General features: G+C 64.2%; 103 protein-coding genes (2 of these 103 running past the window's edge). 48 read left to right on the top strand and 55 right to left on the bottom strand.

Annotation, left to right across the window (positions count from 1 at the left end; translation table 11 throughout):
• From adk to ACLRDN_RS05450, 6 genes are all read right to left on the bottom strand, one after another.
• Positions 1 to 366, bottom strand: the 5' portion of a protein-coding gene (gene adk, locus ACLRDN_RS05475; RefSeq protein ID WP_413459308.1) for an adenylate kinase. The gene continues 291 nt to the left of window position 1, outside the view; 366 of the gene's 657 nt are visible here — the first part of the coding sequence; its start codon is at positions 364 to 366; the stop codon falls past the left edge of the window.
• 283 nt (positions 367 to 649) lie between these two features.
• Positions 650 to 1,465 (bottom strand): 3-deoxy-manno-octulosonate cytidylyltransferase, encoded by an 816-nt coding sequence (gene kdsB, locus ACLRDN_RS05470; RefSeq protein WP_413459307.1) that lies wholly within the window; start codon positions 1,463 to 1,465, stop codon positions 650 to 652.
• 56 nt (positions 1,466 to 1,521) lie between these two features.
• A complete protein-coding gene (locus ACLRDN_RS05465; RefSeq protein WP_034339340.1) occupies positions 1,522 to 1,710 on the bottom strand; it encodes a Trm112 family protein in 189 nt (62 codons plus the stop codon).
• The gene (lpxK, locus tag ACLRDN_RS05460) at positions 1,691 to 2,719 is read right to left on the bottom strand and encodes a tetraacyldisaccharide 4'-kinase (protein ID WP_413459306.1); all 1,029 of its coding nucleotides are present in this window, start codon (positions 2,717 to 2,719) and stop codon (positions 1,691 to 1,693) included. Before lpxK ends, ACLRDN_RS05465 begins: the two co-directional genes overlap by 20 nt.
• Before the next feature lie 113 nt (positions 2,720 to 2,832).
• Positions 2,833 to 3,261: an ExbD/TolR family protein gene (locus ACLRDN_RS05455; protein WP_413459305.1), complete on the bottom strand. Its 429-nt coding sequence runs from the start codon at positions 3,259 to 3,261 to the stop codon at positions 2,833 to 2,835.
• A gap of 21 nt (positions 3,262 to 3,282) precedes the next feature.
• Complete coding sequence (locus ACLRDN_RS05450; protein ID WP_413459304.1) at positions 3,283 to 3,888, bottom strand: MotA/TolQ/ExbB proton channel family protein; 606 nt, start codon at positions 3,886 to 3,888, stop codon at positions 3,283 to 3,285.
• 226 nt (positions 3,889 to 4,114) lie between these two features.
• Here ACLRDN_RS05450 and xseA point away from each other — a divergent pair, with 226 nt between their 5' ends.
• Together xseA and sodB are read left to right on the top strand one after the other, a co-directional pair.
• Complete coding sequence (xseA, locus tag ACLRDN_RS05445) at positions 4,115 to 5,467, top strand: exodeoxyribonuclease VII large subunit (RefSeq protein WP_413460347.1); 1,353 nt, start codon at positions 4,115 to 4,117, stop codon at positions 5,465 to 5,467.
• Between the two features lie 337 nt (positions 5,468 to 5,804).
• Positions 5,805 to 6,383 carry a superoxide dismutase [Fe] gene (gene sodB / locus ACLRDN_RS05440; RefSeq protein WP_413459303.1) on the top strand — a complete coding sequence of 193 codons (579 nt, stop codon included), beginning with the start codon at positions 5,805 to 5,807 and terminating at the stop codon, positions 6,381 to 6,383.
• 92 nt (positions 6,384 to 6,475) lie between these two features.
• Here the strand turns inward: sodB and ACLRDN_RS05435 are convergent, their stop codons facing one another.
• The 4 genes from ACLRDN_RS05435 to ACLRDN_RS05420 all read right to left on the bottom strand — a co-directional run bounded on the left by ACLRDN_RS05435 (position 6,476) and on the right by ACLRDN_RS05420 (position 10,028).
• Positions 6,476 to 7,768, bottom strand: a complete 1,293-nt coding sequence (locus ACLRDN_RS05435) for an NAD(P)/FAD-dependent oxidoreductase (RefSeq protein WP_413459302.1) — start codon at positions 7,766 to 7,768, stop codon at positions 6,476 to 6,478.
• Positions 7,769 to 7,784: 16 nt separating this feature from the next.
• Entirely contained in the window at positions 7,785 to 8,513 is a 729-nt protein-coding gene (locus tag ACLRDN_RS05430) for an amino acid ABC transporter ATP-binding protein (protein ID WP_413459301.1), read from the bottom strand.
• Complete coding sequence (locus ACLRDN_RS05425) at positions 8,510 to 9,166, bottom strand: amino acid ABC transporter permease (protein WP_413459300.1); 657 nt, start codon at positions 9,164 to 9,166, stop codon at positions 8,510 to 8,512. Before ACLRDN_RS05425 ends, ACLRDN_RS05430 begins: the two co-directional genes overlap by 4 nt.
• A gap of 94 nt (positions 9,167 to 9,260) precedes the next feature.
• Complete coding sequence (locus tag ACLRDN_RS05420) at positions 9,261 to 10,028, bottom strand: ABC transporter substrate-binding protein (protein WP_413459299.1); 768 nt, start codon at positions 10,026 to 10,028, stop codon at positions 9,261 to 9,263.
• Positions 10,029 to 10,370: 342 nt separating this feature from the next.
• Between ACLRDN_RS05420 and ACLRDN_RS05415 the strand changes: the two genes are divergently transcribed.
• Together ACLRDN_RS05415 and ACLRDN_RS05410 are read left to right on the top strand one after the other, a co-directional pair.
• Positions 10,371 to 11,162, top strand: a complete 792-nt coding sequence (locus ACLRDN_RS05415; RefSeq protein ID WP_252697655.1) for an IclR family transcriptional regulator — start codon at positions 10,371 to 10,373, stop codon at positions 11,160 to 11,162.
• Between the two features lie 53 nt (positions 11,163 to 11,215).
• Entirely contained in the window at positions 11,216 to 11,602 is a 387-nt protein-coding gene (locus ACLRDN_RS05410) for an OsmC family protein (RefSeq protein ID WP_413459298.1), read from the top strand.
• Here the strand turns inward: ACLRDN_RS05410 and ACLRDN_RS05405 are convergent.
• The 4 genes from ACLRDN_RS05405 to ACLRDN_RS05390 all read right to left on the bottom strand — a co-directional run bounded on the left by ACLRDN_RS05405 (position 11,584) and on the right by ACLRDN_RS05390 (position 16,852).
• Positions 11,584 to 12,507 carry a DedA family protein/thiosulfate sulfurtransferase GlpE gene (locus tag ACLRDN_RS05405; RefSeq protein WP_413459297.1) on the bottom strand — a complete coding sequence of 308 codons (924 nt, stop codon included), beginning with the start codon at positions 12,505 to 12,507 and terminating at the stop codon, positions 11,584 to 11,586. The genes ACLRDN_RS05410 and ACLRDN_RS05405 overlap by 19 nt on opposite strands.
• 216 nt (positions 12,508 to 12,723) lie before the next feature.
• Positions 12,724 to 14,079 carry an MFS transporter gene (locus tag ACLRDN_RS05400; protein WP_413459296.1) on the bottom strand — a complete coding sequence of 452 codons (1,356 nt, stop codon included), beginning with the start codon at positions 14,077 to 14,079 and terminating at the stop codon, positions 12,724 to 12,726.
• 113 nt (positions 14,080 to 14,192) lie between these two features.
• Positions 14,193 to 15,572, bottom strand: coding sequence for a glucarate dehydratase (gene gudD / locus ACLRDN_RS05395; RefSeq protein WP_413459295.1), 1,380 nt, complete (start codon positions 15,570 to 15,572; stop codon positions 14,193 to 14,195).
• Positions 15,573 to 15,736: 164 nt separating this feature from the next.
• A complete protein-coding gene (locus ACLRDN_RS05390; protein WP_413459294.1) occupies positions 15,737 to 16,852 on the bottom strand; it encodes a LacI family DNA-binding transcriptional regulator in 1,116 nt (371 codons plus the stop codon).
• Positions 16,853 to 16,956: 104 nt separating this feature from the next.
• Between ACLRDN_RS05390 and ACLRDN_RS05385 the strand changes: the two genes are divergently transcribed.
• Genes ACLRDN_RS05385 through ACLRDN_RS05375 form a run of 3 tightly spaced genes read left to right on the top strand, consistent with a single transcriptional unit; the run spans position 16,957 to position 19,766 of the window.
• Positions 16,957 to 18,357 (top strand): DUF6056 family protein, encoded by a 1,401-nt coding sequence (locus tag ACLRDN_RS05385; protein WP_413459293.1) that lies wholly within the window; start codon positions 16,957 to 16,959, stop codon positions 18,355 to 18,357.
• A 10-nt stretch (positions 18,358 to 18,367) separates the two neighbouring features.
• The gene (locus ACLRDN_RS05380) at positions 18,368 to 19,354 is read left to right on the top strand and encodes a glycosyltransferase family 2 protein (protein ID WP_413459292.1); all 987 of its coding nucleotides are present in this window, start codon (positions 18,368 to 18,370) and stop codon (positions 19,352 to 19,354) included.
• Positions 19,347 to 19,766, top strand: coding sequence for a GtrA family protein (locus tag ACLRDN_RS05375; RefSeq protein WP_413459291.1), 420 nt, complete (start codon positions 19,347 to 19,349; stop codon positions 19,764 to 19,766). Before ACLRDN_RS05380 ends, ACLRDN_RS05375 begins: the two co-directional genes overlap by 8 nt.
• A gap of 90 nt (positions 19,767 to 19,856) precedes the next feature.
• On the opposite strand, the gene ACLRDN_RS05370 is transcribed toward ACLRDN_RS05375, so the two are convergent.
• The 3 genes from ACLRDN_RS05370 to ACLRDN_RS05360 form a co-directional block, all read right to left on the bottom strand.
• On the bottom strand, positions 19,857 to 21,290 hold the full coding sequence (locus tag ACLRDN_RS05370) for a S1C family serine protease (RefSeq protein ID WP_413459290.1): 1,434 nt from the start codon (positions 21,288 to 21,290) through the stop codon (positions 19,857 to 19,859).
• 159 nt (positions 21,291 to 21,449) lie between these two features.
• A complete protein-coding gene (locus tag ACLRDN_RS05365; RefSeq protein WP_413459289.1) occupies positions 21,450 to 22,754 on the bottom strand; it encodes an MFS transporter in 1,305 nt (434 codons plus the stop codon).
• A 109-nt stretch (positions 22,755 to 22,863) separates the two neighbouring features.
• The gene (locus ACLRDN_RS05360) at positions 22,864 to 23,301 is read right to left on the bottom strand and encodes a MarR family winged helix-turn-helix transcriptional regulator (protein ID WP_413459288.1); all 438 of its coding nucleotides are present in this window, start codon (positions 23,299 to 23,301) and stop codon (positions 22,864 to 22,866) included.
• Positions 23,302 to 23,570: 269 nt separating this feature from the next.
• On the opposite strand from ACLRDN_RS05360, the gene ACLRDN_RS05355 reads away from it, so the two are divergent.
• Positions 23,571 to 23,963, top strand: a complete 393-nt coding sequence (locus ACLRDN_RS05355) for a winged helix-turn-helix transcriptional regulator (RefSeq protein WP_413459287.1) — start codon at positions 23,571 to 23,573, stop codon at positions 23,961 to 23,963.
• A 341-nt stretch (positions 23,964 to 24,304) separates the two neighbouring features.
• Here the strand turns inward: ACLRDN_RS05355 and ACLRDN_RS05350 are convergent, their stop codons facing one another.
• The 4 genes from ACLRDN_RS05350 to ACLRDN_RS05335 all read right to left on the bottom strand — a co-directional run bounded on the left by ACLRDN_RS05350 (position 24,305) and on the right by ACLRDN_RS05335 (position 26,932).
• On the bottom strand, positions 24,305 to 24,502 hold the full coding sequence (locus ACLRDN_RS05350; RefSeq protein ID WP_413459286.1) for a hypothetical protein: 198 nt from the start codon (positions 24,500 to 24,502) through the stop codon (positions 24,305 to 24,307).
• A 47-nt stretch (positions 24,503 to 24,549) separates the two neighbouring features.
• Entirely contained in the window at positions 24,550 to 25,359 is an 810-nt protein-coding gene (locus ACLRDN_RS05345) for an oxidoreductase (protein WP_413459285.1), read from the bottom strand.
• Positions 25,360 to 25,417: 58 nt separating this feature from the next.
• Positions 25,418 to 26,122, bottom strand: a complete 705-nt coding sequence (locus ACLRDN_RS05340) for an SDR family oxidoreductase (RefSeq protein ID WP_413459284.1) — start codon at positions 26,120 to 26,122, stop codon at positions 25,418 to 25,420.
• Between the two features lie 228 nt (positions 26,123 to 26,350).
• Positions 26,351 to 26,932, bottom strand: a complete 582-nt coding sequence (locus ACLRDN_RS05335) for a TetR/AcrR family transcriptional regulator (RefSeq protein WP_413459283.1) — start codon at positions 26,930 to 26,932, stop codon at positions 26,351 to 26,353.
• A gap of 233 nt (positions 26,933 to 27,165) precedes the next feature.
• On the opposite strand from ACLRDN_RS05335, the gene ACLRDN_RS05330 reads away from it, so the two are divergent.
• The 4 genes from ACLRDN_RS05330 to ACLRDN_RS05315 all read left to right on the top strand — a co-directional run bounded on the left by ACLRDN_RS05330 (position 27,166) and on the right by ACLRDN_RS05315 (position 33,577).
• Entirely contained in the window at positions 27,166 to 27,762 is a 597-nt protein-coding gene (locus ACLRDN_RS05330; RefSeq protein WP_413459282.1) for a TetR/AcrR family transcriptional regulator, read from the top strand.
• Between the two features lie 162 nt (positions 27,763 to 27,924).
• Positions 27,925 to 29,022: an efflux RND transporter periplasmic adaptor subunit gene (locus ACLRDN_RS05325; protein WP_413459281.1), complete on the top strand. Its 1,098-nt coding sequence runs from the start codon at positions 27,925 to 27,927 to the stop codon at positions 29,020 to 29,022.
• On the top strand, positions 29,019 to 32,117 hold the full coding sequence (locus ACLRDN_RS05320; protein ID WP_413459280.1) for an efflux RND transporter permease subunit: 3,099 nt from the start codon (positions 29,019 to 29,021) through the stop codon (positions 32,115 to 32,117). The genes ACLRDN_RS05325 and ACLRDN_RS05320 overlap by 4 nt, the downstream gene beginning before the upstream one ends.
• Entirely contained in the window at positions 32,114 to 33,577 is a 1,464-nt protein-coding gene (locus ACLRDN_RS05315; protein ID WP_413459279.1) for an efflux transporter outer membrane subunit, read from the top strand. Before ACLRDN_RS05320 ends, ACLRDN_RS05315 begins: the two co-directional genes overlap by 4 nt.
• Before the next feature lie 80 nt (positions 33,578 to 33,657).
• On the opposite strand, the gene ACLRDN_RS05310 is transcribed toward ACLRDN_RS05315, so the two are convergent.
• From ACLRDN_RS05310 to ACLRDN_RS05300, 3 genes are all read right to left on the bottom strand, one after another.
• A complete protein-coding gene (locus tag ACLRDN_RS05310; RefSeq protein ID WP_413459278.1) occupies positions 33,658 to 34,275 on the bottom strand; it encodes a TetR/AcrR family transcriptional regulator in 618 nt (205 codons plus the stop codon).
• Positions 34,276 to 34,337: 62 nt separating this feature from the next.
• Positions 34,338 to 35,306 (bottom strand): GlxA family transcriptional regulator, encoded by a 969-nt coding sequence (locus ACLRDN_RS05305; RefSeq protein WP_413459277.1) that lies wholly within the window; start codon positions 35,304 to 35,306, stop codon positions 34,338 to 34,340.
• Between the two features lie 261 nt (positions 35,307 to 35,567).
• On the bottom strand, positions 35,568 to 36,296 hold the full coding sequence (locus ACLRDN_RS05300) for a DUF2076 domain-containing protein (protein ID WP_413459276.1): 729 nt from the start codon (positions 36,294 to 36,296) through the stop codon (positions 35,568 to 35,570).
• 525 nt (positions 36,297 to 36,821) lie between these two features.
• Here ACLRDN_RS05300 and ACLRDN_RS05295 point away from each other — a divergent pair.
• On the top strand, positions 36,822 to 39,098 hold the full coding sequence (locus ACLRDN_RS05295) for an NADP-dependent malic enzyme (protein WP_413459275.1): 2,277 nt from the start codon (positions 36,822 to 36,824) through the stop codon (positions 39,096 to 39,098).
• A gap of 112 nt (positions 39,099 to 39,210) precedes the next feature.
• On the opposite strand, the gene ACLRDN_RS05290 is transcribed toward ACLRDN_RS05295, so the two are convergent.
• From ACLRDN_RS05290 to ACLRDN_RS05265, 6 genes are all read right to left on the bottom strand, one after another.
• A complete protein-coding gene (locus ACLRDN_RS05290; RefSeq protein ID WP_311434326.1) occupies positions 39,211 to 39,912 on the bottom strand; it encodes an ABC transporter ATP-binding protein in 702 nt (233 codons plus the stop codon).
• Entirely contained in the window at positions 39,913 to 40,617 is a 705-nt protein-coding gene (locus ACLRDN_RS05285) for an ABC transporter ATP-binding protein (protein WP_413459274.1), read from the bottom strand. It abuts the gene before it with no gap.
• Positions 40,604 to 41,578 carry a branched-chain amino acid ABC transporter permease gene (locus ACLRDN_RS05280; RefSeq protein ID WP_209532008.1) on the bottom strand — a complete coding sequence of 325 codons (975 nt, stop codon included), beginning with the start codon at positions 41,576 to 41,578 and terminating at the stop codon, positions 40,604 to 40,606. The genes ACLRDN_RS05285 and ACLRDN_RS05280 overlap by 14 nt, the downstream gene beginning before the upstream one ends.
• 4 nt (positions 41,579 to 41,582) lie before the next feature.
• Positions 41,583 to 42,455 carry a branched-chain amino acid ABC transporter permease gene (locus ACLRDN_RS05275; RefSeq protein WP_034340218.1) on the bottom strand — a complete coding sequence of 291 codons (873 nt, stop codon included), beginning with the start codon at positions 42,453 to 42,455 and terminating at the stop codon, positions 41,583 to 41,585.
• 64 nt (positions 42,456 to 42,519) lie between these two features.
• On the bottom strand, positions 42,520 to 43,704 hold the full coding sequence (locus tag ACLRDN_RS05270) for an ABC transporter substrate-binding protein (RefSeq protein ID WP_034340216.1): 1,185 nt from the start codon (positions 43,702 to 43,704) through the stop codon (positions 42,520 to 42,522).
• 307 nt (positions 43,705 to 44,011) lie between these two features.
• A complete protein-coding gene (locus ACLRDN_RS05265; RefSeq protein ID WP_413459273.1) occupies positions 44,012 to 44,812 on the bottom strand; it encodes an IclR family transcriptional regulator in 801 nt (266 codons plus the stop codon).
• A gap of 361 nt (positions 44,813 to 45,173) precedes the next feature.
• Here ACLRDN_RS05265 and ACLRDN_RS05260 point away from each other — a divergent pair, with 361 nt between their 5' ends.
• The 6 genes from ACLRDN_RS05260 to ACLRDN_RS05235 all read left to right on the top strand — a co-directional run bounded on the left by ACLRDN_RS05260 (position 45,174) and on the right by ACLRDN_RS05235 (position 53,054).
• The gene (locus tag ACLRDN_RS05260; protein ID WP_413459272.1) at positions 45,174 to 47,315 is read left to right on the top strand and encodes a 3-hydroxyacyl-CoA dehydrogenase NAD-binding domain-containing protein; all 2,142 of its coding nucleotides are present in this window, start codon (positions 45,174 to 45,176) and stop codon (positions 47,313 to 47,315) included.
• 77 nt (positions 47,316 to 47,392) lie between these two features.
• Entirely contained in the window at positions 47,393 to 48,583 is a 1,191-nt protein-coding gene (locus tag ACLRDN_RS05255; RefSeq protein WP_413460346.1) for an acetyl-CoA C-acyltransferase, read from the top strand.
• A gap of 39 nt (positions 48,584 to 48,622) precedes the next feature.
• Positions 48,623 to 49,819: an acyl-CoA dehydrogenase family protein gene (locus ACLRDN_RS05250; protein WP_413459271.1), complete on the top strand. Its 1,197-nt coding sequence runs from the start codon at positions 48,623 to 48,625 to the stop codon at positions 49,817 to 49,819.
• Positions 49,820 to 49,829: 10 nt separating this feature from the next.
• Positions 49,830 to 50,975, top strand: coding sequence for an acyl-CoA dehydrogenase family protein (locus tag ACLRDN_RS05245; protein ID WP_413459270.1), 1,146 nt, complete (start codon positions 49,830 to 49,832; stop codon positions 50,973 to 50,975).
• On the top strand, positions 50,972 to 51,772 hold the full coding sequence (locus ACLRDN_RS05240) for an oxepin-CoA hydrolase, alternative type (RefSeq protein ID WP_413459269.1): 801 nt from the start codon (positions 50,972 to 50,974) through the stop codon (positions 51,770 to 51,772). The genes ACLRDN_RS05245 and ACLRDN_RS05240 overlap by 4 nt, the downstream gene beginning before the upstream one ends.
• A 73-nt stretch (positions 51,773 to 51,845) precedes the next feature.
• Positions 51,846 to 53,054 (top strand): CaiB/BaiF CoA transferase family protein, encoded by a 1,209-nt coding sequence (locus ACLRDN_RS05235; RefSeq protein WP_413459268.1) that lies wholly within the window; start codon positions 51,846 to 51,848, stop codon positions 53,052 to 53,054.
• A 70-nt stretch (positions 53,055 to 53,124) separates the two neighbouring features.
• Here ACLRDN_RS05235 and ACLRDN_RS05230 read toward each other — a convergent pair whose 3' ends face one another.
• Positions 53,125 to 54,318 (bottom strand): acyl-CoA dehydrogenase, encoded by a 1,194-nt coding sequence (locus ACLRDN_RS05230; RefSeq protein ID WP_413459267.1) that lies wholly within the window; start codon positions 54,316 to 54,318, stop codon positions 53,125 to 53,127.
• A gap of 184 nt (positions 54,319 to 54,502) precedes the next feature.
• On the bottom strand, positions 54,503 to 55,414 hold the full coding sequence (locus ACLRDN_RS05225) for a LysR family transcriptional regulator (RefSeq protein ID WP_413459266.1): 912 nt from the start codon (positions 55,412 to 55,414) through the stop codon (positions 54,503 to 54,505).
• A 459-nt stretch (positions 55,415 to 55,873) separates the two neighbouring features.
• Between ACLRDN_RS05225 and ACLRDN_RS05220 the strand changes: the two genes are divergently transcribed.
• Positions 55,874 to 57,421 (top strand): methyl-accepting chemotaxis protein, encoded by a 1,548-nt coding sequence (locus tag ACLRDN_RS05220; RefSeq protein WP_413459265.1) that lies wholly within the window; start codon positions 55,874 to 55,876, stop codon positions 57,419 to 57,421.
• On the opposite strand, the gene ACLRDN_RS05215 is transcribed toward ACLRDN_RS05220, so the two are convergent.
• Positions 57,408 to 57,677 (bottom strand): hypothetical protein, encoded by a 270-nt coding sequence (locus ACLRDN_RS05215; protein WP_413459264.1) that lies wholly within the window; start codon positions 57,675 to 57,677, stop codon positions 57,408 to 57,410. The genes ACLRDN_RS05220 and ACLRDN_RS05215 overlap by 14 nt on opposite strands.
• On the opposite strand from ACLRDN_RS05215, the gene ACLRDN_RS05210 reads away from it, so the two are divergent.
• Positions 57,676 to 58,443 carry a phytanoyl-CoA dioxygenase family protein gene (locus tag ACLRDN_RS05210; protein WP_413459263.1) on the top strand — a complete coding sequence of 256 codons (768 nt, stop codon included), beginning with the start codon at positions 57,676 to 57,678 and terminating at the stop codon, positions 58,441 to 58,443. The two genes, ACLRDN_RS05215 and ACLRDN_RS05210, sit on opposite strands and share 2 nt — an antisense overlap.
• 73 nt (positions 58,444 to 58,516) lie before the next feature.
• Here the strand turns inward: ACLRDN_RS05210 and ACLRDN_RS05205 are convergent, their stop codons facing one another.
• Positions 58,517 to 59,155 (bottom strand): LysE family translocator, encoded by a 639-nt coding sequence (locus ACLRDN_RS05205; protein ID WP_413459262.1) that lies wholly within the window; start codon positions 59,153 to 59,155, stop codon positions 58,517 to 58,519.
• Entirely contained in the window at positions 59,139 to 59,351 is a 213-nt protein-coding gene (locus ACLRDN_RS05200; protein WP_413459261.1) for a hypothetical protein, read from the bottom strand. The genes ACLRDN_RS05205 and ACLRDN_RS05200 overlap by 17 nt, the downstream gene beginning before the upstream one ends.
• A 90-nt stretch (positions 59,352 to 59,441) precedes the next feature.
• Between ACLRDN_RS05200 and ACLRDN_RS05195 the strand changes: the two genes are divergently transcribed.
• Together ACLRDN_RS05195 and ACLRDN_RS05190 are read left to right on the top strand one after the other, a co-directional pair.
• Complete coding sequence (locus ACLRDN_RS05195) at positions 59,442 to 60,338, top strand: LysR family transcriptional regulator (RefSeq protein WP_413459260.1); 897 nt, start codon at positions 59,442 to 59,444, stop codon at positions 60,336 to 60,338.
• 129 nt (positions 60,339 to 60,467) lie between these two features.
• Positions 60,468 to 61,598 carry a DSD1 family PLP-dependent enzyme gene (locus ACLRDN_RS05190; RefSeq protein ID WP_413459259.1) on the top strand — a complete coding sequence of 377 codons (1,131 nt, stop codon included), beginning with the start codon at positions 60,468 to 60,470 and terminating at the stop codon, positions 61,596 to 61,598.
• On the opposite strand, the gene ACLRDN_RS05185 is transcribed toward ACLRDN_RS05190, so the two are convergent.
• From ACLRDN_RS05185 to ACLRDN_RS05175, 3 genes are read right to left on the bottom strand one after another with little or no spacing between them, the layout of a single operon-like run.
• Positions 61,585 to 62,814, bottom strand: a complete 1,230-nt coding sequence (locus ACLRDN_RS05185; protein ID WP_413459258.1) for a M20 aminoacylase family protein — start codon at positions 62,812 to 62,814, stop codon at positions 61,585 to 61,587. The genes ACLRDN_RS05190 and ACLRDN_RS05185 overlap by 14 nt on opposite strands.
• Before the next feature lie 36 nt (positions 62,815 to 62,850).
• Complete coding sequence (locus ACLRDN_RS05180) at positions 62,851 to 64,332, bottom strand: aldehyde dehydrogenase family protein (RefSeq protein WP_413459257.1); 1,482 nt, start codon at positions 64,330 to 64,332, stop codon at positions 62,851 to 62,853.
• A 46-nt stretch (positions 64,333 to 64,378) separates the two neighbouring features.
• Entirely contained in the window at positions 64,379 to 64,777 is a 399-nt protein-coding gene (locus ACLRDN_RS05175; RefSeq protein WP_413459256.1) for a RidA family protein, read from the bottom strand.
• A gap of 126 nt (positions 64,778 to 64,903) precedes the next feature.
• Here ACLRDN_RS05175 and ACLRDN_RS05170 point away from each other — a divergent pair, with 126 nt between their 5' ends.
• A complete protein-coding gene (locus ACLRDN_RS05170) occupies positions 64,904 to 65,848 on the top strand; it encodes a LysR family transcriptional regulator (protein ID WP_413459255.1) in 945 nt (314 codons plus the stop codon).
• Between the two features lie 6 nt (positions 65,849 to 65,854).
• Here the strand turns inward: ACLRDN_RS05170 and ACLRDN_RS05165 are convergent, their stop codons facing one another.
• From ACLRDN_RS05165 to ACLRDN_RS05135, 7 genes are all read right to left on the bottom strand, one after another.
• On the bottom strand, positions 65,855 to 67,180 hold the full coding sequence (locus tag ACLRDN_RS05165) for an NAD(P)/FAD-dependent oxidoreductase (RefSeq protein WP_134137148.1): 1,326 nt from the start codon (positions 67,178 to 67,180) through the stop codon (positions 65,855 to 65,857).
• A 1-nt stretch (position 67,181) separates the two neighbouring features.
• A complete protein-coding gene (locus ACLRDN_RS05160; protein WP_413459254.1) occupies positions 67,182 to 67,916 on the bottom strand; it encodes a cupin domain-containing protein in 735 nt (244 codons plus the stop codon).
• 256 nt (positions 67,917 to 68,172) lie between these two features.
• Positions 68,173 to 70,110 carry an ABC transporter ATP-binding protein gene (locus ACLRDN_RS05155; protein ID WP_413459253.1) on the bottom strand — a complete coding sequence of 646 codons (1,938 nt, stop codon included), beginning with the start codon at positions 70,108 to 70,110 and terminating at the stop codon, positions 68,173 to 68,175.
• 4 nt (positions 70,111 to 70,114) lie between these two features.
• Positions 70,115 to 71,005, bottom strand: a complete 891-nt coding sequence (locus ACLRDN_RS05150) for an ABC transporter permease (protein WP_121044138.1) — start codon at positions 71,003 to 71,005, stop codon at positions 70,115 to 70,117.
• A complete protein-coding gene (locus ACLRDN_RS05145; RefSeq protein WP_413459252.1) occupies positions 71,002 to 71,958 on the bottom strand; it encodes an ABC transporter permease in 957 nt (318 codons plus the stop codon). The genes ACLRDN_RS05150 and ACLRDN_RS05145 overlap by 4 nt, the downstream gene beginning before the upstream one ends.
• Before the next feature lie 100 nt (positions 71,959 to 72,058).
• Positions 72,059 to 73,681: an ABC transporter substrate-binding protein gene (locus ACLRDN_RS05140; RefSeq protein WP_413459251.1), complete on the bottom strand. Its 1,623-nt coding sequence runs from the start codon at positions 73,679 to 73,681 to the stop codon at positions 72,059 to 72,061.
• A 197-nt stretch (positions 73,682 to 73,878) separates the two neighbouring features.
• Positions 73,879 to 74,547 (bottom strand): haloacid dehalogenase type II, encoded by a 669-nt coding sequence (locus tag ACLRDN_RS05135; protein ID WP_413459250.1) that lies wholly within the window; start codon positions 74,545 to 74,547, stop codon positions 73,879 to 73,881.
• A 628-nt stretch (positions 74,548 to 75,175) separates the two neighbouring features.
• On the opposite strand from ACLRDN_RS05135, the gene ACLRDN_RS05130 reads away from it, so the two are divergent.
• The 10 genes from ACLRDN_RS05130 (at position 75,176) to ACLRDN_RS05085 (ending at position 86,970) form a co-directional block, all read left to right on the top strand.
• Complete coding sequence (locus ACLRDN_RS05130) at positions 75,176 to 76,063, top strand: GNAT family N-acetyltransferase (RefSeq protein WP_413459249.1); 888 nt, start codon at positions 75,176 to 75,178, stop codon at positions 76,061 to 76,063.
• Between the two features lie 20 nt (positions 76,064 to 76,083).
• A complete protein-coding gene (locus ACLRDN_RS05125) occupies positions 76,084 to 77,010 on the top strand; it encodes a 2-hydroxyacid dehydrogenase (protein ID WP_413459248.1) in 927 nt (308 codons plus the stop codon).
• 75 nt (positions 77,011 to 77,085) lie between these two features.
• On the top strand, positions 77,086 to 78,498 hold the full coding sequence (locus ACLRDN_RS05120) for an NAD(P)/FAD-dependent oxidoreductase (protein ID WP_413459247.1): 1,413 nt from the start codon (positions 77,086 to 77,088) through the stop codon (positions 78,496 to 78,498).
• Positions 78,499 to 78,573: 75 nt separating this feature from the next.
• Positions 78,574 to 80,055, top strand: coding sequence for an NAD-dependent succinate-semialdehyde dehydrogenase (locus tag ACLRDN_RS05115; protein WP_413459246.1), 1,482 nt, complete (start codon positions 78,574 to 78,576; stop codon positions 80,053 to 80,055).
• Between the two features lie 49 nt (positions 80,056 to 80,104).
• Positions 80,105 to 81,007, top strand: coding sequence for a GNAT family N-acetyltransferase (locus tag ACLRDN_RS05110; RefSeq protein ID WP_413459245.1), 903 nt, complete (start codon positions 80,105 to 80,107; stop codon positions 81,005 to 81,007).
• A 179-nt stretch (positions 81,008 to 81,186) separates the two neighbouring features.
• Entirely contained in the window at positions 81,187 to 82,563 is a 1,377-nt protein-coding gene (locus ACLRDN_RS05105; protein ID WP_413459244.1) for an aspartate aminotransferase family protein, read from the top strand.
• 143 nt (positions 82,564 to 82,706) lie between these two features.
• Complete coding sequence (locus tag ACLRDN_RS05100; protein WP_081486017.1) at positions 82,707 to 83,201, top strand: Lrp/AsnC family transcriptional regulator; 495 nt, start codon at positions 82,707 to 82,709, stop codon at positions 83,199 to 83,201.
• 315 nt (positions 83,202 to 83,516) lie between these two features.
• Complete coding sequence (gene fliD, locus ACLRDN_RS05095; protein WP_413459243.1) at positions 83,517 to 85,538, top strand: flagellar filament capping protein FliD; 2,022 nt, start codon at positions 83,517 to 83,519, stop codon at positions 85,536 to 85,538.
• Positions 85,539 to 85,762: 224 nt separating this feature from the next.
• Positions 85,763 to 86,431, top strand: a complete 669-nt coding sequence (locus ACLRDN_RS05090) for a hypothetical protein (protein ID WP_413459242.1) — start codon at positions 85,763 to 85,765, stop codon at positions 86,429 to 86,431.
• Positions 86,432 to 86,514: 83 nt separating this feature from the next.
• Positions 86,515 to 86,970, top strand: coding sequence for a MaoC family dehydratase (locus ACLRDN_RS05085; protein WP_413459241.1), 456 nt, complete (start codon positions 86,515 to 86,517; stop codon positions 86,968 to 86,970).
• A gap of 4 nt (positions 86,971 to 86,974) precedes the next feature.
• On the opposite strand, the gene maiA is transcribed toward ACLRDN_RS05085, so the two are convergent.
• Genes maiA through ACLRDN_RS05065 form a run of 4 tightly spaced genes read right to left on the bottom strand, consistent with a single transcriptional unit; the run spans position 86,975 to position 91,673 of the window.
• Positions 86,975 to 87,622: a maleylacetoacetate isomerase gene (gene maiA / locus ACLRDN_RS05080; protein ID WP_413459240.1), complete on the bottom strand. Its 648-nt coding sequence runs from the start codon at positions 87,620 to 87,622 to the stop codon at positions 86,975 to 86,977.
• Between the two features lie 30 nt (positions 87,623 to 87,652).
• Positions 87,653 to 88,999: a fumarylacetoacetase gene (fahA, locus tag ACLRDN_RS05075; protein ID WP_413459239.1), complete on the bottom strand. Its 1,347-nt coding sequence runs from the start codon at positions 88,997 to 88,999 to the stop codon at positions 87,653 to 87,655.
• The gene (gene hmgA / locus ACLRDN_RS05070) at positions 88,996 to 90,333 is read right to left on the bottom strand and encodes a homogentisate 1,2-dioxygenase (protein WP_413459238.1); all 1,338 of its coding nucleotides are present in this window, start codon (positions 90,331 to 90,333) and stop codon (positions 88,996 to 88,998) included. Before hmgA ends, fahA begins: the two co-directional genes overlap by 4 nt.
• Positions 90,330 to 91,673: an MFS transporter gene (locus ACLRDN_RS05065; protein WP_413459237.1), complete on the bottom strand. Its 1,344-nt coding sequence runs from the start codon at positions 91,671 to 91,673 to the stop codon at positions 90,330 to 90,332. Before ACLRDN_RS05065 ends, hmgA begins: the two co-directional genes overlap by 4 nt.
• A 244-nt stretch (positions 91,674 to 91,917) precedes the next feature.
• On the opposite strand from ACLRDN_RS05065, the gene ACLRDN_RS05060 reads away from it, so the two are divergent.
• Together ACLRDN_RS05060 and ACLRDN_RS05055 are read left to right on the top strand one after the other, a co-directional pair.
• Positions 91,918 to 92,832 (top strand): LysR substrate-binding domain-containing protein, encoded by a 915-nt coding sequence (locus ACLRDN_RS05060; protein ID WP_413459236.1) that lies wholly within the window; start codon positions 91,918 to 91,920, stop codon positions 92,830 to 92,832.
• A gap of 45 nt (positions 92,833 to 92,877) precedes the next feature.
• Positions 92,878 to 93,711: an alpha/beta hydrolase gene (locus ACLRDN_RS05055; protein ID WP_413459235.1), complete on the top strand. Its 834-nt coding sequence runs from the start codon at positions 92,878 to 92,880 to the stop codon at positions 93,709 to 93,711.
• A gap of 70 nt (positions 93,712 to 93,781) precedes the next feature.
• Here the strand turns inward: ACLRDN_RS05055 and ACLRDN_RS05050 are convergent, their stop codons facing one another.
• On the bottom strand, positions 93,782 to 94,162 hold the full coding sequence (locus ACLRDN_RS05050; protein ID WP_413459234.1) for an XRE family transcriptional regulator: 381 nt from the start codon (positions 94,160 to 94,162) through the stop codon (positions 93,782 to 93,784).
• Positions 94,146 to 94,520, bottom strand: a complete 375-nt coding sequence (locus ACLRDN_RS05045) for a type II toxin-antitoxin system RelE/ParE family toxin (RefSeq protein ID WP_413459233.1) — start codon at positions 94,518 to 94,520, stop codon at positions 94,146 to 94,148. The genes ACLRDN_RS05050 and ACLRDN_RS05045 overlap by 17 nt, the downstream gene beginning before the upstream one ends.
• A 311-nt stretch (positions 94,521 to 94,831) precedes the next feature.
• On the opposite strand from ACLRDN_RS05045, the gene ACLRDN_RS05040 reads away from it, so the two are divergent.
• The 3 genes from ACLRDN_RS05040 (at position 94,832) to ACLRDN_RS05030 (ending at position 99,987) form a co-directional block, all read left to right on the top strand.
• Positions 94,832 to 97,381 (top strand): PepSY domain-containing protein, encoded by a 2,550-nt coding sequence (locus ACLRDN_RS05040; RefSeq protein ID WP_413459232.1) that lies wholly within the window; start codon positions 94,832 to 94,834, stop codon positions 97,379 to 97,381.
• Positions 97,382 to 97,607: 226 nt separating this feature from the next.
• Entirely contained in the window at positions 97,608 to 99,026 is a 1,419-nt protein-coding gene (gene cls, locus ACLRDN_RS05035) for a cardiolipin synthase (RefSeq protein ID WP_413459231.1), read from the top strand.
• A 22-nt stretch (positions 99,027 to 99,048) separates the two neighbouring features.
• On the top strand, positions 99,049 to 99,987 hold the full coding sequence (locus ACLRDN_RS05030; protein ID WP_413459230.1) for a hypothetical protein: 939 nt from the start codon (positions 99,049 to 99,051) through the stop codon (positions 99,985 to 99,987).
• Here ACLRDN_RS05030 and ACLRDN_RS05025 read toward each other — a convergent pair.
• On the bottom strand, positions 99,981 to 100,871 hold the full coding sequence (locus ACLRDN_RS05025; protein WP_209532063.1) for a LysR substrate-binding domain-containing protein: 891 nt from the start codon (positions 100,869 to 100,871) through the stop codon (positions 99,981 to 99,983). The genes ACLRDN_RS05030 and ACLRDN_RS05025 overlap by 7 nt on opposite strands.
• Positions 100,872 to 101,081: 210 nt before the next feature.
• Here ACLRDN_RS05025 and ACLRDN_RS05020 point away from each other — a divergent pair, with 210 nt between their 5' ends.
• The 5 genes from ACLRDN_RS05020 to ACLRDN_RS05000 all read left to right on the top strand — a co-directional run bounded on the left by ACLRDN_RS05020 (position 101,082) and on the right by ACLRDN_RS05000 (position 106,687).
• A complete protein-coding gene (locus ACLRDN_RS05020) occupies positions 101,082 to 101,831 on the top strand; it encodes an SDR family NAD(P)-dependent oxidoreductase (protein WP_413459229.1) in 750 nt (249 codons plus the stop codon).
• Between the two features lie 73 nt (positions 101,832 to 101,904).
• Complete coding sequence (locus ACLRDN_RS05015) at positions 101,905 to 102,951, top strand: TRAP transporter substrate-binding protein (protein WP_413459228.1); 1,047 nt, start codon at positions 101,905 to 101,907, stop codon at positions 102,949 to 102,951.
• Positions 102,948 to 104,804 (top strand): TRAP transporter large permease subunit, encoded by a 1,857-nt coding sequence (locus ACLRDN_RS05010; protein WP_413459227.1) that lies wholly within the window; start codon positions 102,948 to 102,950, stop codon positions 104,802 to 104,804. Before ACLRDN_RS05015 ends, ACLRDN_RS05010 begins: the two co-directional genes overlap by 4 nt.
• Positions 104,805 to 104,840: 36 nt before the next feature.
• A complete protein-coding gene (locus tag ACLRDN_RS05005) occupies positions 104,841 to 105,686 on the top strand; it encodes a transketolase (RefSeq protein WP_413459226.1) in 846 nt (281 codons plus the stop codon).
• Positions 105,683 to 106,687: a transketolase family protein gene (locus tag ACLRDN_RS05000; RefSeq protein ID WP_134221566.1), complete on the top strand. Its 1,005-nt coding sequence runs from the start codon at positions 105,683 to 105,685 to the stop codon at positions 106,685 to 106,687. The genes ACLRDN_RS05005 and ACLRDN_RS05000 overlap by 4 nt, the downstream gene beginning before the upstream one ends.
• A gap of 91 nt (positions 106,688 to 106,778) precedes the next feature.
• Here ACLRDN_RS05000 and ACLRDN_RS04995 read toward each other — a convergent pair whose 3' ends face one another.
• A complete protein-coding gene (locus ACLRDN_RS04995; protein ID WP_413459225.1) occupies positions 106,779 to 107,093 on the bottom strand; it encodes a c-type cytochrome in 315 nt (104 codons plus the stop codon).
• 231 nt (positions 107,094 to 107,324) lie between these two features.
• Here ACLRDN_RS04995 and ACLRDN_RS04990 point away from each other — a divergent pair, with 231 nt between their 5' ends.
• From ACLRDN_RS04990 to ACLRDN_RS04980, 3 genes are all read left to right on the top strand, one after another.
• Complete coding sequence (locus tag ACLRDN_RS04990) at positions 107,325 to 108,227, top strand: LysR family transcriptional regulator (protein ID WP_413459224.1); 903 nt, start codon at positions 107,325 to 107,327, stop codon at positions 108,225 to 108,227.
• Between the two features lie 88 nt (positions 108,228 to 108,315).
• Complete coding sequence (gene lgt, locus ACLRDN_RS04985; RefSeq protein ID WP_413459223.1) at positions 108,316 to 109,152, top strand: prolipoprotein diacylglyceryl transferase; 837 nt, start codon at positions 108,316 to 108,318, stop codon at positions 109,150 to 109,152.
• Between the two features lie 114 nt (positions 109,153 to 109,266).
• Positions 109,267 to 109,836, top strand: a complete 570-nt coding sequence (locus tag ACLRDN_RS04980) for a YdcF family protein (protein WP_413459222.1) — start codon at positions 109,267 to 109,269, stop codon at positions 109,834 to 109,836.
• Between the two features lie 97 nt (positions 109,837 to 109,933).
• Here the strand turns inward: ACLRDN_RS04980 and ACLRDN_RS04975 are convergent, their stop codons facing one another.
• On the bottom strand, positions 109,934 to 110,563 hold the full coding sequence (locus tag ACLRDN_RS04975; protein WP_034336019.1) for a bifunctional 4-hydroxy-2-oxoglutarate aldolase/2-dehydro-3-deoxy-phosphogluconate aldolase: 630 nt from the start codon (positions 110,561 to 110,563) through the stop codon (positions 109,934 to 109,936).
• Positions 110,560 to 112,431, bottom strand: coding sequence for a phosphogluconate dehydratase (gene edd / locus ACLRDN_RS04970; protein WP_413459221.1), 1,872 nt, complete (start codon positions 112,429 to 112,431; stop codon positions 110,560 to 110,562). Before edd ends, ACLRDN_RS04975 begins: the two co-directional genes overlap by 4 nt.
• A gap of 322 nt (positions 112,432 to 112,753) precedes the next feature.
• Between edd and pgi the strand changes: the two genes are divergently transcribed.
• Positions 112,754 to 113,718: the 5' portion of a glucose-6-phosphate isomerase gene (gene pgi, locus ACLRDN_RS04965; RefSeq protein WP_413459220.1), read on the top strand. It continues 706 nt past the right edge of the window; the window shows 965 of its 1,671 coding nt (coding positions 1-965); its start codon is at positions 112,754 to 112,756; its stop codon lies off the right edge, out of view.

The following is a 113,718-nucleotide window of genomic DNA, read 5'->3' as shown; positions in this document are numbered from 1 at the left end:
GCCGCTCATGCGCTCGACGATGGCGCTGTCGGGCACGTCGATTTCCAGCACGTAGTCGATGGCCACGCCGGCTTCCTTCATCGCATCGGCCTGGCGCGTGGTGCGCGGGAAACCGTCGAAGAGGTAGCCATTGGCACAGTCAGCCTGTTTCAGGCGATCCTTGACCAGGCCAATGATGATGTCGTCGGAAACCAGACCGCCCGCATCCATCACCTTCTTGGCAGCGATGCCAAGCTCGGTGCCCGCAGCCACGGCCGCGCGCAGCATGTCGCCGGTGGAGATCTGCGGAATGTTGAATTTTTCCTTGATAAAAGTGGCTTGCGTGCCTTTACCGGCACCAGGCGCTCCTAAAAGGATGAGGCGCATGTCGTTTCCTAAATTGAGGGTTTCTGAATATGAATGCTTGAATTCTTTTGCGACGTGATGGCAGAGGATCGCTACCATCTGGACGGTTATGCAGCTTGTTTGCGCGCCGTTTGCATCAGCTCTGGGACGAAACTTACCACAAAATCTTACCGAACCATGACAAACGCCTGATTTTTAAGCAGTCTCCGGACTCTGATTGTGTCGTGTCAGCTTGACATGGAACTTACAGCAAGCCGATCCGCACAGCCTTGCGCCGGATCATGCCTGCCGCGCCGAGGAGCGATCAGAGCGCGGAGATGGTCTGCACCAGGGGGCTATCCGGCGGCGCCTCGAAATGCTTGCGCACGCGCAACAGGTCTTCGGGCGTATCCACCCCGGCTTCGGGCACCATCGAGGTCACGTGCACGGCGATGGCATGGCCATGCCAGAGCACGCGCAATTGCTCCAGCGCCTCGATGCGTTCCAGCGGGGCCGGGGCCAGCGTCGGGTAGAGCTGCAGGAAGCGGTTGCTGTAGGCATACAGGCCTATATGGCGCAGCGGCACGTATTCATTGGCGTGATCGGGACCGCTGGCGTCGGGCAGCGACTCACGCGACCTGGCAAACGCATCGCGATGCCAGGGAATGGTGGCGCGTGAGAAATACATGGCGCAGCCTTCCTTGTTGAGCACCACCTTGACTACGTTGGGATTGAAGGCATCCTCGGCAGTCTCGATGGCGTGCGCGGCCGTGGCCATGGGTACGCCGTCCTTGATGTGGGCGGCGGTGGCGGCGATCAGGCCCGGATCGATCAGGGGTTCATCGCCCTGCACGTTGACCACCACCTCATCCTCGGTGAGCCCCAACGCAGCGGCGACTTCGGCGATGCGGTCGGTGCCGGAGGGATGATCGGCGCGGGTCATGGCCACTTCGATGCCATGCTGCTCGCAGGCGGCGTGGATGTCGTGGTGGTCGGTGGCCACGATGATGCGGGTGGCCCCGGAGAGCGCGGCGCGCTCGGCCACGCGCACGATCATGGGCTTGCCGCCGAGGTCGGCCAGGGGCTTGTTGGGCAGGCGCGTGGAAGCCAGGCGCGCAGGGATGATGACGGTAAAGGTCATGGAATCAACCGCAGCAGGAAGGCAAAAATCGGGAATCAAAAGACCGGGGCCCCGCGTCAGGCCGCAGGCGCTGCCGGCACCGCCGTCAGTTCGCGCGCTTCATCGGCCCACATGATGGGGATGCCATCGCGGATGGGATAAGCCAGCTTGTCTGCCTTGCAGATCAGTTCCTGGGCTTTTTTGTCATAGTCCAGCGGGCCCTTGCAGATGGGGCACACCAGGATATCAAGCAGTCGGGCGTTCACGGAGTTTCTCCACTATATGTTCAGCCAGCGCGCCGTCGATGCGCGCCGAGACAGGCACGACCCAGATGCGCGGGTCGTTTCGGATGGCCTCGATAGCCCTGCATTTTACTGCATCCTTTTCCGTGATCAGGATGACATCGGCCGCAAGGCCTGCAAAAGGATCGATGGCGAAATCAAAATGGTCGGGCAAGGGATGGCGCGCAAAGGACAAACCCGCTGCTTCCAAGGTCGCAAAAAACCGCCCGGGGTTGCCGATCCCGGCCACCGCCGCCAGCCGCACGCCGCCCTCGCCCATCCGCTCCAGCGGCTTGCGCGTACCGGGCGGGGCCAGTTGCACGGCCTGGTCCGCCTGCAGCCGCATGGCATGCGCGCCGCCGGATGCTCTGCCCTGCGCGCCGACATTGACCACCGAAAAATCGCGTCGGCGCGAAGCCGGCTCGCGCAGCGGCCCGGCCGGCAGTAGCCAGCCGTTGCCCACACCGCGCGCATCGGAGAGCACAATCTCGATGTCGCGTGCCAGCGCGTAATGCTGCAAGCCATCGTCGGAAATGATCACATCCACCTCAGGATGCGCGGCCAGCAAGGCGCGCCCGGCCTCGGCCCGGCGCCGGCCGACCACCAGCGGCACACCGGTGCGCTGGACGATCAGCAAGGGTTCGTCCCCCACCTGGGCCGCCGCCGCATCGGCCGTGACCTCCAGCGTCTGCCCGGCACCGCCGCCATAGCCGCGCGAAATCACGCCGGGATGCAGGCCTGCCGCACGCAAGGCCTCGATGAGCCAGATCGCAAACGGTGTCTTGCCGGTGCCGCCGACGAAGACGTTGCCCACCACGATCACCGGCACCGGCAGCCGTTCGGCGCGCTTGATGCCCAGCGCGAAGAGCGCGCGGCGCAGCGCTGCGAGCGCGCCAAAGAGCAGCGACACCGGCCACAGCAGGCAGGCCAGCAGACCGCGCTGTTGCCAGGCGCGGGTCAGGATGGCTTCGGCAGTGGGCCTGGATTCGGCCATGTTGGGGTTCCAGTGAATAAAAAAAACGCGGGCCAGGCGGGACCTGGCCGGCGCGCCATCGCTGCTGGATGACGTGAAGCTATTGGCAAATTTTCAGTGCGGCTCGCGGCCGGCTACTTGCTGCTCGACTGCGCCGCGAAGGTCAGCTTGGGATAACCCGCCATGCGTGCGGCCTCCATCACGTTGACCACGGTCTGGTGTGTGGCCAGCGCGTCGGCATTGATGATGATGACCGGATCGGCCTTGCTGCCGCTGCTGCGCACCGCTGCCTGCATTTCTTCGGACAGCCCCTGCGCATCCCGCGCAGCGATGCGCTTGTTGTTGACGGCGTAGCGGCCATTGGCGTCGATGGCGATGTTGATCTCGAAGGGCTGTTCCAGCGCCTTCTGGGCATCGGCCGTGGGCAACGTGACCTGCAGGGCGGTGAACTTGCTGTAGGTGGTGGTCACCATCAGGAAGATCACGATCACCAGCAGCACGTCGATGAAGGGGATCAAGTTGATCTCCAGGTCTTCGCGGGGACGGCCCTTGCGGAAGTTCATGCGGTTCTCCGTCGTCCAGGATCAGCGGCGCACATCGTGGACGATGTCCACGAACTTGACGGCCTGCTGTTCCATGTCAACCACGAAGCCGTCGACCTGGGCCCGGAAGTGGCGATAGAACACCAGCGCCGGCATGGCAATGGCCAGGCCGAAACCGGTGTTGTAGAGCGCAATGGAGATGCCGTGCGCCAGCTGCGCCGGATTGGTTCCGGCGGCGTTCTGCGAGGCGAAGATCTCGATCATCCCGACCACGGTGCCAAAGAGGCCCATGAGCGGCGCCAGCGAAGCGATCGTCCCCAGCGTGGTCAGGAAACGCTCCAGACGATGCGCGGCGGCCTGGCCGGCTTCCTCGATGGCTTCCTTCATCACTTCGCGCGGGGCATCGACGTTGCGCAGGCCGGCGGCCAGCACCTGGCCCAGCGGCGAATTCTGTTCCAGCTTGTCGATGACGTCCTCGTTGACGCGACCGCTCTGGTAGACCCGGACCACTTCGCCCAGCAGGTCCGGCGGCAGGACGCGCGCGCGGCGCAGGTAGGCCAGTCTTTCAATGACCAGCGCCAGGCCGATGATGGAAGCGATCAGCAAAGGCCAGATCGGCCAGCCGGCGGCGAGGATGATGGCGAGCAAAACGTACTCCTAAGAAATGCGGATGAGCGGTCAATCTGATGCAGCCGGCGGCCCTTGTCCGGCACGCCCGTTTCTGCGGTGCAGAATGTAGCCGGTTGCGCGCGGCTCGGCAAGCGCAGCCAGCTTGGCTTTACAATGCGGCATTGTATCGCCCCTGGAGTCCCCGCGTCCCATGCCTGCCGACAAGTTCCCGCCCTTCCCCGCTGCCCGCCCGCGTCCGGAGGCCATGCCGGCCGCCGCCGCTACCGACGGCGGCCCACCCATCCTGACCGTCTCCGGCCTGAACCAGGCGGTGGCGCGCATGCTGGAGCGCAATTTCCCGCTGATCTGGGTCAAGGGCGAGATTTCCAATTTCACCCGCGCCGCCTCCGGCCACTGGTATTTCAACCTCAAGGATGACGGGGCGCAGGTGCGTGCGGTCATGTTCAAGGGCCGCGCGCAATACGCCGGCTTCATGCCACGCGAAGGCGACAAGGTCGAAGTGCGCACCCTGGTGACGCTCTACGCCCCGCGCGGCGATTATCAGCTCAACGTGGAAGCCATCCGCAGCTCCGGCGTGGGCGACCTCTACGCCGCCTTCGTGCAACTGAAGGAAAGACTGGAACGCGAAGGCCTGTTCGACCGCGACCGCAAGCGCGCCCTGCCGGGCTTCCCGCGCCGCATCGGCATCGTCACCAGCCCGCAGGCCGCTGCCTTGCGCGATGTGCTGACTACCCTGCGCCGCCGTGCCCCGCATGTGGAAGTGGTGCTCTACCCCACGCCCGTGCAGGGCGAAGGCGCGGCGCAGCGCATCGCCAATGCCATTCGCACTGCCTCCGGGCGCGCCGAATGCGATGTGCTGCTGGTATGCCGTGGCGGCGGCAGCATCGAAGACCTGTGGTCGTTCAATGAAGAAGTGGTGGCGCGCGCCATCGTGGAGGCCAGCATGCCGGTGATTTCCGGTGTCGGCCACGAAACCGATTTCACCATCGCCGACTTCGCCGCCGACCTGCGCGCGCCCACCCCCACGGCCGCGGCCGAGCTGGCCGCCACTGCGCGCGAGGACTGGCTGGCTGAACTGCGCGGCCACGCCAATGAGCTCACGCGCGCCCTGCGCCGCAACCTGACCGAAAAAGCGCAGACCGTGGACTGGCTCTCGCGCCGCCTGGTCAACCCGAGTGCGTATATACAGCACGAACGCGTAAAACTGGCCGCGCTGCAAACCCGGCTTGCCCACGCCACCCGCGTGCCGCTGACCCGCATGCGCCACCGCCTGCAGCAACTCGCCACCCACCTGTCGCACCAGATTCCCGACACGGCCCACGCCCGGCGCGACCTGCTGGACCTGACGCGGCGCCTGCAAGGAGCGCAGGCCGCCCGGCAGTTGCGCCAGCGGCAGGCGCTGGCGGGGCTGAGTACGCAGCTCGAACTACTCAATCCGCAACGCACGCTGGAGCGCGGCTACGCCATCGTCAGCGACCGCCAGGGCCGTGTATTGCACGCCCCGGCCGAGCTGGCCGCGCGCAGCGAAGTGACCATCCGCCTGGCCGAAGGCAGTGCCGAGGTCGGCATTGCCAGCGTGCAGCCACGGCTGGATTGAGCTGATCCGGCCGCCCTGCTTGACGGCTGTGGCAGACTTTTTTGGCATAAGCATTTTCCGGCGCAATACAGCGCAGCGCGGCGTATTACGGGTGTAGCCAACGGCAGCCAGGGCGCCGATGAGCTGGAACGTCTTGCGGGGACTGGCATCTACGGTCTTGCCTGCGCTGGCGACCGGCGCCTCCCATTGGGAACCATTCGCATTGCCGCACTGGAGGCCGATGCGCGACAGACGCGCGCCAGATTTGACCGAGTGCAAAGAATTGTCTTCCGCTTTAGAATCGCAGGTTCGGAAAAGACCCCTTCGTAGCAAACCAACAAGACTGAAAGGATTCATCATGGCACATACCCTTCCGGCACTGCCTTACGATCTGGACGCGCTGGCGCCCACGATTTCCAAGGAAACCCTGGAGTATCACTATGGCAAGCACCATCAGACCTATGTGACCAACCTGAACAACCTGATCCCGGGTACCGAATTCGAAAACCTGTCCCTGGAAGAGATCATCAAGAAATCTTCCGGCGGCATCTTCAACAACGCTGCCCAGGTGTGGAACCACACCTTCTACTGGAACGGCCTGACCCCGAAGGGCCAAGGCGCTCCGAGCGGCGCGCTGGCTGACGCCATCAACGCCAAGTGGGGTACTTTCGACGCCTTCAAGGCCGAGTTCACCAAGCAAGGCCTGGCCAACTTCGGTTCCGGCTGGACCTGGCTGGTCAAGAAGGCTGACGGTTCCCTGGACATCGTCAACACCACCGGCGCCGGCACCCCGCTGACCACCGACAGCAAGCCGCTGTTGACCGTGGACGTGTGGGAACACGCGTATTACATCGACTACCGCAACGCACGCGCCAAGTACGTCGAGAACTACTGGGGCATCATCAACTGGGACTTCGTGGCCAAGAACTTCGCTTGATCACCCTGCCTCCCGGCAAGAAAAAACCACGCGCGAGCGTGGTTTTTTTTCGTCTGGCGCAGCTGCCGCAACTGCCGCAACTGCTGCAGTGTTCAGGAAAAACGGTCCAGCACACTGTACCAGGCCACACCTGCGGCGATGTAGAAACGCTGCAGGCCATGCAGCGGAATGGGCTGGATGGTACTCACCGGGAAAGGAAACACGCTGCCCGCCTGACCGGTCAGGCGCTGTGCCAGACAACGTCCCATGGTGCTGGCCATGGCGATGCCACGGCCGTTGTAGCCCAATGCAATGATCAGCCCGGCAGCAGGTTCGTGTACGTGCGGCAGGAAGTCGCGCGTGATGGCCACCCGCCCTGACCAGCGGTAGTCAAACTCCACCCCGGCCAGTTGGGGAAACAGCAGGGCCACAGAACGTTCCAGGTGGGCAAAATCCGCCTGTCCGCGCGGCTCGCGGAAGGGGCCGCGTCCGCCCATGAGCAGGCGGCCCTCGGCGTCGCGCCGGTAATACAGCAGCAGGCGGCGTGAATCCGAAGTAACCTCGCCCCCGGGCAAGATGCTTGCACCCAGCGCTGGCGGCAGCGGCCGGGTAGCGACGATGAAGCTGTTGGCGGCGATGACCGATTGCCGCAGGTGCGGCCACAGGTCATCGGTATAGCCATTGGTGGCCAGGACCACGCGCTCGGCATCGATATGGGGACCCTGCGCGGCATGCAGGCGCCAGCCGCTGGTGCGGCGTTCCAGGCGCGCCACGGGGGTGCCCCCATGGATGGCCACGCCCAGCCGCTGCGCCGCTTGCGCCAGGCCCCGGCAATACTTCAGGGGATGCAGGCTGCCTGCCCGCTCGTCCTTCCATCCGCCGACATAGGCGCCCGTGCCGATGTGTCGCGCCACTTCTGCCCCATCCATCAACCGCGCCGGCGCGCCTTCGGCCATCCACTGCTGCGCACGTGCTTCCAGCGCACGCATCACCTTGGGCGAATGCGTGGGCTGGATCCAGCCGGAACGCTGAGCTTCACAATCGATGCCATGACGGCCGATCAGATCGAATACCGTGTCGGCTGCCGAACCAATGGCTGCAATCAAAGGATCGGCTTTGGCACTGCCAAACAGGACCCGCAACTGGTCGGGATCGTACTTGAGGCCGGGGATGACCTGGCCGCCGTTGCGGCCGGATGCACCCCAGCCAGGCGCACGGGCGTCCAGCACGCACACCGATACTCCAGCCTCGGCCAGGTGCAGCGCGGTGGACAGCCCGGTGTAGCCGGCGCCGACGATGGCAACGTCATAGCGCGCGCTGGCCTGCAGGGGCGGGGTCTCCAGCGGATCGCCGCCGGTAGCCGCCCACAGGGACGGCGCAAACGCCGCATTGGATTGCTGTGTCATGGCTCAGGCCTCGTTCTCACTTGCCGATCACGCGCCGCAGGAAATCCTGCGTACGCGCATGCTGCGGTTCAGACAGCACCTGGGCTGCCGTGCCGGATTCGACGATGCTGCCGCTGTGCAGGAAGCACACGCGGTCAGCCACCTCGCGCGCAAAACCCATCTCGTGCGTGACCACGATCATGGTCATGCCATCGGCGGCCAGCGTGCGCATCACCGCCAGGACCTCGCCCACCAGCTCGGGGTCCAGCGCCGAGGTCGGCTCGTCGAACAGGATCGCTTCGGGCTGCATGGCCAGCGAGCGTGCGATGGCCACGCGCTGCTGCTGGCCACCGGAGAGCTGGGAAGGATAGGCATCGCAGCGCGCGGCCAGGCCCACCTTGTCCAGCAGCGCCATGGCCTGTGCCCGCGCCTGCTCGCGTGGCACGCCATTGACGAAGACCGGACCCTCGGTGACGTTTTCCAGCACCGTTCGATGCGGGAACAGGTTGAAGCGCTGGAACACCATCCCCACGCGGGTACGCAAGCGATGGATGTCGGGACCATCGCGGTCGACGCGCTGGCCGTCGATGAAGATATCGCCGCGCTCGTAAGACTCCAGTGCGTTGATGCAACGCAGTACCGTGGACTTGCCCGAGCCGGACGGTCCGATCAGGCAGACGACCTCGCCCTCGGCCACGGACAGAGAAACATCCTTGAGCACTTCGTGCTGCCCGAAGCACTTCGAAATATGCTTGACCTCGATCATCGTGCCCTCCCCTTGCCGTGACGGATCTCCAGACGGCGAATCACGAACACCAGCGGCAACGACAGCAGCAGATACAGCACTGCCACGGTGGTGTAGACCGTCATGTTCTGGAAAGTGCTGGAGGCGATCATCTGGCCGGCACGCGTCATTTCCAGCACCGTGATGGTGGACACCAGTGAGGAGTCCTTGAGCATCATCACCAGCGTATTGCCATAAGGCGGCAAGGCGATGCGGAAGGCCTGCGGCAGGATCACGCGGCGCATGATGAGCGGCCCGCGCATGCCGATCGACTGCGCCGCCTCGATCTGCCCCACATCCACCGCCTCGATACCGGCGCGGAAGTTCTCCGCCTGATAGGCCGAATAGGCGATGCCCAAGCCGATCACACCCGCCTGGAAAGCCGAGAGCTGGATGCCGATGTCAGGCAGCACGAAGTAAATGTAGAACAGCTGCACGATGATCGGCAGCCCGCGGATGATGTTGATGACGGTGGCGCCAGCCAGTGCCACTGGCTTCAGGCGCGAGACCTTCATGAGGGCCAGCAGCAGTCCGATCACCGAACTGAGCAGGAAGGAAAGGATCGTGACTTCGACGGTGACCAGCGCTCCCTTGAGGAGGATGGGCAGGAAGTCCAGCACGGTTTGCACAAGCATGGGCGCAGAAGGGGGGCAGGTAGGGGAGCGGGCCGGCAAGGCGCCGGTGGAGCGGCGCCTCTTGGGCGGAAGATGAAAACGGTGAATGCCCGGATCAGTTCAGCTTCCACTGCTCCACGATGCGTGCCAGCGTGCCATCGGCCTTGAGCTCGGCGATGGCCTTGTTCAAGCGTTCCATGAGCTTGGGGTCCCCCTTGCGGATGACCAGGCAGACGTCACCCATGAGGGTGGACTGATATTCCTTGACCAGGCGCACCTGTGGATTGGCGCCTTGCGACAGCTGGTAAGCAACAATGGGACGGTCACCGAAGCCAGCCTTGATACGCCCCAGGCCGACATCGCGCATCATGTCGGCCACCGAATCATAGGTCTTCACTTCCTTGAAACCACCCTTCTTGTTCAGGGCATCCACAAAGACGGTGCCCACCTGTGCACCGACGATCTCGCCCTTGAGGTCATCGAGGGTCTTGTAGCTCCTGGTGTCCTGGACATTGACGAACAGACCCTCACCATACGAATAGACCGGATCGCTGAAATCGACGATCTGGGCGCGCGCCTCGGTCTTCAACATCGCTGCGGCAATGATGTCGATCTTGTTTCCGGTCAGCGAAGGGATCAGCGCAGAAAACGGTGTCTGCTGGATGTTGACCGCAAAACCAGCCTTGCTGCCCACGGCGGTGACGGTATCGACCATCATGCCCTGCAGCTTGTTGGTCTTGATGTCAAGGAAGGTGAAGGGCACACCGGTGGAGGTCGCCCCCACGTTGTAGCTCGACTGTGCCATGGCGGGCGCGGCAGCCAGCGTGGCGGCCAGGGCGATGCTGCCCAGCAGGTGTTTGAACAGGCAATGGAATGGCTTCATACAACTTCCCCTTTGGCGCGAGACCGCGACCAGGCGCGATCAGGATGGACGGCTGGAAGTCCGCGCGACGGTGCAAAACCCCTCGGCGGTGCGTGGACCTGCAAGGACTGCGGCGGCCCCTCTCGGAACCGGATGCTGCAACACCCGAAGCGGCCTCGCATCGGACTGCCCGGTATGGCCTCGATGCGCGGCATGCATATCAATATGACGCGTTGAAATAAGTATATTTAATTTACATGAATCGTCAATAGATATTTATGTATCGATATTCGATACGCGCGGACCAAATTATCGTAAAATCAAAGCGATTACTTTTTCCCCACTTCTCTTCCAGGAGCGCGCATGAACGAGCCCGACCAGACCGCCTCGGACCTGCTGTTCAATCAATCACTGGAAAAGGGGCTGGCCGTGCTGCGCGCCTTCGATGCCCAGCACCGCACGATGACGCTGGGCGACGTGGCCAGCGCCACCGGCATGTCCAAGAGTTCGGCTCAGCGCATGGTGCATACGCTGGAAATGCTGGGGTATGTCTGCAAGCATCCCAAGACGCGCCGCTACCAGCTCACGCCCAAGGTCATGGAGGTGGGCTACAACTATCTGGCCGCCGACATCCTGGTGGACGTGGCCAACCCGTTTCTCTCGGAGCTGGCCAACATCACCGGTGAGACCGTCAACCTGACCGAGCCCTACGACTGCGAGATGGTCTATGTAGCGCGCTTCGTGGCCAGCAAATTCATCCCCATCCACATGCCCATCGGCAGCCGCATCCCGATGTACTGCACGGCTTCCGGCCGCGCCTACCTGAGCGGCCTCGACCCTGCCGAGGCACGCGCCATCCTGGCCGCCAGCGAGCGCACGCAGCACACGCCGCATACCCGGACCCACGTGGAAGACATCATGCAGTTGCTGGAGAGCAGCCGTGAACGCGGCTTTGCGAGCAACCGGGAAGAACTGTTCCTGGGAGACATGACCATCGCCGCCCCGGTGTTCAACAGCGAGCGCCGGCCGGTGGCGTCGGTTCATGTGGTTGCACCGACCAGCCGCTGGAATGTGGAAGATGCCGAGAAGAAGCTGGGCCCCCTGGTGCTGGAGTGCGCGCGCGCCATTTCCAATTCGGTACGCACGCTGGTGTGAGCCTTGTGACACAATCACCGGTCACATTGATCACTTGCCCAACGGAGACCCTCATGGCCCACATCACCCTGCACAACGCCGCCGGCTACGCCCAGGACATCAAGGCGCGCATCCACCAGCTCAAGTCCGACGAACCCGAAAGCAATGGCGGCAAGGACACCGGCCCCGCGCCCTATGAATTGCTGCTGGCCGCGCTGGCCTCTTGCACCTCGCTCACGCTGCGCATGTATGCCGACCGCAAGGGCTGGGATCTGGGCAGCATCTCGGTGGACGCCCACTTCGGGCGCGACGACAGCGGCCTGGAAACCATCACCCGCAAGATCAGCTTCGGCAATGCCCTGACGCAAGAACAACTCACGCGCCTGGCCGAGATCTGCGAAAAGACGCCGGTCACCAAGACCATCCGCCAGGGCACCGCGATTCAGACATCGATGGCGTAACCCGCGGCGCGCCAGGCATCGATGCCGCCGGTGAGCGGCCGCACGCGCGTATAGCCGCGCCGCATCAGCTGGCGCGCCACCATGGCCGCCGAGGCCTCGTTGGGACAGGCGCAATACACCACCACCTCACCCTCGACGGGGCCATCGAAGACGAAGGTCTGGATTTCCTGGTTGGAAATGGTGACGGCACCCGGAATGCGGCCATCCAGCTGCGACATCGGCGAACGCACATCGATGATGGTGGGCGCATTGCCCTCTTCGAGCATCGTATTCAATTCTTCCACTGAAATACGCGCCATCTCCAGCGACTTGCGGAAACGCCGGCGCTGCCACCACTTGTTGGCCACGAAGGCCGCCAACGCCACGGCAATCATGAGCATGCCGTAATGGCCCAGTTGCGCCAGCACATTGAGCAGGTCGTCCACCGCCGAGCTGAAGAGCGAACCGAGGAAAATCCCCAATCCCGCCCACAGGGCGCTGCCGGCCGCATCCCATAAAACGAAGCTGATGCGGCGCGTGCCCATGGTGCCCGAGAGCGCACTGGCAATCGAGGCGAAGCCCGGAATGAATTTGGCCAGCAAGAGCGAACGCGCGCCCCAGCGCAGGTAGATCGATTCGGTCTGGCGCACACAGGAGTCCGGCGAGAGCGAAATACGGCACAGCCGCGACATGATCTGGCGGCCGTAGCGGCGCCCGGCAAGGTACCAGCAATAGTCGGCAATGAGCGCCGCGCTCACCGCCAGCAGCAGCAACAGCGCCGGCGAATAGCGTCCGGTCGCCGAGAGCGCACCGGTGATGATCAGCGTGGGATAGGCCGGCACCGGCGCGCCCAGCTGCTCGACCAGCACGTTGATGAAAACGAGGATCAGACCGTATTGCTCGATCAGGTGGTAGAGGGTGTCCATGGCCGGCTGCCTTGATGTCTCACCACCTGGGAGGCGGTGGCTGTTCCGCCGTGATGGCGGATTGCAGGATGCCATTATAGGCGCGCGGACTGTCCCTGCGCTTGGACAAATGCGGCGCGCGCCAATCCCGTAAAAATGCGCCCGGCGCACCGTGGGACCACGGGCGGGCGGACGCAAACGAGGAAAGACCTCGGAGAAATCAATAATGGAACGAGCTCAGACCGCGTGCTTGGCCACCGCCTCCGTGCGGCTCTCTGCCGAACCACCCCCACCCTGCACCGACGGCCGGGTCCGAGCCAGGAACACCAGCACCGCCGCCACCAGCGACGCCGCCGACAGGGCATACAGGCCGCCCTGGATGGAACCGGTCTTCTGCTCCAGGTAACCGAAGGTAGCCGGCGCGAAGAAGCCGCCCAGGTTGCCCAGCGAATTGATCAGTGCCAGCACCGCTGCCGCAATGCGCGCATCCAGATAGGCCTGCGGAATCGGCCAGAACAAGGACGAAGCCGCCTTGAACCCGATACCCGCAAAGCACACTGCCACGAAGCCGACCACCGGACCGGCCGAGGCCGAGACGGCCATGCCGATGGCCGAGATCACCAGCGTGGTCGCCACCCAGAACTGCGGCTTCTTGTAGCGCGCGGCCAGCACGGCGAAGACATACATCGCCGCAATGGCCACGATCCACGGAATCGAATTGAACAGGCCAACCTGGAAATCATTGAAGTGCCCCATCTTCTTGATGATGGTCGGCAGCCAGAAAGTGGCGCCATAGATGGTCAGCTGGATGGCGAAATAGATCAGGCAGAACAGCACGATCTGCGGATCGCGCAACAAGCTCAGCGCCGAGACATGCGGCGGACGATTGGCTGCACGCTGCTCCTGCTCGGCCGCGATGACCGTGGCCAGGGCTTCTCGCTGTTCCGGCGAGAGCCACTTGGCATCACGGGGCGTCGAGTCCAGCACCTTCCACACCACCACGCAGAACAGCATCGACGCCCCGCCCTCGATGAGGAACATCCATTGCCAGCCATGCAGTCCGCCACCTTCAATCAACAGCAGCGCGCCGGTGATCGGACCGGAGAGAATCGATGCAATCGCCGAGCCCGACAGGAACACTGCCATGGCCCGGCCACGCTCATGATTGGGCAGCCACTGCGTGAAGTAATACACCACGCCCGGGAAGAAACCGGCCTCGGTCACGCCCAGCAAAAAGCGCATGAAATAAAAACTGGTCTCGCTGTGCACGAAGGCCATGCAAGCCGCCACCAGGCCCCAGGTGAACATGATGCGCGTGAGCCAGGCGCGCGCGCCATAGCGTTGCAGCAGCATGTTGGAAGGAACTTCGAAGATCGCATAGCCGACGAAGAACAAGCCCGCGCCCAGGCCAAAGGCCGCTGCGCCGATCCCAAGATCGGTGGCGAGGTGACTGCGCACGAAACCGATGTTGACGCGGTCGATGTAGTTGATGATGAACATGGCCACGAACAGCGGCAGGATGCGCCACTTGATCTTGCTCACCGCCGAGGTGAGGACCTGGTTCGCTGCAGGGGAGGACTGGGATGGATTCACGGGTTGTCTCCTCGTATGAGCCCGTACTGCCGGTTGATGAAAGAAAGTGCAGGCCGCCGACGCGTTGATCGCGCTCTTCTCGCAGCCTCGTCAAAACAGATGAAGACCCTTGCTCAACGCACCAGGCAAGGTTTCTTGGGATCGAATTTCCAGCCGGGGACCAGGTATTGCATGGCCACTGCATCATCGCGTGCGCCTAGCCCCATGTTGCGGTAGGTCTGGTGCGCTGCCTCGACTTGCTCCATGTCCAGCTCCACACCAAGGCCAGGCTTGGCCGGCACCTTGACCTTGCCGCCTACGATCTGCAGCGGCTCACGCGTCAGACGCTGGCCGTCCTGCCAGATCCAGTGGGTATCGATGGCCGTGATCTTGCCCGGCGCGGCCGCTGCCACATGGGTGAACATGGCCAGGGAAATATCGAAGTGGTTGTTCGAATGCGAACCCCAGGTCAGGCCCCACGCATGGCACATCTGCGCCACACGCACCGATCCCTGCATGGTCCAGAAATGCGGATCGGCCAACGGGATGTCCACCGATTGCAGCGAGATCGCATGGCCCATCTGGCGCCAGTCGGTCGCTACCATGTTGGTAGCGGTCTGCAGGCCCGTGGCCCGGCGGAACTCGGCCATCACTTCGCGGCCGGAATAGCCGTCCTCGGCTCCACAGGGATCTTCCGCGTAGGCCAGCACATCATGCTGGTCGCGGCACAGGCGAATGGCGTCCTTGAGCAGCCAGCCGCCATTCGGATCGAGCGTGATGCGTGCCTTGGGGAAGCGCTCGGCCAAGGCGGTGACGGCGGCGATCTCCTCCTCGCCGCGCATCACGCCGCCCTTGAGCTTGAAGTCATTGAAGCCGTAACGTGCATAGGCCGCCTCGGCCAGGCGCACCACCGCTTCCGGCGTGAGCGCGGCTTCGTGACGCAGGCGCAGCCAGTCGTCGTCCGCATCCGCTGCGGCCAGATACGGCAGATCAGTCTTGCGGCGATCGGCTACGTAGAACAGATACCCCAGCATCTCCACCTCATCGCGCTGCTGGCCCTCGCCCAACAAGGCAGCCACGGGTACGTCGAGGAACTTGCCCAGCAGGTCCAGCAGGGCCGCCTCCAGGGCGGTGACGGCATGGATGGCGATGCGCAGGTCAAAGGTCTGCAGGCCGCGTCCGCCCACATCGCGGTCAGTGAAGGCGGTGCGGGCACGATTGAGGATGCCCTGCACATTGCCGATGGACTGGCCCACCACCAGCGAGCGCGCATCATCGAGCGTCTGGCGGATGCCCTCCCCGCCCGGCACTTCGCCCACGCCCGTATTACCGGCACTGTCGGTGAGGACAACGATATTGCGCGTGAAATACGGGCCATGCGCCCCCGACAGGTTCAGCAGCATGCTGTCATGCCCGGCCACCGGGATGACGCGCATGTCGGTCACGCGCGGCGCGCCATTGTGCCGGGAGGGCGAAGATATCGGGGACGATGCAAAAACTGGGCTCTGGGTCATGGCGGGCTCTCTCCGGGACGGAATCGATCAGATTGCAATTTGGTAGCGGTACCAAATTCAGAATGAATGCATGGTAGCGGTACCAAATTTGACTGTCAACGGGAAACTGGTGATTGCCTCAAGGCATCAACTCATCAGCAAGGGAGAAACAGAACGGAGAAATATCAGGCGCTGTCGCGCGCAATGATGGAGAAGCCGACATCGACAATACGCTCGCTGACCTCGCCGCCCGAGGCGCGCTCGATGATGAAGCGCGCGGCGCGCTGGCCGATGCCGGTGCCATCGATGCGCACCGTGGTCAGACGCGGCTGCAGATCGCGCGAGAATTCCAGATCGCCGAAACCGACCACGGCCAGTTGCCCGGGAATGGCGAGGCCGCGGCTTTGCGCTTCGATCATCACGCCCAGCGCCAGCAAGTCGGAGCTGCAGAAGATGGCATCCAGATCAGGCTGCGCCTGCAGCAGTTCGGCCAAACCTTGGCGTCCTTGCCCCAGCGTCGTCGGGGCGACGACGTGATGCATGGGAACCTCGCCCCTGCCCTGCTGCATGCCCAGCGCCGCGCACTCCTGCGCGAAGGCATTCATGCGCCGCTGGCTGCGCTCGTCGCGACCGCCCACCACGGCCACCTTGCGGCGTCCCCGCGCATGCAGGTAGCGCGCCACTTCGCGGCCGATGGCTTCGTGCGAGAAGCCCACCAGCATATCGATTGGGGTCGGTGTCAGGTCCCAGGTCTCCACCACCGGAATACCGCTGGCCAGCAGCCGCTTGCGCGCTTCTGCCGAGCGCATGATGCCGGTCAGCACCACGCCATCGGGACGGCGGCCGATGATGGCTTCCAGCAGCGCATCTTCGCGCGAATTCTCGTAGCCGCTCTGGCCCAGCATGACCTGGTAGCCGGCCGCAGCCAGCGTTTCGGTGAGGGTATGGACGATTTCCTGGAACACCGGGCCGATGACGGTGGGCACCACCACCGCCACCAGGCGGCTCTTGTTGGAGGCCAGTCCACCGGCCAGCAGGTTGGGCACGTAACCGGTTTTCTCGACCGCCTCACGCACCTTCTGCAACACCTTGGGCGAGACCGCCGAGGGCGTATTCAAGGCACGCGACGCGGTGATCGGCGCCACTCCCGCCAGCTGCGCCACATCGCGCAGCGTGATGCCACCGCCGCTCTTGCGCGGACCCCGGCGGCGCGGTTCGGCGCTGTCGTCGTCGCGTGACTTGGAGCTGGGATCAGTGGAGGAATCGACGGGAAAGACGCGGTGTTCTGGCATGGGCGCCATTTTAGCACCGGTGCTGGTAGCGATACCACGGACAGTCGCTGGCAGAGCGGGCCTACCCTTCTGTACAATGTCGCCGGTCAAAAACCGACTGGAATCACTCTCTCATGGCAAGCACTACCCCCACTTTCTCCCGCATGGGCTCTCGCGTTACGGATGCCAGACTGGCCGCCATTGTGCGCGTGCTTCTGTTGACCGGTGCTTTTGCCCTGTTCGCCTGGATCGCATGGAACGGCTGGCATGCCATCGCTGCCGTGGATGACTTCTGCTACGGCCACGGGGCGCAACAGCGCGGCCAGTGGTCGAACCTGGTGTTTGAATACTTCAACTGGGGCGGACGCTTCGCCGCCACCGTGCTCATCTCGTCCTTCGCCGCCGCGCGCACGCTGCTGCTGGACCATTACTACCTGGTGCCGCTCACCATCCTGCTGCTCAACCTGCTGGCGGCGTGGCATTTCCTGGGTGCGGTCGGACTGCGGTCCTGGCCGTTCTACGTGCTGTTCTGCATGATGCTGCTGGCCACCTTCCGGATGCGGGAGTCGCTCTTCTGGCTCTCCGGCGGCGCTACCTACGGCACCGCATGTGCCTTGCTGCTGGTGCTGATGGCGCAAGAGTGGAAGATCTGCTGCGGTGCCGTCGAAGCGAAGGGAATGCGTCTGGTGTGGCTGGCACTGGGCGGTTTCCTGCTGGCTGGTTTCAACGAAGTTGCCTCGCTGGTGCATCTGACGCTGGTGGCCATCCTGAGCGCCTGGCTGCTGTTGCGTCAGCGCCGTGGCGCACTGTACCTGCTGGCAGCGCTCGGCGCACTCGCCGGCACCCTGGTGGCGGGCCTGGCCCCCGGCAACTTCGCGCGGGCAGCGACCACCGTCCATGACACCAGCCTGGTGGCGGCGCTGCTGGACTCGCTGGGCTTGCTCTTCAAAAAATACGTCGTCACGCTCATCCTGCATTCCTTGATTTTCTTCGTCCTCATGTGGGCCTGCCGCATCGCACCGTCGACCAGGCCCCAGGGCTTGCGGGTGGCCGTGCTCATTGGCGTACTGTTGCTGGCCCTGTGGGCGGGCATTTTCCCGCGTGTCTACGCGCTCAACGAACTGGGACCGGAACGCTCACGCACCATCGACTTCCTGCTGATCAACGTGATGGCGATGATCGCGGCGTGGTGGCTCAACGGCAAGCGTTCGGCGCGCGACGATACGCCGCGTCCGGTGGTGGCCGGCCTGCTCTCGGTGGTGGTGCTGGGCGCAGTGGCCAGTGCCGTCCTGATCCCGGCAGCCACGGTGTTGCCGGTCTGGTCCGAGCTGCAAGAAAGTGCAGCGTTGCGTCGCCTGATGGATGAGCGCTTCGCTACCATCGAGCAGTCCGACCACCAGTCCCTGGTGGTCAAAGCCTACACCCGCGAGCCCAAGCCGATCACGTATTTCAATGACGTGTTGTCCGATCCGCGCCAATGGGAAAACGTCTGTTTTGCCAATTATTTCCACCTCAAAGAAATCTCCGCCCGGTGAGGACCCCATCATGACGCGCCCCAAGACCATTTCACTGGTCGTCCCGTTCTACAACGAAGGGGGCGGCGTCGATGGCTTCGCCCGCTCCATCTCTGCCATCGCCGCGGGACTGCCGGCCTATCGCTTCGAGATCATCTGCGTCGATGACGGCAGCCGCGACAGCACGCTGCGCGAACTGCTGGAACTGCACCAGCGCGACCCGCGCTTCACGGTCCTCGAACTTTCCCGCAATTTCGGCAAGGAAGCGGCCATGACGGCCGGCATCGATGCCGCCGGCGGCGATGCGGTCATTCCCATCGACGCCGACCTGCAAGACCCGCCAGAGTTGATCGCGCAGATGATCGGGCAGTGGGAGCAAGGCGCCGAAGTGGTCCTGGCAAAACGGACCGACCGCAGCAGCGATTCCTACCTCAAGCGCCAGAGCGCCTCGCTGTTCTATCGTTTCCACAATGCACTCTCCGGCATCAAGATCCCGGAAAACGTGGGTGATTTCCGTTTGATGGACCGGGTCGTGGTCGATGCGCTGCGGCAGCTTCCCGAACGCCAGCGATTCATGAAAGGCCTGTTCGCCTGGGTCGGTTTCAAGACGGTGACGCTGGAATACGCACGCCAGGCGCGGGAAGTCGGTCTGACCAAATTCTCCGGCTGGAAGCTCTGGAATTTCGCGCTCGAAGGCATCACCAGCTTCAGCACCGTCCCGCTGCGCATCATGACCTACCTGGGCATCAGCGGTACCCTGATCACTTCCCTCTATGCGCTCTACATCGTCCTCCGCACCTTGTTGCACGGGGTCGATGTGCCGGGCTATGCCTCGCTGCTGGTGGCGATTCTGTTCACGGGGAGCCTCCAGCTGGTCGGCATGGGCATCCTCGGCGAATATATCGGACGGATCTACATGGAGAGCAAACAGCGTCCCATCTACGTGATCCGTCACTGTCATCGCGCCCAGGCGAGCGCAACGGGCAGCGATACGACACCAGCCTCAACGCATGGCTGAGCGCCCGGCCGGAGAACTGCAGCCAGCGCGGCTGCGACCGATGCAATTCCTGGTCTTTGCGCTGGTGGGGGCAGTAGGAACACTGGCGCACTACGCGGTGCTGCTCACCCTGGTGGAATGCTTCCATCAGAGCGCCGTCATGGCCACTGCCTGCGGTGCCCTGGTGGGTGCGCTGCTCAATTTCGTGCTCAACCATCGACTGACCTTTGCCAGCCAGGAAAAATATCGCCGCACGATCCTGCGCTTCATGCTCATTGCCGCATTGAGCCTGGTGCTCAATGCGTTGCTGCTGCAGCTCCTGCTGCACTGGACCGGATGGGACTATCGTCTTGCGCAACTGATCGTCACACTGCTCGTACTGGTGCTGAACTATGTCCTGAGCGCCCTCTGGGCATTTGCGGCACCGAGGTAGGGAAACCACCGTCGTCAGCGCGCCAAATGCATTATTAACTTCGAATTAATAATGCCTCCCCGCAATGGGTGTTGCGAATGGCCCGGCCAATCACGGCTTGTGGGGTTCCGGATTTTGCAACTGCAATTGCAGCCGCTGGAGCGCACTGCCCACCGGAATGAAGAAATTCATCCCCGCCAAACCCTTGGCACCCAGCCCGGCCACGGTGATGCCGATCACCTGGCCTGACTTGTCCAGCAAGGGACCGCCGCTGCTGCCCGGCAGGATCGCCACGTCGCTCTGCAGGAAATCCAGATCGCGTACCTTGCGCACGCCGCTCAGGATGCCGCGCGTCAATGTCGTGTTGAACGCATCGCCCAGCGGCGAACCCAGCGCATAGACATCCTCGCCGATGCCCGGCTCCCCCATGCGCAGCGGCATGGGCCGCACGCCAGGTGCCTCGGTCTTGAGCAGCGCGATGTCCCGTGCCGCATCCACCCGCACCACCTCTGCCAGCAGTTCGCGGCCGGTCGGCAGGCGCACGCGCACGGCGCCGGCCTGGCCGATCACGTGCTGGTTGGTCAAGAGCCAGCCGGAACTGCCGATGTAGAAGCCGGTCCCGGAACCCCGCTCGGTGAGCACCGTCACCACCGCCGACCGCAGCTCGGGCATGCGCTGGGCGATCTCGCTGCTGCCCCGCTCGGCGGGCTGGTTGTCGATGGACAAGGGCCTGCCCGGCGGCGCGGGTGCGGGTGCGGGCGCGCGCGCCACCGCGCTGTCGGCATTGCCGTTGGCGGCGGCCGCCACGCTGTCATAGGGCGATTGCAGGGCCAGTGCGAAGCGCGGGTCGGCCAGCAGATTGCGTACCGCCACACCGAAGGCCTCCATCGGAATCGGCGGCATGCTGCCCTCCAGGCTGCGTTCGCGCGAACGGAACACGCCTTCGCTCATGCCGCGATAAATCACCTTGCGCTGCTCGGGCGCGAACACCTGCCATTCCAGCCGCACATAGGCCTCGCCGGTCCAGCCGTCGCTGCCCTTGGCGCAGAGGTTGGTCTGCAACTGGTTGATGATCACGCCCACCTGCAGGTTGAAGTCCGGCGGCGGCGCGCGCTCGCCGGCGGCCTGTGCGCCTTGTTCGCGGAAGAGCGGCTCGGCCGGCGGTGAGGGCACGGGATAGCCATGCTGCTGCAGCTCGCTGCGAAAACGCTGGAACAGCGCATTGGCCGGCAACATGACATCGGCGCTGTTCTGGTTCCAGATGATCTCGTTCTTGCGGGTGCAGAACATGCCGCCCTGCAACTGCCCGATCACCTGGCTGCCCTGGCTGCCCTGGTCGAAGCGGCGCTGGGCGCGTGCCAGGTAGGCCGGGCGGGCCGTGGCTTGCGCCGGCAACTGCAGCGGGCTCTTGTTCTCCACGGCGGGCATGAGCGCTTCGCTGCCCTGGGCGCCAGGCGCCAAGCCGAGTGCGCAGGCCAGCAGCAGCGCCATGGCAGGCAGCAGCGCTACAGGACGCCGCCGGGATTGCTGGAGTGTCTTGTTCATCATCGAGCCGGGAAAATGAGCCAGCACCCCTGCTGGCCGATGAGCGCATTCTCGCACGGGCACCCTGCCCCCGCGATTGCCCCATATGCCCGTTAAATGAAAGAAAGGCCACCTCCCACAAGAAAGATGGCCTTCTCCAAAACACGCAGGTGAAATAATTTACGCGCTGGCCACCTGCGGCTGCTGGGGCTGCTGACCTTTGTGTCCCTTGATGCGCAACACCAGCACCGCACCGACCAGACAGGCGATGCCCATCAGAATGGAGGAGAGCGTGTAGTTGCCCAAGGTGGCACGCATGTAGCCGGCCACGGTGGTGGCGGTGGCGGCGCCGAGCTGGTGCCCGGCCACGATCCAGCCGAACACGATGGGCGCAGCCAGGCGGCCGAAGACGTCATTGGCCAGGCGCACGGTGGGCGGCACGGTGGCGATCCAGTCCAGGCCATAGAAGATGGCGAAGATAGCCAGGCCGTAATACTGCAGGCCGAAGGCATAGGGCAGGAAGATCAACGCCAGGCCGCGCAGGCCGTAGTACCAGAACAGCAGCACGCGCGGGTTGTAGCGGTCCGAGAGCCAGCCCGAGAGCGTGGTGCCGACCAGGTCCAGCATGCCCATGGCGGCCAGGATGGAGGCGCCGCTGACTTCGTTGATGCCGTAGTCATTGCACATGGCGATGAACTGCGTGCCGATGTAGCCATTGGTGGAGAGCCCGCAGACGAAGAAGCTCATGAACAGCAGCCAGAAGTCCGGCATGCGCACCGAGGTGCGCAAGGCATCGAGGGCGATGGCCAGGGGATTGCGCTTGGAGCGGCCGTCATCGGCCGTCTCGCTGGTCTGGCCCACCATCTTCTGGCCGATGGCGGCCGGGCCTTCCGGCAACAGCAACCACACCAGCGGGATGGCCAGCAGCGCCACGGCCGAGACCAGGAAGGCCACCGAGCGCCAGCCATAGCTGCCCACCATGGCCGCCATCAGCGGCAGGAACACCATCTGTCCGGTGGCCGCACTGGCGGTGAGCAAGCCCATGGCCAGGCCACGGCGGGTTTCGAACCAGCGGCTGACGATGGTTGCGCCCAGGGTATTGGCGGCCACGCCGGTGCCGGCACCGACCAGCAAGCCCCAGGACAGCAGCATGTGCCACGGCATCTGCATGAGGGTGGACAAGGCCGTGCCGGCCGCCAGCAGCACCAGCGCGCCCAGCACCACACGGCGGATGCCGAAGCGCTGCATGGCCGCCGCCGAGAACGGACCGATCAGGCCATAGAGGGCGATGTTGACCGAGATCACCACCGAGATGGTGGAGCGGTTCCAGCCGAATTCCTGCTCCAGCGGCAGGATCATCACCGAGGGCGTAGCGCGGATGCCGGCCGAACACAGCAGCACGAGGAAGATCACGCCCACCACCACCCAGGCATAGTGGAAGCGGGGTGTGACGGCGTTGGCCAGCGATTGGGTCAGTTTGTTCATTGCGATCCTGTCGGGAGGGCAGTTTGGGCGAAGTGGATGGGCGAGGTGGAGTCGTCGGGTGAAGCAGTTTTCATTGCAGTTCAAACCGGGCTGGTGGCCGCGTGAGGTGTCAGGCGTCCTGCAGGCGAGCGTAGGCGTCCTCGATGAGGTCGTTGAATTCACGGGCGAGCTTGGGACCCAGGCGGCGATCGATCTCGTCCTGGGCGCGGCGCCAGCGCGGACGCGCTTCGTCCAGCTTGGCGCGGCCGGCGCGCGAGAGCTGCAGGGCGAAGGAGCGCTTGTCCAGCAGGGCCTCGTCGGGCAGGTCCACGGTCTCGATCCAGCCGGCCGCCATCAGCGGCTTCAGGGCGCGGCTCAGGGTGCTGCGGTCCATGCCCATGTCCTGCGCCAGCACGATGTTGGCAATCGGACCCTTGCGGCCGATGCGGCTCAACAGCGAATACTGGGTGATGCTCAGCTCGCTGTCCTGCAGGTGATGGTCATAGATGATGGTGATCCTGCGCGTGAGGCGGCGCAGGGGGGCGCAGGTGCAGATGTCCTTGCTCATGGGCATTCCAGAAAGGGCGCGGGCGGCAGCCGGATAAACAAACTGACGGGGCCGGTTCAGCCGGTCCCGTCAGTTGCGATTACCTATGCATATGCATCGATGTGTATGCATCATAAGGCCAGCTCAGCCGCAAGTCAAGCCAGCCTGCTGCCCTGCTGTCAGGTGTTGATTTGCATTGAAAACTGACCCACTTTCCCAGGAAATTTGCATCCAAAGTTGACCCATGTTTAGACCACAATCCTGCTCATGACAGCGAGCGGGAGAACGGAGTGATAGACGTGGCCCTACTTGGAATTATTCGACGCTGGTACATCAGAGACCGCATCTCAATTCGGGAAATCGCCCGCAGGCTCGACATATCCCGCAACACAGTTCGCCGCTACATCCGATCCGATGTCAGCGAACCTGCTTATCCAGCAAGGCGTTCGCCAAGCTCGCTCGATGACTTCACCGCCAGGCTCTCCGCTTGGCTCAGCGCAGAGGCGGTCAAATCTCGGAAGCAAAGAAGGACCCTGAAACAGATGTTCCTGGACTTAAGAGAGCTGGGATACGAGGGGTCGTATGACCGGGTGGCTGCCTTCAGCAGGCAATGGAAGGTGGGTCAAATGGAGAGGGTCAAATCTGCGAGCAAATCAACATCACTAACAATCCCTTCTCAGTAGTGCATCGCTTCATTTTTTAGATGCACATTTCTATCGGTTGCGACAGTCACAATCGACTTGTCAAACGGCCCGCATCTTCATGGAATCCTCAGCCCGCGTCAACTTCACTCTAGGGCGAAAAATTCTTCTCAACTGAAAATTCGTGCCGATTATTCCGACATATGCGTACGATTCTGTAACTCTTGTATCAAAATGTTACAACATCATTTTTTTGCTACAGAAGAGCTCGCAATGCGCGACGTTAAGTACACGCATTCAAATTGTAACTTTTTGAAACAGTTTGGTTAAATGAATACCTTTCTTGAATGTTGCTATTTAGAAATGGTTATTGACGTAGTGGACTAAGCAATGCCTGGAAAATAAAGAGCATTTAATAGACACGTTCTGCATCCCGATGAAAGCAGGCCTGCTTTAGCTTGAACCGCAATTCTTCTACCAACTTCTACATTCTTCAATTCTTCTGATACTTTTTTTCTACTAGCTTCTGCCTGGGCTAAAGAAAACAGCCGCTTTTTTCTATTTTTCTTGTATGTCGTCACACCTGCAGGCCGGATAGCGCCACCCGCCTTGGCAAGGCTGGCGCGCCTCAGGCCAGGTTGAGCCCCTTGCGGATCGCCGAATCCACCGGCCCGGCCGGCATGAAGCGGCGCAGTTTGGTCAGCAGCGACGCCTGGCCCGGGGGCGTGTGGCGCATCTTCCAGCGCGTATCGAGGGCAGCCGCGACGATGGTGCGGGCCACCGTCTCGGCCAGCGGCGCCTGATGCACATGCTGCGACACTGCCGCGGCGGCGGCCGTGCGCTGGGCGTCATAGGCGGCGATCTTCCTGCCTGCCTTGGGCGCATTCAGGTCCAGGCTGGTGCGGGTATAGGCCGGCTCGACCAGCACCACGCGCACGCCAAACTGGCGGGTCTCGTGATCCAGGCTTTCCGACAATCCCTCCACCGCATGCTTGGAAGCGGCATACAGGCCCATGTACGGCGCCGGCAGGAAGCCCAGCACCGAACTGACGTTGACGATGCGGCCGCTGCCCTGCTTGCGCATCTGCGGCAAGACCGCCTGGCTGGTGCGCAGCAAGCCCATCACGTTGACCTCGAAGAGCGCCTGCGCTTCGGCCACGGAAGTTTCTTCCACCGCCCCTACCAGCGACACGCCGGCATTGTTGACCAGGACGTCGATGGTGCCGCTGCGTTCGATGACGGCGCCGATGGCGCGTGCAACCGAGGCTTCATCGCGCACGTCCATGGCGATCAGATCCACCCCTGCAATCGCGCTGGCAGTGTCGACATTGCGTACGGTGCCGTACACCTTGTGCCCTTGCATGGCGAACACACGTGCCGTTTCCCGGCCGATGCCGGAAGACACGCCGGTCACCAACACTATCTTTTGTTGCTTCATGGGTCCTCCCCTGTGGTTGGTCTCCGGTGCCAATGCACCGGAGTACGGGACGTGCGTGTCAGCCCGCCAGGATATCGGTCAGGTACACCGACGACGACAGCGCTTGCTGGATCTGGCGGCTAGGCTCATCGGCCAGCACTTCCAGGCCGCCCGCTTCCACCACATCAAAGGTATTGCGCACCACGCTTTCCGGAGTGACCTTGGGCGCATCGAAACCACGGGCCAGATCGGTATCGATGAAACCTGCGTGCACGCCCACGACCTGGGTGCCCTGCTGGCGCAGTTCCTGGCGCAGGCCGTTGGTGAAGGCCCAGGCGGCCGCCTTGGATACGCCATAGGTGCCCAGTACGGGCGTGTTGACCAGGCTCAGCAGCGAGAGCATGTTGATGATGGCACCGCCGCCGTTCCTGGCCAGGATGGGAGCGAAGGCCTGGCTCAGGTTGAGCATGCCGAACAGGTTGGTGTTGAGGTGATCCTGCAGCTGGGCCTGTGCGTTGGCGGGCACGAAGCCGCCGGTTTGGGCGATACCGGCATTGTTGATCAGAATGGTGAGATCGCCGATCTTCTCGGCGGCGGCCAGCACGTCCTCGCGCTTGGTGACGTCAAGCTGGATCGGCTTGACACCAGCCAGCTTGACCGACGAGGCGTCACGGGCGCCAGCATAGACGCGCTTGGCGCCGCGTTCCAGGGCTTGGCGAGCGAATTCCAGGCCCAGACCGCGATTGGCGCCGGTGACCAGTACGACTGCGTTTTCGAATTTCATGATGATTCCTTTCAGTGGGTTGGAGGGGACTTGCGTTGTACGTCAGCTTGTTTGTTCAGTCACCAGAGCGTTTTCAGATCGGTGACACGTTTCTTTCAAACCAGATTCAGATGACAAAATATGATGACCATCATATTATGCGGCAATAAAAAACGGGATGGAACACACCACCACCCCGCAATGCATGACACAGCGTGCTGTGCATGACGCATTCCGTGAGGAAATTCTTCAGTCTGCGTATCGTTCCAGCAGTTCGGCGCGGGTCGAAGCGAGCAATGCGCGTCCCTGCTTGCCGTTTCCCAACACCCGGGCCATCTGCATGGCACCGCTGATGGTCGCGGCGATCGTCCAGCTGGCTTGATCACCGTGATGAGCAGGAAGCACCCGGCGTACCAAAGCCTGCAGGTTGAAAACGGCCTGCCGCGAAGACGCCAGCACCTCCGGCGCCTGGCTGCGCATTTCGCTGCAGAGTGCGGAGACGGGGCAGCCGTTTTCGCATGCATCGATATGTGTTTCGGAAAGATAGGCCTCCACGAAACTGCGGAACCGGTCACCATTGCGTGCGGCCAGCTTGTCGACGTAGTCGGAAACCATGGCGCCGCTTTCTTCGCTGGCGTGGATGACCGCCTCGGCCAGCAGCGCATCGCGCGATGCAAAGTGCGCGTAGAAACCACCGTGCGTCAAGCCGGCTTCCTTCATCACCTCGGCCACTGCCACGCCCTTGAAGCCGTCCCGGCGCATGACGCGCGCCGCAGCGGCCACGATGCGCCGATGGGATTGCTCTTTCTTGCTAGTAGCGATTGAGTTCATGGGCAGACGATACCACGAAATATGATGATCATCATATTCAGATGCAGATTTTTTTCTCGCCGTCTCATCGGCGACACATCGTGCTGATCACGCCACCGCAGTGGCGACGAGAAAACCTCGGCACAAAGACTCCAAACAGAAATTGAAACAATTTAGAGTTCGGTAAACATCTATAAATAGATTATATTTGAACTCTAAATTGCAAAAACAGATTTGCAACAGGAGTTCACGCCATGAAAAAGTCCAAGCAGGAAACGCTGGATACGCGCAAGCGCATCCTGTCCACGGCCACCCGCATGTTCCTGGCCGATGGCCTGGCGCAGACGGGGATCGCCAGCATCATGCAGGCGGCCGGGCTGACCCAGGGCGGCTTCTACCGTCATTTCCGTTCCAAGGAACAACTCATCGTCGAGGCCAGCAAGGCCGCCAACGAGCACATGTTCGCCGCCTTCGCCCAAGCGGTGGCCGGCCGTACGCCGCAGCAGGCGCTGGTGCTGGCGGTGGACATGTATCTGGACCAGCTGAGCGGCCACGACTGTGACGGCATGTGCCCCCTGCCCAACCTGGGCAGCGAGTTGCGGCGGGCCGATCCGGTGGTGCGGGGCGCCGCCATGGCAGGCCACCAACTGCTGGTGCAGTTCTACCAGAGGCTGGCCGAGCAGGCCGGCGCGGCCGAGCCCGCCGAGCTCGGGGCGGCGCTGGTGACGGCCATGGTCGGCGCCGTCATGCTGGCCCGGGTGGCCGTCAATGCCCAGACGCAAACGGCCATCCTGGCCAATTGCCGCAAGACCTTGCACGCCATGCTGGCACCCTCCAGCCCAGGCATCTGAAGCATTGCCGCCACACACCAGGCATCCCCCGCAACCAGCCCGGCAGAAACGCCTTGAATTTTTTAGAGTTCGCTGATAATCTATATTTAGCGGTTAGATGTACTCTAATATTCGCTGATCCCAGTCAGCCCTTCAACGCTCGCTCCTTTCTCCGAGGCTTCCATGCACACCCTGCTCTCCCGCCTGCCCCGGCGCACCGTCATCAGCGCCACGCTCCTGCTCTCCCTGGCCGCTTGCGGCCATCCGCCGCCGCCGGCGGACACCGTGGCCAAGGTGGCCTGGGTCACCGTGCAAGCGGCCGGCAGCGAGCGCGTCAGCTTTACCGGCGTGGTCCACGCCCGCACTGAAAGCAACCTGGGCTTCCGGGTGGCCGGCAAGATCGTCGAACGCCTGGTCGATCCCGGCCAGACCGTGCGCCGTGGCCAGCCCCTGATGCGCATCGATGCCGTCGATTACGACCTGGCCCTGGCGGCCGCCCGTTCTGCGGTCGAAGCCGCCCAGGCGCGCCAGGTGCAGGCCGTGGCCGAGGAAGCGCGTCTGCGCAAGCTGCTGGAACATGGCGCCATCTCCACCCAGTCCTATGAACAGGCCAAGGCCGCCGCCGACGCCGCCGTGGCCCAGACCCGCGCCGACGCCGCCCGCGCCCGCGAAACCGAAAACCAGCGCGACTACGCCGTACTGAAGGCCGACATGGATGGCGTGGTACTGGCCGTGCCCACCGATGTGGGCCAGGTGGTCGCCGCCGGCCAGACCGTGGTTTCGCTGGCGCGCAATGGCGCGCGCGAAGCCCAGGTCTACCTGCCCGAACAGGAACTGGACGTGGCCCGCCGCAGCGCCACCGCCACCCTCTTCAGCGAGCCCGGCCAAAGCGCGCCGGCCACCCTGCGCGAACTGGCCGCCGTGGCCGACGCCCAAACCCGTACCTACCTGGCGCGCTACACCCTGGGCGGCAGCGCCGCCCGTGCGCCGCTGGGCGCGACCGTCACCATCCATGTCGCCGCGCCCGCCGCAGAGGGGGTGCGCCTGCCGCTGAGCGCCCTGGTGGACCAGGGCAAGGGCACGGGAGTGTGGGTGATCGATGACAAGTCCGGGACCGTCAGCCTGCAGCCGGTCAAGGTGGCCCAGCTGGGCGAAGAACTGGTACGCGTCTCGCAAGGGCTGACCCCCGGCCAGCACGTGGTGGCCATGGGCGGCCATCTGCTCAAGTCCGGCCAGAAGGTGCAACTGCTGGCGGAAACCCGCATGGGGAGCGGATCATGAGCCGCTTCAATCTCTCCGCCTTCGGCGTGCAGCAGCGCGCCATCACGCTGTTCCTGATCATCGCCATCAGCGTGGCCGGCATCTTCGCCTTCTTCCGCCTGGGCCGTGCCGAAGATCCCAGCTTCGTGGTGAAGGTCATGACCATCGCCGCTGCCTGGCCCGGTGCCACCGCCCAGGAAATGCAGGAGCAGGTCGCCGACCGTCTGGAAAAGCGCCTGCAGGAACTGGAAGCCTATGACCGCGTGGAAACCGCCTCGCGTCCCGGCCAGGTCACCATGAAGCTCTATCTCAAGGATGACACCGACGCCAAGACCGTGGAAGAACAGTTCTACCAGGTCCGCAAGAAGCTCGGCGACGAAGCCGCCAACCTGCCGCGCGGCGTCTACGGTCCCTTCATCAACGATGAATACTCGGATGTCTACTTCTCGCTCTTCTCGCTGGAAGCCCGCAACCTGCCGCACCGCCAGCTGGTCCTGCAGGCCGAGGATATCCGCCAGCGCCTGCTGCGCGTGCCCGGCGTCCAGAAGGTCAACATCCTGGGCGAACAGCAGCAACGCATCTTCGTCGACATTTCCTACCAGCGCCTGGCGACGCTGGGCATCAAGGCGCAAGCCATCATCGATGCGTTGGGCAAGCAGAACACCGTGACCTCCGCCGGCTTTGTGGAGACCAGCGGCCCGCGCGTGCAGCTGCGCCTGGACGGCGCCATCGACAGCATCGAGGCCGTCAAGGCGATTCCCATCGTGGGCGCCGAGCGCACCGTCAAGCTGGGCGACATCGCCGAGATACGCCGTGGCTACGAAGACCCGGCCAGCTTCGTCATCCGCACCCAGAGCGAGTCTGCCCTGGTGCTGGGGGTGGTGATGAAGAAGGGTTACAACGGCCTGCAACTGGGCGAGGACCTGAGCGGTTTCCAGCACCAGGTGCAAGGTGACCTGGCCACCGGCATCACGCTGGAACAGATCGCCGACCAGTCCAAGGCCATCAAGGCAGCGATCAACGAATTCATGATCAAGTTCTTCATGGCCCTGGCTGTGGTGATCGCGGTCAGCCTGGCTACACTGGGCTGGCGCGTCGGTGTGGTGGTCGCGGCCGCCGTCCCGCTGACCCTGGGCGCGGTGTTCGTCATCATGCTCATGACCGGCCGCGTGTTCGACCGCATCACGCTGGGCGCGCTGATCCTCTCGCTGGGCCTGCTGGTGGACGACGCCATCATCGCCATCGAGATGATCGTGGTGAAAATGGAAGAGGGCTTGAGCCGGGTGGCAGCCGCCACCTATGCCTGGACGGCGACTGCCGCACCGATGCTCTCGGGAACGCTGTTGACCATCATCGGCTTCCTGCCGGTCGGCTTTGCCCGCTCCACCGCAGGCGAATACGCCGGCAACATCTTCTGGGTGGTGGCCTTTGCGCTGCTGACCTCGTGGGTGGTGGCGGTGCTGTTCATTCCCTACATGGGCGTAAAGATGTTGCCCAACATCCCGGTGAAGGCCGGTGGCCACGACGAGATCTACAGCACCCCCAACTACGTGCGCCTGCGCAACCTGGTGCGGTGGTGCGTGGACCACAAATGGCTGACGGCGGCCGTCACGGTGGCCCTGTTCCTGCTCTCCGGCGTGGGCATGGGAGCGGTGCAGAAGCAATTCTTCCCCAACTCCGAACGGCCCGAACTGACGCTGGAAATCAACCTCCCGCCGGGCAGCGCCTTTGCCGCCACCGACGCCGTGGTCAAGCAGATCGAAGCGAACCTGCGCAAGGAACCGGAAGCCGAGATCGTCTCCAGCTACGTCGGCCAGGGTACGCCGCGCTTCTTCCTCTCGATCAATCCGGAGCTGCCCAATCCGGCCTTCGCCCAGATGATCGTGCTCACCGCTGGCCCCGCCGAGCGTGACGTGCTCAAGGAAAAGATCCGCAAGATGATCGCCGAAGGCCGCTTCCCGCAAGCCCGGGTACGTGTGAGCCAGTTCGTGTTCGGCCCGCCGGTACCTTTCCCTGTGCTGTTCCGCGTGGTCGGTCCGGACCTGGACCGGGTGCGCGACATCGCCGAACAGGTGCGCGTGGTGATGGCTGCCAACGCCGACATGCGCGACGTCCACATGGACTGGGGCAACCGCACTGCCAACGTGCACCTGAGCCTGGACCAGGAGCGCCTGCGCCAGGTCGGCCTCTCGCCGCGTGACGCCGCTACCCAGCTGCAGGCCATGCTCAACGGCATCCCCGCCACCCAGGTGCGCGAAGGCCTGCGTACGGTCGATGTGCTCATCCGCAGCCCCCATGCCGAACGCAGCAACCTGGCCGACCTGCGCAACCTGGTGCTGACCACCGACAGCGGCGCCAGCGTACCGCTGGCCCAGGTGGCGCGGCTGGAAACGCGGATGGAAGATGCCGTCCTCAAACGCTACAACCGTGAGACCTACATCGCCGTGCAAGGTGACATCCGCGACGGCAGCCAGCCGCCCGACGTGACCAACGCGATCCTGCCGCAACTGGCCGCGCTCAAGGCCAGCCTGCCCCCGGGCTATCGCATCGACACCGGCGGTTCGGTGGAAGAAAGCGCCAAGGCTGACCAGGCGCTGGCCAAGCTGTTCCCGCTGATGATCGTATTGATGTTGACCATCATCATGCTGCAGGTCCGTTCCTTCGCCACCATGTGGATGGTGTTCGCCACCGCCCCGCTGGGCCTGGTCGGCGCCGTGCCCACGCTGCTGGTGTTCCACCAGGCCTTCGGCTTCAACGCCATCCTGGGCCTGATCGGGCTGGCCGGTATCCTGATGCGCAATACGCTCATCCTGGTGGACCAGATCCGGCATGACCTCGACGCCGGCCTCAGCCCCTATGAGGCGGTGATCGAGTCCACCGTGCGCCGTGCGCGTCCGGTGATCCTGACGGCGGTGGCGGCGATGCTGGCCTTCATTCCGCTGACCCACTCCACCTTCTGGGGTCCGCTGGCCTACGTCCTCATCGGCGGCGTCGGTGTGGGCACGGTCCTGACCCTGCTGTTCCTGCCGGCGCTGTACTCCTTGTGGTTCAAGGTGCGCAAGCCTGCGGCCGTCGTCTCTCCCATCAAGCCTGTCCACTCCAAGGAGTTCGCATGAACATGATCAAACACCTGGGCGGGGCCTCGGTCCTCTTCGCCACCCTCCTGGCCGGCTGCTCGCTGGCACCGACCTACGAACGGCCGGACCTGCCGGTGCAGACCCAATGGCCGGAGAAGGTGGCCCCCGGCGCGAGCGACGCGGCAGCGGCCACCCCGGCGGCCAGCCTGCCCTGGCAGGAATTCTTCCGCGACGCCTCGCTGCGCCAGCTCATCACCCTGGCACTGGAGCACAACCGTGACCTGCGCGTGGCAGCCCTGAACATCGAACGCGCCCGTGCGCTCTACCAGGTGCAGTCGGCCGACCGCCTGCCCACGGTCAACCTGGGCGTCTCGGGTGCCCGCCAGCAGACACCCGATGCGGTGGCCCCGGCCGGCAAGGGCGGGCTGACCACCGCCTACAACGTGGGCCTGGGCGTGACTGCCTTCGAGCTGGACCTGTTCGGCAGGGTGCGCAACCTGAGCGGTGCGGCGCTGGAGCGCTTCAACGCCACCGAGGAGGCGCGCAAGACCACCCAGATCAGCGTGGTGGCGCAAGTGGCCTACAGCTATGAAGCGCTGGTGGCCGACGAGCGCCTGCTGGCCCTGGCGCGCCAGACCCTGGAGAGCCGCACGGCTTCGCACCAGCGCCAGGTCAGCCTGCGCGACATGGGCGCCAGTTCCGACTACGACCTGCACCAGTCCGATTCCCTGCTGGAGGCGGCCCGCATCGCCGTGCTGCAGGCGCAGCGCCAGCGTGCCGTGGATGAAAACGCGCTGGTCCTGTTGCTGGGCCAGCCGGTGCCCGCAAGCCTGCTGCCCGGACCCGACGCTTCCTGGAGCGCCAGCGTGATGGCCGAGCTGCCGGCCGGCCTGCCCTCGGACCTGTTGACGGCGCGGCCCGACATCGCCCAGCAGGAAGCCCTGCTGCGCGCGGCCAATGCCAACATCGGCGTGGCGCGGGCGGCGTTCTTCCCGCGCATCAGCCTGACCGGCAGCTTCGGCTCGGCCAGCGATGCCTTGAATGGCTTGTTCGAATCGGGCAGCCGTTCATGGAGCTTCCTGCCGTCGATCACCCTGCCGATTTTTGATGGTGGCCGTAATCGCGCCAATCTCGGCGTGGCCCAGGCCGACCGCGACATCGCCATTGCCCAGTACGAAAAGACCATCCAGGGCGCCTTCCGCGAAGTGGCCGATGCCCTGGCCGGACGCGCCACGCTGGGCGATGAACTGCGTGCAGTGCAGGCGCAGGAACGCGCCGAACAGAAGCGCCACGACCTGGCCAAGCTGCGCTATGACAGTGGCGAGGCCAGCTATCTCGACTACCTCGATGCCCAGCGTGCCTGGTTCGCCAGCCAGCAACAGAGCATCCGCACGGGGCTGGCCGAAGTGCAGAACCGCATCAGCTTGTACAAGGCGTTGGGAGGGGGCTGGAAAGACCCTGCACCGGCGGGGGCAGAGCAACTGGCACGCAAGGACTGAACGTCACCGTGGAGTACCGCTGCCTGTGGAGGGCAGCGTTTTTGGTCCTGGCCCGGCGCAAGCCGGCCAGGACTTTTTTTTCAATGGCGGGGCAGGACCAGGTCGGCCTGGGTGGGGGCGCCTTGCAGCAGGAGCTGCACGGTGTTCTCGGCGTTGGCGGTGATGCTGTCGGCCAGGGCCTCGTCATCGGCCATGCGCAAGAGCGAAACCGCGCCCACCAGGATGGAGACGATGGACTCGGCCAGGCCGATGTAGTCCTGGTAATCCAGGCGCATCAGGGGGGCCGCGATCAGCTTGACCAGGCGCGAGTAGCCGGCCGTGATCACTTCCTTGACCTGCTGGTCGGCATGTCCCAGCTCGGTGGACAGGTTGGCCAGCGGGCACAGCAGGCGGCCATCGCCGGCCTGGTGCTGGCGCAGGTAGGCATGCACGATCTGTTGCAGCGCCTCGCGCGGCGGCTTGCCGCTGGTCAGCTCGTCCAAACGCCCCTGCAGGTAGTCAAAGGCCACCGCGCTGGCGTCGGCCACCAGGTGTTCCTTGGAGGTGAAGTGGCGATAGAAGCCGCCCTGGGTCAGGCCACAGGCGGACATGACATCGGAAATGGCAGTGGCCGTGATGCCATTGCTGAGAAACAGGCCAGAGGCCGTCTCCAGGATGCGCTTCCTGGTCTCGGCGGCTTCAGCATTGGATTTGCGCATGGCGAACTCCTGTCAATCACTCTGCAGATATAGATGTTCATTGTACGCCAAAAGTTCTGCACTCAGACAGGATCGCGTTGCCGGAAAGCCTCGCGATAGCGTTGCGGACTCACGCCCAGGGCACTCACGAAGGCATGGCGCATGCGCCCGGCGTCACCGAAACCGCATTCATAGGCGATGCCCTTGATGGGCAGCTCGCCACTTTCCAGCAGGTTGCGCGCGGCCTCGATGCGGGCGCGCTGGATGAACTGGGCTGGTGCCATGCCGGTCTCGCGGCTGAAGCTGCGGGTAAAGCTGCGCAGGCTCATGTTGGCCAGACGCGCCAGTTCGGCCACCGGCCAGGGCTGGCGCAGCTGTGCCAGGATCTGGCGCTGCACCTCGGCCACCGGCGAGGCCGGATCAGCCATGGCATCGAGCCAGGGGCTGAACTGCGACTGGCCGCCGGCACGCTGCATCACCACCACCAGGCGCTTGGCGACATTGCGCGCCACCTCCGGGCCGTGATCGCGGCGCAGCAGGTAGAGCGCGAGGTCGATGCCGGCCGTTACGCCCGCCGAGCTGTAGAGATTGCCATCTTCGACGTAGATGCGATCAGCCTCGACCCGGGCGTGCGGACAGAGCTGGGCCAGTGCGGCAGCGTCGTTCCAGTGGGTGGTCACGGTGCGTCCCGCCAGCAGGCCCGCGTGGCCCAGCAGGAAGGCGCCGTTGCAGATCGCGCCGAAGCGTTGCGCCTGCTGGCAGGCCTGGCGCAACCAGGCCTGCCGATCCTGCGGCAAGGAGCGTCCGGGCACGGGCGGGCCGCCGGCCACCAGCAACAGGTCCGATGAGGGAACGCCCTCTTGCCAGGTCTGCCCGGCCTGCAGGACCAGGCCATTGGAACAGGTCACAGCCGCGCCATCGAGGCTGACAGTCTGCAGCCGATAGCGGTCAGACGGCATCAAAAACCGGTTGGCTTCGGCGAACACATCCAGCGGGCCGGAGACGTCGAGCGCCTGTACGCCATCGAATACCACCATCGTCACTATCGTCATCGGGGAACCGGGTCATGAGGTAAGCGGGAGCCTGGCGCGCCGCACGGAGGCCGCGCGTTGCGCCGGGCGCGCTCATTGTGCCATCTCCAGGCGGCGGCAGCCGGCGTCAACAGCAGCCGATACCGGCCAGATCGCAGGTCATTCACGCCAGCTGAAACGATGCGCCCGGGCCCGTCAATGAAGGAAAAAACGATCCCGCCCATGAAAAAGCCCGCAGGCGCGTGCCTGCGGGCTGAGGGGTGAAGCAAAGGGTGCGCCGGCTCACACCAGCGTATCGTCGTAGCCGCCGCTGTCATCCAGGTCGAAATTGCTGAGGTCAGCCAGGTCGCTGCTGGTGTCGCCGCTGCTGGTGTCGTTGCTGGCCAGGTCGGACTTGCGGTCGCCCTGGCTGCCGTAGTAGTTGTTGACGGTGGTGTTCTCGATATTCTCCACCGGGGCGCTCAGGCCGTTCTGGTGCGCCAGTCCCGATCCGCTGTTGCCGTTGAAGAGGTGCTCGATGCCCTGGTACAGGAAGGCGCCACCGGCCACGCCCGCGGCCGTCGCCGCCACGGTGCCCAGCATGCTGCCCATGCCGCCGCCGAAGAATCCGGACGAAGGCGCTGCTGCCGGTGCTGCCTGGTAAGCGGGCGCGGCATAAGGCTGTGCAGGGGCCGGCGTATAAGCCGGGGCGGCAGGCTGTGCTCGCGCCGGGGCTGCGGCGGGCGCATTGCCCCAGGCGTTGCCATCGAGAAAGCCCGAGCTACGCGCACCGCCCGATGCATTGGCCTGCAAGGACTGCACCTGGTTCTGCAGGGCGGCCACCTGGGCCTTGGTGGCGTTGAGGGCCTGTTCCATCAACAAGGCCCGCTGCACCAGCAGGTACGCCGCATCCGGCTGTCGCGCCACCGCCGCCTGGATCATCGCGTCGGCCTGGGCATCCTTGCTGATGCCCTGCACCTGCGTCAGTTGCTGGAGAAAATCCTGAAGGGCTTGGGTTTCTTGCGGACTCATGATGACGCTCCCGACAAAGTTGAACAATCAAAAAAAAACCATAAAAACGCGTGAATCGCGATTGAAACGCAGACTGTAGACACAACGCGCCAACCCGCTCCCACGGATGACCGGCATGCACCTCATCAGCGGGCTCAACGACATTATGCGCGCCCCTTGCTTGCAGATTTGTGTCAACAATCGTCGACTTGGAAACAGCTTGTAACAGCCGTCGGCGGCCCCCTGAACGCAAACGGCATGGCCGCAAAAAACCCGAAGCGTGAATTTTTAGGTAATATCCCCCTCCCCGCACCCGTTCCCGCGGCCACAAGCCCGGAGCGGGCGGAGGCAGGCGCGGCCACCCGGCAACCAACACTGGAAGCCGGTTTCCGTACCCCACTCCGGACCGACGAGAAACCACCATCCTTCCCGATCGGCCCGCCGCATTCAAGACCAGGAAACCAGAACAGTGCAAGCTGGCTGCAGCGACATCAGACGTCGTGCAAGCCGCTGCCTCAAGACCGTTTTTCATCCCTCACCAAGACCATGACCCAACACATTTCTGCCGCCGAGCAACTCCTGCGTGACGCCGCCCGCGAATACCACCGCACCCCGTCGCGCGGCAAGATCGAAGTCCGTCCCACCAAGCCGCTGTCGAACCAGCGCGACCTGTCGCTGGCCTATTCGCCGGGCGTGGCCTATCCCTGCCTGGACATCGAAGCCGACCCGCTGAAGGCCTTCGACTACACCTCGCGCGGCAACCTGGTGGCCGTCATCAGCAACGGCACCGCCGTGCTGGGCCTGGGCAACATCGGTCCGCTGGCCTCCAAGCCGGTGATGGAAGGCAAGGGCTGCCTGTTCAAGAAATTTGCCGGCGTGGATGTGTTCGACATCGAACTGGCCGAGAACGACCCGGACAAGCTGGTCGAGATCATCGCCGCACTGGAGCCGACCCTGGGCGGCATCAACCTGGAAGACATCAAGGCCCCGGAATGCTTCTACATCGAACAGAAGCTCTCGGCGCGCATGAACATCCCGGTCTTCCACGATGACCAGCACGGTACCGCCATCATCTCCTCGGCCGCCCTGCTGAACGGCCTGGAACTGGTCGGCAAGGACATCGGCGCCGTCAAGATCGCCGTCTCCGGCGCCGGTGCTGCCGCCATCGCCTGCGTGGAAGTGATGATCGGCCTGGGTGTGAAGCGCGAGAACGTCTACATGGTCGACAGCAAGGGCGTCATCTATGAAGGCCGCCCGGGTGGCCTGGACGCCTCCAAGCAGCGCTACGCCATCAAGACCGAAGCGCGCACCCTGGCCGACGTGGTCAACGGCGCCGACGTCTTCCTGGGCTGCTCGGCCCCTGGCGTGCTGACCGCCGAGATGGTCAAGACCATGGCCGACAAGCCCATCATCCTGGCGCTGGCCAACCCGGAACCGGAAATCCGCCCCGAGCTGGCCAAGTCGGTCCGTCCGGACTGCATCATCGCCACCGGCCGTTCGGACTATCCGAACCAGGTCAACAACGTGCTGTGCTTCCCCTACATCTTCCGTGGCGCGCTGGACTGCGGTGCCACCAAGATCACCGAAGCCATGAAGCTGGCCTGCGTGCGCGAGATCGCCGACCTGGCCAAGGCCGAGACCAGCGCCGAAGTCAGCGCCGCCTACCCCGGCAAGGAACTGGTGTTTGGTGCCGACTACCTGATCCCGACCCCGTTCGATTCGCGCCTGATCCTCAAGATCGCCCCGGCCGTGGCCAAGGCAGCCGCCGAGTCCGGCGTGGCGACCCGTCCCATCAAGGACTACGCCGCCTACCGCGAAGAACTGACCCGCTTCATCTACCAGACCGGCATGTTCATGCAGCCCGTCTTCAACACCGCCAAGGTCGCGCCGCAACGTGTGGTCTACGCTGATGGCCAGGACGAGCGCGTGCTGCGCGCCGTGCAGTTCGTGGCCGACGAAGGCCTGGCCGCACCGATCCTGGTCGGCCAGCCCGCCGCCATCGAAGCCGGCATCAAGAAGGCCGGCCTGCGCATCAAGATCGGCCAGAACGTGCAAGTGATCGATCCGGCCAGCGACGCCCGCGTGGCGCAGTACGCCGCCCAGTACAAGGACGGCAGCGAAGCCGACGTGCGTGCCAGCGGCAGCCTGCTGGCGGCGCTGATGGTCAAGGCCGGTGACGCCGACGCCATGCTGTGCGGCCTGGATGGCAACTACGACGGCCACCTGGCCCATGTGGAAAAGGTGATTGGCCTGAAGGACGGCGCGCAGGAATTCGCCGCCCTGAACGCCGTGCTGCTTCCGGAACAGACGCTCTTCATCACCGACACCTACGTCAACGACACCCCGGACGCCGAGCAGCTGGCGCGCATCGCCCAGGCCGCTGCCGAAGAAGTGGCGCGCTTCGGTGTGCCGCCGAAGGTGGCCTTCCTGTCGCACTCCAACCATGGCAGCTCCTCGCGTCCCTCGGCCCGCAAGATGGCCGCCGCGCATGAAGCCTTCAAGAAGCTGGCACCGGACGTGGAATCCGCCGGCGAACTGCATGGCGACGCCGCCCTGTCGGAAAAGATCCGCAACAACGCGGGCCTGGCCGACAGCGGTCTGACGGGTGCAGCCAACGTGCTGGTCTGCCCCAACCTGGATGCCGCCAACATTCTCTTCAACGTCTTGAAGACCAGCAGCGGCCAGGGCACCACCATCGGCCCCATCCTGCTGGGCGCGGCCGCTCCCGTGCACGTGCTGACCCCGTCGAGCACCGTGCGCCGTGTCATCAACATGACCGCGCTGGCTGCGGCCAAGGCACAGGACGGCAAGTCCAAGGCCTGAATCCGGCCGGTAGCATGAACAACGCCCCGCCGTCGTGAGACGGCGGGGCGTTGTTTTTTGCAGCAAGCTTCACGCGGGGCGGGACCTGTGCGGCGCAGATCGCCGCCCCACCTCATCGTGCGAAATAAAGATCATGCAGGTGATCCAGCGCCACCTCGCTGGCCTTCTGCGACAGGATCACCTTGCCACCCTGCATCAGGTAGACGTGATCGGCCACGCCCACGGCGCGTTCGGTGTTCTGCTCCACCAGGATGATGGTGCGGCCCTCCGCCTTCAACCGCGCCAGGATCTCGAAGAGTTCGTTGACCACCACCGGCGCCAGTCCCAATGAGGGTTCGTCGATGATGAGCAGCTTGGGTTCGGACATCAGCCCGCGCGCCATCGCCAGCATCTGCGCCTCGCCACCCGAGAGTGACCCGGCCAGCTGGCGGCGACGTTCGCGCAGCTTTGGGAACATGGTGTAGGCGCGCTCCAGGTTGTCCTTCACACGCGCACGGTGCTGCGGAGCGAAGGCACCGACGATGAGGTTTTCCTCGATGCTCATGGCGCGGAAGATCATGCGCCCTTCCGGGATCATCGCCATCGAGACCTTGGACATCTCCCAGGTCGGCATGCCATTGAGCACTTTGCCCTCCAGCGTGACCTCGCCCTGCCCGATCGGGATCAGGCCCATGATGGCGCGCAGCAGCGTGGTTTTACCGGCACCGTTGGGCCCGATGATGGTGGTCAGCTGGCCCTGCCCCACCGTCAGCGAGACATCCCACAGCACATTGATGGCACCGTAGCCGGCGCGCAGGTTGGTGACTTCAAGCATTCACGCTCCCGTATAACTCTTGATGACCGCCGGATCATTGAACACCTGCGCCGGCGCGCCCTCGGCGATGAGCTGGCCGAAGTTGAGCACGGCCACGCGCGGACACAGGTTGCTGATGGTCTCGATGTCGTGTTCGATGATGACGATGCCCACCGCAAAGGCCTCATGCAGCCCCTTGAGCATCTGCATGAAGCGGCGCTTGCCATTGGTCTCCAGCCCGGCCAGCACTTCGTCGAGCAGCAGCAGCTTGGGCTGCGTAGCGAGAGCCTTGGCCACTTCCAGCGCCTTCAGTTCGGTCAGCGCCAGTTCGGTGGCGGCATCGCGTTCGGCCTTTTCGGCCAGGCCCGTGAAGGCCAGCACTTCGTCGATCTTCGATGCATCCACCTTGCCGGTGGCAAAGCGCTGCGCCACGATCAGGTTCTGCCGCACCGTCAGTTCATGCATGGGCTGCGGAATCTGGAAGGTGCGGCCGATGCCCAGCCGCGCACGGCGGTGCAGCGGCGCGTGCAGGATGTCGGCGCCATTGAAGCGGATACTGCCGCTGGTCGGACGCACCAGTCCGGAGATGGCATTGAAGAGCGTGGTCTTGCCCGCGCCATTGGCACCGACCAGACCGACCACGTCGCCGGTGCCGACCTGCAGCGTGACTTCATCAACCGCCGTCAGGCCGCCGAAGCGCACCGAGACTTTTTCAAGTTGCAGCATGCTTGCCTCCTGCTGATTTGCCCTTGCCCAGCTTGCGCAGCAGTGGCAGCAAACCGTCCGGACTGAAGACGATCATCGCCACCAGCAAGGCCCCCAGCACCAGCTGATGGCCGGAAGGAATGATGTTCTTGAACACCAGCTGGTCCAGCAGGTAGACCACCACCGCCCCGACCACCGGTCCGGTGATGCTGCGATAGCCCCCGAAGATGGCCGCCACGATGGGGATCGTGACCCACAGGGCGCTGAAGGCATAGTCCGGTTCCAGAAAGCTGATGTAGTGCGCATTGAAGGCGCCCACCACGCCGCACATGAAAGCCGACAGCAGCAGCATCATGCCCTTGAGCACGGTGCTGTTGACGCCCACCACGCGGGTCGCATCCTCGCTCTCATGCATGGCGCGCAGGGCCAGTCCATAGTGGCTCTCACGCACCCGCGCATACACCAGCGCAAACACCGCCACGATCAGCAGGATCACGAAATACGCGCCGATCTTGCTCGACAGGTCCACCCCCATCACCGTCGGCAGGCGCGCAATGTTGGAGAGCCCGCCCGAGCCGCCGGTCATCGAAGTCCACTCGGTGGCCAGGATGCGGAAGATGTGCGCATACGCCAGGATCGCCAGCGCGAAATACGGACCGCGCAGTCGTAATACCGGCAACATCGCCAGCGCCGCGATCAGCGCACCGACGCCGCCCAGCAACAATCCAAGCAATACCGGCACGCCGAATTTCATGCTCAATACCGCCGAGGTATAAGCCCCGACGCCAAAGAAAGCCGCGTGACCGAAACTGATCATGCCGCCCAGGTTGCCCAGCAGCGCCCACGACAGCGCGATGCCGCCGATGACCATCGAGGCCACCAGCAGGCTCATCACGTAATGGTCCTGCGCCAGCAGCAGCGGTGCGCCGATCAGCAGCAGGGGCAGCAGCAATGCGGGCAGCTTGTTCTTGTTCATCGTCATGATCTCATCCCCTTCTGGCGCGCACGCCGAACAAGCCGTTGGGCATGATGAACAGCACCAGCAGGAACAAGCCCATGCCGGCCAGTTCCTGCAGGGCCGAGCTGGCCAGGGTCACGGTCAGTGCCTCGGCCACGCCCAGCAGGATTGCGCCGATCAGCACGCCCGGAATCGAGCCCACACCGGCCAGCACAGTAATAATGAAAGCCTTGACCGTGAGCACTCCGCCATAAGCTGGGCTGATAACACCGTAACTGAACAAGGCCACCCCGGCGAAGGACGCCAGGATGCCCGCCACGATGAAGGACACCAGTTCGGTATAGCCGGGATTGATGCCCATGAGCTTGGCCGCATCGCGGTTGCTGGAGACGGCGCGCACCGCGCGGCCATACCAGCTGCGCGAGAGCCACCACCAGAGCGCGGCCATCATCAACAGGCTCACGCCGAAGAACAGCACTTCGCTGCGCATGCTGTAGAAGGGGCCGAGCACGAAGGCTTCCTGCAGCCATTCGGAACTGGTGGAACGGATGTCGGCCTTCCAGATCAGCAGCATGCCGTTGGTGAGGATGACGCCAATGCCATAGGTGAGGATCAGCGAATTGATCTCGCGGTCCTTCTTGATGCGGCTGACCACGAAATACACGATGGCCGAGGTCAGGCACACCACCACCAGCGCGATGGGGATGGCCAGTACCGGGTTCAGGCCCAGGCCCGATTCCACCGAGTAGGCGATATAGGCCGCCAGCAAGACCAGCTCGCCCTGCGCCAGGTTGATGACCCGCATGGCACCGAACACCAGCGCCAGGCCCAGGGCAATGAGAGCGTAGGAGCCCCCCTGCAGCAGCCCGGAGTACAGGGCTTGCAGTATCAGTTCATTCATGTCTGCATTCCGTTGGAGTGGGCAACGGCGCGCACGCCCGTGCAGCGTGCGCGCCGCCCGGGCATTACCAGGGCACGGCCGGATAGTTCATCTTGTTGGTGGCGGCCGCCTTGGGCCAGACGATGGCGACCTTGTCGCCCTGGTGCTGGCCCATGTGGTGGGTGAAGTTCAGGTTGTCGCCATTGGCACCGAACTGCACGCGGCCGATCAGGGTTTCACGGTCGGTCTTGCGCATTTCTTCGGCCACGCCATCCTTCTTCAGCGTGCCCTTGTCGGCGGCGCGGGCGATGGCTTCGAACAACAGCATCGATTGCACGTAGCCGAACTGGCCCAGGTAGTCCGGATCCTTCTTGTAGAGGCGGCGATAGGTTTCTTCAAAGAGCTTGCCATCGGCCGTGGTGAATTGCGCCGGATACGGCAGCAGCGCCGTGCCATACACATTGGGCACCAGGTCCGGGAAGTCCTGCGCCATCTTCGGGGTGGCCAGCGACCACACGCCGACCATGGCCTTGACCGCCGGCTTCAACACGCGCGCTGCGCGCAGGATGCCGACGTAGTCATTTTCATAGCCGATCATGGCGATGACTTCCGGCTTGTCCTGCAGCTTGATCTTGTTGACGATGGGCTTGAAGTCGCTGATGGCCGGATCGAAGGCGTGCGAGGTCACCTTCAGTCCCTTGGCACCCCAGGCTTTTTCCAGGTCCTTGGCCAGCGCTGCCGTGGCTTCCTTGGTGGAATAGACGATGGAGACCGAGCGTGCATTCATGTCGTCGAGCAGGCCCACCATGGCCTTCTGGTAGCCGGCCACGTTGTTGATACGGAAGAAGTTCTTGCGGCCGCTGTTGACGAGGTTGTCGTCCACGCCGCCGGAGGTCATGTAGACCAGCCCGGCCTTGCCCGCCGCATCGGCAGCCGGTGCGATGTTGTTGGAGCCGTAGCCGCCGGTGATGGCCAGCACGCCTTCGCCGGCCAGCTTCTCGACGGCGGCAATGGCCTTGGCCGGCGCCGATTCGTCATCGATGGTGACCAGCTTGATCTTGTGCTTGCCGTTGGTCTTGTTGAAGACATCGGCCGCCACGTTGATGCCCTCCTGCATGCCCGAGCCCACGCGGGCCAGGCTGCCGGTCAGCGGGATTTCCACGCCGACCTTGAGTTCGTCGGCGGCCGCGCTGCCCGCGCCAGCGGCCAGTGCCGAGGCGATACAGGCCAGCAGGGCCAGTCGCTTGATGCCTTGATGCTTGTTCGTCATTGTCTCCACCTTTTTCATCTGAGTGAATCTGAGTGATGTTGATGTCTGTCCTGCGCGGGGACGTCCCGCTTCAGCGATGGATGCCAGGCGCACGACGCCGCCTGCGAACGTGCGCATCCCGGCCGGACGGCACCGGACACCCATGGCTGAAACGGGTCTGCATGACCCCGATGGCGCTGACTTCTGGTTTTTGTTGTGATGGAACTGCGGTACTGCCTTTGCGAACCGCTCATGCCTGCGGCATGGCGGCGCGTCTGTCTCCGTGCTCGTTGTTGCTCGTTGTGACCTGTTCGTTGCTGCCTGCCGCTCAATGGCGGCCCATGCTCGCTTCCACCGTGCGCACCACGTTCACCAGGCGCGGGCCGAGGTCTTCCATCAGCATCTCGCGCGTGAGCATGAAGGCCGGGCCGCCGCAGTTGAAGGCCATGATCTTTTCTTCGTTGGCATCGATCATGGGCACGCCCACGGCGCCGATGGTCTTTTCCCATTCGCCAACCGAAATGCAGAAACCATGATCCTGGTAATCCTTGAAGGCCTGCTCGATGCCGGCCTTGACCTTGGGCCATTGCTCTTCATTGCGCAGGCGGATGTGGTCCATCAGGAAATCGCGTTCGTTCTGGGGCAAGGCGCACAGCAGCGCGCGGCCCATGGAGGTGGTGGCCAGCGGAATGCGCGAGCCGACGTCGCGGCGCAAGGTCACGGCGGACTGGCCGCGCGTGGCTTCGATGTAGACCATGCTCAGGCGATCGCGGATGCCCAGCGCCACATTGCATTGCGAATAGTCGGCCAGCTCCTGCATGGCCGGTCGCGCCAGCTTGCGCACGTCCATGCCGGAGAGGAGTGAGTAACCGAGGGCGAGCACGCCGGAGCCGAGCTGATAGCGGCCCTGGTCTTCGGAATATTCGAGATAGCCCAGCCGGGTCAGGGTGTGCGTCAGACGCGAGATGGTCGGCTTGGGCAGGCCGGTGCGCTTGGCCAGTTCGGTGTTGGTGAGGTAGATCTCCCCGGGGCGGAAGCACCGCAGGATCTCCAGTCCACGCGCCAGGGCATTGACGAACTGCCGGTCGTGGCTCTCATCCTCACCCTTGAACGACACAATCTCATCCATCCGTCACATCTCCGCGTGGCAGGGCCGTGCCGCATGGTCACGTCGCCCCTCATTGGCTGTGGAATGTACACACCTGAAATCGCAGTGTCAATTATTTGCGAACGTGTGTTCCGCTCTGCAAAACAAGCGGTCCGGATGTGGCGTTTCAACAGCGCCAACAGCGGCCCCCGGCTCAACCTGCCTTTTTCGCCATCGGCCGCAAACGCCCGCTCCGCCTGACCCTTGCTGACAATTGTGCAGATCGGGCCGCTGCGGTATGCACGGTTTACACATCCGGCGCAAATGCGGTATCGTTGCCGACAAAAGCCATTTGCGAACTTGCGTTTCGCTATGCGAACCAACTAAAACAGGAGACTGCTGCATGTCCAAGCAATCCACGGCGGCGGGCGAAACGCCCCCGGTCCATCTGGCGCGTGAAGGTGCCATCCTGGTGGTGACCATCGACAACCCGCCGGTCAATGCGCTGGGGGTGGCGGTGCGCCGGGGCCTGATGTCCGCCATCGAGGAGGGCGAGGCCGATGCAGGCGTGGCCGCCATCCTGGTGACCGGCGCGGGCCGCAACTTCATCGGCGGGGCCGACATCCGCGAATTCGGCAAGCCGCCGCAATCGCCCCTGCTGACCGAACTGTGCAATCGCATCGAAGCCTGCAACAAGCCGGTGCTGGCCGCCATCCACGGTGCGGCCCTGGGCGGCGGGCTGGAAGTGGCGCTGGCAGCGCATTACCGCGTGGCCCTCGGTAACGCCCGCCTGGGTCTGCCCGAAGTACAACTGGGCCTGCTGCCCGGTGCCGGCGGCACCCAGCGCACGCCGCGCCTGATCGGTGCACAGGCCGCGCTGGAGATGATGTTGAGCGGGCGCCATCTCAGCGCCAAGGAAGCCCTCTCGCTCGGTCTGGTAGACCAGATGGCCGAGGGCGACAGCGCCGACCAGGCGCGCGCGGCCGGCCTGCGCGAACTGCAGGCCCTGCTGGAGACGCACGCCCCGGTACGCCGCAGCCGTGATGGCAAAGGGCTGGCCGATACCGCCGCCACGCAAGCGGCCATTGCGGCCGCACGCGACGAGGCTGGCAAGAAATCGCGCGGCCTGTTCTCCCCGCACAAAATCATCGATGCGGTGGAAGCCGCCACCACCCTGCCCTTCGACGAAGGACTCGCCCTGGAGCGCCAGTTCTTCCTGCAGTGCCTGGACAGCCCGCAACGCGCCGGCCTGATCCACGCCTTCTTCGCCGAACGCGAAGTGCAGAAAGCCCCCGAGACCCGCAACGCCCAGCCGCGCCGCATCGAACAGATCGGCGTGGTCGGCGGCGGCACCATGGGTGCGGGCATTGCCGTGGCGGTGCTCGATGCCGGTTTGCCGGTGACCATGATCGAACGCGACGACGAAGCCCTCGCACGTGGACGCGGCCATGTGGAAAAAACTTATGACGCCCAGGTGGCCAAGGGCCGTCTCACGCAAGAAGCCCGCGACGCCGTACTGGCGCGCTTGCAGGGCAGCACCCGTTATGAAGACCTAGCCGCTGCCGATGTGGTGATCGAAGCCGTGTTCGAAGATCTGACTGTGAAGCAAGCCGTCTTCGCCGAACTGGACCGCGTCTGCAAACCCGGTGCCGTGCTGGCGACCAACACCTCCTACCTCGACATCGATGCGATCGCCGCCAGCATCTCCCGTCCGGCGGACGTGATCGGCCTGCATTTCTTCTCGCCGGCCAATGTGATGAAGCTGCTGGAAATCGTGGTGCCGCGCCAGGTCGCCGGCGACGTGGTGGCCACGGCTTTCGAACTGGCCAAGCGCCTGCGCAAGGTGCCGGTGCGCGCCGGGGTCTGCGATGGCTTCATCGGCAATCGCATCCTGGCCGTCTATCGCCAGGCGGCCGATGCCCTGATGGAAGATGGCGCGTCGCCCTATGAAATCGACGCTGCCGTGCGCGACTTCGGTTTTGCCATGGGGCCGTACCAGGTGGTGGACCTGGCCGGTGGCGACATCGGCTGGGCCACCCGCAAGCGCCGCGCCGCCACGCGCGATCCGCGTGCGCGCTACGTCCATATTGCCGACCGCCTGTGCGAGCGCGGCTGGTTCGGGCAAAAGAGCGGACGCGGTTTCTATCGCTATCCCGAGGGTCCGCGCAGCGGCGCGCCGGACCCGGAAGTGCTGGCGCTCATCGACGAAGAACGTGCGCGTGCCGGCATCACCCCGCGCAGCTTCAGCAAGGAAGACATCCAACGCCGCTACCTGGCCGCCATGATCAATGAGGGTGCCAATGTGGTCCATCAGCGCATTGCGCTGCGTCCGCTGGATGTGGATGTCACCTTCCTCTACGGCTACGGTTTCCCGCGCCATCGCGGCGGCCCGATGAAATACGCCGACATGGTCGGCCTGCCCAATGTGCTGGCCGACATCCGCGCCTTTGCTGCAGAAGACCCGCTGTTCTGGACACCCTCGCCGCTGCTGGTGGAGCTGGTCGAACGCGGTGCCAATTTTGAATCGCTGAACCAGGCCGGCTGATCGTTCAACCGAACTCACCGGAGACCGCGCGCCTTGCCGGTCTCCCCCTTGCACCATCCTTCCAGGAGAATTCCATGATGCGGGAAGCCGTCATCGTATCCACTGCGCGTACTCCCTTGACCAAGGCCCATCGCGGCGAATTCAACGTCACGTCCGGCCCGACATTGGCGGCCTTCGCAGTACGCGCGGCCGTGGAGCGTGCGCGCATCGATCCGGGCCAGATCGAGGACGCCATCCTCGGCTGCGGCTATCCGGAAGGTACTACCGGGCGCAACATCGCGCGCCAGGCCATCGTGCGCGCGGGCCTACCCATCAGCATCGCCGGTACCACCGTCAATCGTTTCTGCGCCTCGGGCCTGCAAGCCATTGCGATGGCCGCCGGCCGCATCGTCGTCGACGGCGCCGATGCCATGATCGCAGGCGGTGTGGAAAGCATCTCGCAGATCCGCAGCCGCAGCGCCACCGACAGCGGCGACAGCGGCATGGACCCGTGGATCGTCGAGCACAAGCCCGAGCTCTACCTGCCCATGATCGAGACCGCCGACATCGTGGCCGCGCGCTACGGCATTTCGCGCGAAGACCAGGACCGCTTCTCCGAAGCCAGCCAGCGCAAGACCGCAGAGGCACAGGAAGCGGGACGCTACCGCGACGAGATCGTGGCCTGCACCACCACCATGCAGGTTACCGACAAGGCCAGCGGCCAGACCAGCCTGCGCGAGGTGACGGTGGAGGCCGACAACTGCAACCGTCCCGGCACCACCTATGAGGCACTGGCCAAGCTGGCCCCGGTGATGGGCGCGGACAAGTTCATCACGGCCGGCAATTCCTCGCAGCTCTCCGACGGCGCTTCGGCCTGCGTGATGATGGAAGCACGCGCCGCAGAACGCGCGGGATTGCCTGTGCTGGGCGCGTTCCGCGGTCTTGCCGTGGCCGGTTGCGAGCCCGATGAAATGGGCATCGGCCCGGTCTTTGCGGTACCGCGCCTGCTGCAGCGGCACGGCCTGCGCATGGAAGACATCGGCCTGTGGGAACTCAACGAAGCCTTCGCTTCGCAGGCCCTGTACTGCCAGCGCCGCCTGGGCATCCCGGAAGAACTGCTCAACGTCAACGGCGGTGCCATTTCCATCGGCCATCCCTTCGGCATGACTGGGGCCCGTCTGGCCGGCCACGTACTGATCGAGGGCAAGCGGCGCGGTGCCCGCTACGCCGTGGTGACCATGTGCATTGCCGGAGGTATGGGCGCGGCCGGCCTGTTTGAAATCTATTGAAGCGCAGCATCGCTTCGCTGCATCCCCAAGGAGACTGGAATGGATCTGAATTTCACCCCGGCCGAAGAAGCCTTCCGCGACAGCGTGCGCGCCTTCCTCGCCGAGAAGCTGCCCAAGGCCTTGTCGGACAAGGTGGCCAGCGGCAAGCACCTGAGCCGCAACGAGATGGAACAATGGCATGCCATCCTCAACGAACGAGGCTGGCTGGCCAATCACTGGCCCCGCGAATATGGCGGCACCGGCTGGACCGTGATCGAGAAATTCATCTTCGAACATGAATGCTGCCTGGCGCATGCACCGCGCGTCGTGCCCTTCGGCGTCAACATGCTGGGCCCGGTGCTGATCAAGTACGGCAACGAAGCGCAGAAGCAGTATTGGCTGCCGCGCATCCTCAATGGCGAGGACTGGTGGTGCCAGGGCTATTCGGAACCGGGCGCGGGTTCCGACCTAGCGGCCGTGAAGACGCATGCGGTACGCGACGGCGACCATTACATCGTCAACGGCCAGAAGACCTGGACCACGCTGGGCCACTACGCCAACATGATTTTCTGCCTGGTGCGCACCAACCGCGAGGCCAAGAAGCAGGAAGGCATCAGCTTCCTGCTCATCGACATGAACGCCCCGGGTGTGGAAGTGCGCCCCATCATCACGCTGGACGGCGAGCACGAAGTCAACGAGGTCTTCTTCACCGATGTGCGCGTGCCGGTACAAAACCTGGTCGGCGAGGAAGATCGCGGCTGGAGCTGCGCCAAGTACCTGCTGACCTATGAGCGCACCAACATCGCCGGCATCGGCTTCTCGGTGGCCGCACTGCAACGCTTGAAGAAAATCGCCGCCACGCAACGCAGCCGTGGCCGCCCGCTGGCCGACGATCCGCTCTTCGCGGCCCGCATGGCCCGCGTGGAAATCGATCTGGAGAACATGAAGACCACCAACCTGCGCGTCATCTCGGCGGTGGCCGGCGGTGGTGCGCCCGGTGCAGAAAGCTCCATGCTCAAGATACGCGGCACCGAGATCCGCCAGGAAATCACCGCCCTCACCCGCCGCGCCATGGGGCCCTATGCACGCCCGTATCAATGGAATTCGCTGGAAGAAGGCCACGACGGCGGCACGCTGGGTCCGGAAGCCGCTGCTGGTGCGGCCGCGCATTACTTCAACAATCGCAAGCTGTCGATCTTCGGCGGCTCCAATGAAATCCAGAAGAACATCATCTCCAAGATGATCCTTGGCCTGTGAGGAAACGCCCATGAATTTCGAGCACACCGAAGAACGGCGCATGCTGGCCGACAGCCTGCGCCGTCTCATTACCGAACAGTATGGTTTTGAAGCCCGCAAGCACCTGCTGCAATCCGCACCCGGCATGAGCCGCGACATGTGGACACGGCTGGCAGAGATGGGCGTGATCGGCGCGCTCTTCCGCGAGGAAGATGGCGGCTACGGCGGTGGCGGTTTCGACATCGCCGTGGTGTTTGAAGAAATCGGCCGCGGGCTGCTGCTGGAGCCCCTGCTGGGCAGCGCCATCCTGGTCGGCGAGGCCATCGCCGCCGCTGGCACGTCCGCACAGAAAGCCCTGCTGGAACAGATCATCGCCGGCCAGACGCTGGCCGCCTTGGCCCATGAGGAAGCTGACAGCCACTACGCGCCCACCCATGTGGCCACGCGCGCCACGCAAGCGGCGGATGGAGGCTGGCGCCTGCAGGGCCACAAGGCGGTCGTGGTGCACGCGGAAGCGGCCGATGTCTTCCTGGTCTCGGCGCGCACCAGTGGCGCGACCGATGATAGCGACGGCATCTCGCTGTTCCTGATCCCGGCCGACACGGCGGGCCTGCAATTGCACGGCAGCGACACCATCGACGGTGGCCGCGTGGCCGACCTGCTGCTGCAGGATGCATCTATGCCCGCCGACGCTCTGCTGGGCAGCCCAGGCGATGGCACTGCGCTGCTCGAACGCATCCTCGGACGCGGCGTGCTGGCCCTGTGCGCCGAAGCGCTGGGCGCGATGGAAGTGGCCAAGGAAGCCACGCTCGATTACCTGCGCACCCGCAAGCAGTTCGGCCTGCCCATCGGCAGCTTTCAGGCCCTGCAGCACCGCATGGCCGATCTGCTGCTGGAAGTGGAACAGGCGCGCTCGGCGGTCATCAATGCCGCTGCGGCCCTGGACGCGGACCGCCTCACGCGCGAGCGCGCACTGTCGGCGGCCAAGTTCAGCATCGGCCGCATCGGCACGCTGCTGGCCGAAGAATCGATCCAGCTGCATGGCGGCATCGGCATGACCTGGGAACTGCCGCTGTCGCATTACGCCAAGCGCCTGGTGATGATCGATCACCAGCTCGGCGACGAAGACCACCACCTGCAACGCTACATCGCGCTGGGCCGCGAACTACCGGCATGAGCGAAGTCCTCTGCGAGCAGCGCGGCGCGGTGCGCGTGCTCATCAACCATGATCCGGCCACGCGCAATGCGCTCAACGCCGACCTGTACGCGGCACTGACGGCCGCGCTCGACGAGGCCCAGGCCGATCCGCAAGTGGGGACCATCGTGCTGGCCGGGGGCGGCAACTTCTTCTGCTCCGGCGGCGACCTGCGCCTGCTGGCCCAGCGCCGCAACATGGCGCCCGCGCAACGACGTGAAAAGCTGGAAGGCCTGCACGATCTGATTCGGCATATCGGCCGCTGCAGCAAGCCGGTGATTGCGGCCGTCGAAGGTGGCGCGGCCGGGGCCGGGCTGTCGCTGGCATTGGCCTGCGATCTGCTGGTGACCACGCGCCAGGCACAGTTCTCGGTGGCCTACGCCAAGGTCGGGCTCACGCCCGATGGCGGCGTGACGGCTTTCCTTGCGCAATTCCTGTCGCGCCAGATGCTGACCCAGCTGTGCCTGTCGGGCGAGCGTTTCAATGGCGAACGCCTGCATGGCATGGGCGCGGTCAACCAGCTGGCCGAAGAGGGACAGGCACTGCAAGCCGCCGTGCAACTGGCCGCCACCCTGGCCGACGGACCGGCACAGGCGATGGCTCGCATCAAGCATCTGTGCCAGCATGCCTACAGTGCCACGCTGGAAGAACAACTGGAACTGGAAGCGCAGCAGATGGTGCGCTCGCAGGGCGAAGATGAGGCAGCCGAGGGCATCCACGCCTTCCTCGAAAAACGGCCCGCCGATTTCCGGCGGCTGCGGCAGCCACCAAACGAATAGCATTACCGGGATGCGCAAGCACGAAATACAGAAGAACAAAACGTCATCCGCATCCCGTCCATGAGGAGACAACATGACTGAACAAACTGCATCTCTGCCGCTGGCCGGCGTCCGCGTACTGGACCTCTCGCGCGTTCTGGCCGGACCGTGGTGTGCGATGGTGCTGGGCGACCTGGGTGCCGAAGTGATCAAGGTCGAGCACCCCGAACGCGGCGACGACACGCGCGACTGGGGTACCCGCATCGGCTCCACCGAGACCGCGTATTTCAACAGCGTCAACCGCAACAAACGCTCCATCAGCGTCGACCTGCAGACCGCGGAAGGCCAGGACATCGTGCGCCAGCTGGCCTGCAAGAGCGATGTGGTGATCCAGAATTTCAAGTTCGGCGGCGTACAGAAATTTGGCCTCGATTACGAAACCCTGCGCCGCGACAATCCCGGCCTGGTGTATTGCTCCATCACCGGCTACGACAGCAGCGGTCCCGAAGCCATGCGGCCCGGCTATGACCTGGTGATCCAGGGCGAATCCGGGCTGATGTCGCTCAATGGCGAGGCCAGCCAGCCGCCGTTGAAGCTGGGCGTGGCGGCGGTGGACTTGTTCACCGGCATGTATTCCGCTCAGGGCGTGCTGGCCGCGCTGTACCAGCGCCAGCAAACCGGACAGGGACGCCACGTGGAAATGGCGCTGTTCGATTGCGGCGTCATGATCACCTCGTATTACGGGCTGGAAGCGCTGATCCTGGGCGACGATCCGCCGCGCTATGGCAATGCGCATCCCTCCATCATTCCCTATGGCGTCTTCGATGCGGCCGATGGCAGGCTGGTCATTACCGTAGGCACCAACAGCCAGTACCAGCGTTTCTGCCACAGCGTCATCGACCGTCCCGACCTGGCCGAGGATGCGCGCTTCAAGACCAACGTCAGCCGTGGCCAGCATCGCGACGTGCTGGTCCCGGAAATCAACCGCGAACTCAAGGCCCGCAAGCGTGCCGACCTGCTGGCCAAGCTGCACCAGGCCGGCATTCCCTGCGGTGAAGTACTGGGCCTGCATGAGGCCCTGACCAGTCCGCGCGCCACCTCGGCCGGCCTGGTCAGCACGCATCCGCATGCGGAAGCGGGCAGCGTGCAGGTATTGGCACCGCCCTATCGTTTCGATGGCGAACGCCTGCCAGTGCGCAAGGCGCCGCCCTCCCTGGGTGAAGGCACGGGAGAAGTCTTGCAGTCACTGCTGGGGATGGAAGAAGCGCAGATCGCCGCGTTGCGCGAACGGGGCGTGCTGTAGAGAGAAGAGCGAAAGAGCAAATCATTGGCCTGCAAGCCACCGTACAGGCGGCTTGCAGGCCAATGTCGCTTCAGTTGGAGAAAGCCGCCAGTCCGGTGATGGCGCGGCCGAGGATCAGCGCATGCACATCATGCGTGCCCTCATAGGTGTTGACCACTTCCAGGTTCACCAGGTGACGCGCCACGCCGAACTCGTCGGAGATGCCGTTGCCGCCCATCATGTCGCGCGCCATGCGGGCGATGTCCAGCGCCTTGCCGCAACTGTTGCGCTTCATGATCGAGGTCTGCTCAATGCCGGAATATCCTTCATCCTTCAGGCGGCCCAGGCGCAGGCAGCCTTGCAGGCCCAGCGAGATTTCCGTGAGCATGTCGGCCAGTTTCTTCTGCACCAGCTGGTTGGCCGCCAGCGGTCGGCCGAACTGCTGGCGCTCCATGGTGTAGCGGCGCGCACGCTCGTAGCAGTCTTCGGCTGCACCCAGTGCGCCCCAGGCGATGCCGTAACGCGCGCTGTTCAGGCAAGTGAAGGGTCCCTTCAATCCGCGCACATCGGGGAAGGCGTTCTCCTCCGGACAGAAGACGTTGTCCATCACGATCTCCCCGGTGATGGAAGAACGCAGGCCGACCTTGCCGTGGATGGCCGGGGCCGACAAGCCCTTGCTCCCCTTGTCGAGGATGAAGCCGCGAATCTCGCCTGCGTCATCCTTGGCCCACACCACGAAGACATCGGCCACCGGGCTGTTGGTGATCCACATCTTGCTGCCGGACAGGCTGTAGCCCCCGTCCACCTTGCGGGCACGGGTGATCATGCTGCCGGGATCGGAACCGTGGTTCGGTTCGGTCAGGCCGAAACAGCCTATCCATTCGCCGCTGGCCAGCTTGGGCAGGTATTTCTGTTTCTGCGCTTCGGTGCCGAAGGCGTTGATGGGGGTCATCACCAGCGAGGATTGCACGCTCATCATGGAGCGATAGCCGGAATCGACGCGCTCGACTTCACGCGCGATCAAGCCATAACAAACGTAATTCAACCCGGCGCCACCGTATTGCTCGTCGATGGTCGCACCCAGCAGGCCCAGCTCGCCCATCTCGCGGAAGATGCTCACATCCATCTTCTCGTGGCGGAAGGCTTCCAGCACGCGCGGGGCCAGGCGGTCCTGGCAGTAAGCTTGAGCGGCGTCGCGCACCTGGCGCTCATCGTCGCTCAGTTGCTGCTCCAGCATCAGGGGGTCGGCGTAATCGAATGCATGTCGTTGCTGCGTTTTGCTCATGGAAGCCTCTTTTGTGCATCAGGAATCGCTGCAGCAACACGGTCTTCGCGGACCGTCCTCGCGCAGCGGCGGTGGACAAAAATATACGGACTGCCCCGCCCCGGCGCAAACGAATTGTTTGCATCACCGTGTGCGTTTTTCGCACTCCGGTTCCGCCTGTCGAGACAGCCGACCCGGACCCGGCTCAACCCAATCCGCTGGGCAGGCGATAGGCCTTGGCCTGCTCTTCCAGCCAGTCCTGGAACAGGCGCAGCAGGGGCCGCTCCGAGGTGCGTTCGGGATAGATCAGGTAGTAGGAATGGGTGCTCAGGTAATCGTGATCGACTGCCACCACCAGCAGGCCGCGCCGCAATTCATCCTCGATCAGGAAGCGCGGGATCAGCGCCACGCCCATGCCCACGATGGCGGCCTGGGTCAGCATGGAGAACAGTTCGAGCTGCGTGCCCACCAGGTCGTTCTGCACCTGCATGCCGAAGGAAGCGAACCACTGCCGCCACACATAGGGCCGCGTGCTCTGCTGCAGCAGCGGATAGGCCAGCAGTTCGGTGGGCGTGAGCTTGCGGCCGGGACCGATGAGCTCGGGACTGGCCACGGCCACCATGCTCTCGCGCATCAGGAACACGCCCTCGGTGCCGGGCCAGCTGGCTTGCCCGGCGTAGAGCGTGGCATCGAGATTGGTCTCTTCGAAAAGGAAGGGCCGGGTGCGCGGCCGCAGGTTGACGGTCACGCCCGGATGCGCCTCCAGGAAGGAACGCAGGCGCGGCAGCAGCCAGCGGGTGGCGAAGGTCGGCATCACGCCCAGCTCCAGGGTATCGCCATGGCCATCGCGCGACATCAGGTGCAGGGCATCGCGCTCGATTTCATCGAGGCGCTGGCCGACCTGGTGGCTGTAGCTCACGCCTGCGTCGGTCAGGCGCACGCCGCGCTTGGTGCGGCGAAACAGCTTCAGGCCCAGGAATTCTTCCAGCGCGGCCACCTGGCGGCAGACGGCGCTTTGCGTCACCGCCATTTCCTGGGCGGCCTTGGTAAAGCTCTGGTGCCGCGCGGCCGACTCGAAGACGGCCATGGCCTGGGTGGAAGGGATCTTTCGGCGCATCGTGCGAAAAAGGCGGAGAAGTGAATTTTATGCACATCTTACTGCAGCTGCGGCGTCTTCCATCATGCCTCTTTGAATAATCTTGTACGACATCCTGACAACCATCGATATCAAACAATCGATATCAATTAACGCATTGCCAGCATGATTAATTTCATTGGATGGAAATCTTGCCGGTCGTTAAGATCAAGCCCGATCCAGCCATGCGACCATCGAACAGCAAGCGCCGGCGGCCAAGGGAGGCCGCTGGCTACAAGAGAGACAGGATGGGCAGGAAGCCGACGCTTCGTGACGGCATGACAGCATGACATCACCAGCACTTCATTGCTCCCGCAACCATGCCCCCGGCCGGTTGCCGCTCTTGACGCCCGCACGCCAAACGGGTGGCCTCGCAGACACGTTCGACTGCATCGTTCGGATCCGACACTGAAAACGATATAAATCGAATGCGAGGAAGACATGATCTGGTTCTACAACCTCAACATCGCCAAAAAACTGGCCCTGTCCTTTGCGGTGGTGATTGCGCTGACCCTGTTGCAGGGCCTGTTCGCCATGAAGGAACTCAAGCAGGTCAACAGTGCTTCCGGCGAGATCGTCAACAAGTGGATGCCGACCATGGATGCCGCGCGCGAGTTGCAGGGTTCGCTGCCGCCGCTGCGCCTCAATGAACTGGAACTGGTCACGGCGGTGACGCCCCAGGAGCGCACCGCCGCCAACCAGTCCATCAAGAAACGGCTGGATGCGCTGGCCAAGCAGCGCGCGGTGTTCGAGCAGCGCATGTCCGAACCCGAGGAGAAGGAACAGTACGCCCAGTTCGGCAAGAACCTGGCTGCCTACCTGAAGGTGGATGAACAACTGGCCGAGATGGCGGCCAACCAGCAGTACGAAGAGACACGCGCCCTCTTCAATGGCGAATCCGCCAAGCTCTACACTGCGATGGTCGGCAACCTCAGCGCCATCGTGAAGGTCAATGCCAGCGGCAGCGCGCGCGCTGACGAAGAGGCTTCGGGCGTATTCCGTGCGGCGCAGCGCTGGATCGTGGGCTTGCTGGCAGCGACGGTGGCCATCGGTTCGCTGCTGGCCTTCGTGGTGGCGGCCAATGTCTCGCGTCCGTTGAAGGAAGCGGTGGAAATCGCCCAGCGCGTGGCGCGTGGCGACCTGACCCTGCGCATCCGCCCGGCCGGCCGCGATGAAACCGGACGCCTCATGGAAGCCCTGCGCGCGATGAACGACAGCCTGCGCGACATCGTCAATGAGGTGCGCCACGGCACCGAGACCATTGCGACGGCCTCCAACGAAATCGCCCGCGGCAACCTGGATCTGTCCAACCGCACCGAACAACAGGCGGGCTCGCTGGAAGAAACCGCGTCGGCCATGGAGCAACTGACTTCCACCGTCACCCAGAACGCCGACAACGCGCGCCAGGCCAACCAGCTGGCGGCCACCGCCTCCGACATCGCCAGCCAGGGCGGTGACGTGGTGGGCCAGGTGGTGCAGACCATGGAGGGGATCACGGAGAGTTCGCGCCGCATTGCCGACATCATCAGCGTGATCGATGGCATCGCTTTCCAGACCAACATCCTGGCGCTCAATGCAGCGGTGGAAGCGGCGCGTGCCGGCGAGCAGGGACGGGGCTTTGCCGTGGTGGCCTCGGAAGTGCGCTCACTGGCCCAGCGCTCGGCCGGTGCGGCCAAGGAGATCAAGGAACTGATTGACGACTCGGTGCAGAAGGTCAGCGCCGGCAGCGCTTTGGTGGAACGTGCCGGCAGCACCATGACCGAAGTGGTGGCCAGTGTACGCCGCGTCACCGACGTGGTGGCCGAGATCAGTGCGGCCACGCAGGAACAGAGCGGCGGCATCAATGAAGTCAATCTCGCCATCACGCAGATGGATGAGACCACGCAGCAGAATGCCGCGCTGGTGGAGCAGGCGGCAGCGGCAGCGGATTCGCTGAAGGGACAGGCGGGGAATCTGGCGGCGGTGGTGGGGAAGTTCAAGCTGGATTGAGCATCCTGACCGGACCTGCGCCAAGCGCTATCCTGAAGTAGCCCGTCCGCGGTCTCTTGAGGGACGGCAGGTCCCGCCACAGAGCGCTTTGAATCATTTCCGCATCTCCCTCTCTCTCGCTGACGGCGAGAGCGTATTGCCCGTACGAACCATCGCTTTCCTGCACCGACCGCACGTAAAATTCCGGGATCTCAATACGATTTTTCCAGCCTGAGTTTTTCTGTTGAAGAGCCTGACGCGGGAAGAAGATCACCATGAATCCTGCGTTGCTTCGTGCTGCCAAAGAACAATATCGACGCCTGGGCTTTGCTTGCCTGCCCAGCTTGTGGAGTAGCACAGAGATTCATCTCGCCATCTCTGCGCTGGACAATATCGTGAACATGGCCAACGCTGATCACGCGAAGTGGCGAGAACATGTGCTTTGGCAATCCGACATACCGGTTTCCCAGCTTGCTTCCGTGCCGGTAGATCGGCTGGAGGAGGCATTGAAGAAGGTCCATATCATTGGCGACGTGGTGTCGCACAGCCGCGTGCTCAAAGCGATGCTGATGGATGCGCGCTGTGCTGAAGTCGCTGCTGCGGTACTGAACAGCGCGGCCAAATTCCACTTCTCAAACGCGACGATCCGGGATGCCTATGTGGGTTGTTCTTGTCATTGGCACCGCGACTGGCCAAATCGCTATTGCACGACCAAGACCGGTCAACAGCTTCGCCTGCTGATTTGCCTCGATGGCATGGAAGAAATTCAAGGCGCTACGCGCATCATTCCGGGCAGCCATCTCTGGACGCAGAAGCAGTTGACTGAATGGCTTGGCAGACCTGCGGCGGAAAAGTCTTCCGGAGAGCCGCTCATCTGCCCTCCGGGGGGAATGATTCTTCTTGGTCCGACATTGGTCCACGGAGCGGGCCCCAATCAATCGGGCAAGCCACGCCGCAATTTGATTGCACAGTGGGGCGCAGCCACCGAGATGATCTGCATGGAGAGCTTCGAGAGCGCGACCGGGAAATCTCTGGAATATTGATTCCTCGTTTTCAGCGGTGCCAAGCTGCGATTTCAGATGGATGCCGACCTCGTTTGCAGTCAATCGCGCCCTGTCACGGCCCCATGCGCGAGAGCAGCAGCCTGAACCCGAGCGTCATCATGACGGCACCTGCGGTGCGGTCGAACCAGTGCTTGCCCTGCACATACCAGCGGCGCGGACGCGCTGACGAGAGCGCCACGGCCACCAGGCCATACCATCCCGCTTCGATCAGGAAGACCAGCAGCAGCGTCAGTCCCTTGAAGGGCAAGGACGTCTCGGCCGGCAAAAAGGCGGCAAACACGCTGGTGTAGGCGATGGCGGTTTTCGGATTGCTGATCTGGGTGACCAGGCCCAGCCACAGGGATCGGCGGGACGGGGACGGTGATGCATCGCGCAGTGCGATGTCGTCCGCCATCAAGGGCGTACGCGCCCCGCGCCAGATGCGCCAGCCCATGTAGGCCAGATAAACACCACCCCCGAACTTCAACACCAGATAGAGCGAAGGCACTGCCAGCAGCACTGCTTGCAGTCCCAGCAAGGCCGCTCCGGCAAAGAGCACGCCGCCGATGCCCATACCCAGTGCCGCCAGCAGGCCATTGGCTCGTCCACCCCCGACCGAGGTGCGCGCCACCATCACGAAGCTGGGTCCGGGGCTCATGGTGGCCACGCTCAACGTGGCGGACAGTGCGATCACTTCAGCAAGATGTTGCATGGATAGGCTCCTTTTGGCGACGAGGGCGCACCTCATTCGCTTGTTTTTTCAGGAAGAACGGCACCTCGCTGGCGCCTATGCCCAGGTCATTGAGCTCGCGCGCCCCCATCTCCCGCAATTCCCGCGCAGCGCCCCCGTGTGAAGCGTGATGGTCCCCGAGGACGCGGGCAAGGACCTGGCTGACGATGTGCCACATGGACTTCTCCCTGGATGAATGGGCAGATCATCCGCCAATCAAAGTCATTGGTAAAATTGAGATTGATGACAGCCACTATCAGGAAACCTGATGAGAGAACTCAGCCTCGACCAGTTGCGCACCCTGGTCACCATCGTCGACCTCGGCACTTTTTCCGCTGCCGCCAATGCGCTGCACCTGGCCCAGCCCACGATCAGCCTGCATGTCAGCGACCTCGAAGAGCGTCTGGGCAGCGCCCTGCTCATGCGCGGCAGCCGCCGCGTACAGGCCACGGCGCTGGGCGCGCTGGTGATCGACCGGGCCCGGCGCCTGTTGCGCGATGCCGACGATCTGCTCGATGTCGCCAGGAAACACGTGGAAGGCAAGGTCGGCCGGGTACGGCTGGGGACGTCGACGGGCGTGGTCGTCAACCTGCTGCCCCGCGTACTGCGCCAGCTGGAAAACAGCTACCCCGGCATCGATGTGGAGGTCAATATCATGGGCTCCAACGAAACCATGGCACGCCTGCAGGAAGGCACGCTCGACATCGGCCTGGTCGCCATCCCCATCACGGCCTCCAAGGACATTCAGATCACGCACTGGCGCAGCGACCGCATGATGGCTTTCCTGCCGGCCACCTGGAAATCGCCCGCCGCCATCAAACCGGGCTGGCTGATGGACAAGCCCATGATCTTCAACGATGCCACCACCCAGATGTACCGGCTCACCATGGCCTGGTTTGCCGAGGCCGGGGAAAACCCGCGCGCGCGCATCGAACTGAACTACAACGAAGCCATGAAAAGCCTGGTCTCCGCCGGCTACGGCGCAGCCATCCTGCCGCTGGAGCAACCCCTGGCCGCCGAACTGGAGCGCCACAAGGACATCCGCATCGTGCCGCTGGCGCCGGTGCTCAAGCGCCACATCGGCGTGGCCCATCGCGCCCTGCCCAACCTGGACAAGGCCACCGTGAACGTGCTGGAGACCATCCGCCAGTTCCAGCAAGCCTGACCGGGCGGGTAGACCGCAGGACCGTGCATTAAACACAGCTTAATGCTCGATTCACCGAGCATTAAGCACGGCGCAATCCTGATCTCCTATAGTCGAGGCTCATCGACCTACCCTCTTCAGGAGTTCCCCATGAGCCTGGCCACCCTGCCCACACCCGCCGCCTTGATCGACATCTCCCGCATGGAGCGCAACATCGCCCGCATGCAACAGCGCATGGAGGCGCTGGGCGTGCGCTTCCGTCCGCACGTCAAGACCACCAAGTGCCAGCAGGTGGTGCAGGCGCAACTGCAGGCCGGCGCGCGCGGCATCACCGTCTCCACCCTCAAGGAAGCCGAACAGTTCTTTGCTGCCGGCATCACCGATATCGTCTACGCCGTCGGCATGGCCCCCACCAAGCTGGGCCAGGCGCTGGCGCTGCGCCGCCAGGGCTGCGATCTCAAGATCGTGGCCGACAGCGTGGTCTGTGCCGAGGCCATCGTGGCCTTCGGCCAGGCGCAAGAGGAATGTTTTGAAGTCTGGATTGAAATCGACGTGGATGGCCACCGCTCCGGCATCGCCCCGGAAGACGCCACCCTGCTGGCCGTGGGCAAGGTACTCCATGCAGGCGGCATGCGCATCGGCGGCGTGATCGCCCATGCGGGTTCCAGCTATGACTACGACAACAACGCCGCCCTCATCGCCGTGGCCGAACAGGAACGCGCAGGCTGCGTGCGCGCCGCCGAACGTTTGCGCGCAGCCGGCCTGCCCTGCGACGTGGTCAGCATCGGCTCCACCCCGACCGCGCTGCGCGCCGAACACCTGCAGGGCGTGACCGAAGTGCGCGCCGGTGTCTATGCCATGTTCGACCTGGTGATGCACAACGTGGGCGTCAACACCATGGACGAGATTGCCCTGAGCGTGCTGACCACCGTGATCGGGCACCAGCCCGAAAAAGGCTGGGCCATCGTCGATGCAGGATGGATGGCCATGAGCCGCGACCGCGGCACGCAAGGACGCAAGCACGACTTCGGCTACGGCCAGGTCTGCACGGAAGACGGCAAGGTGCTGGAGGGCTACCTCATGAGCGGTGCCAACCAGGAACACGGCATCCTCTCGCGCCAGGGCAGCCCGGATGCGCAAATCGCAGAGCACCTGCCCATCGGCACGCGCCTGCGCATCCTGCCCAATCACGCCTGTGCCACCGGTGCGCAGTACCAGGAATACCAGGCCATCGCCGCCGATGGCAGCGTGGCAATCTGGCCGCGTTTCAACGGCTGGTAAGCGCCCCGCCCTTGAGCCCGCTGCCAAACCAGGACTGCGCCAGCGCCACCCAGTAACGCACGCCTTCTTCGATGATGTCGTCGTTGAAGTCGTAATGCGGGTGGTGCAGCGAGTGCGAGGCACGGTCCTGCGGCGCATTGCCGATCAGGACATAGGTGCCGGGCCGCTCCTCCAGCATGAAACCGAAATCCTCGGAGGTCATGTTGGCGGGGATACCGGTGCGGATGCGTTCATCGCCGAAGGTCTGGCGAATCACCCGTTCGCAGAAGTCGGTCTCGGCCGGGGTGTTGATGGTGGCCGGGTAGTACTGGAAGAATTCCACCTCGACCTTGGCCCCATAGGCGTCGGCCAGCGCATGGCACATGCGGCGGATGTCTTCCTGCAGCTTCTGCTGCAAGGTGGAGGACAGCGTGCGGATGGTGCCGCGCAATTCGGCACGGTCCGGGATGACGTTGTCGGTATCGCCCGCATGGAACATGCAGACCGAAATGACGGCCGGGTCGACCGGGTCCTTGTGGCGCGCCGCGATGGTCTGGCACTGCAGGACCATGGAGCAGGCCAGCGGGATCGGGTCCAGCCCCAGGTGCGGCTGGGCCGCATGGGCGCCCTTGCCGGTGATGGTGATCTTCAGGCGCGAACCGGCAGCCATGATGGGACCGGTGCGCAAGCCGAACTGCCCGGCGGGCAAGCCGGGCCAGTTGTGCATGCCGAACACGGCTTCGGTCGGAAACTGTTCGAACAGGCCGTCATCGATCATCTTGCGTGCCCCCGCCCCGCCCTCTTCTCCCGGCTGAAAGACGAAGTGCACGCTGCCCGGCAAGGTCGGCTGCTGCTTGAGCACGCGCGCCGCGCCCAGCAGCATGACGGTGTGGCCATCATGGCCGCAGGCGTGCATGATGCCGTGGCTGCAGGAAGCATGTGCAAATTCATTGGCCTCGACGATGGGCAAGGCATCCAGGTCGGCGCGCAGTACGATCCCGCGTTGCGGATCGCTGCCCGGCAGGCTGGCCACCACGCCGGTGCCGCCCAGGCCGCGCGTGACGCTGTAGCCCAGTGTTTCCAGCTCCTGCACCACCACGTCGGCGGTGCGATGTTCCTCGAAACGCAGCTCGGGATGCGCGTGCAGGTCGCGGCGCAGGCCGGCCCAGTGGGCGCGGTGCTGGTGCAAGGAGTCGTGCGAAAGTTCAGTGTGTTCGGTGTGTTCCATGATGCTCATGTGTTCCTGCCGTCATGACGGCGGTGATGAAGGCGCTCAGGCGTAGTAGCCCAGGATCGATTTCACTTCCATGTATTCCTCCATGCCTTCCACGCCATACTCGCGCCCGTTGCCGGACTGCTTGTAGCCACCGAAAGGGGCCTGCGGGTCCCAGGCCGGATAGTTCAGGTGCACCTGGCCGGACTGGATGCGGGCGGCCACTGCGCGCACCTGGTCCTTGTCGCTGCCCTGCACGTGTGCACCCAGGCCATAGACGGTGTCGTTGGCGATGGCAATGGCTTCTTCCACGGTGTCATAGGGCAGGATGGCCAGCACCGGGCCGAAGATTTCTTCCTGGGCGATCACCATGTCGGTATGCACGTCGGAGAAGATCGTCGGCCGCGCATAGTAGCCCTGCTCCAGTCCTTCCGGGCGTCCGGCCCCGCCGGCCAGCAGGCGTGCACCATCCTGCATCCCGGCCTCGATCATCTGCTGCACCCGCAGGAATTGCGCGCGGTTGGCCAGCGGGCCGTGGGTCGTCGCCTCATCGGTGGGGTCGCCCACCTTCATCTGGGCCAGCGTTGCCAGCGCCAGTTCATGCACGCGATCCAGGGCTGCACGCGGCACGATCAGGCGCGTGGGGGCGCTGCAGGACTGGCCCATGTTGCGGAAAGCCGCCGCCACGCCGGGCGGGATGGCACGCGCCAGGTCCGCATCCGGCAACACCACATTGGGCGACTTGCCACCCAGCTCCTGGGCCACGCGCTTGACCGTGACGGCAGCGGCTTGCGCCACCAGCACGCCGGCGCGGGTGGAGCCGGTGATCGAAATCATGTCCACCTGCGGATGCGAAGACATGGCCGCACCGACCTCGGGGCCGCTGCCATTGACCAGGTTGAAGACGCCAGCCGGAATGCCCGCCTCATGCACGATCTCGGCAAACAGCAAGGCCGACAGCGGCGACAGTTCGCTCGGCTTCAACACCACGGTGCAACCGGCCGCCAGTGCCGGGCCGACCTTGGCGGTGATCTGGTAGATCGGCCAGTTCCAGGGCGTGATGAGGGCACACACGCCGATCGGCTCGCGCACGATGGCAGTAGTGCCGCGCGGGCGGATGAAGGGATAGTCCGCCAGGTTGTCCCGCGCCACGCGCAGGTGTTCGGCCGCCAGCGGCACGTGGGCGGTGCGGGCATAGGTGATGGGGGCGCCCATCTCCAGCGTCAGCGCCTGGGCGAACAGTTCGGTGCGTTCCACCAGCAGCGCGTGCACACGGCCCAGCAGCGCAGCGCGCTCCAGCGGCGAGGTCGCGGCCCAGGCGGCAAACGCCCGGCGCGCAGCCTGCACCGCCTGGTCTACATCGGCGGCGTTGCCCAGTGCGATCTCGCAGACACGTTCTTCCGTGGCAGGCGAGACCACGGCGGCCAGTCCGTCGCCTTGCGGGCGCTGCCATTGGCCATCGATGTAGAAGTGATCCAGGCGGCCGTTGCGCTTGAGGTGCGCCAGCGCAGAGACGGTGTCGGTGGAGGCGGTGCAGGTCATGTCGGGTTGTCCTTGTGTCCGGGTTGGTTGCGCGTGCGGCGCAGTGTCACAGCAGTGCCGTGGCCTCCACCTCGACCTGCAGGCCGAAGTGCAGCGCCGGGACCGGCACCACGGCGCGCGCCGGGCGGGCGCTGCCGGCCCAGCGTGCGTAGATCTCGTTGAAGGCTGGCCAGTGCGCCACGTCGGTGAGATAGATGCGGACCTGCAGCAGCTTGCCGATGTCGCTGCCGGCACCGGCCAGTGCGGCTTCCACATTGGCCAGCACCTGCAGTGCCTGCACCTCGAAACTGGCCTCGGTGAGCTTGTGTCCGCTCGCATCGATGGGCAACTGGCCCGAGATGAAGACCATGCCGTTGCCGATGGCGACGTGGCTGTAGTGGCCGCCCGGGGTGGCCAGGCCGGTCGGGTTGAGGGTGACGGGGGCGGTGTGTGCTGTGTTGTTCATGATGGGCATGGCTGAAGTGGAAGGAAGGACGGTCAGGATAACCGACGCATTTCCTGTGATGGACTGTAGCCAAAAGACCTTCAGCGATGTTTAATGTTCGTTCAATTCACCATTAAGAGATTTTTAATGCTGCAACTCGATGACATGCAACTGCTGCGTGCCCTGGGCTCGGCCAGCTCGCTGGCCGGTGCCGCCCGCCTGCTCGACCTGACGCCACCGGCAGTGACGGTGCGCCTGCAGCGCATCGAGGACCGCGTCGGCGTGCGCCTGGCCAATCGCGCCGCACGCGGCTTTGCGCTCACCGACGAAGGCCAGCGCCTGGTGCAGGAAGCCATGGACATCCTCGAACGCATCGAATCCATCACCGCCAGCGTCTCGCGTGAATCGGACCGCGGGGCCGGCGGCAACCTGGCCAACGTCAGCGGTTCGCTGCGCGTGGTCGCGCCCTTCGGCTTCGGGCGTCGCTACGTGGCGCCGCTCATCCGCGACCTGCACCGCAGCCATCCCAAACTGAGCATCTCGCTGCTGCTGGCCGAAAGTCCGCTGGCAGCCTCCACCGGCGCTGACGCCATCATTTCCATCGGGCGCGTCAAGGGTTCCTCCTGGGTCGGCCACTTCCTCGCGCCCAATGCGCGCTTCCTGTGTGCCGCGCCGGTGCTGGCCAAACGCATGCAGCGCATCAAGCATCCTTCCGACCTGGCCGAGTATCCCTACCTCAGCCTGCGCGAGAACGACGATGACCTCAGCCGCCTGCGCTTCACGCCCGTCGACAATGCCGGCCGCCGTACCGGCAAGGCGCTGACCGTCAAGCTCAATGGCGCGCTCTCTTCCAATGACGGCACCATCACGCGCGACTGGGCGCTCGATGGCGAAGGCTTCGTGGCGCGTTCCGAATGGGATTGCGCGCATCTGGTGGCCGATGGCAGCCTGAAGCGCGTGCTGCCCGGCTGGCAGCTCGATCCCGCTCCCATCATGGCGCTGCTGCCGGGCCGCCAGGGCCTGACGCTGCGCCAGCGCGTCTTCCTCGACGCCGCCAAGCGGGCTTTCCAGCCCGTGCCCTGGCGGCGCTGAACTGCTTCAGAAATCGGCCACCTTGCCCCAGGACGAATCCGAGAAACGATTGGGGTGATAGGGACGCGGATCGACGATGGGCTCCACACCACTGGCCAGGTCCGCGATCAGGTGGCCCGCCCCCGGCCCGATACCGAAGCCGTGACCGGAGAAACCGGCGGCCAGGATCAGGCCCGGTGTCTGCGGCAGCTCACCGATGCCCGGCACGCCATCGGGCGTGCTGTCCACATAACCGGCCCAGGTATGCGTGACTTTGGCCTGCGCCAGCTGCGGCAGCAACTCGACCGCACGGCGATGGGTGGCCCGGATCGAGACCGGATCGGCCGACGCATCCAGGATGCGCATGCGTTCCATGGGTGTGGGCGCATCCATGCGCCAGCGCGACAAGGTCTCGTGGCCGCTGCGCCAGGCTTCCAGCCCGCCCGGCGACAGGCTGCGCCAGCGCTTGGCGAACATCGGCAGGAACTGCGGGGAGAAGCGCAGGAATTGCATGGTCGGATCGACCCGCGCGCGGCCGCTGATGGCCAGCGCATAGGAGCCGTTGCTGCGGCGGGTGACGGCTACGCCCGAGGTGTAGAGTGCGCCCGGCAAAGGCTGCTCCATGGGCGCCACGCTCATGATGGATTGCCGCACGGATGCCTGCGGGAAGCGAATACCCAGTTGATGGCAGAACGATGAGGCCCATGCGCCACCGGCCATGACGGCCACCTTGGTCTTGATGACGCCGGCTTCGGTAATGACACCCGAGACGCGGCCACCTTCGGTTTCGATGCCGCGTGCGGCGCAATTCTGGATCACGTGGCCGCCCAGCTTCATGATGGCGCGCGCTACGGCCGGTGCCGCCTTGCCCGGGTCGGCCGTGCCGTCGGTGGGCGAGAAGACGCCGCCCTTCCACGCCCGCCCTGTGGCATGGCCGCGTTCGGCCGCCTGTTTGGAATCGAGCATGTAGGTGGTCACGCCGGCGGTCTTGGCGAAGTCGCCCCAGGCCGCCCAGCGGGCGATTTCTTCATCATCGTTGGAGAGATAGAGCAGGCCGCAACGCGTAAAACCGGTGTCTTCGCCAGTCTCGGCGGAGAACTGTTCCCACAGGTCGATGCTCTTGGTGGCCATCGGCAGCTCGCGGGCGTCGCGGTTCTGCTGGCGGCACCAGCCCCAGTTGCGGCTGGATTGCTCGGCACCGATGCGGCCCTTCTCGACCACCGCCACCGAGATGCCACGCTTGGCGAGGTAGTAGGCGGTGAAGATGCCGACGATGCCGCCACCGATGACGACCACATCGGCGGAGGCCGGCGGAATGGTGGGACTCTGGACCTGCACGAGTGGGGGCGACATCTTACTTTCCTCCCTCGGCGGCGACGGTCTGCACCACGTAGTACTTGGCCACGCGCTCACTGCTCTCCCAGCCGATGGCCGCACCCAGCGGCACGAAGACGGCGTCGCCCCGTTCCACCGACACCACGCTGCCATCGGGTTCGGCAAAGCGCACGCCGCCGTCGAGGATGTGCATGAATTCATTGACCGGATGGGCGCGCACGATGCGGTGGTAAGGAGTGGAATCCCAGGTACCGATCTTGCAGCCGATGGAGCTTTCATCGATCACGTTGTCGCTGCGGCAGGTGGGTACGTCGCCCAGCAGGATTTCCTTGGGTAGCGAATTGGCCGAGGGCTTGAAGTTGGTCTCGGCCACCAGCGGGAACACGCCCGGCTGCACCGGCTGCGGGCAGTCGGCCGCACAGAACACGGCCAGGGTCGGCTGCGTGGCGGTGATGCGCACGGCCGCACCGGTGGCAATGACCACGCCGTTGTCGGGCTTGATCACCAGCGGCGCGGCACCTTCGGCTTCGATACGCAGTTCGCCTTGCACCACCACCAGGGTTTCCTGATGCGGGAAGCGGGCGATGTCGAGGCTGCCTTCGAAGCGCAGGCGGCCTGCGCTCATGCCGCCGATGCCCTGCCAGGCAATCTCGCGCGAGGCGGCAAAGGGGTCGGAGGCGCCCAGTGCGCCCGGATGGAAGGGGGTGGATACGGGGGTGCCGGAGGCACGGTACAACACCAACGCTGCAGTCATTTCTTCTCCTGTTTCCTTGGGGATGGGCAGGATTGCGAGACCGACTCCACGGTGCTCTTGCGGTCCTGCCCGAATCTTTGTTGCATGGCCGGCGCTGCGGCCGGCGGCATGCCATCCATGACGATGCTACGAGCCGCGCCTGATCCTGTGATTAATGCTCAACGAATCCAGCATTAAATGCGGCTTAATGCTCGTGGCCTGCCTTGCCTGCCCGCCATGGCACGCGGCCAGGCAGGCGGCTGGGTGGGTCACCGGGTCAGACGGTGATGCCCTCCACCGGCACCAGCGGCATCTGCGACTGCTGCAGGTCGGCATCCGAACGGTGGCAAAGGATCTCGCCACCGTGTTCCATGTTGCGGCGGCGCGGCGGCACCACGTTGCACACGCCATCGATGCGCTGCGCACAGCGCGGCAGGAAGGCGCAGATCTCCGGCGACGGATCGACCGCGCCAATGGGCGGCAGCTTGTGCTGGCCGGCCCCGGCCACCTGTTCCAGCCAGCCTTGCTGCATGGCCGGCACCGACGACAGCAGCAGGTGCGAATACGGGTGATAGGGCGGCGCCATCATGGCTTCACGCGGGCGGTTGGCGACCATGCGACCGGCGTAGAGCACCACGATGTCGTCGCAAATGGCACGCACGGTGCTGATGTCGTGGCTGATGAACATGTAGGACACCTGCAGCTCGCGCCGCAGCTCGGCCAGCAGTTCCAGGATGGCGGCAGCCACCACGGTGTCCAACGCCGACGTCACTTCGTCGCACAGGATCAGGTCGGGCTTGGCGGCCAGGGCGCGGGCCAGGTTCACGCGCTGCTTCTGGCCGCCCGACAGTTCGGCGGGCAGGCGGTCGATGACGCTGGAAGGCAGCTTGACCAGGTCCAGCAGTTCGGCCGTGCGGCGGCGCATGGCCTCGCCCTTCAAGCCGTGATAGAAGGACAGCGGACGATTGAGGATGCGGCCGATGCTGTGCGCCGGGTTGAGCGCAGTATCGGCGTTCTGGAACACGATCTGCACGCGGCGGAATTGTTCGCGGGTGCGGCCTTCCAGCGTCGGTGACAGGTTCTGGCCATCGAGCTGGATGCTGCCGCGCGCCGGCGCGATCATGCCGGCCACGGCACGCGCCAGGGTGGTCTTGCCGGAACCGGATTCGCCGATGATGCCCACGGTGCTGCCACGCTGGATGGTGAGGTTGATGTCATCCAGGATGCGCACGCCCGGCAGGCCCAGCCGGTCCGGTGCGCCGTAACCGGCCACCAGGCCGCTGATGCGCAGCAGCGGCGCACGGGCTTCGGCCGGCACGCTCTCCGGCAGGATCTCGCGCAGTTGCACCACGCGCGCAGCCGGACAGGCGGCGGCAATCAGGTTTTGGGTATAAGTGTCGGACGGGGCATTGAGCACCTGGTCGGTGGTACCGACTTCGCGCACGGCACCGTCGCGCAGCACGATGATACGGTCGGCCATCTGCGCCACCACGGCCAGGTCGTGCGAAACGTAGACGGCGGTCGTGCCGATTTCCTTGACCACTTTCTTGAAGGCGCGCAGCACTTCGATCTGGGTGGTCACGTCCAGTGCAGTCGTGGGTTCGTCCAGGATCACCAGTTCCGGGTCGGTGATCAGGGCCATGGCCGCCATCACGCGCTGCAGCTGGCCACCGGAGACCTGGTGCGGATAACGCTCACCGATCTTGTCGGGGTTCGGCAGGGCCAGCGCACGGAACAGCTCGACCGCCTTGCGCATGGCGGCCGCCTTGTCCATCACGCCGTGCTGCAGGGCGCTTTCGATCACCTGGTCCATCAGGGTGCGGGCCGGATTGAAGGCTGCCGCCGCACTCTGAGCGATGTAGGCCACGTGGTGGCCGCGCATGGCCAGCAGCGCCTTCTCATCCATCTGGTCGATCTGGCGCTGGCCGATGCGCACCTGGCCACCGACGATCTGGCAACCGGAACGCGCATAGCCCAGCAGCGAGAGTGCAATGGTGGTCTTGCCGGAACCGGATTCACCGATCAGGGCCAGCACTTCACCGGGGGCCACGGTGAAATTGACGTTCTTGACGATCTCGACCTGGCTGCCGTCGTCCTTGCGGGCATTCACGCGCAGGCCCTGCACTTCCACCAGGGGCCGCACTGCCGCTGCACCCGCTGCAGCACCGGCACCGACGCCGCTTTCCTTGCCGAGGAAGATATCGAATTGCTTCACGGGCTTACTCCTTGGCAGCGCGCTTGCTGCGCAGGTTATCAATCAACAGGTTCACGCCGATGGTCAGCGAGGCAATCGCCAGGGCCGGCATGATCACCGCCAGGGCGCCTTCGCCCAGGCCGGAAATGTTTTCGCGCACCAGCGAACCCCAGTCCGCATCCGGCGGCTGCACGCCCAGCGAGAGAAAGCTCAGGCCCGACAGCAGCAGCACCACGTAGACGAAGCGCAGACCGAAATCGGCCAGCACCGGACGGATCATGTTGGGCAGCATTTCCACGGTCATGATGTACCACACGCCCTCGCCGCGAGCGCGCGCGGCCTGCACGTATTCCATGGCCTGCACGTTGACCGCCAGCGAACGGGCGATGCGGTAGGCACCGGGCATGTAGGTGATGGCAGCGGTGAGCACCAGCAGGAACATGGAAGAACCGAAAGTGGCCACCATCATCAGCGCGAACATCTTGCTGGGAATCGAGATCAGGGCATCGAGCGCACGGCTGATGACGGCATCGCGCCAGCCGCCCGAGAAGGCCGCGAACAAGGCGATGGCGGTACCCGAGAGGCTGGCCACCACGGTCGACAGCAAGGCCAGGCCGATGGTGGCGCGGGTGCCGAAGAGGATGCGGCTCAGCATGTCGCGGCCCAGGTAGTCGCTGCCCAGCAGGAACTTGTGGCTCATGCCGGAGAACACGTCGGTATCGACGATGGCGGTGGCGTCGTAGGGCGAGATGCTGGGGCCGAGGATGGCCATCAGGATCCAGAAGCCGACGATCACCATGCCGATCCAGGCCATGGTCGAATGGCGGCGCACGCGCTTGGCGGGTGCGGTGGCTGCGGCAGCGGGTGCGACAGGCGCGCCCGCTTCGGTGCCGGTGGAGTCGTGGAGGGCTTTCATCGGGTCTTCAACCTCGGATTGGAAACAATGGCCAGCACATCGGCGGTCAGCACCAGCAGCAGGTAGCCGGTGCAGAAGATCATGGAACAGGCTTGCACCAGCGGCATGTCGCGCGTGGTCACGGCATCGATCATGAGGGTGGCGATGCCGGGATAATTGAAAATGCTCTCGACGATGAGCACACCGCCCAGCAGGTAGGACAGGCTCAGCGCCACGGCATTGGCAATCGGGCCGATGGCATTGGGCAGGGCATGGCGCAGCACGATGCGGGTGCGTTTGACGCCTTTCAACAGCGCCATTTCGGCATAGGACGAACGCAATTGGTCGATCACGGCCGCGCGCGTCATGCGCGTCATCTGGGCCACGATCACGCAGCACAGGGTCAGCACCGGCATGGCATAAGCCTTGATGAAGGCACCCAGGGTGGCGGCATCGCTGGCATGCGACAGCGCCGACAGCCAGCGCAGCTTGACCGCGAAAATCATCACGGCCACCGTGGCCACCAGGAATTCCGGCACCGACACCATCGACACCGCACTGACGTTGACGGCACGGTCAAAGAAGGAGCCGCGATACATGGCCGAGAAGATGCCCAGGAACAGCGCCAGCGGCACCGACACCAGGGCCGTGACGGCCGCCAGCATCAGCGAGGCCGGCAGGCGGCCGCCGATCATCTGCGCCACCGGCACATTGTTGACCAGCGACATGCCGGGGTTGCCCGAGAGCAGGTTGCCCAGCCAGTGTGCATAGCGCAGCGGGGCCGGCAGGTCCAGGCCGTATTGCAGGCGCAGTGCGGCCACCGTCTCGGGCGTGGCGGCCTGGCCCAGTGCGGTCTGGGCGGCGTCGCCCGGCAACAGGTTGGTGATGAAGAACACGCCGGCCGAGACCAGCAGCAGCGTCAGCACCGCCTGCAGCAGGCGGCGCACGATCAGACGCAGGATCATTGCATTCATAGCTTTCCTCGGTAACGAGTGGCGGGGCCGGCCATCGAGATGGACCGGTCCCGCGCGACTTCCACTGACAGCGCAGGTCAGGCGTGAGACTTTCCCGGACTCACGCGTCCAGCCAGACGTACTCGGCACAGGTGTAGTTCATGAACGCCCCCAGCGGCACCGGATCGATGCCCTTGACCTTGGTGCTCATGCCTTCCAGGTTGATGATGAAGACCGGGATACCCAGGCCGCACTTCTCGTGGATCATGGTCTGCAGATCGGCATACATGGCTTTGCGCTTGGTGAAGTCGGTCTCGCCGCGCGCGGCCACCACCAGCTGGTCGAACTGCGGATTCTTCCAGCCCGATTCGTTCCACTGCGCATCCGACTTGAAGAACTGCGTGAGCAGGATGTCGGCGCTGGGGCGCGGGTTGATGTTGCCGAAACCGACCGGCACCTTCATCCACTGGTTGGACCAGTAGCCGTCGGCAGGCACGCGCTTCACGTCCAGCTTCAGGCCGATCTTGGCGGCGCTCTGCTGCATCAGCACGGCCATGTCCACCGAACCGGTGGCGGCCACCGAGGCCACGATGGGGATGGTGCTGCCCAGTACGCCGGCCTTCTCCAGGTGGAACTTGGCCTTCTCCGGATCGAAGGGGCGCTGCGGCAGGCCGGCGAAGTAGAAGCGGTTGGTCGGGTCGATCGGCTGGTCGTTGGCGGTCACGGCATAGCCACGGAAGGCGGCCATCTTGATCTGTTCGCGGTCCAGCAGGTACTTCATGCCCAGCGTGAAATCCATGCTGTTGCCCGGGGCTTGGTCCTGGCGGATGACCAGGTCGGTGTACTGGCCCGACTTGGTTTCCATGACGGTGTAGCCCGGCGTGCCCTTGACGCGGCCGGTGGAACGGGCGTTGACGTCGTTGATCCAGTGCACGTCGCCGGAGAGCAGCGCATTGACGCGGGCGGCTTCGTCGGGGATGCCGAACAATTCCACTTCGTCCAGGTAGGGCAGGCCGGTCTTCCAGTAATTTTCGTTGCGTACGCCGATGGTGCGCACGCCCGGGGTGAATTCCTTGAGCTTGAAGGCACCGGTCCCGTTGGGGGTGCTGAAGTTGGTGGTGCCGTCGCGGATGATGAGGAATTGCGCGGTCGCCAGGATCACCGGCAAGTCGGCGTTGGCGCTGGTGAGCTTGATCTGGACTTCGTTGGGGCCGGTGGCCTTGACCGATTCGAACTGGTCGGCCACGACCTTGACCTTGGAGGCGGTGGCCGGATCCTTGTGGCGCATGATCGAGTAGACCACGTCGGCCGGGGTGAAGGGCTTGCCGTCGTGGAAGACCACGCCCTTCCTCAGCTTGACGGTCCAGGTGATGGCGTCGGTGGTCAGCATTTCTTCGGCCAGCACCATCTGCGGTGCGAGCTTGCCATCGAGCTTGGTCAGGCCGTTGTAGAACATGTGCACCCGGGTGTAGTCGGTGGAGTGTGCGGTCTTGGCCGGGTCCAGGGTATCGGCAGTGGAGCTGGTCTGGGTGGCGATGCGCATCTTGCCGCCGCGCTTGCCGGTCTGCGCCATGGCGCTGCCGCTGGCCGTCAACAGGCCCGTGCCGCCGACCGTCATGAGGCTGCCGGCCAGCAGGGTGCGCATCATGTCGCGACGGGTGAAGCCGCCGGGGGCCTGGTCCAGCGCATCGCCGGTGATGATGGAACCCTCTTTGGGGTGATGTCCGTTTTCCTGCTTGCTCATGAAATGCCTCACGATAAAAGTTCAACCACGAAGACCACCGGCCTGCCCTGCCGTCTGCCTGTTGCAGATCCCTCGGGAGGGCACGCCGCCTGTTGGTCCGGCACACTCCTCGCAAGCTTGATACCAGCTCGGGAGCACACCGGGAAATACGCAAACTGCACGGGAGCCCTGCGGCTCCCTCACTGCTGACAAGCGCCTTACAGACCCAGTACGCCGGGCAGGCCGGAGATGTCCTTGATTTCGGTGTAGCCGTAATGCGGGGTCGAGGGTTCATGGCCGCGGGCCACGAAGACCTTGTTCTTGATGCCCATGTCGGAGGCCGGCATGAGGTCGTAACGCAGGCTGGAGGACACGTGCAGCACGTCTTCCGGATTGCAGTTCAGGTTGTCGAGCATGTATTCGAAGGCGCGCAGGCGCGGCTTGTAGGCTTGTGCCTGCTGGGCGGTGAAGACCTTGTGGAAGGGCGCGCCCAGTTGCTCGACGTTGTGCATGATCTGGCTGTCGTCGGCATTGGAGAAGATCACCAGCGGGAATTCCTTGGCCACCTTGGAGAGGCCCTCCGGCACGTCGGCGTGCGGGCCCCAGGTCGGCACGGCCTTGTAGAAGGCACCGGTTTCCTCGTCAGTGGTCTTGATGCCCCAGCGCGCGCAGGTGCGGGTGATGGCGTTCTTGCAGACCTGTTCGTAGGGCTTCCATTGATCCAGCACTTCATCGAGGCGGTAGGCCGCGAACTGGCGCAGGAAGAAGGGCATGTCTTCGGGCGAGACGCGATCGGCGTAAATCTTTTGTGCCGTTTCCGACATCTGGAAACGGGTCAGGGTGCCGTAGCAATCGAAGGTAATGAACTTGGGCTTGAAAATGCTCATGGAAAATCGTCCTGTCAAAAAAGGGGGCGCATCACCTGTTGGGCCTGCGCTGGAGGCTGCTTGCTTGCGGGATTGCGGTTGACTGCATGAGAAGGATTACAACATAGCGATACTTGCGATTTATTCCTTTTTGACCGGGCCGCGAAACAGAAATATGTGTTTTCTGCGGTCCAATCAGCATAGCTTGCCGAGCAGTGCAGCAATGCGAGCCGGGTGCGCTGCTTTGGGGCATTTTCACCACGCTGGTGCGGATCGTGTCCGCAGGCTGGCGCATGTCCGGGGCTGCATTTGCGCCAGCGATGCCTGCTGCACATCCGCTTGCGCACCGCGCTGGCCTGTCAAAGCAGAACCGGCGGGGGCTGCATCATGCTACTGCCGGTACCGCCCAATTTTGTGCCGAGAAGAGGGGGCAGATCGCCATAAGATTGCGAATTGGCAGGCCCGAAGGCTGCCGCGCTATGCCGCGCCGGGTGCATCATCGCTGGGGTAGCGTTGCGGACCCGGCCAGCGGGCGCGGCCCGCAGCGCGAGAAGACTGCAATACGAAAACCATTTATATGATTTTGCGGAACAGGGACCATTGAGCCCGGATCATCCGCATCGCCACCGTATCGACAAGGACACGCTGCATGACTACCCAAAGCACGCTGCCGGCCGGGCAGGCCGTACAGACCACCCTGCGCCCCATGCGCCCCGAGGACCTGGCCAGTTGCCACGCCATGAGCCTGCACCTCTACTGGCCGCACCGGTTGGCCGACTGGCAGTTCCATCACCAGGTCAGCAGCAGCTGGGCGGTGGAACTGGAAGAACCCGATGGCAAGCGCAGCGTGGCCGGCAGCGGCATGCTCTGCCCGCTGGGCGAGGACTATGCCTCGCTGGGCCTGGTCATCATCGCTGATGCGCTGCAGGGCCGTGGCCTGGGCCGCGCCATGATGCAGCGCCTGCTGCAGGATGCCGGCAAGCGCAACGTCATCCTCAATGCGACCGAGGCCGGACGCCCGCTCTATGAGAAGCTGGGCTTCGTGGTCACCGACACCCTGAGCCAGCACCAGAGCACCACCGCGCGGGCCACCCCGGTGCTGGCCGCAGGCGCGCGCATCCGCCCGCTGCGCAAGGACGAAGTGCCTTCCCTGCTGGCACTGGACCGCCAGGCCAGCGGCATGGACCGCAGCGCCCTGCTGGTGCCGCTGCTGGACACCTCTGAAGTGGCCGTGCTGGAACAGGCGGGCCAGGTCAAGGGCGTGGCTTATTTGCGCGAATTCGGCCGCGGCCGCGTGATCGGTCCCGTCATCGCCAGCCATGTAGAAGATGCGAAGACGCTCATCGCTTACTGGATCAACGCCTATCCCGGCGCTTATCTGCGCATCGACGTGCCCGGCCGCACCGGCCTCAAACCCTGGCTGGAGGAGATCGGCCTGACCTGCGTGGACAACGTGGTCAGCATGTGCCGTGGCACCCCGCCCGCGCCCGCCACGGCGTGGCGCACCTATTCCATGATCAACCAGGCGCTGGGCTGAACGGCCCGCACGAGACCACCATGACTTTTCTCTACAAGGCCGATCCGGTCCGCGGTGCCGAATGGGCGCAACTGTTTGCCGAGAAGGCCCCCGAGCTGCCCTTCCATATCTGGCCGCACGACGGCGATGGCGCCAGCGTGCGCTATCTGGCCGCCTGGACGCCGCCGGACGATATCGCGCAACGCTTCCCCAACCTGGAAATCCTGTTCTCGGTCGGCGCCGGCATCGACCAGTTCGACATGTCCACCCTGCCCCCGGAGCTGCCGGTGGTGCGCATGACCGAGCCCGGCATTGCTGCCGGCATGGTGCAGTACGTGACGCACGCCGTGCTGGGCCTGCATCGTGACAGCCGGATCTATGCGCGCCAGCAACGTGACCAGGTGTGGCGCGCCCATCGCGTGCGCCCGGCCTCGGCCTGCCGCGTCGGCGTGCTGGGACTGGGCATGCTGGGACGGGCCGTGCTGCAGCAGTTGCACGGATTGGGTTTCCCCTGCGCGGGATGGAGCCGTTCGGCGCACCAGATGGACGGCATCGCGTGCTACAGCGGCAGCGAGGGCCTGCGCGACTTCCTGGCGCGTACCGATGTGCTGGTGTGCCTGGTGCCGCTGACCGAGGACACGCGCGGCCTGCTCAACGGCGAGCTGTTTGCGCAATTGCCGCGCGGTGCCGCGCTGGTCAACGTCGGACGCGGTGGCCATCTGGTGGAAGACGACCTGCTGGCCGCCCTGAATGACGGCCGGTTGAGCGCCGCCGTGCTGGACGTGTGCGAGACCGAACCCCTGCCGCAGGGCCATCCCTTCTGGACCCATCCCGACATCGTGCTCACGCCCCACATCGCCAGCATGACCCAGCCCGATGGCGCGGTCGATGCGGTGCTGGAAAACCTACGCCGCCATCGCGCGGGCTTGCCGCTGCTGGGCCTGATCGATCGCCAGCGCGGTTACTGATGCCTCGGCGCCACTTCATCCGGAGATGCCACATGGCAAACAAAATGCCGAACCGCCCCGCCACAACGGCATGCCATGCCGCTGGCGGCGGGCAGTTCGCGTCACGGCGCTGGCCGTTGCGTTCTATCCTTGATGACGTGGCGCAGTGCGTCTGCCGCCTCACCTTTCTCCATTCACCTGCCTGAAGCCCCGACCATGAAGCTGGAATCCTACTGGACCGATTCTGCCCCGCTGTTCATCTCCCCCACGCGCGAGCTGCCTGCACAGGTTGACGTAGCCATCGTCGGCGGCGGCTTTACCGGCTTGTCGGCCGCACTGGCTTTGGCCAAACGCGGGGCCTCGGTGGTGGTGCTCGAAGCCGGCCCGCATGTGGCCGCCGAAGCCTCGGGCCGCAACGGCGGCCACGTCAACAATGGCCTGGCGGTAGACTATGCCGAGGTCGCCGCCAAGGTCGGCGTGGAGCGTGCCCGCGCCTGGTATCACGCCTATGACGATGCGGTCGATACGGTGGCGCGACTGGTGGAGCAGGAGCAGATTGCCTGCGATTTCCTGCGCCACGGCAAGCTCAAGATGGCCACCAAACCTTATCAGATGAACGCCCTGCAACGCAGTGCCGACCGCCTCATCGCCGATGGCGTGGACAGCGACGTGGAGATCCTTGATGCCGCCCGCGTGCGCGCCGAGGTGCAAAGCGAGCGCTTCCACGGCGGCCTGCTCTACAAGCGCAGCGGCCAGATGCACATGGGCCGCTTCGCCTGGGGCCTGGCCACGGCGGCCGAACGTCACGGCGCGGCCATCCATACCGGTACCGAAGTGCGGCGCCTGGAACGCATCGGCGACACCCACGCGCATCGCGTCCACACCGCGCGCGGCACCATCACGGCCAGGCAGGTGCTGCTGGCCACCGGGGCCAGCCGTCACGGTGCCTATGGCAGCTTCGGCTGGCTGCGCCGGCGTATCGTGCCCATCGGCAGCTTCATCGTGGTGACCGAACCGCTGGGCGCCGAGCGCGCCGCCGCGATGCTGGCCAGGCAGCGCACCTACACAACAGTGGCCAACATCCACCACTATTTCCGCATGACGCCGGACACCCGCCTGGTCTTTGGCGGACGGGCGCGCTTTGCGATTTCCAGTCCGCAGTCCGATGCAGCCAGCGGCGAGATCCTGCGCCAGGGCCTGCACGAGACTTTCCCGCAGCTGGGCCAGGTGCGCCTGGACTATTGCTGGGGCGGCCTGGTCGACATGACGCGCGACCGCCTGCCGCAAGCCGGCGAACGCGACGGACTGTATTACTCCATGGGCTACAGCGGCCACGGCACCCAGATGTCGGTACACATGGGCCAGTGCATGGCACAGGTGATGGCCGGTGACGCGCTGGCCAACCCCTGGCGCGAACGCGAATGGTCGGCCATCCCCGGCCACTTCGGGCCGCCGTGGTTCCTGCCGGTGATCGGCCTGTATTACCAGCTCAAGGACAAGCTGGCCTGATGATGCGCCGCTGGCTGCATTAACTTTTATTGAATGCTCGTTGATAGTTGCATTAACTTTTGCTGAATGCTCACCATGACCTCTCTGACTCTGCAACGCCAGGACCTGATGCCCGGCGCCCAACTGATCGGCGCCGACTGGCGCGCTGCGGCCGATGGCCGCGTGCTGGACGTGACTGACCCGGCCACCGGCCAGGTGTTTGCCACCGTGCCCGACGGCACCGCCGCTGACGCGCGTGCCGCCGTCGATGCGGCTGTGGCCGCCTTCCCGGCCTGGCGTGCCACGCCGGCCAAGCAGCGCGCCACCATCATCAAGCGCTGGAACGATCTGCTGCTGGCGCACCAGGAAGACCTGGGCCGCCTGATCTCGCGCGAGCAGGGCAAGCCGCTGGCCGAAGCCAAGGGCGAAGTGGCCTATGCCGCCAGCTATGTGGAATGGTTCGGTGAAGAAGCCACCCGCGCCAATGGCGACATCATCCCGGCGCCGGTCACCGGCCGGCGCATGATGGCGTTGAAGGAACCGGTGGGTGTCGTGGCGGCCATCACGCCGTGGAATTTCCCGGCGGCGATGATCGCCCGCAAGATCGCCCCGGCCCTGGCCGCCGGCTGCACCGTGGTGTGCAAGCCGGCCGAGGACACGCCGCTGACGTCGCTGGCGCTGATCCGCCTGGCGTTGGAAGCGGGCGTACCGGCTGGCGTCATCAACATCGTCACCGCCTCGCGCGAGCGCACACCGGAAGTGGTCGATGTGTGGCTGGCCGATGGCCGCGTGCGCAAGATCAGCTTCACCGGCTCGACCGCCGTGGGCAAGCACCTGGCGCGCCATTCGGCCGATACCTTGAAGAAGCTCTCGCTGGAACTGGGCGGCAATGCGCCCTTCATCGTCTTTGACGATGCCGATGTCGACGCCGCCATCGATGGCGTGATGGCCGCCAAGTTCCGCAATGGCGGCCAGACCTGCGTGAGCCCCAACCGCATCTACGTGCAAGACAAGGTCTATGAAAACTTCGTGGCCAAGCTCGGTGCGCGCGTGGCCGCACTGAAGGTCGGCCCGGCCACCGATCCGGCTTCGCAGATCGGCCCCATGATCAACGCCCGCGCCATTGGCAAGATCGACCAGCACGTGCGCGATGCCATCGAACGCGGTGCGCGCGTGATCACCGGCGGCAAGCGCCTGCAGGGCCCCGGCTTCGAGAGCGACAACTACTATGCGCCGACCGTGCTGGCCAACGTCACCGGTGAGATGCAATGCAGCTGCGAAGAGACCTTCGGACCGGTGGCACCGGTGACCCGCTTCTCCACGGAAGAGGAAGTGATCGCCGCCGCCAATGCCACGCCCTTCGGCCTGGCGGCGTATTTCTATTCGACCGACGTGCGCCGCATCCATCGCGTCACCGATGCGCTGGAAAGCGGTATCGTGGGCGTCAACGAAGGTGCGCTGGCCGCCGAAGCCGCGCCCTTCGGCGGCGTGAAGGAATCCGGTTATGGCCGCGAAGGCTCGGTGCATGGCCTGGATGATTACCTGCACACCAAATACGTTTGCCAGGGCCAGCTCTGAGTCCTCCCCGGCCTTGCTGCCCCTCTCACTGACACCAACAGGAGCCACCATGCCCGCGCTGTCCACCCACGAGCCCGAGACCGCCCGCGAGCCCTTGCCCGACCTGCTCTTGCGGCCGATTGCAACGGATGACCTGGGCCACTGCCACCGGCTCTCGCTGCGCTTCAAGTGGCCGCACCGGCTGGAAGACTGGAATTTCCTGCTGCAGATGGGGCAAGGCTACCTGCTGGAAAACACCGCCTCGGACGCTGCGCTGCGCACCGTCGGCAGCGTGGTCTGCACCACCTATGGCGAGCAGCACGCCGTCATCGGCATGCTGCTGGTGCAGACCGAGCTGCAGCGACGCGGCCTGGGACGCCGGCTCATGCAGCATGCGGCCAGCCAGGTCAATGGCCGCAGCCTCATCGTCAACGCGACGGCGGCCGGCATGCCGCTCTACAAGCAACTGGGTTTCGTGCAGCAGGATGTGCTGCACCAGTTCCAGGGATCGTCAGCGCAGCCGGTGCTGGTGTCGCTGCCACCGGGCGAGCGCGTGCGGCCGATGGGCAAGAATGATGTGCATCGCCTGCTGGAACTGGATGCGCAGGCCACCGGCATGGATCGCAGCAAGCTGCTGCTGGCCCTGCTGGAGATGTCCGAGGGCGTGGCACTGGACCGCGATGGCGAGATGCTGGGCTTTGCGCTGGTGCGCCGCTTCGGCCATGGCCGCGTGATCGGACCGGTGGTCGCCCCCGACGCGGAACGCGCCAAGGGATTGATCGCACACTGGATCAATACTTATTCGGACTCCTTCATCCGCATCGATGTGTTCGAATCGAGCGGCCTGCCAGCCTGGTTCGACAAGCTGGGCCTGACCTGCGTGGACCACGTCACGCGCATGTGCAAGGGTGAGCCGCCGGTACGTGATGCGGGCATGCAGCTGTTTTCCATCGTCAATCAGGCGCTGGGCTGAGGCGCTTGCGCTGCTGCCGCAGAAAATGCCGCAGCAGCGCGCAAAACCCATGAAGATGCTTTTTCGGCCCCGCATCTTGCGCATCGCCTGCGAGGCCGGGGGCATAGGATAGAACACATGCCGGTTGTGCCGTTTGCCTGCACGGCCTTGTTCAACGCATCTTCAGCGAGTCCACCTCTATGCAAACTTCCGCCCTGGCCGCGCTCGACCGCAGCCACCTGATCCACCCCGTTGCCAGCTTCCGCGAGCATGAAGAACTGGGACCCATCATCCTCAAGTCCGGCCAGGGTGCCTACCTGACCGATCACCAGGACCAGCAGTTGCTGGATGCCTTCTCGGGGTTGTGGTGCGTCAACACCGGCTATGGCCAGGAGAGCGTGATCCGTGCCGCGACCGAGCAGATGCAGCGCCTGCCCTATGCCACCGGCTATTTCCATTTCGCCTCGGAACCGGCGATCCTGCTGGCCAAGAAGCTGGTGGACATCAGCCCGGCTTCGCTGAAACACGTGTATTTCACATTGGGGGGTTCCGATGCGGTGGATGCGGCCATTCGCTACATCACGCACTATCACAACTCCATCGGCAAGCCGACCAAAAAGCATTTCATCTCGCTGCAGCGTGGCTATCACGGTTCGTCCTCGGTGGGCGCGGGCCTGACTGCATTGCCCAATTTCCATTACCACTTCAACCTGCCGCTGCCGACCCAGCATTACCTGCCCTCGCCTTACCCTTACCGCAGCGAGCTGCAGGGCGATGAAGCGATCATCGCGGCCTCGGTGCAATCGCTGCGCGACAAGGTCGCCGAACTGGGCGCGGACAATGTGGCCGCCTTCTTCTGCGAACCGATCCAGGGTTCCGGTGGCGTGGTGGTGCCGCCCAAGGGCTGGTTGAAAGCCATGCAGCTGGCCTGCAATCAACTGGACATCCTGTTCGTGGTGGATGAGGTCATCACCGGCTTTGGCCGCACCGGCCCGATGTTCGCCTGCCTGGACGAAGACGTGCAGCCCGACCTGATGACCATGGCCAAGGGCTTGACCGCCGGCTATGCGCCCATGGGCGCGGTGATGATGTCGGACCGCGTCTACAACGGCATTGCCGATGGCGCACCGATGAGCACCGTGGTCGGCCATGGCCAGACCTACTCGGCGCATCCGGTCAGTGCGGCGGTGGCGCTGGAGGTCCTGCGGCTCTATGAAGAAGGCGGTCTCTTGGAAAACGGCCGGCGCCTGGAACCAGTCTTCGCCGGTGGCCTGCGCGCCCTGCTCGATCATCCGCTGGTGGGCGATGCACGCAGCCGTGGTCTCCTGGGCGCACTGGAGCTGGTGGCCGACAAGCAGACCAAGGCACGCTTTGCCCCCGAGCTGAAGCTGCATGAGCGCATTTTCCAGGTGGCTTATCGCCACGGCCTGGTGTTCCGCGCCTTCGGCGACAACATCCTCGGCTTTGCGCCCGCGCTGTGCTACACGCAAGAGGATTTCGCGCTGATGTTTGCGCGCCTGCGGGCCATCCTCGACGAGGTGCTGGCCCAACCCGAGGTGCGCGCGGCCTTGCGCTGAGCACGCCAGCGCGAGCAATGCCCCCTGCCCGATGGGGAAATCACGGCAGGAGGGGTTAAAATGCCCTGCTACATCCCGCCGGCCCTCCCTGTGCACGCCATGCCAGGAGCGCCGGCGGGCTGAGTCGAATAACCCGAGGCAACATGATGACTAATGGCGCGTTGAAACTGGACCGGATCGATCTGAGGATTTTGTGTCACCTGCAGCAAAATAGCCGCATTACCAATGTGATCCTGGCCGACGCCGTCGGCCTCTCGCCCAGCCCCTGCCTGATCCGCGTCAAGCGCCTGGAGAAAGCCGGCTACATCAGCGGCTATGGCGCCTATATCCGGCTGGAGAAACTGGCCGACGTCCAGATCGTGTTTACCGAAGTGACGCTGTCGGACCATCGCCGCGAAGACTTCGCCAAGTTCGAGGCCACCATCCGCAACGTCGATGAAATCATCGAATGCCACCTGGTCAGCGGTGGCTATGACTACCTGCTCAAGTTCATGACCCGCAGCGTGGTGCATTACCAGAGCGTGATCGAGTCGCTGCTGGAACAGAACCTGCGCATCGAGAAGTATTTCAGCTACATCGTCATCAAGTCGCCCTTCATCAAGCATCACTATCCGCTGGAAAAGTTCATCCAGACCTGAGACGGCGCAGCCCCCTCCCCGCCGACGGGGGCTGCCTGCTCACTTCCCTGCAAACTCCTTCACTTCGCCCGCAAGCGCCGTCCCCCGGGGCTCTCCAGCCTGCCGGGGCGTGGCCGTTTCTTTACATTTGAGCATCGTGGGCAGCCCGGCCTGCGGCTTCTCCATCGAATCTCCACAAAAATCCCCTAAAAACCCCACGTTTGGTCAGCAAACTCCCCTTTACTTTTGTAAAGACCTGCCGTTAACCTTCACGAGTCACTGACACTGCGTCAGTTTCCCAAAAGATAAGAAAATCATCATCATCCAGGGGTCAAGATGGCAACTTCCACGGGGACGATCTCGACATCGGCCGGTCCGTTAGACGTATCGACGTTGGTCAACCAGCTCATCGCAGTCGAAAGCAAGTCCAAGCTCACGCCGCTGAAGACCAAGGAGAGCGGCTTCAATACGCTCATTTCCGCCTATGGTTCACTGAAGAATGCGCTGTCGAGCTACCAGAGCTCGCTCAAGACCATGACGGCGGCCAGCTTCAGCGCCCAGAAGACCACCGTGTCCAATGCGGGAACCGGCACCAACCTGACCACCGATCCGTTCACGGCCGATGCCAACAGCGACGATTCGACCAAGGTCCTGGCGCAGAAGCTCAAATCCGGTGGCTACGCCAGCGGCACCACCTTCAATGCCGGCGACTCGATTGCCATCAAGATCGGCACCAACTCGCCCACCTTCATCACGCTGCAGGCCAATGCCACCCTGGCGGGCGTGCGCGATACCATCAATGCCTCCAAGGCTGGGGTGACCGCCTCCATCGTCACCGATGGCAGCGGTGACCATCTGGTCCTGGAATCCAATACCGGCGGCACCGCCAACACCATCAAGGTGACGGCCAACAATTCGCTCTCGGGGTTGAGCTATGACCCCACCGTGGCCGGCTCGGTGACCCAGATCCAGGCCCCGCGCGACGCCACCAAGGCGGCCGCCGGCAAGTACAGCATCGGCGTGACCCAGCTGGCACAGGCCGTCAAGGTCAGCTCGGCCGGCATCGTGCCGGGCACGACGTTCGACAATGGCGTGCTGGCCATCAAGACCGGCAACGGCTCGACCACGCTGATCCAGCCCAAGACCAATACCCTGGCCGGCGTGCGGGACGCCATCAATGCCAGCGATGCGGGCGTCAATGCGGCCATCGTCAGCGACGGCACCAACGATCACCTGGTCCTGACCGCCAAGGACAGCGGCGCGGCCAACAACCTGCGGGTGAGCGGCACGGGCAATTTCGCCGTGTTCAACTTCGACCCCAGCGGCACCGTCACCACCACCGGCGTGGCGACCAACCAGACCTATGCCAGCGGCAGCCTGGCGCTGCAGGTGGGCAGCAAGTCCTTCACCATCACCCCGACCGATCTGGACGGCAGTGGCGCCATTGGCCTGAACGACGTGATGAAGGCCATCAACGACGCCAACACGGGCGTGACTGCCAGCATCAGCAATGACGGCAGCAAGGACCATCTGGTCCTCACGCCCACCGGCACGGATGCCGTCAAACTGGTCGGCAGCAATGACTATGCGGACCTCTCCGGCAGCAGCATGGGGCAACTGGCCAAGGCACAGGACGCCAAGCTGACCATCGACGGCGTGGCCGTGACCAGCACCAGCAACAAGGTCAGCAATGCGATCTCGGGCGTGACGCTGAACCTGGCCAAGGTCACCACCTCGGCGGACAACTTCACGCTCTCCATTGCCAATGACACCAGCGGGCTCTCGACGGCCGCCAACAGTTTCGTCACCGCCTACAACAACCTGGCCAAGGCCATCACCAACCTGACCAAGCAGACCCCGTCCACCACCAAGGGTGAGGCCAGTAAAGGCTCGCCGCTGGCCTCCGAGTCCTCGGTGCTGAACATGATGACGCAGATCCGCAGCACCATGCTGGGTGCGCTGGGGGATGACGGCGGCATGAACCTGTCGCAGATCGGCATCGCCTTCCAGAAGGATGGCACGCTGGCGCTGGACGCCACCAAGCTGACCACGGCCGGCAACAAGGATTTCGACGCGGTCAGCAAGCTCTTCACCGGGACCTCGGGCGTGGTGCCCAAGCTGCAGAAGGTGCTCGACGGCATCCTCAGCGACAGTGGCACGCTGGCCAGCAAAACCAAAGGTCTGCAGGACAGCCTCAAGATCGTGACCGACCAGCAGACGGCGGCCAATGACCGGCTGCAAACCCTGAAGGACAACTACACCAACCAGTTCAACCGGCTCAACGTCACGCTGGCGACGATGCAGTCGCGGCAGAGCTACCTGACGCAGCAGCTGGCGAAGTTGTCCAAGTCGTCGTGATGAGCAGGGCCGCGCCGAATGGCGTGGCCAAGGAAGCGGTGACACAGGTCTGCACGTCACCGCTGCATCGAATAAATCCCAAGTTGCTCCGCTTTATCCGAAGCCCAATGGAAAAACCCCGCTGTCAGCGGGGTTCGTCGTTAAACTTTCGTGTGTCCTCGGGGGGAAGCTTGCGCTAACAAATCCCGGGGCTCGCGTGGCGACTATAGGGGTTAACGGGTGCGATGTCAATTCAGGCACAGATAGCGGAAATCCACCGGGCACTCTCGCCCGCCCGCATCTCGACCTACGCGGCCGCCACCCGCTGCCACGGGCCGGACGACCCTGCCGCCCTCAATCTCTATCTGTGGAACGCACAGGTCTCCGCTGCCTTCCTGATGCCCCTGCACTTGTGTGAAGTCGTGCTGCGCAATGCAGTGGACGATGCACTTGGAGCCAAATACGGTGCTGCATGGCCATGGGCCTTCGCCTTTGAGCAAAGCTTGCCTGCCACCTCTGTCGGCTACGGGGCGCGCCATGATTTGACCAAGGCCCGCGAAGGACTACCGATCGGGCAGACGGGCAAAGTGATTGCGGAACTCAAGTTCGTCTTCTGGCAGCGCATGTTCGCGGCACGGCATGACGGACGGCTATGGAATCCGCACCTGCGACGGGTCTTTCCGCACCTGGACCCGAAACTCTCCGTGGCACAACACCGCAAGACCATCCATGATGCACTGGAAACGATCCGGCAATTGCGTAACCGCATCGCCCATCACGAGCCGATATTCCATCGTGCTCTGGAGGCAGAATATCGCTTGATCGGCCAACTGATTGCATGGCGTTCGCCACCGACCTTCCGCTGGATGCACCAGCACCAGCAAATCACCACCTGGCTGGCCGCCCGTCCATAGATGGCGCTGTATCGTTATACTGGCTACCTGCCTCATGACGACAACAAGCGCGTTACAGCGTGCAAACCAGGAATGGAGACTCAGTGACCACCCTCAACTACCTCGATGACTTCCAGCCCGGCCAGGTGTTCCGCTCGCCGGGTACGCTCACCGTGAGCGCCGAAGAGATCAAGCAGTTCGCCCAACAATACGACCCCCAGCCCTTCCACCTCGACGAAGCGGCAGCACAGCAGACCTTCTTCCGCGGACTGGCCGCCAGCGGCTGGCATACTGCCGCGCTGACCATGCGCCTGCTGGTCGATACCCTGCACATCCAGGGCGGCATCATCGGTGCCGGCTTCGATGAATTCCGCTGGCCGCGTCCGACCCGTCCCGGCGACGTGCTGCGACTGGAAGCCGAAGTGCTGGGCATCAAGACTTCGCAATCCAAACCGCAGCAGGGTTTCCTCAACCATCGCGTGACCACCTACAACCAGCACGACGAAGCCGTGCTCATCATGACCGGCAACCTGCTGGTGCCGCGCCGCAGCCCGGGCTGAAGGCTTAGGCGGCGTCGGGCTGCTGCGCCGGATGCGCCTGCTCGAAAGCGGGCAGCGCATTGCAGGCGGCCTCGATGGCGCACAGCGTCGGGTAAGGCGCCATGTCCACTTCGAAACGGCGCGCATTGAAGATCTGCGGGATCAGGAAGCAATCGGCCATGGTCGGTGCATCGCCTACGCAGAAGTGGCCGCGTGTTGTATCGGCCGCCAGTTGCTGCTCCAGCGCCGTGAAACCGAGCTTGATCCAGTGCTGGATCCAGGCCGTCTTCTGTGCCTCCTCCACCGCCAGCGTGTGCTTGAGATAACGCAGTACGCGCAGGTTGTTCAGCGGATGGATTTCACAGGCAATGGCCAGCGACAGTTCGCGGATATGCGCCCGTGCGAATGCATCGCCCGGCAGCAGCGATGGGGTCGGATAGCGCTCTTCCAGATACTCCAGCATCGCCATCGACTGCGTGAGCAGCTTGCCCTGGTCGGCCAGTACCGGCACCAGCGCATGCGGATTCAACTGCGTGAAGGCGGGCAGCAACTGCTCGCCGCCCTGGTTCAACAAATGCACGGCCGCCGTTTCGTAAGCCACGCCTTTGATGTTCAGGGCGATGCGCACGCGATAGGAGGCCGAGCTGCGGAAATAGCTGTAGAGGGTAGTCATGCGCTTGCTTCCTCAAGAAAGACGATCAGATCAAGCCAGGCTGCGGGCAGGCAACACGGTGCCGGCCGCTTCACCGAAACCGATATTGGGCAAGCCATCGCGACGCGCCACTGCGCGCAGGATGATGGTATCCCCATCTTCCAGGAAGACGCGCTTCTCGCCATTGGCCAGGGTCAGGGGCGACTTGCCGCCACCGCTCAGTTCCAGCAGGGAACCGGCCTGGTCCGGTGCCGGGCCCGACAAGGTACCCGACCCGAAGAAGTCGCCCGGACGCAGGTTGCAGCCATTGACGGTGTGGTGCGTGACCAGCTGCGCCACGGTCCAGTAGGCATCCCGATAATTGCCCAGCGAGAGCCGCTCTGGCGCACTGCCCGCTTCACGCATGGCCGCGGTCTGGATCAGCACTTCCAGTTCGATGTCAACAGCACCGCTCTCGCGCAGGGTCGGCGCATCCAGGTAAGGCAGCGGCTGCGGGTCCTCCGCCGGACGCGTCCATCCACAACGGTACGGAGCCAGCGCTTCCAGCGTGACGATCCAGGGCGAGATGGTGGACGCAAAGCTCTTCGAGAGGAAGGGGCCCAGCGGCTGGTATTCCCAGGCCTGCACATCGCGTGCGGACCAGTCGTTCAAGAGACAGAGTCCAAACACCTTGTCCTCGGCCTGCGTCATCGGGACCGGCTCACCCAGGGCATTGCCGCCGCCGATGAAGATGCCCAGTTCCAGTTCGTAATCCAGCCGCTTGCAGGGGCCGAAGGTGGGCAAGTCCGCATCGGGGGCCTTGGTCTGGCCCACCGGACGTCGGAACTGCTGGCCCGAGATCCCAATGGAAGAAGCACGGCCGTGATAACCGATGGGCACCCACTTGTAGTTGGGCAGCAGCGGATTGTCCGGACGGAACAGCTTGCCGATCGTGGTGGCGTGGTGGATGGAGGTGTAGAAGTCGGTGTAGTCGCCGATCACGGCCGGCACGTCGTACTGGGCTTGGGCCTGCGGGACCAGGCAGGCAGCCAGTTCAGACTGGTGTGCCGAGCCCGTGCGAAGCAGACGCGACAGCGCCAGGCGCAGCGCCGACCATGCAGTCGGAGTCAGCGCCATCAGGCCATTCAAACTGCTGCCGCTGCAGGCGGCATGGGCAGCCGTGCGCGTGGCTTCATCGAAGCCCGAGAAGGCGCCTGCAGCCTGCGCGGCCGGTAGGTCCAAAATCTGGTCGCCGATGGCCACGCCCGCGCGGTAAGCTTCTTCACTGCCGCTGCGGCGAAACACGCCGTAAGGCAGGTTCTGGATCGGGAAGCTGCTGTTTTCTGCATTGGCGCTCTGGACCCAGCTGCGCAGGGAAGTGTCATGGGTTTCGTTCAGTGTCAGGCTAGGCAGGCTCATGCGCGCTCCGGATTGAAGTTCTTCTGGATGCCCAGCCAGCAATCCTGGTAATCGCGCTGCAAGGTCGGCGCGGACAGGGCGTGACGGGTCGGGCAAAGGATGTTGCGGGTCTCGAACATGAAGGCCATGGTGTGGTCGACCTTGTTCGGGGTGCTGGTATCGATGCGGCTGGCTTTCTCGAAGGTGGCCGCGTCCGGTCCGTGACCGCTCATGCAATTATGCAGGCTGCCGCCGCCGGGCACAAAGCCGCCGCCTTCCTTGGCATCGTACTGGCCGGTGATCAGGCCCATGTATTCGCTGGCCACGTTGCGGTGGAACCAGGGCGGACGGAAGGTATTTTCAGCAGCCAGCCAACGCGGCGGGAAGATCACGAAGTCGATCGTATCCACGCCGGGCGTATCGCTCTGCGACTGCAGCACCAGGAAAATCGAGGGATCGGGATGGTCGTAGCTGATCGAGCCGATGGTGTTGAAGTGGCGCAGGTCGTACTTGTAGGGTGCATAGTTGCCATGCCAGGCCACCACATCCAGCGGCGAATGGCCGATCTTCGCCTGCCACAGATGGCCGCCGAATTTGGCGATGAGCTGGAAGTCGCCCTCGCGGTCTTCGTACCAGGCGTGCGGCGTGGCGAAATCGCGCGGATTGGCCAGGCCGTTGGACCCCAGCGGACCAAGATCAGGCAGGCGCAGCAGCGCGCCGAAATTCTCGCAGAGGTAGCCGCGTGCCTCGCCATCCGGCAGGCGCACCTGGAAGCGCACGCCACGCGGGATGACGGCGATCTCCTGCGGCTCGATATCGATCACGCCCAGTTCGGTACGCAATTGCAGGCGGCCCAGCTGCGGCACGATCAGCAGTTCGCCATCGGCCGAATAGAAGAAGCGATCGGTCATCGAGCAATTGGCGGCATACAGGTGGATGGCGCAACCGCTTTGGGCTTGCGGCGAGCCGTTGCCGGCCATGGTGACCAGGCCTTCAACGAAATCGGTGGGCACCGTCGGCATGGGCAGCGGGTCCCAGCGCAACTGGTTGGGCGGCGGCGCGACATCGTCGAAGTGGCTCACCAGCAGACCGCGTTCCATCGGCTCGAATGGATGATGCACCGCTGCCGGACGGATGCGATAGAGCCACGAGCGGCGGTTGTGCCCGCGCGGTGCGGTGAAGGCGGTGCCGGAAATCTGCTCGGCATACAGGCCATAGGGCGCACGCTGCGGCGAATTCTGGTGCGCGGGCAAGGCGCCCGGCAGGGCCTCGGTGGCGAACTCATTGCCGAAGCCGGACTGGTAGCCGCGCGTCTGCACGTGATGGCTGACGGAAGAATCGGTGACGGTATTCATGCAGACACTCCTCGGGAAGTACGATGCAGGCGCGCGATGGTCAGCGCCGAAATCAGCGCCGGCACCGCCGCTGCGATGAACAGCGAACCATTGCTCCACTGCAGCGCGATCAGCTGGCCGCCGATGACCGGCCCGACCACCGAGCCGATGCGGCCGATGCCCAGCGCCCAGCCGATGCCGGTGGAGCGCAGCGTGGTCGGGTAGAAGGTACCCGCCAGCGCATTGACGGCCGGTTGTCCACCCACGATGCAGAAGCCCGCCACGATCACCGCCACGAACAGCAGTACCGGCATGGCCGCCACCTTGCCGATCAACGCAATGGATACGCAGGCCAGCAGGAAGCAGGTGCCCAGCACGCGGGTGAAGCCGAAGCGGTTGATGAAGCGGCCCAGGGTGAGCGTTCCGACCACGCCGCCCACTTGCAGCGAGGTGCCGATCAGCACCGCCATGCTGGTGGAATAGCCGGCGTCACGAATGAGCGTAGGCAGCCAGTTGGAGAGGAAGTACAGGTTGATCAGGTTCATGAAGCTGATCAACCACAGCAGCACGGTGACAGCCGCGCGGCCATCGCGGAAGAGCGCCGCTACCGGCATGCCTTCGGCCTTGCTTTCCTTGACCACGACCTCGGTCTTGTCATCGATGCGGATGGCGGGATCGAGTTTGCGCAGCCAGCGTGCCACCTGGCTGCGCGCACGACGGTGCAGCACCAGGAACTGTATCGATTCCGGCAGCCAGACCAGCATCGCCAGGCCCAGCACCAGCGGCACTGCACCGCCCACCCAGAACACCGCATGCCAGCCGTGCGCCGGGATCAGCGCTGCGCTCACGAATCCACCGGCCGCAGCGCCCACGGTAAAGCCGCAGGAGACCAGCATCATGCGGGTCACACGTGAGGACGAGGGGCTGTATTCACCGACCAGCGCCATCGCATTGGGCATGATGCTGCCCAGGCCGAAGCCGGTGATGAAACGCACGATCAGCAACTGATCGATGGTAGTGACCAGCGGTGTGACCAGCATGCAGACCGCAAAGAACAGGGTCGAGGCGATCAGCACCGGACGGCGCCCGTAGCGGTCACCCACCGGGGTGAGCACCAGCGAGCCCAGCAGCATGCCGAACAGGCCGGCACCAAATACCGGTCCCAGGCTGGCCTTGCTCACGCCCCAGTCGGCGATGATGGCCGGGGCCACATAGCCCATGGCCTGCACGTCGAAACCATCGATGATGAGGCACAGGCCGCACAGCAGCAGCAGGCCGAATTGAAAAGTGCCGAACCGGCCCTGCTCCACCACCTGGTCCACATGGACCGTGGGGAGAGCGCCACTTGCGTGGATACTCATTGTCGTGCTCCTCGTCTGTCTTTACGTTTTTTTAGTTGTGTTGACTGCCATCCATGGGCCGGTGCAGCTGAGAATGGCAGATTGCTTGGCCGTGTGCGCTGGCGATGCCGCGCGGCTCTTGATGGTGTTATCGCGACGTCACTGTAGTGCAATCGCCCTTCTTTTACGATATAAATACGAAAATACGATCCATTCATTTCATGAATATTGCAGTGCACACGTTTGCCCTGCTGCAGAGCTGACCATGGCCCTCATCGAACCGCGCGACATCGATCTCAACCTCTTGGTGGTATTCCAGGAAGTCTTCCAGGAGCGCCAGATCTCCTCGGTCGCCCGGCGGCTGGGGCTGTCGCAGCCTGCGGTGTCCAATGCGCTGGCGCGGCTGCGGCGCAGCTTCGGCGATGAGCTGTTCGTGCGCACGGCGCAAGGCATGCAGCCTACACCCTTTGCCGAACAGCTGGCCGAGCCGGTGGCTGCGGCGCTGCAACAGGTGGCCCGTGCTCTCAACCTGCAGGAAGGCTTTGCGCCGCAGACCAGCGAGCGCCGCTTCACGATTGCCATGACCGATGTAGGCGAGGTGTATTTCATGCCGCGCCTGATCGAGGCCTGTGCCGAGGTCGCCCCCGGGGTGAGCCTGTCGACCGTACGTGCCGGGGCCATCGACCTGAAGAGTGAAATGGAAGCCGGCCGGGTGGACCTGGCCATCGGCGCGTTCGACAACCTGTCGGAGGCGCTGTACCAGCGGCGGCTGTTCCGCCAGGAATACGTGAGCATGTTCCGCATCGGCCATGCGCTGGACAAGCGCGGCGAAGTCAGCCTCAAGGAATTCCTGGCGGCCGAGCACCTGATGGTGTCTTCGCTGGAGAGTCCTTATGATCGCATCAACCAGAACCTGGAGAAGGCGGGCGTTCTGCCCAGCGTGCGCTTCCGGGTGCCGCATTTCACGGCGGTTCCTTACATCGTCAGCACCACGGCGCTGGTGGTGACGGTGCCGCGCAAGCTGGCCGAGAGTGCTGCCGCGCCTTTCGGACTGCGCTACATCAAACCGCCGCTGCGCCTGCCGGCGCTGCAGACCAACATGTTCTGGCATCGCCGCTACAATCAGGACGAAGGCAATGTCTGGCTGCGCAACATGATCTCGGCGCACTTTGCGGAATGAATCCGGGCAGGACAACGATTGTGGCCGGAAGGCCGGGGAGACAACATGAACATCTACCGCGACTATGACCGCGAGGCGCTGGACGAGCAGTACAACGTGCGCCTGCGCATTAAGGATTTCCAGGCGTATTTCGACCGCTTTGCACGCGAGGGAGAAGCGGCGCGGCAAGCGCATCCGCATCTGACCGATGTGCCTTACGGCGAGGATGCACTGCAGACGCTCGACTTCTTTCCCGGGCGCAGCAATGGCCGGCCCCTGCTGGTCTTCATCCACGGGGGCTACTGGCGCTCGCTGGACAAGCACCAGTTCAGCCAGCTGGCCGTGCCCTACCTGGCCCAGGACATCAACGTGGCCCTCATCAATTACCGGCTGGCCCCACAGGTGCGCATGGGCGACATCGCCGCCGACTGCGGGCGGGCGCTGCGCCTGCTGTATGCCAAGGCCGCGGCGCTGCGCTTCGATCCGGATGCGATCTGGCTCATGGGCCACTCGGCCGGTGCGCACCTGGCCGCGCTGATTGCTTCGCTGGGTGCGGCACCCGTGCGCGGCGTGTGCGGCATCAGCGGGATCTATGACCTGGAACCGGTGCGGCTGTCCTATCTGAACGAAGTACTGCACCTCTCGCCCTCGGATGCCCAGCAGGCCAGCCCGCAATTGCTGGCCATGCCCGAGGGCGTGAAGGCGCTGCTGTGCGCAGGTGAACAGGAGTCCGCCGAATTCCTGCGCCAGCGCGACTTCTACGCCGCCGCCCTGCGCCAGTCGGGACACGCCGTGGAAGTGGTGGCGCTGCCGCAGCAGCATCACCTGAGCGTGGTGGATGTGGCGGCGGATGCCGGGAGCGGGTTGACGCAGAGCATGTTGAAAATGATGCTGGGGTAATCGATCTCGCCGATGCCCCCCAAGCCACTTTACATCCCGGTGGCGGGATGCTGGAGGAGAGACGCTGAAGTTAGCTTGCCTTGCCCGGTCGGCGCATCTTGGTGCGAGGCTTTTCCGTAACGGCAATGGGCGCGCTGCGGACTTTCACTGGTTCAGGCGTCAAATCAAACGTCTTGTTGCCTGGAAATGTTGCGGTCAGCACCAATTGACCGCCCAGGCCACGCACGAAGTCCATGACGCTGCTCACCAGCAGGTCATCACGACTTTCCATCTTCGAAATAGCTGCCTGCTGGATATTCAAACTCGCGGCAAGGCTGGCCTGCGTCACTTGCAGGCTCTTGCGCAGGGCCTGCAATTTGATGCAGGTCTGCATGGATTCGGTTCTTGCGTTTGCCTGCACTTGCGCCTCAGGATGCATGCGGGCGCGCAGTTCGCTAAATTTTTTTGCCATGGTCGACTGCCTCCTTGCTAAGTGTATCGAGATGAACGTCGTAGAGCCTGTCCGCGAGAGGGATGGTTTGCTCGTACCAACGCTGGTTTCCGGTCTTGTCTCCGCCAATCAACAGGATCGCATGCCGCAATGGATCAAATGCGTAGAGCACCCGGTAAGGTCTTCCGGCATGCTGGATCCGAAGCTCTCTCATGTGCGCATGCCTGGAACCGAGAATTCCAGAACTGTATGGGTGCCTGAGAGCGGGTCCGTTTTTTTCCAGCAGGCCAACGTACGCAGCCACGGACGTCTGCTCAGCAGCAGTGAGCCGATCCCACCAGTCTTCGAATTCGTCGGTAAATTCTACCTCGCATTGCATGCTTTATTCCTCCAAAGTCATATTCCACTAAAGGAATTTTTTTAAGATGACAGGAGAATTTCCGACAACATGCGCTCCTGGCTTGGTCGGCAAGGTTAACCAGCAAGACTGGCAAATAATTTCCTCAAGGAAAATTGATGGTAGAGCTCGAAGAGTTTTGTGTACGGACAGCTACATCACGTCACCCAAAACAACAATAAGAATCATTTTCATCTGAACTATAATACCGGGCTCACCCCGCCAACCGCCCCCGCTGCGGCAAGGCAGGCAAGACCAACCAGGCGCCTCGCGCCCTCGTCGCCCATTGATACATGTTCAAGAAGATCTGGTTCCAGTTGCACTGGTTCATCGGCATCACTGCCGGCACCCTGTTGATGACCATCGGCGTGACCGGCGCCGTGCTGGCTTTCCGCGATGAAATCATGGAAGCCCTGAGCCCCGGCGTGATGCATGTGCAAGTGCGCCAGCAGGCCACGCTCACGCCCCAGCAACTGCTGGACACACTGCGTGAGGCCGAACCGGCCCGGCGCGTCACCACGCTCACCGTCACTACTGAACCCGGCGCTTCCGCCCGCGTGGTCTTCGCCCCGCCGCCCGGCGTGCGGCGCGGTGAGGTGCGCTATGCCGATCCCTATACCGGCGCACTGCTGCCACCGGTGACCGGTGCCGAATTCTTTGAATTCATCGAACGCTTCCACCGCTGGCTGCTGCTGCCCACCGAGATCGGCAAGATCGTCCTGGGCACGCTGGCGCTGGCGCTGCTGATGCTGGCGCTCTCCGGCCTCTACCTGCGCTGGCCGCGCCGCCCGCTGTCGCTGCGCGCCTGGCTGCGGCTGGATTTCCAGCTGCAGGGGCGCTCCTTCCTGTGGAATCTGCATTCGGTCATCGGTACCTGGTCGCTGGTGATGTACGTGCTCTTCTCCATCACCGGCGCCTACTGGGCGCTGGACTGGTTCAAGGACGGTGTGAACACGCTGGCCGGCGAGAGCCGCCGCCCCGCCATGCAGCGCGGCGAGGGCAAGAAGAAACCTGCAACGGACGAAGCCATCCCGCTGGAACTGACCCAGGCCTGGAACAGTTTCCTGGCCAAGGCACCGGACTACCAGAGCGCCCAGCTGCGCCTGCCGGAGCAGGGTTCACAGCCGGTGCAGATCTTCTTCCTCGATCACGGTGCGCCCCATGAGCGCGCCCGCAGCCGCATGGTGGTCTTGCCGCTGAGCGGCGAGATCCGGCAGTTGGAACGCTACGAAGACAAGAGCAATGGCGGCAAACTGGTCGCGGCCATCTATCCGCTGCACATGGGCACTTACTTCGGTCTGCCGGGCCGCATCATCATGGCCATCGCCAGCCTGATGATGCCGCTCTTCGGCATCACCGGCTGGATGCTCTATCTCGACCGCCGCCGCAAGAAAGCCGCGCTGCGCGCCGAACGTGCCAGTCTCGACGGCACGACACCCGCGCCCGAAGGTGAACCGGTCCTGGTGGCCTATGCCTCGCAGACCGGGCAGGCCGAGCGCATCGCTCTGCATACCGCTGCCGGCCTGCGCCGCAGCGGCATCGCCGTGCAACTGCAAGCGCTGGCACAGAGCACGCCGGAGAGCTTGCGCCATCACCGCCGCATCCTCTTCATCGCCAGTACCTTTGGCGAGGGCGATGCCCCCGACAGCGCGCGCGGATTTGAAAAGCGCCTGCGCGCGGCCGCAGGCCAGTCACTGGCCCACCTGCACTACGCCATCCTGGCCCTGGGGGATCGTCATTACGCGCAGTTCTGCGGCTTCGGCCACACCCTCGACCACGGCCTGCGCCAGTGCGGGGCCAAGCCCCTGTTCCCGCTGGTGGAAGTGGACCGCATGGCCGGCGTGGCGCTGCGCAAATGGGATACTGAACTGGCCGCCCACGGACTGCAGGCAAGCGTGAGCGAACTGCTGCCCACCACTGCACCGGCATGGCAGCAGTGGAAGCTGACACGACGCGTGCTCATGAATCCGGGCAGCCAGGGTGCGCCGCTGTATCACATCGAACTACGGCCGCAGGACGGCAGCCTGCCCGACTGGCAAGCTGGTGCACTGGCAGAGATCCTGCCGCGCCACGCACCGGATCGTATCGCCCTGTTGCTGCAGCGCCTGCAACTGGATGGCACTGCCATGGTGAGCCATCAGGGCCGGCAAAAGACGCTGGCCGAGGCGCTGGCCTGCAGTGTGCTGCCACCGCATCCGGCACGAGACGCCCAAGCCCTGGCCGACCAGTTGCAGCCCTTGGCCGCACGTTCGTACTCGGTGGCCTCGGTACCGCAGGATGGAGCGGTGCACCTGCTGGTGCGCCAGGTGCAGCATGAAGACGGACTGGGACTGGCCTCGGGCTGGCTGACCGAATTTGCACCGAGCGACGCCTCCATCGATCTGCGTCTGGTGGAGAACGCCGGTTTCGCCCCGGCCGCTGCCGGTACACCGGCCATCTTCATCGGCAATGGCTCGGGCATGGCGGGCTTGCGCGGCCATCTGCGCGCACGCGTGCTGCATGGAGAAAGCAAGTCCCGCAACTGGCTGCTCTTCGGAGAACGTAACGAACGTTACGATTTCCTGTATGCCGATGAATGGCTGGACTGGCTGGAACACGGCGGCCTGGCGCGCCTCGACCTGGCCTTCTCGCGTGACCAGAGCGAACGCCTGTACGTACAGGACCGGCTGCGTGAAGCCGGGCCCGAGCTGCGCCAGTGGCTGGACCAGGGAGCCGTCATCTACGTCTGCGGCAGCCTGGAGGGCATGGCTGCCGGGGTCGATGCCGTCCTCACGGACCTGCTGGGCGAAGCCGGCCTGCATGCCCTGATCGAGCAGAACCGCTATCGCCGCGACGTTTACTGATATTTCCAACAGGATGGATCGTCGATCCATCCGCCCCTCCTGCGGGATGCAACACCTCCCCTGCCCGCCTGTAGGCAGCTCCCGCTTTCCTCTGTAGGACAGTTCCGATTCGTGCCTGCGGCCGCGCTACGGCGCTGCGGCCGGGCATATACTCGTCCGCACAGCGTTGCCTGCGAACACCCCCACAGCGTCGAGGTCCATGGCAGCGCCCAACCGGGATCCTTCCATGACCAACAAGAAAATGACATTGAGGAGCTGGTCCGCCGCCGGGCTCGTGTTGCTGCTGAGCTCGCTGATGCTGGCCGCGTGCAGTTCGCTGCCCACCATCGTGCCCGACATGGACACGCAATCGGCCCGCACCATCCAGATGAAGGGCGGACGCGGCGTGCTCTCCGAGGCACAGGCCAAGGCTGCACTGGACAAGCTGCGCGCGCAGAACGCCGACAACACCCTGCTGGACCGCCACGTGGCCATCGAAGGGGCCATCACCGGCTCGCCCCTGGTGACCGGCAACAAGGTGACGCTGCTCATTGACGGCCCGGCCACCTACGCCTCCATGCAGCAGGCCATCCAGGCCGCGCGCTATCACATCAACATGGAAACCTACATCATGGAAGACGATGAGGTCGGCCGCCAGTTCGCCGACCTGCTGATCGCCATGCAGAAGAAGGGAGTCCAGGTCAACCTGATGTATGACAGCGTGGGCAGCATCAGTACCCCGCGCGAGTTCTTCCAGCCCTTGATCGATGCCGGCGTCAACGTACTGGAATTCAATCCCCTCAATCCCACCCAGCTGCGCAAGGACTGGGCCGTCAACCAGCGCGATCACCGCAAGCTGCTGGTGGTCGATGGCAAGACCGCTTTCGTCGGCGGCATCAATATCAGCAGCGTCTATTCCAGCGGCTCCTTCAGCAGCCGCAAGAAAAAGCCGCAGCTCAACAAGGACGGCGAGCAGATCCCCTGGCGTGATACGCAAGTGCGCATCGATGGTCCGGTGGCGCTGGAATTCCAGAAGCTCTTCATCGAGACCTGGGGCAAGCAGCGCGGCCCCGACCTAGGCGACCATCGCTACTTCCCGCCCGTGGCCCCGGCCGGCAACGAGATCGTGCGCGCCATCGGCAGCTCGCCCGATGATCCCTACAGCATCATCTACGCCACCTTCATCTCGGCCATCCAGCATGCGGAGAGCTCGATCTACCTGACCAATGCCTACTTCGTGCCCGATCCGCAACTGCGCGATTCGCTCAAGGATGCGGCCCGGCGCGGGGTGGACGTGCGCCTGATCCTGCCTTCGCACAGCGACTCCTCGCTGGTGCTGTATGCCTCGCGCTCCTTCTACAGCGAATTGCTGGAAGCGGGCGTGCGCATCTATGAGCGCCAGGACGCGCTGCTGCATTCCAAGACCGCGCTCATCGATGGCGTCTGGTCCACCATCGGTTCGACCAACCTCGACTGGCGCAGCTTCGTCTACAACCAGGAAATCAATGCCGTGATCCTGAGCCCGCAATTCGGCGCCCAGAATAAAACCATGTTCGACCGGGATCTTGGCGCCTCCAAGGAAATCACAAAGGAACAATGGGAACAGCGCCCCATCAGTGAGAGGATGAAGGAATTTGGCGCCAGCGTCTGGTCCCGCCTGCTTTGAGCGCGGCGGGAGACGCCGGTGAATGAACGAATGTACTGAAATCGAGAAGGAGTCCGGTTTGCGATCGATGTTGTCCCGTCTGACCTCACGCTTGTTGCTGGCTGCCACCTGTGCCTTGGCTGCCGGCAGCTGGGCGCATGCCCAAACCCCGACCGCCGCGGCCGCCATGAAGAGCCGTTATGAAGAATTGCAGGGCGAGCTCAGTAACAACGGTTACCATCGCCCGCTCTACCTGAATTCGCGCGAGGAAGGCGGCAACGTCAAGGGCGACATCTATGCCGTGCTGAGCTATCCCTTTACCCAGGTGCGCGAGTCGCTCGACAACCCCGACCATTGGTGTGACATCCTCATCCTGCACCTCAACACCAAGTATTGCCGCATGATGCGCGAGAATGGACAGACCACCCTGCGCATGCAGGTCGGCAAGAAGACCGAACAGGATCTCAACGATACCTACCGCGTCGATCTGCGCTATCACGGCGGGGCCAGCGCGGCCGATTATCTCTCGTCCTCGATGCTGGCCGACAAGGGGCCGCTGGACACCTCCAACTATCGCATCGAGATCGAGGCCATTCCCCTGGATGAGAAGCGCTCCTTCCTGCATTTCAGCTATGCCTATTCCTATGGCATGGCCAGCAAGCTGGCGCTGCGTGCCTACCTGATGACAGCCGGCCGCGACAAGGTCGGCTTCAGCGTGGTCAAGCGCGAGGCCAACGGACAGCCGCAGTATGTCTCGGGCAGCCGCGCCACGGTGGAGCGCAATACCATGCGCTATTACCTGGCCATCGATGCCTATCTGGCAGCGCTGGAAGCACCGGCCGGAGAACGGCTGGAGAAGCGGCTCACGGCCTGGTACGGTGCGACCGAACAGTATCCTCGCCAGTTGCATGAGGTCAGCCGCGAGGACTATCTCGCCATGAAGCGCAAGGAAGTGGCGCGGCAGCAGAAGGCCGCTCAGTAATCCTGCGCCTCGGCCTGCTCACGCAGCCACTCAAGGAACGCCGCCACCGCAGGCCGGCGCGCATGGTGCGCCGGGTAGACCGCAAAGTGCGCCTTGACCTTGATGGCGCGTTCCAGTCCGAAGACCGGTTTCAGTTTTTTTTCCTCGATGTGCCGCGCGGCCACGGTCGCGCTCTCCAGCGCCACGCCCAATCCCTGGGTGGCGGCGTCCAGTGACATCTGCGCGCGGTCGAAGCGCACCGCGAATTGCTCCGGCGGACGCACGTCCGCAAATTCCCCGAACCAGTCCGACCACTGCACCACGCTCACGTTGCTGCGAATGAGCTTCACGCCCAGCAGGTCGGCGGGCTTCCTGAGTTTGTATTCACGGATGAAGGCCGGGCTGGCCAAGGGCACGATGCGCTCTTCGAAGAGCGGCTCCACTACCAGTCCCGGCCAGTTGGGAATGCCGTAGCGGATGTCGATATCGACCTCGCCCAATTCAAAATTGCTCTGCGAATGCGCCGCCGAGAGATTGAAGGTGATCTCCGGATAGGTGCGCGCGAAATCATTGAGCCGCGCCATCAGCCACAGGCTGGCGATACTGGGTGCGGAATGGATGTAGAGCGTATTGCTGACCCCCTGCCGCACATCCATGGAGGCCGCCGTGATGGCCGAGATCGCCCCCTGGATGCGTGCCAGGTAACTCTCCCCTGCCGTGGTGATGCGCACGCCGTGCGCGCTGCGCTCGAAGAGGCGAATGCCGAGATAGGATTCCAGCCGCGCCACCTGGTGGCTCACCGCCGAGGCCGTCAGGTGCAGCTCGGCCGCCGCCAGCGCAAAACTCTTGCGCCGGGCCACCGCTTCGAAGGCCTGGAGGTTGGGTAACGGCGGGAGAACGGCCATGGACGGGCTCTCTGGCTAAGATGATGATCCGTCACTTTAACATGACGAGACTTCGCTTGTCGTCAGGCGAGGAAAGTTCGACCATGCGCATCAGAACAAAAACGGAGACATGGTCAACGCCCCTGCATGCTGCACGGCAGCACGCGCCATCGCGCATCCGCGCTGTCTCCGCTGTTGCTCACCTCAACGCAAACATCTGGAGAACACGACATGCTGCTCAAGGACAAGGTTGCCGTCATCACCGGCGGTGCAGGACTCAACGGACTGGGCTACGCCACGGCGCGCCTGATGGCCGCACAAGGCGCCCGCGTGGTGGTGCTGGACCTGGCGCAAGCCGACCCGGCCGGCGCTGCAGCGCGCATCGGCAGCCAGCACCTGGGGCTGGTGGCCGACGTGACCGACAAGGCTTCCTGCGAGGCGGCCATTGCCCAGGCCGTCAAGCAGTTCGGCCGCATCGACATCCTGGTCAACAATGCCGGCATCACCCAACCCGTCAAGACGCTGGAGATCACCGGCGCCGACTACGACCGCATCCTCGATGTCAGCCTGCGCGGCACGCTCTACATGTCGCAGGCGGTGCTGCCGGCCATGCGCGCGCAGCAGAGCGGTTCCATCATCTGCATCTCGTCGGTGTCGGCGCAACGCGGCGGCGGCATCCTGGGTGGTCCGCACTATTCCGCAGCCAAGGCCGGCGTGCTGGGCCTGGCGCGTGCCATGGCGCGCGAGTTCGGTCCGGAAGGCATCCGCGTCAACTGCATCACCCCCGGCCTGATCGGCACCGACATCATCAAGGGCAAGCTCACCGAAGAAAAGAAGGCCGAAATCGCCGAGACCATTCCGCTGGCGCGCCTGGGCCGTGCCGACGACATCGGCGGCGCCTGCGTCTTCCTGGGCAGCGACCTCTCGCAATACTGCACCGGCATCACGCTGGACGTTAATGGTGGAATGCTGATTCATTAAACACAGCTTAATGCTCGCGCACGCCGGCCTGGCCGGCATCTTTCCCGATATCAGAACAAACAGGAGACCAGAGATGACCCAAGACAACAGCAAACCCGGCAAGACCACCCTGAGCCGCCGCCAGCTGCTCAAGGCCGGCGCCGTGGGCGCGGCGCTGCCGCTGTTTTCCATCATGAGCCGCCCGGCCCATGCGGCCGAGTTCAACTACAAGTTCGCCACCGGACAGGATCCGTCGCACCCGGTCAACAAGCGTGCGCAGCAGGCCATCGACCGCATCCGCGAAGCCACCGGCGGCCGGCTGGACATCAAGCTGTTCCCGGCCAACCAGCTGGGTTCGGATACCGACCTGATGTCGCAGATCCGCAATGGCGGCGTGGAATTCTTCAACCAGGCCAGCGTGGTGCTGTCGACCCTGGTGCCGGCGGCCGGCATCGTCAACACCGGTTTCGCCTTCCACGATTACAAGGAAGTCTGGCAGGCCATGGATGGCGCGCTGGGTGCCTACGTGCGTGCGCAAATCGAGAAGGTGGGGCTGCTGACCATGTCCAAACCCTGGGACAACGGCTTCCGCCAGATCACCACCTCGACCAAGCCGATCAAGACTGCGGGCGACCTCAAGGGCCTGAAACTGCGCGTGCCGGCGGCACCGATGCTGACTTCGCTCTTTACCGCACTGGGTGCCAGCCCCACGCCGATCAACTTCAACGAAGTCTATTCGTCGCTGCAGACCAAGCTGGTCGAAGGCCAGGAAAACCCGCTGGCCATCATCAGCACGGCGCGCCTGTACGAAGTGCAGAAGTTCTGCACCATCTCCAACCACGTGTGGGATGCCTACTGGATCCTGGGCAACCGCCGCGCCTTCGAGAAGCTGCCCAAGGACATCCAGGAAATCGTGCGCCGCGAACTGGACAAGGCCGCCACGGACGAACGCGCCGATATTGCCTCGCTGGCCGGCTTCGCCCGCAATGACTTGCAAGGCAAGGGCGTGCAGATCATCAAGGCCGACAAGGATTCCTTCAAGGCCGCGCTGGCCCAGGCCAACTTCTACAAGGACATGCGCGCCAAGTTCGGTGACGATGCCTGGAAGCTGCTGCAGAACGCCGTCGGGAGCCTGGGATGAGCGCCCTCTCGCTGGAGCAGCCGGTGACGGATGACCGCTCGCTGGCCGCGCGCCTGGAAAACTGGCTGGGCCTGGCCATCGAGATCCCGGCCGCGGCGCTGGTGGTGGGCGAAGTGGTGGTCCTGCTGGCGGGCGTGATCATGCGCTTCATCTTCAACAACCCGATCCCCTGGGCCGATGAACTGGCCTCCATCCTCTTCCTCTGGCTGGCCAACCTGGGCGCGGCCGTGGCCCTGCGGCGCGGCACCCACATGCGCACCACCGTGCTGGTGGGCTTCATGAGCGAACGCGGCCGTGCCTGGGCGGAAGCCCTGGCCATCATCGCGCCCTGCCTGATGCTGCTGATCCTGATGCATCCGATGTGGGAATACGCCGAAGACGAAATGTTCGTGCAGACCCCGGCGCTGGGCTGGCCCAACACCGTGCGTGCGGCGGCCGTGGCGGTCGGCGCGGCGCTGATGATTGCGCTGTCGCTGCTGCGCATCTCGCGCCAGAAGCTGGTCGACCTGGCCGGCGTGGTGGCCCTGCTGGCCGTGGTGGCCGGTGCCATGTATCTGGGCGCGGGCTGGCTGCAGGCCATCGGCAACTGGAACCTGGTGGTGTTCTTCGGTGTGGTGCTGGGGGTGTCGGTGCTGCTGGGCATTCCCATCGCCTTCTGCTTCGGGCTGGCGACGGTGGCCTTCATGCTCACGGTCACCACCAGCCCGCTGGCGGTGGTGGCGGGGCGCTTCGATGAAGGCATGTCCTCGTTGATCCTGCTGGCCGTGCCGCTGTTCATCCTGCTGGGCCATCTGGTGGAGATGACCGGCATGGCCAAGGCCATGGTGGATTTCCTGGCGTCGCTGCTGGGCCATGTGCGCGGCGGCCTGAACTACGTGCTGCTGGGGGCGATGCTGCTGGTCTCGGGCATCTCCGGCGCCAAGACCGCCGACATGGCGGCCGTGGCCCCGGTGCTGCTGCCGGAGATGAAGCGGCGTGGCAATCACGAGGGTGAACTCATTTCGCTGCTGGCGGCCTCCGGTGCCATGGCCGAGACCATTCCGCCCTCGCTGGTGTTGATCACCATCGGTTCGGTGGCCGGGGTATCGATTGCGGCGCTGTTCACCGGCGGCATCATGCCGGGCATCGTGCTGGCGGTATTGCTGGCGATCCTGGCGCGCTGGCGCAGTGCCGAGATTCTCGAAGGCATCCAGCGCGCGCCCGGCCGCGTGGTGCTGCGCACGCTCATCATCGCCCTGCCCGCGCTGCTGCTGCCGATCCTGATCCGCACTGCCGTGGTCGAGGGAGTGGCCACGGCCACCGAGGTCTCCACCATCGGCATCGCCTATTCGGTGGTGGCGGGTCTGCTGGTGTATCGCCAGTTCGACTGGAAGCGGCTCTATCCGATGCTGGTCGACACCGCCGCCTTGTCGGGCGCGATCCTGTTCATCATCGGCACCGCTACCGGCATGTCGTGGGCGCTGACGCAGTCGGGCTTCTCGCATGCGCTGGCCGAGGCCATGACCAGTGTGCCGGGTGGCAAGTATGGTTTCCTGCTGGTGTCGATTGCCGCCTTCATCGTGCTGGGCAGCGTGCTGGAGGGCATCCCCGCCATGGTGCTGTTCGCGCCGCTGCTGTTCCCGGTGGCCAAGGCCATCGGCGTGCATGAGGTGCATTACGCCATGGTCATCATCCTCTCCATGGGGGTGGGCCTGTTCGCGCCGCCCTTCGGCCTGGGCTACTACGCCGCCTGCACCATCGGCCGCGTGCATCCGGACGTTGCCGTCAAGCGCATCTGGCCCTACCTGGGCGCGCTGGTGGTGGGCCTGCTGATCGTGGCCTTCGTGCCGTGGTTCTCGATTGGCTTCCTGTGATTTTTTACGTTTTCATTCCTCTAGCAAGGACTCGCAATGTCTGACAATTTGGCAAACCTGCGCGCAAGCGCATACCGCATCCGCCGCAATGCCGTGCGCATGGGCGAGGTCCAGGGCCAGGGCTACATCGGCCAGGCGCTGGGCTGGGCCGACGTGCTGGCCGTGGCCTACAAGCACGCCATGCAACTGCGCCCGGATGATCCGGAATGGAGCGGCCGCGACCGCTTCCTGCTCTCGCACGGGCACTACGCCATCGCCCTGTATGCCGCCCTGATCGAGGCCGGCATCGTCCCCGATGAAGAGCTGGAATCCTACGGCAGCGATGACAGCCGCCTGCCCATGTCGGGCATGGCGACCTATACGCCGGGCATGGAAATCTCCGGCGGCTCGCTGGGCCAGGGCCTGGCCATCGGCGTGGGCATGGCGCTGGGCCTGCGCTACAACAACAATGCGGCCTTCGTCTACAACTCCATGTCCGATGGCGAGCTGGATGAGGGCTCGACCTGGGAAGCCGCCATGGGCGCCGCCCACCACCAGCTGGGCAACCTGATCTGCCTGGTCGACATCAACAACCAGCAGGCCGATGGTCCTTCCAGCAAGGTGATGGGCTTTGAGCCGCTGGCCGACAAGTGGGCGTCCTTCGGCTGGTATGTGCAGCGGGTCGATGGCAATGACCTGGCCGCCGTGGTGCGGGCCTTCGACAATGCCCGCCACCTCAAGGACGCCAAGCCGCGCGTGATCCTGTTCGATACCCTGATGGGCAAGGGCGTACCCTTCCTGGAGCAGCGCGAGAAGAACCACTTCATCCGTGTGGATCCGCCCGAATGGCAGCAGGCGCTGTCCATCCTCGACCAGTCTTATCAACAAGGAAGCCAAGCATGAACACCGTCGCAGAGAAGAAACCGCGCCTGACCACCTCGGCCATGATCGCCTCCATCGCCGCCGAGGGGCAGCGCGTGCAGGCGGCCCCGTTCGGCAAGGCCCTGGTGGAATACGCTGCGGACCGCCCCGAGATCGTGGGCCTCACCGCTGACCTGGCCAAGTACACCGACCTGCATCTGTTCCAGAAGGCGTATCCCGAGCGCTTCTTCCAGATGGGCATGGCCGAGCAGTTGCTCATGGCCGCCGCCGGCGGCATGGCCAAGGAAGGGCTGGTGCCCTTCGCCACCACCTATGCGGTCTTTGCCACCCGGCGTGCGTATGACTTCATCCACCAGGTGATCGCCGAAGAAAACCTGAACGTGAAGATCTGCTGCGCCCTGCCCGGCCTGACTACCGGCTACGGCCCCAGCCACCAAGCCACCGAAGACCTGGCGATGATGCGCGCCATTCCGGGCATGACCATCGTCGACCCCTGCGATGCGCTGGACCTGGAGCAGGCGGTGCCGCAGATCGCGGCGCACCAGGGCCCGGTCTACATGCGTCTGGCGCGCGGCAACGTGCCGCTGGTGCTGGATGAATACGACTACCAGTTCGAGCTGGGCAAAGCCAAGGAGATCCGCGATGGCAACGACGTGCTCATCATCTCCAGCGGCTTCATGACCATGCGCGCGCTGGAAGTGGCCAAGGCGCTGGAGGCCGACAACGTCAGCGTGGGCGTGCTGCACTGCCCGACCATCAAGCCCTTTGACGAAGCCACGGTGGTGCAGCAGGTCAGCAAGAAGAACCGCCTGGTGGTGGTGGCCGAGAACCATTCGGTCATCGGCGGCCTGGGCGAGATCGTCGCCACCACGCTGATGCGCCACCGCGTGCAGCCGGCGGGCTTCCAGATGGCGGGGCTGCCGGATGCCTTCCTCGATGCAGGAGCGCTGCCGACCTTGCATGACCGGTATGGAATCAGTTGCGAGGTGTTGAGCCGGCGGATCAGGGAGTGGTTGAAGTAATCGCTTGCCAGCGGATACAGACGCTGACCAGAACGCAGACGATAAAAAAGGAGACCTCGGTCTCCTTTTTTTCATGGCGTATTGCTGAGACTCACTTCAGGCTCAACACCCACTTCACCAGCTCCTTCGCCTCAGCCTCGGTCACCTGGCCCTTGTTGGCCGGCATCGCCACCGGACCCCAGACACCGCCGCCGCCGTTGAGGACCTTCTGGGTCAGCTTGGCTTCGGCATCCTTCTGGCCGGCGTATTTCTTGGCCACGTCCTTGAAGGCGGGGCCGACGATCTTGGCATCCACCGAGTGGCAGGCCATGCAATTCTTGGACTTGGCCAGTTGCGCATTGGCCATGGCTTCGGCGGAAATGGCCGAACCGGCCACCAGGGTGGCGATCAACAACAGGTATTTCATGGGGGCTCCTCAGCAAGCGGTGGACGACGGTCAGGCCTGCAGCAGCATTCTCCAGGCGCTTCGCAGGCGGGGCTATTCTACCCGGCTTCGCCACGCACCCTCTATCTGCCCTCGCGTATATCTGTCATAGATCAAATTCCATGACGGAAATATCACACCCCCCTCGCCTTGTCGCCCCGCAAGGCCAGGGATATCATGGACGCCCGACTCATTCGGATCCGATATCAGTCCATGTCCGACCATCCCCGCCTGGAATTGCGCCAGCTGCGCTACTTTGCCGCCGTCGCCGAAGAAAAGCATTTCGGCCGCGCCGCCGCGCGCCTGCACATGACTCAGCCGCCGCTGTCGCAGACCATCGCCGCGCTGGAAGAGCAACTGGGCACCCCCCTGTTCCAGCGCACCAAGCGCAGCGTGGCGCTCACCCCTGCCGGCCAGGCGTTGCTGCCGGAGGTCCAGCGCATCCTGCAACAGGCCGCCGCCCTGCCCGACCTGGCCCGGCGCGCGGCCAGCGGGGCCTCCGGGCTGTTGTCGCTTTCTTTCATATCGAGTGCGGACTACAGCATCCTGCCTCCGCTCCTGCAGCGCTTCCGGGCGCGTTATCCGCAAGTCCAGATCGAATTGCGCGAAGCCACCACCGATATCCAGCTGGAAGACCTGATGCAGGGCAAGATCGATGCCGGCCTGCTGCTCCCGCCCCTGCCGGAAAAGGCGGCGGCCGTGCTGGATGTGCGCCCTGTGCTGTCGGAGCCGCTGATCGCAGCCCTGCCCGAAGGCGCGGTCAGGAAACGCGGGCCGGTGTCGCTCAAGAGCCTGCGCGAGCTGCCGCTGATCATCTTCCCGCGCCGCATTGCGCCGGCCTTCCATGACACCATCCTGTCCTGCTTTCGCGATGCGGGCGTGACGCCCCATATCGGCCAGGAGGCGATCCAGATGCAGACCATCGTCGGCCTGGTCTCGGCTGGCATGGGAATGGCGCTTGTGCCACAATCCGTCTCGAATTTGAAACGCCCGGGCGTGGACTACCGCCGGCTTTCGGATACGGCACCGGAAATCCAGACCGGCCTGGCCTGGCGGCGCGACAACCCGTCCGGCGTGCTGCGTGCCCTGCTGGATCTCCTGGACATGCCCGCCTGATCCCATCGCACGGGAATCGCTGCTGCGAACTTGCGCAAGCCGGCGCGCTCCAACCGCCGTTCCGCCCAACAACAGAAAGATCAAACTCATGCTCGTCCACCCCATGCCCGACCCGATCGCCATCCACATCGGGCCGCTGGCCGTCCACTGGTATGGCCTGATGTACCTGCTGGCCTTTGCCCAATTCATCGCGCTGGGACGCCTGCGCATCAAGCAGCCCCACATTGCCGCCGTCGGCTGGAAGAAGGAAGACCTCGACGACATGCTCTTCTATGGCGTGCTCGGGGTGGTGCTGGGCGGGCGGCTGGGCGAGATCCTGTTCTACAACCCGGCGTATTACTTTGCGCATCCGGCCGACATGATCGCGGTCTGGAAGGGCGGCATGTCCTTCCACGGCGGCTTCCTGGGCGTGATGCTGGCGATGTACCTGTGGGGCCGCAAGCGCGGGCGCAACCTGATGGACATCATGGACTTCATCGCGCCCATGGTGCCGCTGGGGTACGCGGCCGGCCGCCTGGGCAATTTCATCAATGCCGAGCTGCCGGGGCGTCCGGCCGATCCCTCGTTGCCCTGGGCCATGATCTGGCCCAATGTGGACAACATCCCGCGCCATCCTTCGCCGATCTACCAGATGCTGGTCGATGGCATCCTGCTGTTCATCATCCTGTGGATCTTCGCGCGCCACTCGCGTCCCCGCATGGCGGTGGCGGGCATGTTCTCGCTGCTGTATGGCTGCGCCCGCTTCTTTACCGAGTATTTCCGCGTGCCGGATTACGAGGTGCATTTCGGTGGCATCACCATCTCGGCCGGGCAGATGCTGTCGGTGCCGATGATCGTGCTGGGGATCATCTTGCTGGTGCTGGCTTACAAGCTCAGGCAACAGGCCCAGGCGCCGGTGGAGCCGGCAGTCGTGGCCAAGAACTAGACCACTAAAAACAGACAAAAAACAAAGACAAACAAAAAGGGCGGGCAGCGATATCCATCGCGCCCGCCCTTTTTTCTTGATTCATCACCATCCGAACACCCTCTGACCAATTCAATGAAACGACTCATCATCATCACGACAAGCGTCCTCTTGATCGTCATGACATGCTTGCTGGGCATCGTACTGACCGGCCTGCTCGATGACATCCAGAAGAGCGATGCAGGCATCGTACTCGGCTCCAAGGTCATGCCGGACGGCACACCCTCTGACCGCCTTCGCGCAAGACTGGACAAGACCGCCGAACTGTATCGGCAAGGCATGTTCCCGCGCATCATCGTCAGCGGAGGCACGGGCAAGGAAGGCTTCAGCGAGGCGCAAGTGATGGCCGCCTACCTGAGCGAAATACAGTCCGTTCCCCGTTCGGCCATCCTCCTGGATGAGCAGGGCAACACGACCATGGCAACGGCGGTCAACAGCGCAGCGATCATGCAGGCCCATGGTTTGCGCAGCGCCCTGGTCGTCACGCAGTTCTTCCATATTCCGCGCAGCCGTTACGCGCTGCACCGCGTCGGCATCGACATCGTTCATTCAGCACATGCGAACTACTTTGAAGCCCGTGATTTCTATTCCCTCGCACGCGAAATGATCGCACTACCAGCCTACTGGCTGGGCAGCAGACAATGACCAAAACAAAAAGCCCCGGCTGCAAACCGAGGCTTTTTTGATTCGATCAGACGGCTGGAAAAACCCGCCACCGTCTTCTCTCAAGGCTGTGGAAAACTCAAGCCTTCTTCAACGCAGCTGCCGCCTTGGCGATCTCGGTGATCTTGTCCCAGTCACCGGCCTCGATGGCCGCCTTCGGGGTCAGCCAGGAGCCGCCTACGCACACGACGTTCTTGCACGCCAGGAACTGCGGTGCCGTCTCTTGCGTAATACCGCCCGTCGGGCAGAACGACACATCGGACAAGGGACCGGCAATACCGTTGAGCATGCCCACGCCACCGGCCGGCACGGCCGGGAACAGCTTCAACTGACGGAAGCCCGCTTCGCGCGCGGCCATCACTTCGGAAGGCGTCATCACGCCCGGCAGCAGCGGCAGGCCGCTGCGCTTGGCCGCTTCGATCAGCGCCGGGGTCAGGCCAGGCGAGACGCCAAAGACCGCACCTGCATCACGCGAAGCGGTGAACTCTTCGGGCGAAGTCAGCGTACCCACGCCCACGATGGCGTCCGGCACCGACTCGGCAATGGCACGGATGGCCGGCAGGCCGTGCTCGGTGCGCAGGGTGATTTCCAGCACGCGGATGCCGCCCGCGACCAGGGCGCGTGCCAGCGGCACGGCGTGTTCGAACTTGTCGATGGCGATCACCGGGATGACCGGCGAGGCGCGCATGATTTCCAGTGTGGTCTTCATACCGTGACTTTCTCTTTCTCAAAAATCGGCGGCAGGCCAAAGGTGGCGCCACCCTCTTCTGCGGTTCCCACCGCGTTGCGGAACAGGCTGAACAATTCGCGGCCCATGCCGTGCTGATTGCCCGACAGGTCGCTGCTGTCCAGGCCACGTGCTTCCCATTCGGCAGCCTCGACCTTGGCTTGCAAGGTGCCGGCATCGGCGTCCAGACGGATGATATCGCCAGTACGCACGCGTCCCAGCGGACCACCGCCCAGCACTTCCGGCGTAACGTGGATCGCGGCCGGTACTTTACCCGATGCGCCCGACATGCGGCCATCGGTCACCAGCGCCACGTGACGGCCCTTGTCCTGCAGGATGCCCAGCGCCGGGGTCAGCGAGTGCAGCTCCGGCATGCCATTGGCACGCGGACCCTGGAAGGTGATGACGGCCACGAAGTCGCGGTCCAGTTCGCCGGCCTTGAAGGCGGCCATGAAGGCTTCCTGCGAATGGAACACCACCGCAGGCGCTTCGACCACGCGATGCTCGGGCTTGACCGCCGAAATCTTGATGACCGCACGGCCGAGGTTGCCCTGCAGCAGCTTCAGGCCACCGTCAGCCGCAAACGGCTTGGCCACCGTGCCCAGCACGCCTTCGTCGCCGCTCGTGGCAGGAACGTCGTGCCAGGTGACGATACCGGGGCGGCCGTTCTCGCCTTCAGCGGCCAGCATCGGTTCCTTGCAGTGCTGGCGCAGGCCCTGGCCCAGGATGGTGGTGACGTCGTCATGCATCAGGCCGGCGTCGATCAGCTCACGCAGCACGAAGCCGGTGCCACCCGCCGCATGGAAGTGGTTCACATCGGCCGTACCGTTGGGGTAGATCTTGGTGATCAGCGGCACCACGGCCGAGAGCTTGTCGAAGTCATCCCAGTCGATCACGATGCCGGCCGCCTTGGCGATGGCCACCAGGTGCAGGGTGTGATTGGTGGAGCCGCCGGTGGCATGCAGCGCGACGATGGCATTGACGATGGACTTCTCGTCGATCATGCGGCCCACCGGCGTGTATTGCGAACCGAGGTCGGTGATCTTGGCAGCCTGCTTGGCCGCGGCCGCGGTGAGCGCATCGCGCAGCGGGGTATTGGGGGTAATGAAGGCTGCGCCCGGCAGGTGCAGGCCCATGGCTTCCATCAGCATCTGGTTGCTGTTGGCGGTGCCGTAGAAGGTGCAGGTACCGGCCCCGTGATAGGACTTCGATTCCGCTTCCAGCAGTTCGGCGCGGCCGATCTTGCCGGCCGTGTAGAGCTGGCGGATCTTGACCTTGTCGCTGTTGCTCATGCCGCTGGTCATCGGACCGGCCGGCACGAACACGGCCGGCAGGTGGCCGAAATGCAGCGCGCCGATCAACAGGCCCGGCACGATCTTGTCGCACACGCCCAGGTACAGCGCCGCATCGAACATGTTGTGCGACAGCGCGATGGCAGTGGCCATGGCGATGGCGTCGCGCGAGAACAGCGACATCTCCATGCCGGCCTGGCCCTGGGTCACGCCATCGCACATGGCCGGGGTGCCGCCGGCGAACTGCGCCACGGCGCCGGCTTCGCGCGCGGCTTCTTTCAGAATCTGGGGGAAACGCTCGAAGGGCTGGTGCGCCGACAGCATGTCGTTGTAGGCCGAGACGATGGCCAGCGACGGCGCCTTGTCTTCCTTCAACTTCAGCTTGTCATTGGCGGGGAAGGCGGCGAAGCCGTGGGCCAGGTTGGTGCAGCCCAGCGCGCCACGCTGCGCGCCCTTGCGGCGCGCGGCTTCCAGGCGTTCGAGATAAGCGGTCCGGTAAGGACGGCTACGTTCGGCGATGCGTTGGGTGACGCTGGCTAAGGTAGCGTTGAGAGACATTGTCGGTTTCCTGTTAGCGTTAACACTGTAATTTTACTACACAATTTTGGCCGAATGAAATCATACACTTAGAGCGCTGCAGCAGGCCAGTGCTGCATGTCTTTTCATTGGTAAGCATCATTGCGCTTCAAAACCCTTATCACTTCGGAGTTTGAGCCGGCAGCGCCGATGCCGCACGGCAATGTAACGGGCCCGTCATAAACTGTAGTGAAACTACCACTTTGGCGACATTTGATGTATAGTCGTCTGCGTTGTCCCTAGAACATGACCCCGGCCGGCCGCGCTGCCCGCCAGGTCAAGACAGCCAACCGACACCCAACTCATGCATACCACCGCCCTGACCGACACGGCCGCCTTCCAGGCATTGCAAGTCCATCACGCCACGGCAGTTCAATGGCACCTGCGCGACCTGTTCGCCCGACAGCCCGACCGTTTCGAGCGCATGCACGTGCGTGCTGCCGGGCTGCTGCTGGATTACTCCAAGAACCGTCTCAATGCCGACACGCTCTCCCTGCTGATGAGCCTGGCCCGTGAACGCGGCGTGGAAGCCCTGCGTGAAGCCATGTTCAGCGGCGAGAAGATCAACTTTACCGAACAACGTGCCGTCCTGCACACTGCCCTGCGCGCACCGGCCGATGACCGCACCGCGCAAGTGGACGGACAGCCCGTGGCGCAGGAGGTTCATGCGGTCTTGCAGCACATCCGCGATTTCTCCGAGCGTGTGCGCAGCGGCCAATGGCGCGGCTACACCGGGCGCGAGATCACCGACATCGTCAACATCGGCATCGGCGGCTCCTTCCTCGGCCCGCAGATGGTCTGCACGGCCCTGCGCGATTATCGCCATGCACGCCTGACGGCGCACTTCGTCTCCAACGTCGATGGCCATGACCTCGATGAGGTGCTCTCGCGCATCGATCCCGAGACCACGCTGTTCATCGTCGCCTCCAAGACCTTTACCACCCAGGAAACCATGCTCAACGCCAAGTCGGCGCGCGCATGGTTCTTGCAGCATGGCAAGTCCGACGATCTGGCCAAGCACTTCGTGGCCGTCTCCACCAATGCCAAAGAAGTCGCAGCCTTCGGCATCGATACCGAGAACATGTTCCCCTTCTGGGACTGGGTCGGCGGCCGCTACTCGGTGTGGTCGGCCATCGGTCTTCCGATCGCCCTGCTGATCGGCTACGACCACTTCGCGCAATTCCTGGCCGGCGCGCACGCCATGGATCGCCATTTCCGCGAAGCGCCGCTGGAATCGAACATGCCGGTGATCCAGGCCCTGGTCGGGAT

It is taken from the genome of Herbaspirillum huttiense (genome assembly GCF_047300815.1).
In the GTDB taxonomy this organism is placed as follows: Bacteria; Pseudomonadota; Gammaproteobacteria; order Burkholderiales; family Burkholderiaceae_D; genus Herbaspirillum; species Herbaspirillum huttiense_A.
Note: the sequence above shows the minus strand (reverse complement) of the source record. Positions and strands in the feature narration are given on the sequence as shown.

Coding starts and splice junctions, on each gene's coding strand:
- kdsB (WP_413459307.1), bottom strand. CDS start 1,465: ATGACCTTTACCGTCATCATCCCTGCGCGCCTGGCTTCCACGCGCCTG.
- lpxK (WP_413459306.1), bottom strand. CDS start 2,719: ATGGCCGAATCCAGGCCCACTGCCGAAGCCATCCTGACCCGCGCCTGG.
- ACLRDN_RS05455 (WP_413459305.1), bottom strand. CDS start 3,261: ATGAACTTCCGCAAGGGCCGTCCCCGCGAAGACCTGGAGATCAACTTG.
- xseA (WP_413460347.1), top strand. CDS start 4,115: ATGCCGGCCGCCGCCGCTACCGACGGCGGCCCACCCATCCTGACCGTC.
- sodB (WP_413459303.1), top strand. CDS start 5,805: ATGGCACATACCCTTCCGGCACTGCCTTACGATCTGGACGCGCTGGCG.
- ACLRDN_RS05435 (WP_413459302.1), bottom strand. CDS start 7,768: ATGACACAGCAATCCAATGCGGCGTTTGCGCCGTCCCTGTGGGCGGCT.
- ACLRDN_RS05430 (WP_413459301.1), bottom strand. CDS start 8,513: ATGATCGAGGTCAAGCATATTTCGAAGTGCTTCGGGCAGCACGAAGTG.
- ACLRDN_RS05425 (WP_413459300.1), bottom strand. CDS start 9,166: ATGCTTGTGCAAACCGTGCTGGACTTCCTGCCCATCCTCCTCAAGGGA.
- ACLRDN_RS05420 (WP_413459299.1), bottom strand. CDS start 10,028: ATGAAGCCATTCCATTGCCTGTTCAAACACCTGCTGGGCAGCATCGCC.
- ACLRDN_RS05415 (WP_252697655.1), top strand. CDS start 10,371: ATGAACGAGCCCGACCAGACCGCCTCGGACCTGCTGTTCAATCAATCA.
- ACLRDN_RS05410 (WP_413459298.1), top strand. CDS start 11,216: ATGGCCCACATCACCCTGCACAACGCCGCCGGCTACGCCCAGGACATC.
- ACLRDN_RS05405 (WP_413459297.1), bottom strand. CDS start 12,507: ATGGACACCCTCTACCACCTGATCGAGCAATACGGTCTGATCCTCGTT.
- gudD (WP_413459295.1), bottom strand. CDS start 15,572: ATGACCCAGAGCCCAGTTTTTGCATCGTCCCCGATATCTTCGCCCTCC.
- ACLRDN_RS05390 (WP_413459294.1), bottom strand. CDS start 16,852: ATGGCGCCCATGCCAGAACACCGCGTCTTTCCCGTCGATTCCTCCACT.
- ACLRDN_RS05385 (WP_413459293.1), top strand. CDS start 16,957: ATGGCAAGCACTACCCCCACTTTCTCCCGCATGGGCTCTCGCGTTACG.
- ACLRDN_RS05380 (WP_413459292.1), top strand. CDS start 18,368: ATGACGCGCCCCAAGACCATTTCACTGGTCGTCCCGTTCTACAACGAA.
- ACLRDN_RS05375 (WP_413459291.1), top strand. CDS start 19,347: ATGGCTGAGCGCCCGGCCGGAGAACTGCAGCCAGCGCGGCTGCGACCG.
- ACLRDN_RS05370 (WP_413459290.1), bottom strand. CDS start 21,290: ATGAACAAGACACTCCAGCAATCCCGGCGGCGTCCTGTAGCGCTGCTG.
- ACLRDN_RS05365 (WP_413459289.1), bottom strand. CDS start 22,754: ATGAACAAACTGACCCAATCGCTGGCCAACGCCGTCACACCCCGCTTC.
- ACLRDN_RS05360 (WP_413459288.1), bottom strand. CDS start 23,301: ATGAGCAAGGACATCTGCACCTGCGCCCCCCTGCGCCGCCTCACGCGC.
- ACLRDN_RS05345 (WP_413459285.1), bottom strand. CDS start 25,359: ATGAAGCAACAAAAGATAGTGTTGGTGACCGGCGTGTCTTCCGGCATC.
- ACLRDN_RS05340 (WP_413459284.1), bottom strand. CDS start 26,122: ATGAAATTCGAAAACGCAGTCGTACTGGTCACCGGCGCCAATCGCGGT.
- ACLRDN_RS05335 (WP_413459283.1), bottom strand. CDS start 26,932: ATGAACTCAATCGCTACTAGCAAGAAAGAGCAATCCCATCGGCGCATC.
- ACLRDN_RS05330 (WP_413459282.1), top strand. CDS start 27,166: ATGAAAAAGTCCAAGCAGGAAACGCTGGATACGCGCAAGCGCATCCTG.
- ACLRDN_RS05325 (WP_413459281.1), top strand. CDS start 27,925: ATGCACACCCTGCTCTCCCGCCTGCCCCGGCGCACCGTCATCAGCGCC.
- ACLRDN_RS05320 (WP_413459280.1), top strand. CDS start 29,019: ATGAGCCGCTTCAATCTCTCCGCCTTCGGCGTGCAGCAGCGCGCCATC.
- ACLRDN_RS05315 (WP_413459279.1), top strand. CDS start 32,114: ATGAACATGATCAAACACCTGGGCGGGGCCTCGGTCCTCTTCGCCACC.
- ACLRDN_RS05310 (WP_413459278.1), bottom strand. CDS start 34,275: ATGCGCAAATCCAATGCTGAAGCCGCCGAGACCAGGAAGCGCATCCTG.
- ACLRDN_RS05305 (WP_413459277.1), bottom strand. CDS start 35,306: ATGACGATAGTGACGATGGTGGTATTCGATGGCGTACAGGCGCTCGAC.
- ACLRDN_RS05300 (WP_413459276.1), bottom strand. CDS start 36,296: ATGAGTCCGCAAGAAACCCAAGCCCTTCAGGATTTTCTCCAGCAACTG.
- ACLRDN_RS05295 (WP_413459275.1), top strand. CDS start 36,822: ATGACCCAACACATTTCTGCCGCCGAGCAACTCCTGCGTGACGCCGCC.
- ACLRDN_RS05290 (WP_311434326.1), bottom strand. CDS start 39,912: ATGCTTGAAGTCACCAACCTGCGCGCCGGCTACGGTGCCATCAATGTG.
- ACLRDN_RS05285 (WP_413459274.1), bottom strand. CDS start 40,617: ATGCTGCAACTTGAAAAAGTCTCGGTGCGCTTCGGCGGCCTGACGGCG.
- ACLRDN_RS05280 (WP_209532008.1), bottom strand. CDS start 41,578: ATGACGATGAACAAGAACAAGCTGCCCGCATTGCTGCTGCCCCTGCTG.
- ACLRDN_RS05275 (WP_034340218.1), bottom strand. CDS start 42,455: ATGAATGAACTGATACTGCAAGCCCTGTACTCCGGGCTGCTGCAGGGG.
- ACLRDN_RS05270 (WP_034340216.1), bottom strand. CDS start 43,704: ATGACGAACAAGCATCAAGGCATCAAGCGACTGGCCCTGCTGGCCTGT.
- ACLRDN_RS05265 (WP_413459273.1), bottom strand. CDS start 44,812: ATGGATGAGATTGTGTCGTTCAAGGGTGAGGATGAGAGCCACGACCGG.
- ACLRDN_RS05260 (WP_413459272.1), top strand. CDS start 45,174: ATGTCCAAGCAATCCACGGCGGCGGGCGAAACGCCCCCGGTCCATCTG.
- ACLRDN_RS05255 (WP_413460346.1), top strand. CDS start 47,393: ATGCGGGAAGCCGTCATCGTATCCACTGCGCGTACTCCCTTGACCAAG.
- ACLRDN_RS05250 (WP_413459271.1), top strand. CDS start 48,623: ATGGATCTGAATTTCACCCCGGCCGAAGAAGCCTTCCGCGACAGCGTG.
- ACLRDN_RS05245 (WP_413459270.1), top strand. CDS start 49,830: ATGAATTTCGAGCACACCGAAGAACGGCGCATGCTGGCCGACAGCCTG.
- ACLRDN_RS05240 (WP_413459269.1), top strand. CDS start 50,972: ATGAGCGAAGTCCTCTGCGAGCAGCGCGGCGCGGTGCGCGTGCTCATC.
- ACLRDN_RS05235 (WP_413459268.1), top strand. CDS start 51,846: ATGACTGAACAAACTGCATCTCTGCCGCTGGCCGGCGTCCGCGTACTG.
- ACLRDN_RS05230 (WP_413459267.1), bottom strand. CDS start 54,318: ATGAGCAAAACGCAGCAACGACATGCATTCGATTACGCCGACCCCCTG.
- ACLRDN_RS05225 (WP_413459266.1), bottom strand. CDS start 55,414: ATGCGCCGAAAGATCCCTTCCACCCAGGCCATGGCCGTCTTCGAGTCG.
- ACLRDN_RS05220 (WP_413459265.1), top strand. CDS start 55,874: ATGATCTGGTTCTACAACCTCAACATCGCCAAAAAACTGGCCCTGTCC.
- ACLRDN_RS05210 (WP_413459263.1), top strand. CDS start 57,676: ATGAATCCTGCGTTGCTTCGTGCTGCCAAAGAACAATATCGACGCCTG.
- ACLRDN_RS05215 (WP_413459264.1), bottom strand. CDS start 57,677: ATGGTGATCTTCTTCCCGCGTCAGGCTCTTCAACAGAAAAACTCAGGC.
- ACLRDN_RS05205 (WP_413459262.1), bottom strand. CDS start 59,155: ATGCAACATCTTGCTGAAGTGATCGCACTGTCCGCCACGTTGAGCGTG.
- ACLRDN_RS05200 (WP_413459261.1), bottom strand. CDS start 59,351: ATGTGGCACATCGTCAGCCAGGTCCTTGCCCGCGTCCTCGGGGACCAT.
- ACLRDN_RS05195 (WP_413459260.1), top strand. CDS start 59,442: ATGAGAGAACTCAGCCTCGACCAGTTGCGCACCCTGGTCACCATCGTC.
- ACLRDN_RS05190 (WP_413459259.1), top strand. CDS start 60,468: ATGAGCCTGGCCACCCTGCCCACACCCGCCGCCTTGATCGACATCTCC.
- ACLRDN_RS05185 (WP_413459258.1), bottom strand. CDS start 62,814: ATGAGCATCATGGAACACACCGAACACACTGAACTTTCGCACGACTCC.
- ACLRDN_RS05180 (WP_413459257.1), bottom strand. CDS start 64,332: ATGACCTGCACCGCCTCCACCGACACCGTCTCTGCGCTGGCGCACCTC.
- ACLRDN_RS05175 (WP_413459256.1), bottom strand. CDS start 64,777: ATGAACAACACAGCACACACCGCCCCCGTCACCCTCAACCCGACCGGC.
- ACLRDN_RS05170 (WP_413459255.1), top strand. CDS start 64,904: ATGCTGCAACTCGATGACATGCAACTGCTGCGTGCCCTGGGCTCGGCC.
- ACLRDN_RS05165 (WP_134137148.1), bottom strand. CDS start 67,180: ATGTCGCCCCCACTCGTGCAGGTCCAGAGTCCCACCATTCCGCCGGCC.
- ACLRDN_RS05160 (WP_413459254.1), bottom strand. CDS start 67,916: ATGACTGCAGCGTTGGTGTTGTACCGTGCCTCCGGCACCCCCGTATCC.
- ACLRDN_RS05150 (WP_121044138.1), bottom strand. CDS start 71,005: ATGAAAGCCCTCCACGACTCCACCGGCACCGAAGCGGGCGCGCCTGTC.
- ACLRDN_RS05145 (WP_413459252.1), bottom strand. CDS start 71,958: ATGAATGCAATGATCCTGCGTCTGATCGTGCGCCGCCTGCTGCAGGCG.
- ACLRDN_RS05140 (WP_413459251.1), bottom strand. CDS start 73,681: ATGAGCAAGCAGGAAAACGGACATCACCCCAAAGAGGGTTCCATCATC.
- ACLRDN_RS05135 (WP_413459250.1), bottom strand. CDS start 74,547: ATGAGCATTTTCAAGCCCAAGTTCATTACCTTCGATTGCTACGGCACC.
- ACLRDN_RS05130 (WP_413459249.1), top strand. CDS start 75,176: ATGACTACCCAAAGCACGCTGCCGGCCGGGCAGGCCGTACAGACCACC.
- ACLRDN_RS05125 (WP_413459248.1), top strand. CDS start 76,084: ATGACTTTTCTCTACAAGGCCGATCCGGTCCGCGGTGCCGAATGGGCG.
- ACLRDN_RS05120 (WP_413459247.1), top strand. CDS start 77,086: ATGCCGCTGGCGGCGGGCAGTTCGCGTCACGGCGCTGGCCGTTGCGTT.
- ACLRDN_RS05115 (WP_413459246.1), top strand. CDS start 78,574: ATGACCTCTCTGACTCTGCAACGCCAGGACCTGATGCCCGGCGCCCAA.
- ACLRDN_RS05110 (WP_413459245.1), top strand. CDS start 80,105: ATGCCCGCGCTGTCCACCCACGAGCCCGAGACCGCCCGCGAGCCCTTG.
- ACLRDN_RS05105 (WP_413459244.1), top strand. CDS start 81,187: ATGCAAACTTCCGCCCTGGCCGCGCTCGACCGCAGCCACCTGATCCAC.
- ACLRDN_RS05100 (WP_081486017.1), top strand. CDS start 82,707: ATGATGACTAATGGCGCGTTGAAACTGGACCGGATCGATCTGAGGATT.
- fliD (WP_413459243.1), top strand. CDS start 83,517: ATGGCAACTTCCACGGGGACGATCTCGACATCGGCCGGTCCGTTAGAC.
- ACLRDN_RS05090 (WP_413459242.1), top strand. CDS start 85,763: ATGTCAATTCAGGCACAGATAGCGGAAATCCACCGGGCACTCTCGCCC.
- maiA (WP_413459240.1), bottom strand. CDS start 87,622: ATGACTACCCTCTACAGCTATTTCCGCAGCTCGGCCTCCTATCGCGTG.
- fahA (WP_413459239.1), bottom strand. CDS start 88,999: ATGAGCCTGCCTAGCCTGACACTGAACGAAACCCATGACACTTCCCTG.
- hmgA (WP_413459238.1), bottom strand. CDS start 90,333: ATGAATACCGTCACCGATTCTTCCGTCAGCCATCACGTGCAGACGCGC.
- ACLRDN_RS05065 (WP_413459237.1), bottom strand. CDS start 91,673: ATGAGTATCCACGCAAGTGGCGCTCTCCCCACGGTCCATGTGGACCAG.
- ACLRDN_RS05060 (WP_413459236.1), top strand. CDS start 91,918: ATGGCCCTCATCGAACCGCGCGACATCGATCTCAACCTCTTGGTGGTA.
- ACLRDN_RS05055 (WP_413459235.1), top strand. CDS start 92,878: ATGAACATCTACCGCGACTATGACCGCGAGGCGCTGGACGAGCAGTAC.
- ACLRDN_RS05050 (WP_413459234.1), bottom strand. CDS start 94,162: ATGGCAAAAAAATTTAGCGAACTGCGCGCCCGCATGCATCCTGAGGCG.
- ACLRDN_RS05045 (WP_413459233.1), bottom strand. CDS start 94,520: ATGCAATGCGAGGTAGAATTTACCGACGAATTCGAAGACTGGTGGGAT.
- ACLRDN_RS05040 (WP_413459232.1), top strand. CDS start 94,832: ATGTTCAAGAAGATCTGGTTCCAGTTGCACTGGTTCATCGGCATCACT.
- cls (WP_413459231.1), top strand. CDS start 97,608: ATGACCAACAAGAAAATGACATTGAGGAGCTGGTCCGCCGCCGGGCTC.
- ACLRDN_RS05030 (WP_413459230.1), top strand. CDS start 99,049: ATGAACGAATGTACTGAAATCGAGAAGGAGTCCGGTTTGCGATCGATG.
- ACLRDN_RS05025 (WP_209532063.1), bottom strand. CDS start 100,871: ATGGCCGTTCTCCCGCCGTTACCCAACCTCCAGGCCTTCGAAGCGGTG.
- ACLRDN_RS05020 (WP_413459229.1), top strand. CDS start 101,082: ATGCTGCTCAAGGACAAGGTTGCCGTCATCACCGGCGGTGCAGGACTC.
- ACLRDN_RS05015 (WP_413459228.1), top strand. CDS start 101,905: ATGACCCAAGACAACAGCAAACCCGGCAAGACCACCCTGAGCCGCCGC.
- ACLRDN_RS05010 (WP_413459227.1), top strand. CDS start 102,948: ATGAGCGCCCTCTCGCTGGAGCAGCCGGTGACGGATGACCGCTCGCTG.
- ACLRDN_RS05005 (WP_413459226.1), top strand. CDS start 104,841: ATGTCTGACAATTTGGCAAACCTGCGCGCAAGCGCATACCGCATCCGC.
- ACLRDN_RS05000 (WP_134221566.1), top strand. CDS start 105,683: ATGAACACCGTCGCAGAGAAGAAACCGCGCCTGACCACCTCGGCCATG.
- ACLRDN_RS04995 (WP_413459225.1), bottom strand. CDS start 107,093: ATGAAATACCTGTTGTTGATCGCCACCCTGGTGGCCGGTTCGGCCATT.
- ACLRDN_RS04990 (WP_413459224.1), top strand. CDS start 107,325: ATGTCCGACCATCCCCGCCTGGAATTGCGCCAGCTGCGCTACTTTGCC.
- lgt (WP_413459223.1), top strand. CDS start 108,316: ATGCTCGTCCACCCCATGCCCGACCCGATCGCCATCCACATCGGGCCG.
- ACLRDN_RS04980 (WP_413459222.1), top strand. CDS start 109,267: ATGAAACGACTCATCATCATCACGACAAGCGTCCTCTTGATCGTCATG.
- ACLRDN_RS04975 (WP_034336019.1), bottom strand. CDS start 110,563: ATGAAGACCACACTGGAAATCATGCGCGCCTCGCCGGTCATCCCGGTG.
- edd (WP_413459221.1), bottom strand. CDS start 112,431: ATGTCTCTCAACGCTACCTTAGCCAGCGTCACCCAACGCATCGCCGAA.